Source organism: Kushneria sinocarnis (assembly GCF_003633775.1).
In the GTDB taxonomy this organism is placed as follows: domain Bacteria; phylum Pseudomonadota; class Gammaproteobacteria; order Pseudomonadales; family Halomonadaceae; genus Kushneria; species Kushneria sinocarnis.
The window spans coordinates 1-113,812 of sequence record NZ_RBIN01000007.1; the positions used below are offsets into that span (position 1 = coordinate 1).

Annotated in this window: 99 protein-coding genes, 1 tRNA gene and 1 pseudogene (1 of these 101 cut by a window edge); 59 read left to right on the forward strand and 42 right to left on the reverse strand. The window is 63.7% G+C overall.

The annotated features are described in order from the left end of the window. Positions 1-63: 63 nt before the first annotated feature. The 3 genes from C7446_RS11880 to C7446_RS11890 all read right to left on the reverse strand — a co-directional run bounded on the left by C7446_RS11880 (position 64) and on the right by C7446_RS11890 (position 3,979). Complete coding sequence (locus tag C7446_RS11880; protein WP_121173338.1) at positions 64-648, reverse strand: hypothetical protein; 585 nt, start codon at positions 646-648, stop codon at positions 64-66. 21 nt (positions 649-669) lie between these two features. After that, on the reverse strand, positions 670-3,087 hold the full coding sequence (gene hsdR, locus C7446_RS11885) for an EcoAI/FtnUII family type I restriction enzme subunit R (protein WP_121173339.1): 2,418 nt from the start codon (positions 3,085-3,087) through the stop codon (positions 670-672). Between the two features lie 217 nt (positions 3,088-3,304). Beyond that, entirely contained in the window at positions 3,305-3,979 is a 675-nt protein-coding gene (locus tag C7446_RS11890; RefSeq protein WP_121173340.1) for a GNAT family N-acetyltransferase, read from the reverse strand. 252 nt (positions 3,980-4,231) lie between these two features. Here C7446_RS11890 and C7446_RS11895 point away from each other — a divergent pair, with 252 nt between their 5' ends. Beyond that, positions 4,232-4,846: a LysE/ArgO family amino acid transporter gene (locus C7446_RS11895; RefSeq protein WP_121173341.1), complete on the forward strand. Its 615-nt coding sequence runs from the start codon at positions 4,232-4,234 to the stop codon at positions 4,844-4,846. Positions 4,847-4,858: 12 nt separating this feature from the next. On the opposite strand, the gene C7446_RS11900 is transcribed toward C7446_RS11895, so the two are convergent. Continuing rightward, positions 4,859-5,722 (reverse strand): LysR substrate-binding domain-containing protein, encoded by an 864-nt coding sequence (locus C7446_RS11900; RefSeq protein WP_121173596.1) that lies wholly within the window; start codon positions 5,720-5,722, stop codon positions 4,859-4,861. Between the two features lie 146 nt (positions 5,723-5,868). On the opposite strand from C7446_RS11900, the gene C7446_RS11905 reads away from it, so the two are divergent. From C7446_RS11905 to C7446_RS11935, 7 genes and pseudogenes are all read left to right on the forward strand, one after another. Next, complete coding sequence (locus C7446_RS11905; protein ID WP_170150071.1) at positions 5,869-6,720, forward strand: DMT family transporter; 852 nt, start codon at positions 5,869-5,871, stop codon at positions 6,718-6,720. A 191-nt stretch (positions 6,721-6,911) separates the two neighbouring features. Then, a pseudogene (gene zigA / locus C7446_RS11910) lies at positions 6,912-8,140 on the forward strand (zinc metallochaperone GTPase ZigA). A 106-nt stretch (positions 8,141-8,246) separates the two neighbouring features. Further along, complete coding sequence (gene folE2, locus C7446_RS11915; RefSeq protein ID WP_121173343.1) at positions 8,247-9,149, forward strand: GTP cyclohydrolase FolE2; 903 nt, start codon at positions 8,247-8,249, stop codon at positions 9,147-9,149. Between the two features lie 72 nt (positions 9,150-9,221). Then, complete coding sequence (locus C7446_RS11920) at positions 9,222-10,163, forward strand: metal ABC transporter solute-binding protein, Zn/Mn family (protein ID WP_147408765.1); 942 nt, start codon at positions 9,222-9,224, stop codon at positions 10,161-10,163. A 2-nt stretch (positions 10,164-10,165) separates the two neighbouring features. Next, the gene (locus C7446_RS11925; protein WP_121173345.1) at positions 10,166-10,993 is read left to right on the forward strand and encodes a metal ABC transporter ATP-binding protein; all 828 of its coding nucleotides are present in this window, start codon (positions 10,166-10,168) and stop codon (positions 10,991-10,993) included. Continuing rightward, entirely contained in the window at positions 10,990-11,835 is an 846-nt protein-coding gene (locus C7446_RS11930) for a metal ABC transporter permease (RefSeq protein ID WP_121173346.1), read from the forward strand. Before C7446_RS11925 ends, C7446_RS11930 begins: the two co-directional genes overlap by 4 nt. A gap of 105 nt (positions 11,836-11,940) precedes the next feature. Beyond that, on the forward strand, positions 11,941-13,164 hold the full coding sequence (locus tag C7446_RS11935) for an OprO/OprP family phosphate-selective porin (RefSeq protein WP_170150072.1): 1,224 nt from the start codon (positions 11,941-11,943) through the stop codon (positions 13,162-13,164). 6 nt (positions 13,165-13,170) lie between these two features. Here the strand turns inward: C7446_RS11935 and C7446_RS11940 are convergent, their stop codons facing one another. Then, on the reverse strand, positions 13,171-14,055 hold the full coding sequence (locus tag C7446_RS11940; protein WP_170150073.1) for a LysR family transcriptional regulator: 885 nt from the start codon (positions 14,053-14,055) through the stop codon (positions 13,171-13,173). A gap of 91 nt (positions 14,056-14,146) precedes the next feature. Between C7446_RS11940 and C7446_RS11945 the strand changes: the two genes are divergently transcribed. Continuing rightward, positions 14,147-15,127 carry a DMT family transporter gene (locus C7446_RS11945; RefSeq protein WP_121173349.1) on the forward strand — a complete coding sequence of 327 codons (981 nt, stop codon included), beginning with the start codon at positions 14,147-14,149 and terminating at the stop codon, positions 15,125-15,127. A 13-nt stretch (positions 15,128-15,140) separates the two neighbouring features. Here C7446_RS11945 and C7446_RS11950 read toward each other — a convergent pair whose 3' ends face one another. The 5 genes from C7446_RS11950 to C7446_RS11970 all read right to left on the reverse strand — a co-directional run bounded on the left by C7446_RS11950 (position 15,141) and on the right by C7446_RS11970 (position 19,860). Then, positions 15,141-15,650, reverse strand: a complete 510-nt coding sequence (locus C7446_RS11950) for a YgjV family protein (protein WP_245977837.1) — start codon at positions 15,648-15,650, stop codon at positions 15,141-15,143. Between the two features lie 115 nt (positions 15,651-15,765). Next, positions 15,766-16,653 (reverse strand): isocitrate lyase/PEP mutase family protein, encoded by an 888-nt coding sequence (locus C7446_RS11955; protein ID WP_121173351.1) that lies wholly within the window; start codon positions 16,651-16,653, stop codon positions 15,766-15,768. Next, positions 16,650-17,798: an ABC transporter substrate-binding protein gene (locus C7446_RS11960; protein ID WP_121173352.1), complete on the reverse strand. Its 1,149-nt coding sequence runs from the start codon at positions 17,796-17,798 to the stop codon at positions 16,650-16,652. The genes C7446_RS11955 and C7446_RS11960 overlap by 4 nt, the downstream gene beginning before the upstream one ends. Beyond that, on the reverse strand, positions 17,795-19,147 hold the full coding sequence (locus C7446_RS11965; RefSeq protein WP_245977838.1) for a sensor histidine kinase: 1,353 nt from the start codon (positions 19,145-19,147) through the stop codon (positions 17,795-17,797). Before C7446_RS11965 ends, C7446_RS11960 begins: the two co-directional genes overlap by 4 nt. Before the next feature lie 41 nt (positions 19,148-19,188). Next, positions 19,189-19,860: a response regulator transcription factor gene (locus C7446_RS11970; protein ID WP_121173354.1), complete on the reverse strand. Its 672-nt coding sequence runs from the start codon at positions 19,858-19,860 to the stop codon at positions 19,189-19,191. A 220-nt stretch (positions 19,861-20,080) separates the two neighbouring features. On the opposite strand from C7446_RS11970, the gene C7446_RS11975 reads away from it, so the two are divergent. Genes C7446_RS11975 through C7446_RS11985 form a run of 3 tightly spaced genes read left to right on the forward strand, consistent with a single transcriptional unit; the run spans position 20,081 to position 23,028 of the window. Continuing rightward, entirely contained in the window at positions 20,081-21,082 is a 1,002-nt protein-coding gene (locus C7446_RS11975; protein WP_121173355.1) for a Bug family tripartite tricarboxylate transporter substrate binding protein, read from the forward strand. Next, on the forward strand, positions 21,079-21,525 hold the full coding sequence (locus tag C7446_RS11980; protein ID WP_121173356.1) for a tripartite tricarboxylate transporter TctB family protein: 447 nt from the start codon (positions 21,079-21,081) through the stop codon (positions 21,523-21,525). Before C7446_RS11975 ends, C7446_RS11980 begins: the two co-directional genes overlap by 4 nt. A gap of 3 nt (positions 21,526-21,528) precedes the next feature. After that, positions 21,529-23,028, forward strand: a complete 1,500-nt coding sequence (locus tag C7446_RS11985) for a tripartite tricarboxylate transporter permease (RefSeq protein WP_121173357.1) — start codon at positions 21,529-21,531, stop codon at positions 23,026-23,028. On the opposite strand, the gene C7446_RS11990 is transcribed toward C7446_RS11985, so the two are convergent. Then, a complete protein-coding gene (locus tag C7446_RS11990) occupies positions 23,014-23,718 on the reverse strand; it encodes a hypothetical protein (protein WP_121173358.1) in 705 nt (234 codons plus the stop codon). The genes C7446_RS11985 and C7446_RS11990 overlap by 15 nt on opposite strands. A gap of 155 nt (positions 23,719-23,873) precedes the next feature. Between C7446_RS11990 and C7446_RS11995 the strand changes: the two genes are divergently transcribed. Together C7446_RS11995 and C7446_RS12000 are read left to right on the forward strand one after the other, a co-directional pair. Then, positions 23,874-24,533 carry a phosphoribosylanthranilate isomerase gene (locus C7446_RS11995; RefSeq protein ID WP_121173359.1) on the forward strand — a complete coding sequence of 220 codons (660 nt, stop codon included), beginning with the start codon at positions 23,874-23,876 and terminating at the stop codon, positions 24,531-24,533. A gap of 362 nt (positions 24,534-24,895) precedes the next feature. Continuing rightward, on the forward strand, positions 24,896-25,102 hold the full coding sequence (locus C7446_RS12000; protein ID WP_121173360.1) for a hypothetical protein: 207 nt from the start codon (positions 24,896-24,898) through the stop codon (positions 25,100-25,102). A gap of 18 nt (positions 25,103-25,120) precedes the next feature. Here the strand turns inward: C7446_RS12000 and C7446_RS12005 are convergent, their stop codons facing one another. After that, a complete protein-coding gene (locus tag C7446_RS12005) occupies positions 25,121-25,606 on the reverse strand; it encodes a hypothetical protein (RefSeq protein ID WP_170150074.1) in 486 nt (161 codons plus the stop codon). A 130-nt stretch (positions 25,607-25,736) separates the two neighbouring features. Between C7446_RS12005 and C7446_RS12010 the strand changes: the two genes are divergently transcribed. Together C7446_RS12010 and C7446_RS12015 are read left to right on the forward strand one after the other, a co-directional pair. After that, positions 25,737-26,171 carry a copper resistance protein NlpE N-terminal domain-containing protein gene (locus C7446_RS12010; protein WP_121173362.1) on the forward strand — a complete coding sequence of 145 codons (435 nt, stop codon included), beginning with the start codon at positions 25,737-25,739 and terminating at the stop codon, positions 26,169-26,171. Positions 26,172-26,300: 129 nt separating this feature from the next. Then, entirely contained in the window at positions 26,301-26,531 is a 231-nt protein-coding gene (locus tag C7446_RS12015; protein ID WP_121173363.1) for a hypothetical protein, read from the forward strand. Between the two features lie 48 nt (positions 26,532-26,579). Here C7446_RS12015 and C7446_RS12020 read toward each other — a convergent pair whose 3' ends face one another. From C7446_RS12020 to C7446_RS12035, 4 genes are all read right to left on the reverse strand, one after another. After that, the gene (locus C7446_RS12020; RefSeq protein WP_121173364.1) at positions 26,580-26,759 is read right to left on the reverse strand and encodes a metallothionein; all 180 of its coding nucleotides are present in this window, start codon (positions 26,757-26,759) and stop codon (positions 26,580-26,582) included. Between the two features lie 82 nt (positions 26,760-26,841). Next, on the reverse strand, positions 26,842-27,216 hold the full coding sequence (gene nirD, locus C7446_RS12025; protein WP_121173365.1) for a nitrite reductase small subunit NirD: 375 nt from the start codon (positions 27,214-27,216) through the stop codon (positions 26,842-26,844). Further along, the gene (nirB, locus tag C7446_RS12030) at positions 27,213-29,792 is read right to left on the reverse strand and encodes a nitrite reductase large subunit NirB (protein WP_121173366.1); all 2,580 of its coding nucleotides are present in this window, start codon (positions 29,790-29,792) and stop codon (positions 27,213-27,215) included. Before nirB ends, nirD begins: the two co-directional genes overlap by 4 nt. After that, positions 29,789-31,042 carry an NAD(P)/FAD-dependent oxidoreductase gene (locus C7446_RS12035; protein ID WP_121173367.1) on the reverse strand — a complete coding sequence of 418 codons (1,254 nt, stop codon included), beginning with the start codon at positions 31,040-31,042 and terminating at the stop codon, positions 29,789-29,791. The genes nirB and C7446_RS12035 overlap by 4 nt, the downstream gene beginning before the upstream one ends. A 687-nt stretch (positions 31,043-31,729) precedes the next feature. Between C7446_RS12035 and C7446_RS12040 the strand changes: the two genes are divergently transcribed. After that, entirely contained in the window at positions 31,730-34,444 is a 2,715-nt protein-coding gene (locus C7446_RS12040; protein WP_121173368.1) for a nitrate reductase, read from the forward strand. Next, a complete protein-coding gene (cobA, locus tag C7446_RS12045; protein ID WP_245977839.1) occupies positions 34,425-35,330 on the forward strand; it encodes a uroporphyrinogen-III C-methyltransferase in 906 nt (301 codons plus the stop codon). Before C7446_RS12040 ends, cobA begins: the two co-directional genes overlap by 20 nt. Here cobA and C7446_RS12050 read toward each other — a convergent pair. Continuing rightward, entirely contained in the window at positions 35,296-35,631 is a 336-nt protein-coding gene (locus C7446_RS12050) for a hypothetical protein (protein WP_121173369.1), read from the reverse strand. The genes cobA and C7446_RS12050 overlap by 35 nt on opposite strands. Before the next feature lie 147 nt (positions 35,632-35,778). Here C7446_RS12050 and C7446_RS12055 point away from each other — a divergent pair, with 147 nt between their 5' ends. Both C7446_RS12055 and C7446_RS12060 read left to right on the forward strand, forming a co-directional pair. After that, on the forward strand, positions 35,779-37,584 hold the full coding sequence (locus tag C7446_RS12055; RefSeq protein WP_121173370.1) for a DUF748 domain-containing protein: 1,806 nt from the start codon (positions 35,779-35,781) through the stop codon (positions 37,582-37,584). A 173-nt stretch (positions 37,585-37,757) separates the two neighbouring features. Further along, positions 37,758-39,242, forward strand: coding sequence for an efflux transporter outer membrane subunit (locus C7446_RS12060; protein ID WP_121173371.1), 1,485 nt, complete (start codon positions 37,758-37,760; stop codon positions 39,240-39,242). Positions 39,243-39,325: 83 nt separating this feature from the next. Here C7446_RS12060 and C7446_RS12065 read toward each other — a convergent pair whose 3' ends face one another. Beyond that, entirely contained in the window at positions 39,326-40,954 is a 1,629-nt protein-coding gene (locus C7446_RS12065) for a peptidoglycan DD-metalloendopeptidase family protein (RefSeq protein ID WP_245977840.1), read from the reverse strand. 774 nt (positions 40,955-41,728) lie between these two features. On the opposite strand from C7446_RS12065, the gene C7446_RS12070 reads away from it, so the two are divergent. Together C7446_RS12070 and C7446_RS12075 are read left to right on the forward strand one after the other, a co-directional pair. Further along, positions 41,729-42,688, forward strand: a complete 960-nt coding sequence (locus tag C7446_RS12070; protein ID WP_121173373.1) for a LysR family transcriptional regulator — start codon at positions 41,729-41,731, stop codon at positions 42,686-42,688. A 93-nt stretch (positions 42,689-42,781) separates the two neighbouring features. Further along, entirely contained in the window at positions 42,782-43,786 is a 1,005-nt protein-coding gene (locus C7446_RS12075) for a glutathione S-transferase family protein (RefSeq protein WP_121173374.1), read from the forward strand. Between the two features lie 13 nt (positions 43,787-43,799). On the opposite strand, the gene C7446_RS12080 is transcribed toward C7446_RS12075, so the two are convergent. Next, on the reverse strand, positions 43,800-44,252 hold the full coding sequence (locus C7446_RS12080; RefSeq protein WP_245977841.1) for a YaiI/YqxD family protein: 453 nt from the start codon (positions 44,250-44,252) through the stop codon (positions 43,800-43,802). A gap of 366 nt (positions 44,253-44,618) precedes the next feature. Here C7446_RS12080 and C7446_RS12085 point away from each other — a divergent pair, with 366 nt between their 5' ends. After that, entirely contained in the window at positions 44,619-46,328 is a 1,710-nt protein-coding gene (locus tag C7446_RS12085; protein ID WP_121173376.1) for a DEAD/DEAH box helicase, read from the forward strand. A 71-nt stretch (positions 46,329-46,399) separates the two neighbouring features. Here the strand turns inward: C7446_RS12085 and C7446_RS12090 are convergent, their stop codons facing one another. Beyond that, positions 46,400-46,948 carry a DUF2147 domain-containing protein gene (locus C7446_RS12090; protein ID WP_121173377.1) on the reverse strand — a complete coding sequence of 183 codons (549 nt, stop codon included), beginning with the start codon at positions 46,946-46,948 and terminating at the stop codon, positions 46,400-46,402. 142 nt (positions 46,949-47,090) lie between these two features. Between C7446_RS12090 and C7446_RS16925 the strand changes: the two genes are divergently transcribed. Continuing rightward, positions 47,091-47,204, forward strand: coding sequence for a 30S ribosomal protein THX (locus C7446_RS16925; RefSeq protein ID WP_121173378.1), 114 nt, complete (start codon positions 47,091-47,093; stop codon positions 47,202-47,204). A 102-nt stretch (positions 47,205-47,306) separates the two neighbouring features. Here the strand turns inward: C7446_RS16925 and C7446_RS12100 are convergent, their stop codons facing one another. Together C7446_RS12100 and denD are read right to left on the reverse strand one after the other, a co-directional pair. After that, positions 47,307-48,701 carry a GntP family permease gene (locus tag C7446_RS12100; RefSeq protein WP_121173379.1) on the reverse strand — a complete coding sequence of 465 codons (1,395 nt, stop codon included), beginning with the start codon at positions 48,699-48,701 and terminating at the stop codon, positions 47,307-47,309. A 67-nt stretch (positions 48,702-48,768) separates the two neighbouring features. Continuing rightward, the gene (denD, locus tag C7446_RS12105) at positions 48,769-49,737 is read right to left on the reverse strand and encodes a D-erythronate dehydrogenase (RefSeq protein ID WP_121173380.1); all 969 of its coding nucleotides are present in this window, start codon (positions 49,735-49,737) and stop codon (positions 48,769-48,771) included. A gap of 174 nt (positions 49,738-49,911) precedes the next feature. Between denD and C7446_RS12110 the strand changes: the two genes are divergently transcribed. Together C7446_RS12110 and otnI are read left to right on the forward strand one after the other, a co-directional pair. Beyond that, a complete protein-coding gene (locus tag C7446_RS12110) occupies positions 49,912-50,664 on the forward strand; it encodes a FadR/GntR family transcriptional regulator (RefSeq protein ID WP_121173381.1) in 753 nt (250 codons plus the stop codon). A 10-nt stretch (positions 50,665-50,674) separates the two neighbouring features. After that, positions 50,675-51,460 carry a 2-oxo-tetronate isomerase gene (otnI, locus tag C7446_RS12115; protein ID WP_121173382.1) on the forward strand — a complete coding sequence of 262 codons (786 nt, stop codon included), beginning with the start codon at positions 50,675-50,677 and terminating at the stop codon, positions 51,458-51,460. Positions 51,461-51,528: 68 nt separating this feature from the next. Here otnI and C7446_RS12120 read toward each other — a convergent pair whose 3' ends face one another. Beyond that, a complete protein-coding gene (locus C7446_RS12120) occupies positions 51,529-52,446 on the reverse strand; it encodes an SMP-30/gluconolactonase/LRE family protein (RefSeq protein WP_121173383.1) in 918 nt (305 codons plus the stop codon). A gap of 181 nt (positions 52,447-52,627) precedes the next feature. Here C7446_RS12120 and nfi point away from each other — a divergent pair, with 181 nt between their 5' ends. Continuing rightward, positions 52,628-53,320, forward strand: coding sequence for a deoxyribonuclease V (gene nfi, locus C7446_RS12125; RefSeq protein ID WP_121173384.1), 693 nt, complete (start codon positions 52,628-52,630; stop codon positions 53,318-53,320). Between the two features lie 61 nt (positions 53,321-53,381). Here the strand turns inward: nfi and C7446_RS12130 are convergent, their stop codons facing one another. Continuing rightward, entirely contained in the window at positions 53,382-54,434 is a 1,053-nt protein-coding gene (locus C7446_RS12130) for an alpha/beta fold hydrolase (RefSeq protein ID WP_121173385.1), read from the reverse strand. 186 nt (positions 54,435-54,620) lie between these two features. Here C7446_RS12130 and C7446_RS12135 point away from each other — a divergent pair, with 186 nt between their 5' ends. From C7446_RS12135 to C7446_RS12145, 3 genes are all read left to right on the forward strand, one after another. Beyond that, complete coding sequence (locus C7446_RS12135) at positions 54,621-55,040, forward strand: PaaI family thioesterase (RefSeq protein WP_170150075.1); 420 nt, start codon at positions 54,621-54,623, stop codon at positions 55,038-55,040. Between the two features lie 82 nt (positions 55,041-55,122). Beyond that, complete coding sequence (locus C7446_RS12140; protein WP_121173387.1) at positions 55,123-55,728, forward strand: hypothetical protein; 606 nt, start codon at positions 55,123-55,125, stop codon at positions 55,726-55,728. A 274-nt stretch (positions 55,729-56,002) separates the two neighbouring features. Further along, positions 56,003-57,301, forward strand: a complete 1,299-nt coding sequence (locus C7446_RS12145) for a carbohydrate porin (RefSeq protein ID WP_121173388.1) — start codon at positions 56,003-56,005, stop codon at positions 57,299-57,301. 45 nt (positions 57,302-57,346) lie between these two features. On the opposite strand, the gene C7446_RS12150 is transcribed toward C7446_RS12145, so the two are convergent. From C7446_RS12150 to C7446_RS12165, 4 genes are all read right to left on the reverse strand, one after another. Continuing rightward, the gene (locus tag C7446_RS12150) at positions 57,347-57,808 is read right to left on the reverse strand and encodes a very short patch repair endonuclease (protein WP_121173389.1); all 462 of its coding nucleotides are present in this window, start codon (positions 57,806-57,808) and stop codon (positions 57,347-57,349) included. Between the two features lie 85 nt (positions 57,809-57,893). Beyond that, a complete protein-coding gene (locus C7446_RS12155) occupies positions 57,894-58,523 on the reverse strand; it encodes a helix-turn-helix domain-containing protein (protein ID WP_342768375.1) in 630 nt (209 codons plus the stop codon). A gap of 144 nt (positions 58,524-58,667) precedes the next feature. Next, positions 58,668-59,384, reverse strand: coding sequence for an LrgB family protein (locus tag C7446_RS12160; RefSeq protein ID WP_121173390.1), 717 nt, complete (start codon positions 59,382-59,384; stop codon positions 58,668-58,670). Then, positions 59,381-59,752 carry a CidA/LrgA family protein gene (locus tag C7446_RS12165; RefSeq protein WP_170150076.1) on the reverse strand — a complete coding sequence of 124 codons (372 nt, stop codon included), beginning with the start codon at positions 59,750-59,752 and terminating at the stop codon, positions 59,381-59,383. Before C7446_RS12165 ends, C7446_RS12160 begins: the two co-directional genes overlap by 4 nt. Positions 59,753-59,989: 237 nt before the next feature. Between C7446_RS12165 and C7446_RS12170 the strand changes: the two genes are divergently transcribed. Then, complete coding sequence (locus C7446_RS12170) at positions 59,990-60,964, forward strand: quinone oxidoreductase family protein (protein WP_121173392.1); 975 nt, start codon at positions 59,990-59,992, stop codon at positions 60,962-60,964. 9 nt (positions 60,965-60,973) lie between these two features. Here the strand turns inward: C7446_RS12170 and C7446_RS12175 are convergent, their stop codons facing one another. From C7446_RS12175 to cydD, 3 genes are read right to left on the reverse strand one after another with little or no spacing between them, the layout of a single operon-like run. Then, positions 60,974-61,738, reverse strand: coding sequence for an SDR family NAD(P)-dependent oxidoreductase (locus tag C7446_RS12175; protein WP_121173393.1), 765 nt, complete (start codon positions 61,736-61,738; stop codon positions 60,974-60,976). Between the two features lie 17 nt (positions 61,739-61,755). Further along, positions 61,756-63,522, reverse strand: a complete 1,767-nt coding sequence (cydC, locus tag C7446_RS12180) for a thiol reductant ABC exporter subunit CydC (protein WP_121173394.1) — start codon at positions 63,520-63,522, stop codon at positions 61,756-61,758. After that, entirely contained in the window at positions 63,503-65,293 is a 1,791-nt protein-coding gene (cydD, locus tag C7446_RS12185) for a thiol reductant ABC exporter subunit CydD (RefSeq protein ID WP_121173395.1), read from the reverse strand. The genes cydC and cydD overlap by 20 nt, the downstream gene beginning before the upstream one ends. 168 nt (positions 65,294-65,461) lie before the next feature. Between cydD and gltX the strand changes: the two genes are divergently transcribed. After that, positions 65,462-66,955 carry a glutamate--tRNA ligase gene (gene gltX / locus C7446_RS12190; protein WP_121173396.1) on the forward strand — a complete coding sequence of 498 codons (1,494 nt, stop codon included), beginning with the start codon at positions 65,462-65,464 and terminating at the stop codon, positions 66,953-66,955. 81 nt (positions 66,956-67,036) lie between these two features. Beyond that, a tRNA-Ala gene (locus tag C7446_RS12195) sits at positions 67,037-67,112 on the forward strand. 543 nt (positions 67,113-67,655) lie between these two features. Here C7446_RS12195 and gltA read toward each other — a convergent pair. Further along, complete coding sequence (gene gltA, locus C7446_RS12200) at positions 67,656-68,945, reverse strand: citrate synthase (RefSeq protein WP_121173397.1); 1,290 nt, start codon at positions 68,943-68,945, stop codon at positions 67,656-67,658. A 355-nt stretch (positions 68,946-69,300) separates the two neighbouring features. On the opposite strand from gltA, the gene sdhC reads away from it, so the two are divergent. From sdhC to sucD, 9 genes are all read left to right on the forward strand, one after another. After that, positions 69,301-69,699 (forward strand): succinate dehydrogenase, cytochrome b556 subunit, encoded by a 399-nt coding sequence (gene sdhC / locus C7446_RS12205; protein ID WP_121173398.1) that lies wholly within the window; start codon positions 69,301-69,303, stop codon positions 69,697-69,699. Beyond that, the gene (gene sdhD / locus C7446_RS12210; RefSeq protein ID WP_121173399.1) at positions 69,693-70,040 is read left to right on the forward strand and encodes a succinate dehydrogenase, hydrophobic membrane anchor protein; all 348 of its coding nucleotides are present in this window, start codon (positions 69,693-69,695) and stop codon (positions 70,038-70,040) included. Before sdhC ends, sdhD begins: the two co-directional genes overlap by 7 nt. A gap of 3 nt (positions 70,041-70,043) precedes the next feature. Then, positions 70,044-71,819, forward strand: a complete 1,776-nt coding sequence (gene sdhA / locus C7446_RS12215) for a succinate dehydrogenase flavoprotein subunit (protein WP_121173400.1) — start codon at positions 70,044-70,046, stop codon at positions 71,817-71,819. Between the two features lie 12 nt (positions 71,820-71,831). Further along, the gene (locus C7446_RS12220) at positions 71,832-72,542 is read left to right on the forward strand and encodes a succinate dehydrogenase iron-sulfur subunit (RefSeq protein WP_121173401.1); all 711 of its coding nucleotides are present in this window, start codon (positions 71,832-71,834) and stop codon (positions 72,540-72,542) included. 225 nt (positions 72,543-72,767) lie between these two features. Further along, on the forward strand, positions 72,768-75,623 hold the full coding sequence (locus C7446_RS12225) for a 2-oxoglutarate dehydrogenase E1 component (RefSeq protein ID WP_121173402.1): 2,856 nt from the start codon (positions 72,768-72,770) through the stop codon (positions 75,621-75,623). A gap of 37 nt (positions 75,624-75,660) precedes the next feature. Continuing rightward, the gene (gene odhB / locus C7446_RS12230) at positions 75,661-77,403 is read left to right on the forward strand and encodes a 2-oxoglutarate dehydrogenase complex dihydrolipoyllysine-residue succinyltransferase (protein WP_121173403.1); all 1,743 of its coding nucleotides are present in this window, start codon (positions 75,661-75,663) and stop codon (positions 77,401-77,403) included. Between the two features lie 95 nt (positions 77,404-77,498). Continuing rightward, complete coding sequence (gene lpdA, locus C7446_RS12235; RefSeq protein ID WP_121173404.1) at positions 77,499-78,938, forward strand: dihydrolipoyl dehydrogenase; 1,440 nt, start codon at positions 77,499-77,501, stop codon at positions 78,936-78,938. A 127-nt stretch (positions 78,939-79,065) separates the two neighbouring features. After that, positions 79,066-80,235: an ADP-forming succinate--CoA ligase subunit beta gene (sucC, locus tag C7446_RS12240; protein ID WP_121173405.1), complete on the forward strand. Its 1,170-nt coding sequence runs from the start codon at positions 79,066-79,068 to the stop codon at positions 80,233-80,235. After that, complete coding sequence (gene sucD, locus C7446_RS12245) at positions 80,232-81,104, forward strand: succinate--CoA ligase subunit alpha (protein WP_121173406.1); 873 nt, start codon at positions 80,232-80,234, stop codon at positions 81,102-81,104. Before sucC ends, sucD begins: the two co-directional genes overlap by 4 nt. Before the next feature lie 109 nt (positions 81,105-81,213). On the opposite strand, the gene C7446_RS12250 is transcribed toward sucD, so the two are convergent. The 6 genes from C7446_RS12250 to C7446_RS12275 all read right to left on the reverse strand — a co-directional run bounded on the left by C7446_RS12250 (position 81,214) and on the right by C7446_RS12275 (position 87,885). Then, a complete protein-coding gene (locus C7446_RS12250; protein WP_121173407.1) occupies positions 81,214-82,059 on the reverse strand; it encodes an alpha/beta fold hydrolase in 846 nt (281 codons plus the stop codon). A 76-nt stretch (positions 82,060-82,135) separates the two neighbouring features. Then, a complete protein-coding gene (gpgF, locus tag C7446_RS12255) occupies positions 82,136-83,155 on the reverse strand; it encodes a glucosaminyl phosphatidylglycerol flippase (RefSeq protein WP_121173408.1) in 1,020 nt (339 codons plus the stop codon). Next, the gene (gene gpgD, locus C7446_RS12260) at positions 83,152-83,934 is read right to left on the reverse strand and encodes an N-acetylglucosaminyl phosphatidylglycerol deacetylase (protein WP_121173409.1); all 783 of its coding nucleotides are present in this window, start codon (positions 83,932-83,934) and stop codon (positions 83,152-83,154) included. The genes gpgF and gpgD overlap by 4 nt, the downstream gene beginning before the upstream one ends. Beyond that, on the reverse strand, positions 83,927-85,054 hold the full coding sequence (gpgS, locus tag C7446_RS12265; protein WP_121173410.1) for an N-acetylglucosaminyl phosphatidylglycerol synthase: 1,128 nt from the start codon (positions 85,052-85,054) through the stop codon (positions 83,927-83,929). The genes gpgD and gpgS overlap by 8 nt, the downstream gene beginning before the upstream one ends. A gap of 158 nt (positions 85,055-85,212) precedes the next feature. After that, entirely contained in the window at positions 85,213-87,156 is a 1,944-nt protein-coding gene (locus C7446_RS12270; RefSeq protein ID WP_121173599.1) for an exoribonuclease II, read from the reverse strand. Between the two features lie 102 nt (positions 87,157-87,258). Beyond that, entirely contained in the window at positions 87,259-87,885 is a 627-nt protein-coding gene (locus C7446_RS12275) for an SDR family oxidoreductase (protein WP_121173411.1), read from the reverse strand. Positions 87,886-88,068: 183 nt separating this feature from the next. Between C7446_RS12275 and C7446_RS12280 the strand changes: the two genes are divergently transcribed. The 7 genes from C7446_RS12280 to C7446_RS12310 all read left to right on the forward strand — a co-directional run bounded on the left by C7446_RS12280 (position 88,069) and on the right by C7446_RS12310 (position 97,202). Continuing rightward, positions 88,069-88,818 (forward strand): GntR family transcriptional regulator, encoded by a 750-nt coding sequence (locus C7446_RS12280; protein ID WP_121173412.1) that lies wholly within the window; start codon positions 88,069-88,071, stop codon positions 88,816-88,818. Then, entirely contained in the window at positions 88,815-89,954 is a 1,140-nt protein-coding gene (gene nagA / locus C7446_RS12285) for an N-acetylglucosamine-6-phosphate deacetylase (protein ID WP_121173413.1), read from the forward strand. Before C7446_RS12280 ends, nagA begins: the two co-directional genes overlap by 4 nt. 16 nt (positions 89,955-89,970) lie before the next feature. Beyond that, a complete protein-coding gene (locus C7446_RS12290; protein WP_211327949.1) occupies positions 89,971-90,990 on the forward strand; it encodes an SIS domain-containing protein in 1,020 nt (339 codons plus the stop codon). 115 nt (positions 90,991-91,105) lie between these two features. Then, positions 91,106-93,691 (forward strand): phosphoenolpyruvate--protein phosphotransferase, encoded by a 2,586-nt coding sequence (gene ptsP, locus C7446_RS12295; protein ID WP_121173414.1) that lies wholly within the window; start codon positions 91,106-91,108, stop codon positions 93,689-93,691. Continuing rightward, positions 93,688-95,409 (forward strand): N-acetylglucosamine-specific PTS transporter subunit IIBC, encoded by a 1,722-nt coding sequence (nagE, locus tag C7446_RS12300; protein WP_211327950.1) that lies wholly within the window; start codon positions 93,688-93,690, stop codon positions 95,407-95,409. The genes ptsP and nagE overlap by 4 nt, the downstream gene beginning before the upstream one ends. Positions 95,410-95,438: 29 nt before the next feature. Beyond that, entirely contained in the window at positions 95,439-96,329 is an 891-nt protein-coding gene (locus C7446_RS12305; RefSeq protein ID WP_121173415.1) for a glucosamine kinase nucleotide-binding domain-containing protein, read from the forward strand. 72 nt (positions 96,330-96,401) lie between these two features. Beyond that, on the forward strand, positions 96,402-97,202 hold the full coding sequence (locus tag C7446_RS12310; RefSeq protein ID WP_121173416.1) for an HAD family hydrolase: 801 nt from the start codon (positions 96,402-96,404) through the stop codon (positions 97,200-97,202). A 12-nt stretch (positions 97,203-97,214) separates the two neighbouring features. Here C7446_RS12310 and C7446_RS12315 read toward each other — a convergent pair whose 3' ends face one another. Continuing rightward, positions 97,215-98,279 carry a YcjF family protein gene (locus C7446_RS12315; RefSeq protein ID WP_121173417.1) on the reverse strand — a complete coding sequence of 355 codons (1,065 nt, stop codon included), beginning with the start codon at positions 98,277-98,279 and terminating at the stop codon, positions 97,215-97,217. Continuing rightward, the gene (locus tag C7446_RS12320; RefSeq protein ID WP_121173418.1) at positions 98,276-99,676 is read right to left on the reverse strand and encodes a YcjX family GTP-binding protein; all 1,401 of its coding nucleotides are present in this window, start codon (positions 99,674-99,676) and stop codon (positions 98,276-98,278) included. Before C7446_RS12320 ends, C7446_RS12315 begins: the two co-directional genes overlap by 4 nt. 290 nt (positions 99,677-99,966) lie before the next feature. On the opposite strand from C7446_RS12320, the gene C7446_RS12325 reads away from it, so the two are divergent. The 9 genes from C7446_RS12325 to C7446_RS12360 all read left to right on the forward strand — a co-directional run bounded on the left by C7446_RS12325 (position 99,967) and on the right by C7446_RS12360 (position 111,270). After that, on the forward strand, positions 99,967-100,212 hold the full coding sequence (locus tag C7446_RS12325; protein WP_121173419.1) for a GlsB/YeaQ/YmgE family stress response membrane protein: 246 nt from the start codon (positions 99,967-99,969) through the stop codon (positions 100,210-100,212). A gap of 171 nt (positions 100,213-100,383) precedes the next feature. After that, positions 100,384-100,593 carry a catalase gene (locus C7446_RS16790; RefSeq protein ID WP_281272354.1) on the forward strand — a complete coding sequence of 70 codons (210 nt, stop codon included), beginning with the start codon at positions 100,384-100,386 and terminating at the stop codon, positions 100,591-100,593. A 17-nt stretch (positions 100,594-100,610) separates the two neighbouring features. Further along, positions 100,611-101,792, forward strand: a complete 1,182-nt coding sequence (locus tag C7446_RS16795) for a catalase (RefSeq protein WP_281272355.1) — start codon at positions 100,611-100,613, stop codon at positions 101,790-101,792. A 292-nt stretch (positions 101,793-102,084) separates the two neighbouring features. Next, positions 102,085-104,232 (forward strand): catalase HPII, encoded by a 2,148-nt coding sequence (katE, locus tag C7446_RS12335; protein WP_121173420.1) that lies wholly within the window; start codon positions 102,085-102,087, stop codon positions 104,230-104,232. 187 nt (positions 104,233-104,419) lie between these two features. Beyond that, positions 104,420-105,742 carry an acyltransferase family protein gene (locus C7446_RS12340; protein WP_121173421.1) on the forward strand — a complete coding sequence of 441 codons (1,323 nt, stop codon included), beginning with the start codon at positions 104,420-104,422 and terminating at the stop codon, positions 105,740-105,742. A 189-nt stretch (positions 105,743-105,931) separates the two neighbouring features. Further along, positions 105,932-108,160, forward strand: coding sequence for a DUF1266 domain-containing protein (locus C7446_RS12345; RefSeq protein ID WP_121173422.1), 2,229 nt, complete (start codon positions 105,932-105,934; stop codon positions 108,158-108,160). A 418-nt stretch (positions 108,161-108,578) separates the two neighbouring features. Beyond that, complete coding sequence (locus tag C7446_RS12350; protein WP_121173423.1) at positions 108,579-109,001, forward strand: C40 family peptidase; 423 nt, start codon at positions 108,579-108,581, stop codon at positions 108,999-109,001. Positions 109,002-109,127: 126 nt separating this feature from the next. Then, entirely contained in the window at positions 109,128-110,324 is a 1,197-nt protein-coding gene (locus C7446_RS12355; protein WP_245977842.1) for an MFS transporter, read from the forward strand. Positions 110,325-110,517: 193 nt separating this feature from the next. Continuing rightward, positions 110,518-111,270, forward strand: coding sequence for a CDP-alcohol phosphatidyltransferase family protein (locus C7446_RS12360; protein WP_121173424.1), 753 nt, complete (start codon positions 110,518-110,520; stop codon positions 111,268-111,270). Between the two features lie 54 nt (positions 111,271-111,324). Here the strand turns inward: C7446_RS12360 and C7446_RS12365 are convergent, their stop codons facing one another. Then, positions 111,325-111,813, reverse strand: coding sequence for an FKBP-type peptidyl-prolyl cis-trans isomerase (locus C7446_RS12365; RefSeq protein ID WP_121173425.1), 489 nt, complete (start codon positions 111,811-111,813; stop codon positions 111,325-111,327). A gap of 253 nt (positions 111,814-112,066) precedes the next feature. Between C7446_RS12365 and C7446_RS12370 the strand changes: the two genes are divergently transcribed. Next, positions 112,067-112,342: a hypothetical protein gene (locus C7446_RS12370; protein ID WP_121173426.1), complete on the forward strand. Its 276-nt coding sequence runs from the start codon at positions 112,067-112,069 to the stop codon at positions 112,340-112,342. A 122-nt stretch (positions 112,343-112,464) separates the two neighbouring features. On the opposite strand, the gene putP is transcribed toward C7446_RS12370, so the two are convergent. Next, on the reverse strand, positions 112,465-113,812 hold the 3' portion of the coding sequence (gene putP / locus C7446_RS12375; RefSeq protein ID WP_121173427.1) for a sodium/proline symporter PutP. The gene runs 137 nt beyond the window's last position; 1,348 of the gene's 1,485 nt are visible here — the last part of the coding sequence; its start codon lies beyond the right edge, outside the window — the gene reads right to left on this strand; its stop codon occupies positions 112,465-112,467.

The following is a 113,812-nucleotide window of genomic DNA, read 5'->3' on the forward strand; positions in this document are numbered from 1 at the left end:
ACGGACCACCTGAGGTGGTCAGAAAATGATCGCTGACGCGATGGTTGTGCCACTCTGAGCCCTTCAACCGCTCAGAGACGAATTGATCAGCGATTCCTTAAAGCGCAGCATGTCTTCATACAGTTTGATCAGATGTTGCTCATCGTTGGACTTGATACATTGCGTCAATTCATGCATGCCGGTGATCAGGGCATTCTTGTACGCTAATGCCAGCGCCTGGCAAACAACGGCACGTTCGAATTGCTTATGACTGTTGCAGAAAAGCACCATGTTTTTCTTGTCGACGACAAGTCTGGTTTCCTGCTTGCAATATACAGATTCATTTAGTCGTTTGGTCCTGGATCCTCGAAGAAATAGGGATACATTTTCTTCAAAGCGATGATGATCCGGTTGGTCTTCGGTGTTGATCCACCATGCCTTGGGGTCATGCAGATTATCGGGTGTATCCTTGAAAAAGACAGTTACAGTACGCTCGAAAGCGCTGTCCTGAAAAAATGACAGGCACCAGGCCTTTCGATTGCTGCTTTGCTTAAAGTCGCAGTGTTCCTTGAGTGGTTGGATTAAAAAACCAACGTTATGACCGCCGATCGTCAGGGGGTGATCACAGCTCGTCGCGCAACCGCCGATCACGATATCTGCATATTGCATAAAACTTCCTTGCCTTGGTTTTTAACCGGCGTAGATGCGCGCTTCGAGTCCCTTCACCGCCTGCTGATAGGCTGACTTGCCACCAAAGGCTTGAGCCAGTTCCACGGGCGTACCCAGCTGGTCCAGCGGGGCCAGATTCAGCACCTTGGTATCTTCGATGATGGTCACACCGCTGTCGGCGTACTTGTCGAGCAGAGCATCCAGTACGGCGCGGGCCTGGCCCTCAAACCGCGTGAAGTAATCTGACTGTCGCGCTTTGGTGGCGCGCTGACGGCGGGTCAGTGCAGGTTGGTCATAGACGATATGAACGATGGCATCGAACGGATCCGGTGCATCCCCCAGGTGCTTTTCAACTTCGGCCATCAGCTCTTCCCAGAACACGCCCTGTTCGGCCAGCTCATCCAGCACCGCCTGCTTGCGCTCGCTTTCCTCCCAGCGGCGCAGGAAGTCGTTCAGGGTGGCGTAGTGCGCCTTCACTGTTTTCTGGGTGTAGTCGGTCAGTTCCTCGGTAATCAGCTTGCCGTCCGGGCCGAGGTACTGCACGCGCTGGCCGAGCACGGAAACGCTGACGTCATCGACGATATACTTACTGGGAGATTCGCCAACTCCGCCGGGAGGCTCGTCGCCACCACCGTAAGGGGATTCGGGTGGGTCAACGATAGTGTCGTCGTCGGAGGGGTTAGATCCTCCTTCAGAGCTATCGTCGCTGTTGCCGGTATCGTCGTCTTCATTATCGGGTGGCAGCAGCGGATCATTGTCTGTGGGTACATATACCTTTTCCGGATCGCCATCGAATTTGGGATCGGCAAACAGCTCGGTGGCCTTGCGGAAGTCGAGGATGGTGAACCAGAACTTGTTGTGGGCTTCATCGATACGCGTACCGCGGCCGATGATCTGCTTGAACTCGGTCATCGAGCGGATGTTTTGGTCCAGCACGATCAGCTTGCAGGTTCTGGCATCAACGCCGGTGGTCATCAGTTTGCTGGTGACGGCGATAACCGGATAAGGCTCCTCGGGATCAATGAAGTGATCCAGCTCGGCCTTGCCCACCTGCTCGTCGCCGGTAATGCGCATGATGTACTTGTGGTTTCTGGCGACCTGTTGAGGGTTGAGGTTAACCAGCTCTTTTCGCATCCACTTGGCGTGGTCAATGTTCTCGCAGAAGACGATGGTCTTCTGCATCGGGTCGGTCTGGGCCAGATAGTCGGTCACGGTGCGGGCGACCCGCTTTGTACGCTGAGTCAGAATCAGGTTGCGGTCGAAATCGCGTTGGTTATAGATGCGGTCCTCGATCAGCTCACCGTGAATATCGGTTTGGCCTTCATTCGGTCGCCATCCCTGAAGATCCCGATCCAGATCGACACGAATGACCTTGTAGGGCGCCAGGTAGCCGTCATCGATGCCTTGCTTGAGCGAGTAGGTGTAGATCGGCTCGCCAAAGTAGTGGATGTTGGAAACCTCAGTAGTCTCCTTGGGCGTTGCGGTTAATCCAATGTGTGTGGCGCCGTTGAAGTACTCAAGAATCGAGCGCCATGCAGAGTCTTCTGCCGCGCTGCCGCGATGGCACTCGTCGATGACGACCAGGTCGAAAAAATCCGGGCTGAATTGCCGGTAAATGTTCTGCTCTTCTTCGCTGCCGGTGACCGCCTGATACAGCGATAGGTAGATTTCGAACGACTTTTCGACCTTGCGTTTGGTGATTTTGGTCATGGCCGCACCGAACGGCCTGAAGTCGCCGCTTTTGGTCTGATCGACCAGGATATTGCGATCGGCGAGAAACAAAATGCGCTGTTTGCGCCTTGACTTCCACAGTCGCCAGATCAGCTGAAAGGCGGTGTAGGTCTTGCCGGTGCCTGTCGCCATGACCAGAAGCAGGCGATTTTGCCCTCGGGCGATGGCTTCGACAGTCCTGTTGATCGCGACCATCTGGTAGTAGCGGGGTGCGCGGCCGCTGCCATCATCATAAAAGGGCTGCTCCACGACAGGCCGGGTTTCGTCGTCCAGTCCTTTCCAGCGGCGATAACCGCACCAGAGCACTTCCGGCCCCGGCAGCTCGTCAAGCGTCAGTTCGGTTTCGGCTTGGTCAAACACCAGGCCGTGTGGGTCTGCGAACAGGAAACCGCTACCGTTGGAGCTGATGGCAAAAGGAACATCGAGCTTTTCCGCATATGCCTGCGCCTGCTGCATGCCATGGCTCAGAGAGTGACCGGCATCCTTGGCCTCGATAACCGCGATGGGCTGGTTTCTCTGAAAGCACAGGACGTAATCTGCACGGCGCGGTCGAGCACGAGTATGGAGCCGACCGCGCACCATGATACGGCCATCGCTGACGGAGTACTCTTCTCGGACCTGGGTCTGGATATCCCAGCCTGCCTGCTGAATGGCCGGCGTAATGTACTTGGTACAGATGTCGCGTTCGCTTAAACCCTGCTTGCCCATGATGCTTTCCTGCCTGGTCTTATAAATCAGCTACTTCTTTTTTACGTCATGTTACGTGAAGTTGTGCTGATACGCATGACAGATTAAGTGCTCGGCAGACAAGCTGACGATCAGAGAGTGATCGTCATGAAAAAACTGCATCGCTCATTGTGCAATGGTTTTCGCGATCGAACTTCGGGTGACCACCATGAATGGTGGCAATCCGATGCCCGCCCCCTCAACCCGCCACCTTCCGCGCAATCGACGAGATCGGTGCCAGATTCTCCCAGCCGAGATGACGATAGAGCGCCTGGCCCTCTTCGGAAGCGCCGAGGAGGGCGCGGTGGGCGCCATGGTCGCACGCGATATTCCCCAGCACCTGCATCACGTGTCGGCCCAGCCCCCGGCGCTGGTGGGCCCTGTGCGTTTCGATCTGGTCGAAGATGGCGTAATCGCGCGCCAGCGCAAGGCGGCCGCTGGCGGCCAGTTCGCCATGGCGTGTTTCGATCTCGATGGCCGTGAAGTGCTCGTGCGAAGTCACGGTGGCCCGATACCCCGAGGGCCGGGCAGGGGCTTCGGCTGTCGGCGAGAGCGCGGTGGTCATCAGCTGGACCGGCGGGTCGAGCTGCCAGGGTTCGGGCAGCAACGGGGTGACCACGGCGGCCGGTGCGAACAGCTTGATATAAACGTGGGGCTCGTGAATGCGCGCGATCAGGGCGCGTACCCTCACGGGGTCCGGCGTGGTCATGATGTAGCGCGCCTGCTGTCTGAGCGCGCCCACCCGGATGTGAAGGTAGCCGTCGTGCCGGGTCGGGGGCAGCGTTTCACGCGTGCGGCTCCAGCCGATGGCCCAGGCCTCGATGTTCTCGAACCCCGGAAAGTGGTCGCTCAGCTGATGATTCGACGTGGGCACCGCTGCCTCCCTGCCTGTTGCCCCCCCGGATGGGCCCTGTCACGCCACCTCTGGCATGAGTCCGTGCATGGGCCTGTAGCCATGATCCTGCCGTGCCCGCACTGCGTAAAGCACCGCAACCATCAGGCGGGCTGATACCCCATTACGAGTTGTCGTTGGTCGGCCGATGGTTGCCCGGATAAGCTTCAGGCCGCTCGGCATTGCCGGGCAGGGCAGTCGGGATGGGCCACCACGGGGCAGCAGGAATTCACGATGCACGCATTCATGGCCGGCTTCGGACTGGGGTTATCGCTGATACTGGCGATCGGCGCGCAGAACGCCTTCGTGCTGCGCCAGGGGCTTCGCCGCGAGCATGTGCTGTGGATCTGCGTGGTCTGCGCTCTCTCCGATGCCGTGCTGATCCTGGCCGGGGTGTTCGGCTTCGCCGCGCTGGTCGAACGGTTCGGGTGGCTGGCGATGTGGCTGCGCTACGCCGGGGCGGCGTTTCTGTTCTGCTATGGAGCGCGCAGCCTGTGGGCGGCCCGCTACCGGAGCGCGGCCCTGCTGCCGGGGGAGGCGGCACCCGCCTCGCTGCTGGCCACGCTGGGCCTCTGCCTGGCGATGACCTGGCTCAACCCGCATGTCTATCTCGATACCGTGGTGCTGATCGGTTCGGTCTCGACCCGCTATGCACAAGCGCAGTGGCCGTTTGCCCTGGGCACCACGCTGGCCTCGGTGGTGTTCTTCTTCACGCTCGGTTATGGCGCTTCATTGCTGCGCCCGGTCTTTGCCCGGCCTGTGGCATGGCGGGTGCTCGATGGGGTGATCGGGCTGACGATGTGGGGCCTCGGCGCCTCGCTGCTGATGCCGGCATCAGCCACCGGTTGAAGCGAACGGTGATCAGGCAGCAGCCAGGCGCTCCTGCAGGCGCAGGGCCAGCTGGCGGGCGGCTTCGCTGGGGCGGCCGGGGCTGCGGTGCAGGGTGATCTCCGTGACCGGCAGTTCGGGGAGCCCCGAGGTGGTTTCCAGAATGCGCAGCTCGCTGCCGGCCATCGAGGGCGTCAGTACGGTGATTGCCAGCCCCGCCCGGACCGCCGAGCGCAGCCCCGAAAGGCTGGCGCTGGTGTAGGCGATGCGCCACGGCATGCCGGCGGCATCCAGTGCGGCCAGCGCCCGTTCCCGAAAGATGCACACCCCCTCCTGGGAGACCGCCAGCGGCAGCGGCGTGCGGGTGTGGGTATCGTGGCCGGGCGAGCCGGCCCAGACCATGGGCTCGCGCCAGAGCACCTCGCCACCGGGGCTTCGCGGCTGGCGGGTGGTCACCGCCAGATCGAGCGCGCCCGCCTTCACATCCCGCACCAGGTCGACACTCAGGCCGCAGCGCACCTCCAGTTCCACCCCGGGGAAGCGGGCCTCGAACTCGGCCAGCACCTCGGGCAGATAGACCACGTAGTCATCCGGTACGCCCAGCCGTACCACGCCATCGAGGCGCTGGTTGCGCACATCCTGCCAGGCCAGCGCGTTCTGGCGCAGCATCTCCCGGGCATGCGCCAGCAGCCGCTCCCCGGCGGGGGTGGGCGCGGCGGTACGTCGCCCGCGCTGCAGCAGCGGGCGATCGAGCAGGTCTTCCAGCCGGCTCATGTGGGCGCTGACAGTGGATTGCGCCAGGTGCAGCTGCTCGGCGGCGGCCGTGAAACCGCCGGTTTCCACCACGCTGACGAAGGTCTTCAGCACCACGAGATCCAGCGGTCTGTGTTGGGTCATGGTTGCCATCACGTTTCGTGATCGTTTGATCACGACTCTTTGTTTCACCGATCTCACCGAAGCTCGCAGACTACCCGGCAGCAAGCGCTACAGGCAAACCCATCGGGAGATCGGCAATGCATGACAGGGGCAGGATATACGGTGTCATGGCGGGTGTTTTTACCGTGTCATTATGGGCCAGCCTGCCGGTACTGCGCAGCCTGGCGGACCTGCCGCCGATGCTGGTGGCGGCGGTGGCGATGATCTGTGCATCGGCGCTGGCGCAGCTGTTCGGCAGGCTGCAGCCGAATCGCTCCGGCACCGATCCGAAACAGGGCTGGCACTACTGGCTGATGGCGGTCGGCGGGCTGACCGGCGCCCTCTATGGTTATTTTCTGGCACTGCAGAGCGGTGATCCGGCGAAAGTAACCCTGGTGACCTACACCTGGCCGCTCGGCTTCGTGCTGATCACCGATCGGCTTGCCGGCAAGGGAATCAGGCTCAGGACCCTGCTGGGCTCGGCGGTGGCCTTCATCGGGCTGATGCCGCTGGTACTCTCCAGCAGCACCGGCAGCTCGACCTCCTGGCTGGGCTACGCGGCAGGGCTGGCGGCCGGCGCCTCGTGGATCGCGTTTTCACTCTATCTGCGCCAGTCCGGCGGTTTGTCCAACCGCGGTTACAGCACCCTCTTTGTGCATGTCAGCGTGATCGCGCTGGTGGTGCACCTGCTGTTCGAAGGCCCGGCGCCTTCGGTGGCGATCACGGACTGGCTGGTGGCGGGGCTGATCGGTATCGGCCCCTACGGGCTGGCCTTCATGAGCTGGGGCTATGCACTGCGCCATGGGCCTTCCACGCTGCTGGGCGTGATGACCTATCTGGTGCCGGTGATGGCCGCCATCCTGCTGGTACTGCTGGGCTGGAGCCGTCCGAGCTACCAGCTGCTGATCGCCGCCGCGGCGGTGCTGGGCGGGGCACTGGTAACCCAGACCTCCCGGTTCCGGCGGATGAAGCTGGGCTAGCCGACAAGGCGCCCGCCGAACCTGCCACGACAGGTTCACCTTCTTGATCCGCATGCGCCACGTTGAAAGTTGTTATGTTATAACGTATTTTATTTCGGCCGTGGAGATGGCCCGGGCCTTTCCGGCGGCGCAACCGCCGGCCGGGCGCTTCGGGCCCGGCGGTACACCCTCGCAACACGGGATGAACAGTGATGACTCAGACAGGCCAGGCATTACCGGTGACCGTGCTGTCCGGTTTTCTCGGGGCCGGCAAGACCACGCTGCTGAACCATATCCTCGCCAATCGCGAGGGCCGCCGCGTGGCCGTGATCGTCAACGACATGAGTGAGGTCAATATCGACGCCGCCCTGGTGCGCGGCATGCCGGAGCACGAGGCCGAAGCGGGTGAGGTCTCGCTCGATCGCTCCCGGGAGCGCCTGGTGGAGATGAGCAACGGCTGCATCTGCTGCACGCTGCGCGAGGATCTGCTGGTCGAGGTGCGCCGCCTCGCCGAGGAGGGGCGCTTTGACCACCTGGTGATCGAATCCACCGGCATCTCCGAGCCGCTGCCGGTCGCCGAAACCTTCACCTTCACCGATGAAGCGGGCGAGAGCCTCTCGAGGGTGGCGCGGCTGGATACGCTGGTGACCGTGGTGGATGGCGCGAACTTCCTGGCGAACTATCAGGAGGCCCGGTCGCTGGCCGAGGCGGGGGAGAGTCTGGGCGAGGAGGATGAGCGCAACGTCGCCGACCTGCTGGTGGATCAGATCGAGTTCTGCGATGTGCTGCTGATCAGCAAGGTCGATCTGCTCGACATGACGCAGCTGGAGGAACTGACGGCCGTCCTGCGCTCGCTCAATCCCGAAGCCGAACTGATGCCCATGTCGCATGGTCGGGTGCCGCTGGACAGGGTGCTCGATACCGGTCGGTTCAGCTTCGAACGGCTCGGCAGGCACCGGGCTGGCTCAGGGAGCTGCGCGGTGCGCATGTCCCGGAGACGGAGGAGTACGGCATTTCGAGCTTCGCCTATCTGGCGCGGCGGCCGTTTCATCCGCAGAAGTTCTTCGAGCTGATCCATGGGGACTGGTGCGGCGGCAAGCTGCTGCGCTCGAAGGGATTCTACTGGCTGGCGACCCGGCCACGGTTTGCCGGGCAGTGGAGCCAGGCCGGCGGCATTGCCCATTACGGTTTCGCCGGGATGTTCTGGAAGGCCGTACCGGAGGCGCACTGGCCGGAGGATCCGGAGTACCGGGAAGCGATCCTGGACCAGTGGCAGGAACCCTTTGGCGACATGCGTCAGGAACTGGTGTTCATCGGCCAGCATCTGAATGAATCCCGCATGCGGCAGGCACTGGATGACTGCCTGTTGAGTGATGACGAGCTGGCTGCGGGCATGGCGCACTGGCAGACCCTGCCGGATCCCTTTCCCGCCTGGCACTGATGCCAGGCGCTGATGCCAGGCGCTGATGACTGCTCTGATGACTGCTCTGATGAAAAGTGATGCCGCTGTTACGCCCTTTGATGAGATCTGCAAGGACCCAGGAGTCATGACCCGAACCGAGCTGCCCGATATTGCCATGGAGTCGTCGATGCTGCAGGGGGCGCTCTCCCGGGTCGGCATGGAACGGATTGCCCTGCCGTTGCAGGTGACGGGCCAGGGGATCGTGGGCCGGGCCTCGGCCGGCGTCAGTCTGGATGACCCCGCGGCGCGAGGCGTGCACATGTCGCGTCTCTACCTGGCGCTGAGGGCGCTGGAGCATCGCGAGCTCTCCATCGCTGCGGTGGAAGGCGTCCTCGATGCCTTTCTCGAGACCCACCAGGGATTATCGGACACTGCCTTTGTGGATCTGAGTGGCGAGGCGCTGCTCAGTCGGCCCGCCATGGTCAGTCCGCTGTCGGGCTGGAAGAGCTATCCCTTTACCCTGCGCTGTCGGAAGGATGCGCAGGGGATGCAGGTCACCCTCGAGCTGACGATCGGCTACTCCTCGACCTGCCCCTGTTCGGCGGCGCTGGCCCGTCAGCTGATCCAGCAGGCCTTCGACGAGCGGTTTCGGGAGACGCCACTGACCCATGAGGCCGTTCATGATTGGCTGGGCAGTGAGCAGGGGGTTCCGGCCACACCCCACAGTCAGCGCAGCCAGGCGCACCTGTCGCTGCAGCTGGAGAGGACGCTCGAAGTACTGCCGCTGCCGGCAATCATCGATGGCGTGGAAGAGGCGCTGGGCACCGCGCTGCAGACAGCGGTCAAGCGGGTCGATGAGCAGGCCTTTGCGCTGGCCAACGGTCAGAATCTGATGTTCTGCGAGGATGCCGCGCGACGCCTGCATCACACCCTCAAGGCGCAGGAGGGCGTGATCGGCTTTCAGCTGCGGGTCGTGCATGCCGAGAGCCTGCATGCCCATGATGCCGTGGCCAGCAGCGAGTGGCATCGGGCGCCGCCGATGCCCTGAATCCAGGCTCGGCACGGGGCCCGTGGTTCGCATATTTTGTTATGTTATATCGTATTTATATTGGAGCCAGGCATGAATGTCTTTCTGAACAACGCCTTGTCGCTCGTCTTCGGCAGGGGAAGCGGCAGGAGGGCCGGCAGGGCAGTGCTGCTGGCCGGTGCACTGGGTCTGGCCGGTCCGGCCGGCGCCGATGAGCCGAGTGTCAGCGTCGTGGCCGCCGAAAGCAGCTACGGCAGCATGGTGGAAACCATCGGGGGCGAGCATGTAAGGGTGACTTCGCTTTTGGACAGTCCGGACGTCAATCCTCACGAGTTCAAGGGCAGCCCTCGGATCGGCCGCCAGTTGCAGCACGCTGATCTGGTGGTCATGAACGGTGCCGGGTTCGATGGCTGGATGGAGCCGCTGCTCGAAGGTACCCACCGAGAGGGGCGAGTGGTGGTCAGGGCCAGTGAGGCCGGCAGCGCCATGATCATGGCGGACAACAACTGGCACCTGTTTTATTCGCCGCGGATCATGCTGGCCACGGCCGGTCAGGTCACCCGGGCCCTGATCGAGCAGGATCCGGCGCACAAGAGCGACTACCGCGATGGCCTTGAGCAGTTTCGCAAGGAATTACTGCCTGTCTACGATCAGATACAGCAGCTGATTGCCGAATATCCGAATCTGACCGTGACGGCGACCGTACCGGTCTACAACTACATGATCCGGTTGCTGGGTTATCAAAACCTGTACCACGACGTGCAGTTTGCCTCGATGCGCAACAGCCAGCCCAGCGCTCGGCAGGTCAGCGAGTTCCTGCAGGGGCTGAAGCAGCACAGGGTGCGGCTGCTGATCTATAACCGGCAGGTGCATAACCGCCTGACCGAAAGCGAGGTCCGTACCGCCAGGGAAGCCGGCGTACCGGTGGTGGGGGTCAGTGCGATTCCACTGCATGGTGATAATTATGCCCAGTGGCAGATCAGGCAGCTCAGGGCGATCGAGCAGGCCCTGGATAACGCGGCAGAGGCGTCTTGATCATGGCCGCCGATGGACCCGCAGTGACGGCACGCGCGATTGCGGCAGGCAGGGGAGCGCAGCATGCCTTCGGTGATCTGTCATTCGAGCTGCCCGGGGCCAGCTTCACGGCGCTGGCAGGTCCCAATGGGTCCGGCAAGACGACCCTGTTCGAGACCCTGCTGGGGCTGGTGAGGCTTGATCGGGGTGAGCTTGATGTGTTCGGGCAGTCGCCGCGCCGGGCCCGCACGGCGGTCGCCTATGTGCCGCAGGCCGGTCGTCTGTTGCATGACGGCCAGTTCATCGGCCGTGAATTCGTGGCGGCGGCGTGGCGTGCCCGGCGATGGGGGATCTCCTGGCACCGGAAGGACGCGGCACAAGCGGTGGATCATGCGCTGACTCAGGTGGATGGCCATGCACTGGCCCGGCGCCGGCTGGGCGAGCTCTCCGGTGGTCAGCAGCAGCGTCTGCTGGTGGCGCAGGCGCTGGTCAATCAGCCCCGGCTGCTGCTCATGGATGAGCCGCTGGCCTCGCTGGACCCGGCCGCTCAGGAGCAGATCGTGGCGCTGGCCGCCCACCTGAGGGATTGCCTCGGGATGACCGTGCTGTTCAGCACGCATGATGTGAATCCGGTGGTCGATGTGGCTGATCAGGTGCTCTATCTGGCAGGCGGCAGCGGTCGACTCGGTACCATCGCTGAGATCGTCAACGACGAGGTGCTGAGTGCGCTCTATGGCGTGCCCATGCATGTGGTACGCGAGCGCGGTCGCCTGTTCGTGATGCGTGATCAGGCAGCGGGGGGCTCGCGCTGTGCTGCCGAAATGGCACGGGATGCCGGGAGGTGCGCATGACCTGGCCCGCGCTGCTGGAGATGCAGTTCATGCGCCACGCCTTCGCCGCGGCGAGCTGCATTGCGATCGCCGGTTCGGCGATCGGCTACTTCGTGGTGCTGCGGCGCCAGGCGTTCGCGGCGCATGCGCTGAGCAATGTCGGTTTTGCCGGTGCCGCGGGCGCCTCGCTGCTGGGCATCGACCCCCTGCTCGGGCTGTTCGGCTTCGTGCTGGCCTCTGCGGTTCTGATGGCGCTGGCAGGGGAGAACGTCGGCCAGCGGGATATCAGTGTCGGCATGATCCTGATGTTTTCGCTGGGGCTGGGCATCCTGTTCGTCAATCTCTACAGCGCCAATGCGGATGCCGCCATCGGTATCCTGTTCGGCAGTGTGCTGGGCATCAGCGACGAACAGCTGCACATGACGCTGGTGACCTCGCTGGTGGTGATGGCGCTGCTGATACTCATGTTCCGGCCCCTGCGGTTTGCCAGTCTCAATGCGCCTGCGGCCCGGGGGCGCGGGCTGCCCGTCACGGCGCTCAACCTGATGTTTCTGCTGCTGCTGGGGGCCACCGCGGCCATGGCGGTACCGGTGATCGGCTCGCTGCTCAGCTTTGCCATCTTCATCGGCCCCGCAGCGGCGGCCCAGGCCTGGACGGGGCGGGTCGCCTCGGGGCTGGCGCTGACCATAACGCTGGCGCTGCTCGAAAGCTGGGGCGGCATCGCGGCCTCGTACTACATCAACTGGCCGGCTTCCTCCTGTATCGCGATGCTGAGCTTTGCCATCTACGCCCTGGGCTGGCTCTCCTCCCGGCGGCCACGGTGGCGTCGGAGCGCTCGACGCGCGCATCCGGTCGCGAGCTGATCGTCAGGCGGTAGCCGAACCTCCGGCAATCCTGCCATTCACTCCCTTCCCGAAAAGTTGTTCTGCATGAGATGTGATGTTATATCGTTCAATAAAAGAACGCTGTTGCCACGACAGGCACGCCGGCTGCTGCCCCCGCTGCTCGGCCTCTGGGCGACCCTCGGGCCGGGCGTACCGGCGCTGCCGGCCAGCGCCGATGAAGCCGGTTCCAGTGTGACGCTCACGGAGGGCGCCTTGGGTCTGAAAAGCACCGATGATCGGTTCGCCATTCGGTTGCACGGCCTGATTCAGGCGGACGGCGCGGTGTTCGATCAGGATCGTACGGAGCTGGGCAATGGCACCGACATGCGCAATGCCAAGCTGATTGTGAAAGGTCATGTTCAGCATGACTGGGGTTACAAATTTCAGGTCAACTTCGCCAAGGAGGATAACCGGCAGCTGGAAGATATCTTCCTGCAGTATCGCGGCTTCAGGCCGACCACCATTACGGTGGGCAATGTCAAACAGCCCTTCTCGCTGGCGTTTCTGAACGGTAATCGCAATGCCACCTTCATGGAGTTTGCGATGATCCATGAGGCGCTGGTGCCGAAGCGCCGAATCGGCCTCATGGCAGGCTCGCATGGTGAGCACTGGACGGCTCGGCTGGGTGGCTTTGGCAACCGTGTGCAGGATGAGGACAGCGCCGGCGACAGCGGGGCGAGCGTGGTCGGCCGGGGTGTCTGGACGCCGGTGCGCAGTCAGCGCCGGCTGGTGCTGGCAGGACTGGCCGGTCAGTACCGGAGCCTGGGCGATCGCCACAGGGTGGCGATCAAGAGTCGCCCGGGCACGCATGTCACGAATCAGCGGCTGGTCGGCTTCGGGCCCCATACCGGGTTTGCGCCGATCACCGATGCCCGCAGCGTGACAGCCGGTGATGCCCAGGTGGCGGTGGTTCACGGTCCCCTTGCCGTGCAGGGAGAGTTCGTGCACAAGCGCGTCGGGCGGAAGGAGTCGCACTTCGATGCCCGGGGCGGTTATGTGCAGGCCAGCTACTTTCTGACCGGGGAGTCCCGGGCGTCTGCCTACCGGCCGGGCAAGGGTGCGTTCGGCGCCATCACGCCGATTCACCCCTACGGTGCCTGGCAGGTGGCCCTGCGCTACGACACCCTGGCGCTCAACGATGATGGCATGCAGGGCGGCCACGCGCAGAACCTGACGGCCGGGGTGAACTGGTACGCCAACCGCCATGTGCGCTTTTCCGCCAACTACATCCGGATCGATGCTGCAAGGCCCGGAGGGCCGGATAATCGGGCCAATGCATTTGCCGCGCGAGCTCAGCTCGGCTTCTGAGCCGGCCTACGGCATGAACTCGAGGGACTGCAGCTGGCGCGCGACCACCTCGGTCGCCGAGGTATCGCTGCCACTTGTGGCCGGGGCGCGCATCAGGCAGGCATGGCATTCCGGAAGCGCAGGCAGTCCACTGACGGTGCCGAGCTCGCGCATCTGTGGGGTCAGGCGTGCCCGGTCGAGCACGCTGATGGCGATCCCGGATGTCACGGCCGATTCGATGGCCGCCACGCTGGCGCTGGCGAAGACGGTGTGCCAGCGCCTTCCCAGCGCCTGCAGGGCGTCAAGACCGAGCGCCCGGTAGGGGCAGTCGATGGGGTGTAGCGCGAGCGGCAGGGGATCAGCCGTGATGAGCGCAGCACTGGCAGAGCCGGCCCAGACCGGTCGGGTCTGCCACAGCCGCGTCATGCCGGCCCCATCCGGCTGCGATGTCACGAGTACCGCCAGATCCAGCGCACCCTGTTCGATCGAGCGCTGCAGTTCGCCGCTGTTGGCGGTCTGCACCTGCAGCTGCAGGCGCGGATGCGATACGGCCAGTGCCGGCAGGATGTCGTTGAGCAGGCGCGGCGTATACACCTCCGGCAGACCGAGACGCACCAGGCCGGCGGTGGGCTGATCGAGCAGACGGTCCATCAGCTGATCATGTTCGCTCAACAGGGTCGCGGACTGGGCGCGCAGCTGTTCGCCGGCGGCAGTCAGGGTAACGCCGGTGCGCGAGCGCTGCAGCAGCTGGCGATCGAGCTGCTGTTCGAGTCGCTTGATCTGCTGACTGACCGCACCGAGGGTAAAGTGCCGACGTTCGGCGACGGCACGCAGGGTGCCCAGCGCGCAGGCAAGATGAAAGGTGCGCAGCAGGTCGATATCCAGCGTTCGCCAGGTTGATGGGTTTAGCATCATTAAACCATGAGTCGATTAACTATAGATTTTATTATCATGGCGGCAGGTCGAGCATGACAATCACTTTTCACGGCCAAGAGGTGATGTCATGGCAATGCTGCTGTCACTGGTGGTCAGTGCGGGATTGGTGATCTGCTGGAGTTCGGGGTTTATCGGTACCCGGTTGGCATCAGGCGTCGAGCTGCCGGCGACCACCATCTTCTTCTGGCGCTTTCTGCTGGCTGCCGGTATCTGTCTGCTGTTGCTTGTCGGGCGCACCTGCCTGTTCGGTCAGCGGGCCCGCCTTTCGCTTGGTGGCGCCGGGCGGGAGCTGGCAGCCGGCAGCCTGAGCGTCGGAGGTTATCTGCTGGGGGTGGTGTTTGCCATCGAGCTCGGGGTGAGCGCCGGAATTACCTCGCTGATTACCGCCCTTCAGCCCCTGCTGGCGGCGCTGGTGATGAGCATGATGCTGGGTGAGCGCATCGCGCTGCTCGGCTGGCTCGGTTCACTGCTGGCAGCGCTCGGCGTGGTCATCAGCGTCACGGGTGACATGAGTGGGGCGGGGCATGCACCGGTATGGGCGTATGCGCTGCCGATCCTTTCGGCGATCAGCCTGACGGCCGGGAGCATGCTCTCGACCTATCGTCCGGCACAGCTGGGGCTGATCGAACGCCTGATGCGGCAGCTGCTGGCGGCAGCCGTGATCTTCGGTATTGCCAGCGTGAGTCAGACGGGCCATCTGCCGGGGCTGCCACGCACCGGGCCGGGAGTGTGGCAGGCCATCCTCTTTCTGGTGGTGCTGTCGAGTTTCGGCGGTTACGGCTTCTTCATCGCCAGCCTGCGTCTGCAGGGAGTTACAGCGACCTCGGTGATGTTCTATCTGACGCCGCCCTGCACCATGCTCTGGGCGGCGCTCCAGCTGGGCGAGCGGATTTCCACGGCCGGCTGGCTGGGCGGTGCAACAGTCGCCATCGGCGTGATGCTCTCGCTGCGGGTGCTGTGGCAGAGCGCCGCGCCCTCGGAATCGCGGCGTGCTGTCCCGAAGGCCTCGGGCCGAACCGGCTCCGGGCGTGAGCAGGCCGGGCAATAGCGTTCGTCACCCTTCAGGCCGTTGAGTGCGCGCGGCGGTCGCGCACCATTCTGGCGATGGTGATCAGATTGGTGACGAGGATCAGGGTTTCGGCCACGGTGCCGCCCACGGCGCCGATGGCCAGGCTGGTCAGTGCCCAGGCCAGCGCTGCACCGGCCAGCATCAGCCGCATGGGAATGCCGCGCAGCATGAACATGCCGATCGTGCCCAGCATGCCGGCGGTCAGCGGCAGCAGATCGAGCCAGCCTTCCCAGAACAGGAGCGAAACGGCCAGGGTGGCTGCCAGAACGCCCCCCATGAGCGGATAACTGCCGGGATGTCGGCGCGCCAGTACGATGCGCAGAATCACCAGTGTGGTCACGGCTGCTGCGACCCAGCTCTCGAACAGCAGATACTGCAGGGTGAAGGCCACGTTGGCCGAGATCAGCAGCCTGAGCAGGCGGTCATCGCGCTTGCTGGCGAAGGCGACCAGGCAGATGGCCAGGGCGATGAGGCTGACGATCTGACCGGCAAGCAGCTGCATGAAGACTCCCTGTGGCATTCGGTGACGGGGCGGACCGGAAAGAGGGTAGCAGGCGTGGCCCTGTTGCAGGCCACGCATATCAGTTGACCGGTCTGGATTCATGAGCCCTGGCAGGTCATGACTCTTGCGGTGCGTAACGGGAATCCAGTTGATCGAAGAACGGTTTATTGACCAGCCGCTGTCGCTCGCTGAAGGGAGCAATCAGCTGTGGGTCCTCATCAAGCCGACCCTCCCGCTGCAGTTGCGGCAGCGCCCGCTGCATGCCACAGACGGCGCTCTGCAGTGCGGCATTAGCGTAGAGCACGATGGCATAGCCGAGGGGTTCGAGTTCATCGCGTGAAAGCGTAGGCGTCTTGCCACCAATGACAATGTTGATCAGCTGCGGGGTTTTAAGCAGGGTCGGTAGACGGCGGACGTCCTCCAGGGTTTCGGTGGCTTCGATAAACAGGATATCCGCGCCCGCTTCGGCGAAACGCCGGGCTCGCTCCACGGCATGCTCGATGCCATGAACGGCAGCGGCATCCGTGCGGGCGATGATCTGAACGTTGTCATCCTCGCGCGCGTCGACGGCTGCCTTGATCTTGCCCAGCATCTCTTCGGTCGAAATGACCTGTTTGCCACTGAAGTGACCACATTTCTTGGGCGAGATCTGATCCTCGAGCTGAATGGCATCCGCGCCACTGCGTTCCAGCGTGCGAATGGTCTGACGCACGTTCAGGGCATTGCCAAAACCGGTATCTGCATCGACGATCATCGGCAGTTCGACCACGTCACGTACGCGAGCGGCGTGCTCTGCAATTTCATGCAGTCCGATGAACCCCAGGTCGGGCAGACCCAGTGACATGTTGCTGACGCCGGCGCCTGTCAGATAAAGCGCTTCAAAGCCTGCATCCTCGACGATGCGAGCACTGAGGGCATTGAAGACGCCGGGCACCAGCAGGGCGTTGCGTTCGGCGATGCGGCGCCGGAAGGCAGCACGGCGTTCATTGGCTGAAGTGGTCATGGCTGAGTCTCCCTTGAGGAGTGAACAGGGGTGGTTGGGCGGCGCGGCCAAGGAGTCTCGGGCCGGGCCGTGCGCTGGTCGGCTGTATTGGAGGGTGAAGGTCGGGGGTCATCGGTGCGGTCGAGTATGGTGATTTCCCGGGTCCAACGCCGCATGAAGGCTTCACGTCTGAGTGGGTCGACAAAGGCCAGTAGAGAAGCATCCAGAGGGATCGGATAAAGATGATCGCCGACCTGATCGCGCAATCTTGCCGCGGTCCAGGGGCCGACCACGCCATCCAGAGGTGAGAACAGCGGTGTCTGGCCAGCCAGCACATGCTGGCCTTTGGGCCCCAGCAGAAAGGCCATGAAAAGTCGTGCGGCCCGTGGGTGTGGCGCATTGCGCGCCACCAGCGCCGTGCGCAACAGGACCAGGCTATAGTCGGTCGGGACCTGCACGATCACTTCCGGATGGTTGCGGGCCCAGGCGATGGCATATGAGCCCAGTAGATTGTATCCGAGCCAGTAACGCCCCTCACTGAGGCCTTCCAGCATGGCACGGCTGGTGGCTTCGGGGGTGACCCCTCTGGCGCCCATGGCAGCAACCAGATCCCAGAAGCGGGGGCTGTAGCGCGCATCCTGCTGAAACAGCGAGTAGCCGACGCCACTGCTCTCGGGATCATAAGTGGTCACTCGTCCCTGAAGCTGAGGTATCTGCAGGGCCTGCAGCAACTCGCGGTGGGTCTGGGGAGGCAGCGTGTGGCGGGCGAGATCCAAGCGATAGGCGATGACTACGGGTTCAAACGTGAAGCCGAAGACTTCATTGCGCCATTTAGCCCACTCGGGCCATTGTCGTGCTTCCGGCAGGTCGAGTCGTGCCGCGCGCCCCTGGTTGGCGAGCGCGACCTGCCAGGGCATGGCCGAACTGATATAAACATCCGCAGGCGGGCTGCCATCGCGTGCGCGGCGGTCAACGGCCAGTGTCGAGCTGTCGTGGTAGCTGACCTTGATGTCCGGATGTGCTGCTTCGAAGGCACGAATCAGGGGTTCGGCCACGTTGAAATCCAGCGCCGCTTCAATGGTTAGATGCGATTCGGCGGCTGACACCCGGGCGGTTGAGCCCAGGTTCAGAACCAGTAAGGCAAGCACGGCTATCAGATATTTCATGGATTTCGTTGATGCCGTTCATGACTGAAGAGCAGGGCCACGCGTAATCCTCCGCTGTCAGGGGTTGTGATACTCAGTTGCGCCTGATGTGACCGGGCGATAGAGGTAGCCACTGCCAGACCCAGGCCGGAGCCGCTGGTATCATGACGATCGCCGCGCACAAAGGGTTGTGCCAGCGAGTCGCGTAGCGCTGGTGGCACGCCTGGGCCGTTATCCTCGACAAACAGCTCGTGGCCACTGTCCGTTTCCTCCACACCCAGAGTGATCACACTGCCGGGCGGCGTATAGCGCAGGGCGTTGTCCAGCAGGTTATTGATCAGCTCTCCGAGTTGCCAATCCGTTGCTTGCACCCATACCGGGTGATCAGGCACTTCCAGGCCGAGATCGTGCATGGCACTGGCCGGACGCTGCGCCCAGTCGGTCAGCCGCTCACGGGCCAGCGCCGTCAGATCGAGTCGGGTGGCGAGGGAAGTCTCATCATGATCCAGACGTGCCATTTGCAACAGCTGGTGCGCCAGCCGCGTCGACCTGCTTGCGCCTGCATGGATATCTTTCAGAGCCTCATGCCATTGCTCGTGATCACGCGAGCGCAGAGCCAGCTCACTGATATTCTGCAGGCCCGCCAGTGGGGTCTTGAGCTGATGTGACGCATCCGCGATGAAGCGCATCAGGCGATCATGGCTTTCGCGCTGACGTGCCAGTAACTGATCGAGGGTATTGACCAGTTCGGAGAGCTCCACGGGAACTCGCGCAGAAATCGGACTGAAGTCTTCGCTGTGACGCTGGCGCAATCTGTGACGTAGCCGCGTCAGTGGGCGCAAGGATGCACGTACTGCGAGCCATACGAGCATGATGGCAAGTCCTACCATCAGAATGAAACGCATTGCCGCACGCGCGACAAGATCATGGGCCAGCGCATTGCGAGCGCCGCGGGTGTGGGCCACCCAGATTTGCACCGGCTCGCGGGTCTCCCAGCCTGCCGAGGTGAACTCCCGACCGGCCAGGCGCAGTGACGTGCCCTGCCAGTCAATATCACGATAGACCGGCTGTTGTGCGACCTTTTTTTGCAGCCTGGCGGTGATGGGCAGGCTGGCATTGGCGGTAATGATCTCACCCCGAGCCCCTAGCAGCGCGTAGAACACTCGCTCCTCATGGGGGGTAGCCAGAATCTGCAGGGCTGCTGCGGGCATGGCGATCAATGGGCGCCCATCCTGCCATTGCAGTGCCTCGGCAATAGTGAGAATGGCGTCATCCAGCACCCCGTCATAAACACGATCGGCCTCGCGGTTGGCACTCAGTGTGGCTTCGAGCAGCAGGGCGGTTCCGAAGATCAGGGTCAGTCCGGCCATCCAGAGCATCAACCGACGCTTGAGAGAGTGCCCACGCCGGATCATGAGGCAGGTATTTCCTCTAGCACGTAGCCCAGCCCGCGAATGGTGCGAATTCGCAGGCCATGGCCATCCAGGCGTTTGCGCAACCGGCTGATATAGAGATCGAGCGCATTGCTGCCGACGGCTTCGAAACCGAATAGCCGCGCTTCAAGCAGATCGCGGGGCACCAGCTGTCCGGCACGCGACATCAGACTTTCCAGAAGACTCAGCTCGCGGCGCGGCAGGGTCTGCAGCGTACCATTCATCCTGACCTCGAAAAGGTTCAGATCGATGGTGATGTCTCCGAACGTCAGTTGATTGGCACTGCGCTGTTGACTGCGTCGTAGCAGGGCGCGCACCCGGGCTTCGAGCTCACTGATCTCGAATGGCTTGGCGAGATAGTCATCAGCGCCCAGGTCTAGTCCGCGAATCCGGTCATCGAGGCCATCGTGCGCTGTCAGGATCAGCACCGGTGTGGTATCGCCGCGATCACGCAGGGCGCTCAGCAGCTCCAGCCCTCCACATCCGGGTAACCCCAGGTCCAGCAGCACCAGATCGAAGCGCTGTGTCGTCAGGGCATGAAGCGCCTGCTCGCCGTCAGCCAGAGTATCCAGTGTATGGCCATGGGCTGTCAGGGTCTGACGAATGGCGCGTGTCAGCAAGGCATCATCTTCGGCAAGCAATAGTCTCATCGGTGGTCCGATTGTGGTTGTAACTACCACCAATGTCGGATGCCAGCGGACAGGCAATGACAGGTTGGTGACAGGTGGTAATGACTATGATCGCAGCCGTGTTTGCGAGGCTTTAACGACGCTGTATGGATGATGCGGTGTCGCGCGCCAGGGGCCTACCCCTGCGAAAGTCTGATAACAGCAGTTTGCAACTCTTCGGGATTCATTGAGGGAGTCTGTCATGACCATCCGCATTCGCAGTGCCCTGATGGCACTGGGCGCTTCAGCTGCCGTCTCACTTTCGTCTCTGGGCGCGGCCCCGGTACAGGCTGCAGTCGAGCTCGACAAGCCCGAGTGCCTGGCACCCGCCAAACCGGGGGGAGGCTACGATCTGACCTGTCGCCTGGCGGCCACATCTCTTCAGCAGACCGGTATTCTGAAAAAGCCGATGGCGGTCAATTATATGCCGGGCGGTATCGGGGCTGTGGCCTACAACCATGTCATAGGCGTTCGTGATGATGATCCCAATCTGATCGTGGCGGCCAGCACCGGAGCGGCCCTCAATCTGGCCGAGGGCAAGTTCGGCAAGTATGACGGCAGTGAAGTCCGCTGGCTGGGCGCAGTGGCGACCGATTACGGGGCCATTGTCGTTCGGGAAGATGCGCCCTGGCAGAGCCTTGATGAGTTGATGGAGGATCTGAAACAGAACCCCGGCAAGGTGGTTTTTGGTGCGGGCGGCACCGTGGGGAGTCAGGACTGGATGAAGGCAGCCCTGACGGCGAAGGCTGCCGATATCGATCCGCGCAAGCTGCGCTATGTCGCTTTCGAAGGGGGCGGCGAATCGCTGGCGGCCCTGCTGGGGAATCACATTCAGGTTTTTACCGGTGATCTCTCCGAAATCGAGTCCCAGCTCAAGGGCGGCAAGGTGCGCGTGCTGGCTGCGTTGTCGGATGAGCGTCAGGGCGGTGCATTTGCTGATGTACCCACCGCGAAAGAGCAGGGCTACGACGTCGAATGGCCGATCTGGCGTGGTTATTACATGGGAGGCAAGGTCAGCGATGAGGCCTACCAGACCTGGCTGGACAAGTTCACCCAACTGGTGAAAACGGATCAGTTCAAACAGGCGCGTCAGGCAAGAGGGCTGTTCCCCTTTACCAAACTGGGGCCCGAGTTTGATGCCTATGTGAAAGAGCGCATTGCGCACTTCAATCAGCTGGCCAAAGAGATGGGGCTAGCGAAATGAGTCGAGCGGCCGATCGCATGCTGGGATTGATCCTGATGGCGGTAGCGGCCGCTTATGCTGTCAGCGCCGCTCGGCTGGAAGTGCCGTTTGCCTATGATCCTCTGGGGCCGAAGGCCTTTCCTTTCGGTCTGTCAGCGCTGCTCGCGGTGCTGGCAGTCGTATTGCTGGTGAGGCCGGCGCCCGGTGGGCGCTGGCCGACCGGTATGCTGCTGTTGAAAGTGGTGGCGACACTGGCAGTTCTTGCCCTCTACGGCATGCTGTTCAGTGTTCTGGGGTACGTGCTCGCTTCTGCCCTGGCTGTTCTGGCACTGGCTTGGCTTTTCGATGCCGGCATCGGGAAAGCCTGTATGGCGGCCATCGGAATGTCACTGGGCAGTTATGTGCTGTTCACCTACGGCATGGATATCTCCCTGCCGGTCGGTACCCTGTTCGGAGGGCACTAGACCATGTTCGATTTTCTGATTCACGGGTTCGGGGTTGCCCTGACCCCCCTCAATCTGATGCTGGCCTTTACCGGGGCGCTGCTGGGCACGCTGTTTGGAGCACTGCCCGGTATCGGCCCGATCAATGGTATCGCCATTCTGATGCCATTGGCCTACAGCCTCGGCTTGCCGGCAGAATCCGCCCTGATCCTGTTGGCTGGCATTTATACCGGTGCCGAGTACGGAGGCCGTATCTCGAGCATTCTGCTCAATGTGCCGGGGGACGCTGGTGCTGTTATGACCGCGCTTGACGGTAATCCTCTGGCACGCAAGGGATTGGCAGGGCCGGCGCTGGGCCTGTCGGCAGTCAGTTCGTTTATCGGTGCCACGATTTCCATTATTGGTCTGACACTTTTTGCGCCGCTGCTGGCTTCATTTGCCGTCAATTTTGGTCCCGCCGAGTATTTTGCGCTGATGATATTCGCCTTTTCATCGCTCTCCGTCATGATGGGTAAGGACCCGATCAAGACCCTCATCGGTGCCGTGCTGGGGGTGATGCTGGCGACAGTGGGGGTTGATGCCGGTACCGGAGTGATGCGCTTTACCGGCGGACTGCCAGAGCTTTATGACGGTATCGATTTCGTGGTGCTGGTCATTGGCATGTTTGCCATTAGCGAGATCCTATTGATGCTTGAACATCTGGGCAGTGATAGCGGTCGTCTGGCCCCAATCGGACGGGTGTTGGTGAAAGTGAAGGAAGTCCTGTTCTGCAAGGGCGCGATCCTGCGTTCCTCATTATTTGGATTCATCATTGGGGTCTTGCCGGGGACCGGCGCCTCGGTAGCCAGTGCTGTCTCCTATACCACCGAAAAACGTATCAGCGATCGTGAAGGTACCTTTGGTGAAGGGGATATGCGTGGTCTTGCGGCTCCCGAGGCAGCCAATAACGCCTCGGCAGTGGGCTCTTTCGTACCGATGCTGACATTGGGCATCCCGGGTTCCGGCACGACGGCGATCCTGTTGGGGGCGCTGATGCTCTATAACATTGATCCTGGGCCGATGCTGTTTTCCGAACAGCCTCGGGTAGTAGGTGGTCTGATTGCCTCGCTTTATATCGGCAATATCATGTTGCTTCTGCTCAACCTCCCTCTGGCCGGTCTCTTTGCTCGCGTGCTGACCATGCCGCGATGGTTGCTGGTCCCGGGGATTGCGCTGCTCTCCTTTGTCGGGGTCTACCAGCTGCACTCCGATCTAATGGCCATCTTTTTGATGCTGGCCGTGGGCATCATGGGCTATGTGCTGCGCAAGTTCGGCTTTTCGCTGGCACCGATCGTGCTGGGCTTCGTGCTGGGTGGGCTGATGGAGCAGAACCTGAGACGAGCGCTGGCCATGAGTGGGGGAGATTACGGTGTGTTGTTCGGCTCCGGGTTGGCCATTGGTCTGTGGTGTGCCGCACTGACTGTAATCGTGATCCCCATGGTCTTCAGCGGCTGGCGTCGGCTGAAGGCATCAGCCGCGCGCTGAAGCCGCTCCCGTACCCATCGCCAGCTGCTGCACCCCCAGCCGGTGCAGCAGCAGGTGCCATTCGGCATAGCCCAAGGGGCAGCGGGTCGAGGCTTTTTCGCGGGCTGCATGGCGCTTGAGGCGCTCGGCAGGCACGCCTGTCAGCTCAGAGGCGCGCTGCCAGCCGGTGGCGGTCAGGCTGCCTTCGCCGGCGACATGCGAAAGCTCCCAGCCGGTCGGCGGCCGCCAGTCGCTGTAGATCGCCGTGGTGACCTCCTCGGGCAGCAGTGCGGCAATCCAGGCGTTGGCGGGGAGTTCGTGCCGGGCACGCAGGTGTGCGTAATCATCCAGACTTACGGCCATCGCGTAGCGACGATCGGCGCTGCACAGGCAGAAGTCGGCCTGGGCTGCCAGGGGGGCCTCACTCATGGCCCGCAGCAGCTCGCGGTCGCTCGAAAAACCGGCGAGGACCTGCTCCTGGCGATCGAGCAGCTCCATGGGGTGACACTCGAGCGCGTCACGCAGGTTGGTCACCACGTCGGCGAGTCGGTCACCGATCCGTTCGATGATATGGGCGCGTGTCCCCTTCGAGACGATCAGGCCGCTGGCGACGGTATCGTGACCGTATTCGATATCCAGCTGTTGCTCCTGATTGATGCAGCCGACCGGGCGCACCGTGAAGGGACCGATGGAGAACGCATCCTTCAGCATGACCGGAACCTCGCTGCGCGTGACGAATGGTGCCGAGGAGTAACGCGTTCAGCTTACCCTGCCGTATCACCGGCGGGTAGTGTGATGCAATATGGCGGCCTGTCCGCCAGTGAGGTGAAAGCGGGCGTTCATGCCGTGTCGAGGAGTCTGCAACCGTGAAGCCGCGTCTCAAGATCTGCTGTATCTCATCGCTGGCCGAGGCCGAGCTGGCCGTGGCAGCCGGCGCCGATGCCCTCGGGCTGGTCGGTGACATGCCCTCCGGCCCCGGCGTGCTGGACGACGACACGATCCGCCTGATCGCTCGCGAAGTGCCGCCACCGGTGGCCACCTTCCTGCTGACCCGGGAGCGCGAAGCGGGGCATATCGCCGAGCACATGCACTATTGCGGCTGCGATACCGTGCAGATCGTCAATCATGTCGACCCCGGGGAGCATGTGCTGCTGGCAGAGCAGCTGCCGGACAGGCGACGGGTACAGGTCATTCATGTCGAGGATGAGTGGGCCCCGAGGCTGATCGAACGTTATGCCGACAGGGTGCATGCCTTCCTGCTGGATTCCGGCCGGCCCTCGGCAGCGCTTCCCGAGCTGGGCGGTACCGGTCGGGTTCATGACTGGTCGATCAGCGCGCGCTTCGTTGAGCAATCACCCCGGCCGGTCTTTCTGGCGGGCGGCCTTTCTCCGGCCAACGTGACCGAGGCCATCGCGCAGGTAGCGCCCTTCGGGCTGGATATCTGTTCGGGGGTGCGGGTGTCCGGCGCCCTGGATGAATCACGGCTGCGTGAGTATGTCGCGGCCGTGCACAGGGCACGGACGTAGCCGCAGACGTCGTCGGCAGGAGGCTGGCATGACCGCGATGCCCAGTTCGGTGATCGGGCATCGGAGGCTGCCAGCGATAAGGCCCGACTCGGGCAATGATGCTTCAGGAAAAGATCGACAGCAGATCGCGGATCAGTTCCAGGGTGTTATGAATGGCATCGGTCATGATGAATGCCTTCCTTCGGTCAATGGGGCAGGGGCGCAAAACGCCGTGCGTCAGTGGCCATTAAAGTGGCTCGGCCGGAGTTCTTCAAGCACGACCATGGCAGGACGACAGCTCGTTCTCATGAGCTACGCTGCATGGCGCATGAACGCCTCAGGGCGTTCGCTTCCATTTCTTCACGGACAGGCGAGGTAACGTCATGGAAATCACCACCCGGCACGATGCCAGCAACTGGTTTGTGAACAGTCAGTTTGTCGAATGGGAGTGGTACGAGAATTTCGACGAGGACAGGCTGATCGATTTCGTTCATCACCATGGCAACCGCTACGAGGATGAGCAGCGCATGGTGGCCGATTTCCTGATCGCCGAAGGACAGATTCCCGAGGATTACGGTCTGCCGGGCTGAGCCCGGCGATGGCCCGATCTACTCCGCTTCGAAGATGAATTCATCGCTGTCGTCGGCGCTGTAACGACTGGCGCCCAGTGCATGTGCCGATACGGCGTCGCCATCCTGCTGGCGTGCGTGACAGACGATGCTGGTCTTGTCCCGATAGGGGCGCAGGCCGGCCTCGAAGGCCTGGCGCAGCATGCCGAAGCAGGCGCCATTGGTGAAAGCCTTCACCTCTTCGGGATCCAGTCGGTAATCACCCGTATACCAGAGAGTGACTTCGATGTGCTGCCGGCTCAGATGATCAAGTCGGTAGCGCTCGAGGATGTTCTGCTGATCATTCAGTTCATCGAGCTGCTGGCTGAATGGCCGGGAAGGCAGGGGAGCGTTATCGTTGCCGTCATCGGCAGCAGCAGCGGTGGTAACAGGCAGCAGGGCTGCCAGCGCAAGTACGGGCAACAGTACGCTCCACAGCGCCTTGAGCGTACCCTTGCAGTCGCATGTCGGGAGTAAAAATGGCATGAGATCAGGTGCTTCTTTGGTCAAATGTTTGATTCGGATTATGCAATATCGCGAAATGGCATCCATACTGGAACGTGCATAGGGAAGGTTGAACCTTTCGGGAACAGAGAGCAGAAAAGGAGATTCATCAATGCTCAAACGAGTTGCCACGACCATGGGATTTGCAGCTTTTGCAGTGCTGGCGGGGTGTGCCAGTAACGAACCTGCCAATCCTTCCCCCTATGCGCAGGCGCAGGGAACCTATCAGGGGACGCTGCCGTGCGCTGATTGCTCTGGCATCAAGACCCGGCTGAACATCCGCAATCAGGATAACACCGGCGCCAGCTTTACGCTGAAGAGCACCCGTATCGGTCAGAGTCAGGAGCCGATGAAGACGAAAGGTCAGGTGCTGGTACTGCACGACGTTGGCCCCAACGAGTATCCGCTGGTCTATCAGCTCAAGGGCACCAACGGCAACACGATCTACAATCTGCTGCCGCTCAACAGCGGTGACCTGAAGCTGCTCGGCAAGGACTACAAGCAGGTCCAGTCGAACAACGACCTGACGCTTCGCAAGGTCAACTGATCCCCCGGTATCCGGGAACCGATCGGGACACTGCCCGGCCTTTTCAGGCCGGGCAGTGTATTCATGCAGCAGTGCCGGGTATCGAACTCTGATGACTCCGGCCGGCAGGTTCCAGAGAGGAGGCTGATCATGCCGGATCTTTCCGAAGAGATGCGGATGCCGACACCTTGCCCGGAATGCGGCAGCCATCGCGTGCGTCTTTCCGAAGTGCATAATCCGACCGACAAGGTCTTCTGCTCTTCGTGCAATACCCTGCGGGGAGAGTACAGCGACCTGAAAAGGGAGCTGCAGGAGCAGCCTCGCAGCGAAGCGGAATCACTGCTGGAAGAAGCGGCCAACCGCAAGAAGCGAACCGAGTAGGGATCCGCCCGTCGCCATGACGGGCGGTGGCAAGCAGTCGGCTCCGGCTCAGGTCTTGATCCCGCCCCAGCCATGCTTGTGGCAGTTGCATGCGCTGTTCTGACAGGGCGCCCGGTCGGGATGTGCCGAAGCGCAGGCCTCGCAGCAGTAGACCTTGCCGTTGAGCTCCACGGCCGTCTCCGGAACCGTACACTTACAGTACTCGCAGGCACAGACGCGTTCGGACATGCTCCCTCCTGACATGACAGTCGTGGCAATGGCTTCTGCCCGAGTCTAGCCGCTTCTCGGGATCACGGCGTAATCCGCGGCATCATGCATTGTCGAACAGCACCACCCGGTCGCCCTCGAGGCGCACCTCGAAAGTGGCCAGCCGGACCTTGTCGTCCTCCAGGCAGACGCCGTCGCGCAGCCGGAAGTGCTGCTTGTAGATCGGGGAGGCCACTACCGGCTCGCCGCCCTTGTCGCCGATGATACCGCGGCCGATGACATTGGCGCCGGAGAAGGGGTCGTGATTATCCAGTGCGAAGATTTCGGCATCACCCCGGCGGTCACGCCCCCGGGGCAGATAGAACAGGGCGATCTGGCGCCCCTGATGCAGCGCGACCACGCCGGACCAGGCCACCAGGTCGGCGGTGCTGCAGAGTTCATGAATGTCGTCGGTACGAATGGCATTGGCTGCTGTCATGACGGGATCTCCACGGCCAGGGATTCGGGGCGTTCATCGGCACGGGCCGGACGCGGCTGACCGCGCTCGGTGACATTGACGATGTCCGGGTCGCCGCACTTGTCGTTGACGAAGGTGCGAAAGCGCTTGAGCTTCTCCGGATCGCCCAGGGCGTTGGCCCACTCACACTCGTAGGTGTCGATGACGTGCTTCATCTGTGACTCGAGCTCTTCACCGAGCCCCAGGCTGTCGTCGATGATGACCTCCTTCAGGTAATCGAGCCCGCCCTCGAGATTCTCGCGCCACACCGAGGTGCGCTGTAGCTTGTCGGCGGTGCGCACGTAGAACATCAGAAAGCGGTCGATGTAGCGAATCAGGGTGTCGCTGTCGATGTCGGTGGCGAACAGCTCGGCATGGCGCGGGCGCATCCCGCCATTGCCGCAGACATAGAGGTTCCAGCCGGCTTCGGTGGCGATCACGCCGATATCCTTGCCCTGGGCCTCGGCACATTCGCGGGTGCAGCCGGAAACCCCCATCTTGATCTTGTGCGGGGTGCGCAGCCCCTTGTAGCGGTGCTCCAGCTCCAGCGCCATGCCGACGCTGTCCTGCACGCCATAGCGGCACCAGGTGTTGCCCACGCAGGATTTCACCGTGCGGATGGACTTGCCGTAGGCGTGGCCGGTCTCGAAGCCGGCATTGATCAGCTCCTCCCAGATATCCGGCAGCTGATGCAGTTCGGCGCCGAACAGATCAATGCGCTGGCCACCGGTGATCTTGGTGTAGAGCTCGTACTTGCTGGCGACCTCACCCAGCACCACCAGCTTCTCCGGGGTGATCTCGCCACCGGCCACGCGCGGCATCACCGAGTAGGTGCCGTTTTTCTGCATGTTGGCCATGAAGGTGTCATTGGTGTCCTGCAGCGCGACGTTCTGCGGATCCATGATCGGCTGGTTCCAGCAGGTCGCCAGAATCGAACCGATGGTGGGTTTGCAGATATCGCAGCCCAGGCCCTGACCGTGCTTCTCCAGCAGCTCGTCGAACGACTCGATGCCTTCGACGCGCACCAGGGCGTAGAGCTCCTGACGGGTATAGGCGAAGTGCTCGCAGAGGCTGCGATCGACCGCCATGCCGCGGGATTCCAGCTCGTTCTCGAACACCTGCTTGAGCAGCGCCGCACAGCCGCCGCAGCCGGTGCTGGCCTTCGTCTCGATCTTGAGCGCGGCGATATCGGCGCAGCCTTCATCGACGGCCTGGCACACCGCGCCCTTGGTGACGTTGTGACAGGAGCAGATGGTGGCACTGTCGGGCAGGGCGTCGGCGCCCAGTGCCGGGGCACCGCCCTCGTTTTGCGGCAGGATCAGGCTGGCCGGGTTCTCCGGCAGGTCGATGCCGTTCTGGGCGTACTGCAGCAGGGTATCGTAGTAGCTGTTGTCGCCGACCAGTACCGCACCCAGCACCTTCTTGCCGTCGCCGGAGACCACCAGCCGGCGGTAGCCACTGCCGGCCTCGTCGATCCAGCGGTAGCTCTTCGCACCCTCGGTGCTGCCATGGGCATCGCCGATCGAGCCGACATCGACCCCCAGCAGCTTGAGCTTGGTCGACATGTCCGCCCCGCTGAAGCGCTCCTCGCCGCCGGTCAGGCAGCCTGCCACGGTGCGCGCCATGGTATAGCCCGGTGCCACCAGCCCGAAGATGCGCCCCTGCCACAGGGCACACTCGCCGATGGCAAAGATCTCCGGGTCCGAGGTGCGACAGCTGTCGTCGATGACGATGCCGCCGCGCTCGCCGATCTCCAGGCCGCAGTCGCGGGCCAGCCGATCCTGCGGGCGAATGCCGGCGGAGAAGACCACCAGGTCGGTATCCAGTGTCTCGCCGCCCTTGAAGTGCATGCGATAGGCGCAGTCGTCTGCTGCTGTCAGGGCCGCGATCTCCTCGGTGGCCTGGCCGGTATGCACGCCCACGCCGAGTCCTTCGATATGTTCGCGCAGCGCGATGCCGCCCTGTTCGTCGAGCTGAACCGGCATCAGCCTGGGCGCGAACTCCACCACGTGGGCCTCGAGCCCCAGTGACTTGAGCGCATTGGCCGCTTCCAGCCCCAGCAGGCCGCCGCCGATCACCACGCCACGCCGGGCGTGCTCGGCATGACTGCGAATGGCGTCCAGATCATCCAGCGTGCGATAGACCAGCCGCGCCTGCGGGTGCGTCTCACTGTCCGGGCCCGGCACCGGCGGGACAAAGGGATACGACCCGGTGGCGATGATCAGGCTGTCATAACCCAGCCGGCCTTCCGGGGTAACCACCTCGCGGGCGTCGCGGTCGATGGCGCTGATGCGCGTCCCGAGATGCAGCTCGACCCCATGCGTCCTGTGGAGGTCGGGCTCGCCCAGCGCCAGCGCATCGGCATCCTTGCCGGAGAAGTATTCCGACAGGTGGACGCGGTCATAGGCGTGATGGCGCTCCTCGCCAAAGACGTGAATGCAGTAGTGCTCGGTGGCACCGCGCTCGATCAGCTGTTCGACACAGTGGTGGCCCACCATGCCGTTGCCGATGATGACCAGCTGTTTTCTGCTGTCGTGTGTCGTGTGGTGAGCCGTCATGCAGCCTCCTCGAGCTGTTGTGTCGCATCCGTGGCGCCGAACAGCAGGGTGTCGCGGCACCGGGTCAGGTCACGCTGTTCCAGGCTCTGCTGGAAATACCAGGGGCCATCGCGGGTGTCGCCGTAGAGCACGGCGCCCACGAGGACGTTGTGGCGCAGGATCAGGCGGCGATAGTCGCCGTGTTCGGCATCGACGTAGCGCAGCACCTCGTCTTCGGGGCCGGGGTCGAGCGGCCCGAACGAATAGAGGTCAATGCCGCTGATCTTGAGTCGGGTGGCGGTGGGCGAGAGGCTGTAGCGGTTATCGAGCCCGCAGAGGCAGTCGACCAGCACCTCGACCTGGGCCCAGATGGGCTCGACCAGCCCGAAGGTGCTGCCCTCGAATTCGCAGCATTCGCCCAGCGCACTGATGGCGGGATCACTGGTGGTCAGGGTGTCATCGACGGCGATGGCATGGTCACCGGCAAGACCGGCCTCGAAGCCGAGTTCCGCGTTGGGCACGATGCCGGCGGCCATCACCACCAGATCGGCAGCCAGTCGTTCGCCGTTGTCGAGCACGACCTGCTGCACCCGGCCCCGGGCGTTGCCTTCATAACGGCGGGGCTGACGCTGCAGCCGCAGCTGCAGGCCGCGCCCGGAGAGCTCGTCGGCCAGCAGGGTAGCGGCATGCCGATCCAGCTGACGGTTCATCAGCGTTGCCCCGCGGTGCACCACGGTGACCGCCATGCCGCGCTTGCGAAGCCCCTCGGCGGCTTCCAGCCCCAGCAGCCCGCCGCCGACGACCACCGCGTGGCGACCGTGCCGGCGGGCCTCGGCCAGGGTTGCGACATCCGTGGTGGTGCGAAAGCCGTGGATGCCCTCGAGCCCGGCGCCGGGCAGATCGAACAGGCGCGGGCGTGAACCGGTCGCGAGAATCAGCCGGTCATAGCCGTAGCGTTCGCCGCCGGCGGTCACGACCTCGTGCAGGTGGCGATCGAGGCCGATGACCCGTTCGGTGCAGTGCAGGGTGATGGCGTGCTCGGCGTACCAATTCGCCTCGCGCAGGGCGATGGCCTCATGTTCGATCTCGCCGGCGAGCAGGGGCGACAGCATCAGCCGGTTGTAGGCCGGTTGCGGCTCGTCCCCGAACACCCGAATGTGCCCTGGCCGGGCTTCCCGCCTGATCAGCCGCTCGAGCAGGCGGTGGGTGGCCATGCCGTTGCCGACAATGACCAGTCGCTGCTCCTCTGGCCGCGATGCATGCGTTGTCATGGCCGCTTGCCTCCTGATCGCCGGGTCTGAAACGACCGGGTTTGAAACAACAAAGGCGCCTGCGGCCTGTCGGAGTGAACTCCGACGGTCGCAGGCGCCTTTGCCCGGAATGATTCGCAATGGTCATGAAGTCATCGGTGACTTCCGGCCCCCAGGGGGCGAATGACAGCTCCGGTCTCCCTTGACCCTGAGACGCTGTCAGCCTGTTGGCAGCGAATTTCATGCCATGAAATGAAAAATACCGCTGTATCAGTAAATTGATGACAGGCCATGAGGAAGGGCCGAGGCAGTGGCGTGCCTGAGCCGGCGCTGTCTGTGTCGAAGCTGTGCATCAATACCGGTTGCTGCACACTGATGGCGCACTTTCAGGGCCGGCGGGGGCGGTCTGCCGTCGTCGGGCGCCGGGTCGAGGTGCCGTCATCAACGCCAGGTGGTTGATTATCAGGGAAATGAGCGACCGATGGCGTGGCGTTTGCGTATGACCAGGCAGTGCATTTCATGGTTACGCATCAGGCCAACGGCGGCAGGCGTATCCGGCATCTGAAGGGCCGTGTCGACGAGCGACCGGTCACCGGCAATCAGTTGAATCCGGGGCAACGGGGCCCGAATCCATCATCGATGGGTTCGGGCCCCGTGCGTTTGTGGCAAGGCTTGATCGGATGGGTCAGAGCGCAGGGAGTATCGAATATGCAGGCGAAAACCACCTGTCCCTATTGCGGTGTCGGCTGTGGCGTAACCGCCGAGCTGAGCGAGCAGGACGGCTGCCGGACCCTCACGGGCGTCGGCGGAGACCCGGCGCATCCGGCCAGCTTCGGGCGACTGTGCGTCAAGGGCTCGGCACTGCACGAAACGCTGGGCCAGCATGATCGGTTGAGGCGGGCGCGGGTGGATGGCCTTGAAACCGAGCTCGGGCAGGCGCTGGATGGCGTGGCCGAGCGGCTGGCCGCCATCCGTTGTGAGCACGGCAGTAATGCCATTGCCGGTTATCTCTCCGGACAGCTTTTGACCGAGGACTATTACATCGCCAACAAGCTGTTCAAGGGCTATCTCGGCACGCCGCATGTCGATACCAATTCGCGACTCTGCATGGCATCGGCGGTGGCGGCCTACAAGCGGGCCTTCGGGGCCGATGCCGTGCCCTGCAATTACGAGGATCTGGAAGAGGCCGAGCTGGTGGTGCTCAGCGGCAGCAACCTGGCCTGGAACCATCCGGTCCTGTTTCAGCGCCTGCGCGCTGCCAAAAGCCGCAACCCGCTGATGCGGGTGGTGGTGATCGACCCGCGCGTGACCGATACCTGCGAGCTGGCCGATCTTTTCCTGCCGATTGCCCCGGGCAGCGATACCCGGCTGTTCAACGGGCTGCTGAGCTACATGGCGGCAAAGGGGCGGCTGGATCAGCGCTATCTCGAGCGCCATACCCGGGGCAGTGGGGAGGCGCTGGCCGCGGCCCGCGAGGATGCGCCGGATATTGCCACGGTGGCGCATCACTGCGAGCTCGACCCCGAGCGGCTGGAGACCTTCTACTACTGGTTTGCCAGCCATCTGCACGTGGTGACGCTCTTCTCCCAGGGGATCAATCAGTCGGCCTCGGGGACCGATCAGTGCAATGCCATCATCAATTGCCATCTCGCCGGCGGGCAGATCGGCCTGCCCGGCGCGGGGCCGTTCTCGATCACCGGTCAGCCCAACGCCATGGGCGGGCGTGAAGTGGGCGGTCTGGCCAATCAGCTGGCCGCGCACATGGACTACCACACGCCGGGGGCCATCGAGCGGGTCACCCGTTTCTGGCGTACCGAACACCTGACACCGACGCTTCCGGAAGCGCCGGGGCACAAGGCGATGGCGCTGATCGAGGCGATCGAGCGCGGTGAGATCAAGGCGCTGTGGATCATGGCGACCAATCCGCTGGTCAGCCTGCCGGACAGCCGCCGGGTCCGTGCCGCGCTCGAGCGCTGCCCGCTGGTGATCGTCTCCGAGTGCATGGCGCACAACGATACCCTGGCGCTGGCGGATATCGTGCTGCCGGCGAGTTCCTGGGCGGAGAAGGATGGCACGGTCACCAACTCCGAGCGGCGCATCTCGCGCCAGCGCGGTCTGCTGCCGCCTCCGGGCGACGCCTGTCATGACTGGCAGCTGATGGCGGGCGTTGCCCGGCGCATGGGCTTCGGGGAAGCCTTTGCCCATGTGCACCCGGCCGAGATCTTCGACGAGCACGCCCGACTCTCCGGATTCGAGAACGATCCCGCGGCGGCGGACTGGCGCATCTTCGACATCTCCGGGCTGGCAGGGCTGGGTCGGGAGGGCTATGACGCGCTCGCGCCCATCCAGTGGCCGGTCAATGCCGCTCATCCGCAGGGTGCGGCGCGGCTGTTCGAAGAGGGGCGCTTTGTCACCGGAGATGGCCGCGCCCGCCTGGTGGCCGTGACCAGTCAGCCATCGGTGCAGCAGCGCACGGCCGATGCGCCCCTGATCCTCAATACCGGCCGCATTCGCGATCAGTGGCACACCATGACCCGTACCGCCCGGGCGCCCCGGCTGATGCATCATCGTCCCGAACCCTTCATCGAGACCCACCCGGAGGACGCCAGCGCGCGCGGGGTGGTCGAGGGCGCACTGGCCCGGCTGCACAATGGGCTGGGCGAGTACATCGGCCGTGTGCGTCTGACCACCGCCCAGCGGCGCGGTGAAGTCTTCGTGCCCATTCACTGGAATGATCGGTTTGCCTCCCGCGCCCGGGCCTCCGAGCTGATCGCGGCGGTAGGCGATCCGCTCTCCGGACAGCCGGAATCCAAGCGGGGCGTCGTGCAGCTGTCACCTCGGCCGGTCGCCTGGGAGGCGTGTCTGCTGCTGGCAACGACGTCGGGCGTGGTGCCGGAAGCGGCCGACTGGTGGGCCCGGATACCGCTGAACCACTGCCAGCGCTGGCAACTGGCCGGGGAGTCGCTGCCGGACTGGTTCGAGTGGTGCGAGGCCACCCTGGGCGATACGCCCACCCTGTGGAGCGAGGATGCCGGCCGCGGCTGCTTTCGTGCTGCCGGCATTCGGGAAGGGCGGCTGACATGGTGGCTGGCGGTCATGCCGCCCGGGGAGCTGCCGGAGTTCGACTGGCTGGAGGCCTGCTTTGCCGGCGAATCGCTCGATCCCGAAGCCCGTCGACGGTTGCTGGCCGGCAGCGAAGCGAGTGCCGAAAGCAGTGGTGCGACGGTCTGCAGCTGTCATCAGGTGGGGTGTCGGACCATCGAGCGCGCCATTCGCGATGGGAGCAATACGGTGGAGGCGCTGGGCGAGCGGCTGGCCTGCGGCACCCAGTGTGGCTCCTGCATTCCCGAGCTCAAAAACCTGATCGAGGCCACCGAGGCTCAACAGGAGCATGCCGATGATCATGAAACCGTTGTCTCATGAACGTGGGGTCCGAGCCGCGTTGCGCGCCGTTGCCCGGCGGCTGATGGCGCCCACGGGGCCTGCGCACTCGCCGGTTACCACCCGGCGGCCTGCCGCGCATCCGACGTCCGGCGGCCGGGTGGCGCTGGTGGGTGCCGGACCGGGGGAGGTCGAGCTGCTGACGCTCAGGGCAGCCAGACTGCTGGGGGAAGCCGATGCGGTGGTGTATGACCGGCTGGTGGGGGATGACATTCTCGAACTGATCAGACCCGGTGCAGAGCGCTACTACGTGGGCAAGGCGTGCGGGCATCACAGTGTCTCCCAGGCGGAGATCGGGACCCTGATGGTCAGACTGGCCGGAGAGGGCAGGTCGGTGGTACGTCTCAAGGGAGGCGATCCGGGCGTGTTCGGTCGCATGGGCGAGGAGCTGGTCGCACTGGCCGAAGCAGGAATCGAAACCGACATCGTGCCCGGTATCAGTGCCGCCTCCGGAGCGGCCGCGGCGATGGGCATTCCCCTGACCGATCGCAGCTGTGCCCAGCGCCTGCACCTGGTGACCGCACACGGCTGCCGCCCTGATCAGGCGCCGGACTGGCCGTCGCTGGCGCGCCGCGACGAGACGCTGGTGTTCTACATGGGGTTGTCCCGCGCATCCGAGATTGCCCACTCGCTGATGGCGGCCGGCCTGCCCGCCGACTGGCCGATGATGCTGATTGCCAATGCCTCGCTGCCGGATCAGCAGGCGCTGATCGGCACCCTCGGCGACATGCCGGCAAGACTCGCCGAGACCTGCCTGCCCTCGCCATGTCTGATCATGGTAGGCCGTGTGGTCGCCCTGGCGGCCGACTCGCCGGTCCTGCGAAAAGCCGGTGTCAGCAACCGCGACCGGAGCGACGCCGGGGCGTGACCTTCGCTTCGGCCCGGCGACCGGCTGCCGGCCGCCGAGTGCGCCCGGCGTGCGGGTCCGGCCTGCCGGTGCGGGTCCCGGCGCCCGCACGCCGGCCCTCGCGGAGACAGCCGAAAAGGGTGATCACTGTCACCAGCATGGCCAGCAGATAGGCCCAGTGACGGTCGAACCATACCAGCTGCGCCAGCATGACCCCAGTGGCAATGAGTATCACGCTGATACAGACATCGCGGGCGAAGCCCCGGATCAGGCCGTACCCGCCCAGTATGATCGCCAGCAGGGCGATCCAGAACAGATCCATGTCTTTTGCGTTCCCTGATATTCCCTTGCAGCGATTATCGGCCTGCGATCAATCCGGTTTATGCACTGACGGGCTGGAATGTATACCCTTCAGGGTAGCGCACATGCCGGATCGGTAAGTGATAACGGGTAGGGCAAGGGAGTGTTCATGACCACAGGGAAACATCGATGGCGGCGCCGGGGGGCTGTGGGCGCGGTTGTCGTCCTGCTGCTGCTGGTAGTGGGGTATCTGGCAGCGCCGGCACTGCTCGGGCATCTGATTGTCAGCCGGCTGTCCGAGAAGACCGGTCATGAGGTCGCGGTCGGTGACGTGGCGATCAATCCCTTCACTGCCGAAATGACGATCGACGATTTCAGCCTGGCCGGTCGGATGACGGATCAGGCGCCGCTCTTCGCCGCGCAGCAGATCCGTCTGGCACTGGCATGGTCATCGCTGTGGCACGCCGGCTGGCGTCTGCAGGCGGTTGAGTTGCAGCAGCCGCGTCTGTCGCTGGCCATTAACAAGCAGGGCGACTTCAACATCGCGCAACTCTTTCCGGATACCGGCGGCCCCCCGCCGCAGATTCGTATCGATCGGCTGACCACGCACGACGGGACCCTGAGCTGGCGCAATCGCAGCCGCCAGCCGGCCGGGCACCTCACGCTGGAGCAGGTGGCGCTGGACATTCGCCACTATGATCATGCCGGTGATCAACCCTTCGAGCTGCAGGGCAGCGCGCAGGCAGGCGACGGCACGCTGCAGGTGGATGGCCGGATGGGGTTCTCGCCGTGGCTGGCGGATCTGGACTACCAGGGGCGCAACATTGCCCTGGCAACCTTCTCCCCCTGGCTGAACGCGCTGATGCAGGCCCGGATCCGACAGGGACACCTGAATGCCCGGGGCCATTTCAGCGCGGGCGAGGCGGCCGATGGAGCGCTGCAGCTGCAGGTGGCTTCTGGTAAGCTCGTCCGGCCTGAACTGCGGGCACCCGAAGCGGAGACATCGCTGTTTTCAGCTGATGCCATTTCGGTGCGTACACTGCACTTCGGGAGCCGTCAGGGGCTTGCCGTACAGCAGCTGAGCCTGGCGTCGCCCCGGCTGCATGCCGTGATTCTGCCCGGCATGAAGACCAATCTCAGCGCGCTGACGCCGCCATCTCACGCCTCCGATCAGCAACACGAAGGGCAGAACGGGGCCGATGCCGATAGTGCCGACCACGACAGCGGAGAGGGCAGCGGTCAGCATTTCCGGTTCGACCGGGTCCGGGTACAGGATGGGCAGCTGCAGTTTACCGACCGTCATCTGGAGCAGTCCTTTCAGTTGAACATTCGTCAGCTCGAGGGTGAGCTGACCGGTCCCGAGGGCAGCGACAGCCCGGGCCGAGTGAACCTTGACGGTCGGGTCAACGATACGGCGCCCATCAGTATCCGGGGGCAGTTCGCACCGCTGACCGGTGCCCTGTCGGGTGATCTTCGCCTGCAGGCGGAGCACCTTCCGCTGACCAGCTTTGCCCCCTATATTCGCCGCTTCGGCGGGTATGCAGTCGAAGGGGGGACGGTACGGCTTGATCTGAACTACCGGGTCGATCAGGGGCAGCTGGATGCCAACAATCACATCATTCTCCGGCAGCTGGATCTGGGCCGTCAGGTACGGGCCGGCAGTACGGATCTGCCTCTGCAAAAACTGATCGGCCTGCTGCAGGCCGAAAGCGGAGTCATCAATCTGGATATCCCTGTCCGGGCTTCGCTGGATGGCACGTCGCTGGATGTCAGTCGGGTGGTCTGGCAGGCGGTCGGCGAGGCCTTCGAGAATCTGCTGACTTCGCCGGTGGATACGCTTTCGGCGATGTTCGGCAACGAAGGGGCCGATCAGGGCAGTGATGCCGCGAGCCGGTCCGGCGGTAATCAGGACGCCGAGCGCAGCGGCTACTCGCAGGGGCCCCTGTCCAGTGTTCCGCTGGAAGATGCCGAGTAATGCCCCGTGCCCGGGGCGTACGCCACTCATCGCCGAGGTGACGCAGGTGCGTCACCCCGGACGGGTAACATGACGTGATGACTGACCTCGGGTCAGCACGATAGCGACAGGCAGGAGCAGATAACGGAATGCCGAGGTCTCGGGGATATCTGCAGGCCCTGAAAGGGGTCGGCATGGGAATTGCAGTAATAACACTGCTGGGTGGGTGCGCCAACTACGCCGGCATCAAGCCTCAGGGAGAGCTGACCCGCCTCAGCCATCTCAGTATCGAGCAGGCGGTCGGCAACAGCCCGATCACGCCTGCGGCATGGCCGGATCGACAGTGGTGGAAGGCCCTGGGAGATCCCACCCTTGATGAGCTGATTCGTGAAGCGCTGGCCAACTCGCCGGATATCGACGTCGCACAGGCGAGATTGCGTTCTGCCAACGCAGCGATCGGTACCGCGCACTCACAGCTGTTTCCTTCGATCGATGCCTCGGCCGAGGTCTCCCGGTCGCGGGTATCGGAAGTCGAGGACCCTCAGGGGGTGGGCAACTATCGTTCGACCACGCGCGCACTGACAACCAGTCTCGACTTCGACTTTGACCTGTGGGGTGGGGACCGTGCCGGCTGGTCGGCAGCCCTGGGAGAAGCGCGGGCCCAGGAGGTCGATTATCGCGCCGCGGCTCTGACCCTGTCGGTCAACGTCGCACGGCGTTATGTCAGTCTGGCCAACGCCTATGCCGTACGTGATGTGGCCAGGCGGCAACTGAAGCGGGCCAGAAGGATCAACCGGATCAATCAGGAGTTGCATCAGGCCGGTCTGAGCAATCGTACCCAGAGCCTGCAGTCGCAGGTAACGGTGTCGAGCGCGCAGCAGTCGCTGGAGTCGGCAGAGCAGTCGATTCGCAGCAACCGCATTTCCCTGGCGATCCTGCTGGGCAAGGGGCCGGATCGTGGCAGCAGCATTCCGCGTCCGGAACCGCTGTCGCCCGCCCTGATGGCACTGCCTTCGGTAGTGCCGGCCGAGCTGATCGGCCATCGCCCGGATGTGGTGGCGGCGCGCTGGCGGGTAGAGGCTGCCTCGCAGCGCATCCAGCAGGCGAAGGCGCAGTTCTATCCCAATCTCAACCTGACGGCGATGGCCGGCTTCAGATCGGCGCTGGGCTCGTACTTCTTCGAGGATGCCGCGAAATCACGGAGCGTGACGCCGGCGATTTCGCTGCCGATCTTCCAGGGTGGGCGCCTGCGCGCCAATCTGGACAGTACCGAGGCCGACTATGATCTTGCCGTGGCGCAGTACAACCAGACCGTGCTTTCGGCGCTGGGCGAGGTGACCCGCAATATTACCGATCTGCAGTCCATTGCCCAGCAGCGCAAGCAGCAGCAGCAGGCCCTGGAAAGCGCCCGCAACGCCTTCAATCTGGCCCTGGAGCGTTACCGGTCGGGTATTGCGGACTATGTCACCGTGCTGAGCAGCGAGCAGCAGCTGCTCAGTGCCGAGCAAACGCTGGCCAACCTGCGTACCCGTCAGGTCGATCAGTCGGTGCAGCTGGTTCAGGCGCTGGGCGGCGGTCTGCAGCTTGATGCCTCGGTGCCGCACTACGATGCCGGTGGACTGCTGGATGCACCCAACCCGGAAATGATCAACCGCGACTCCGACGGTTCATCGGGCTAGCCTGATGACGCCGAACGACCGCGCCCCGCCGGAGCGGGGCGCGGTCGTGACCACTGCTGATGGCAGCCATGGCCGGCAACGCTTCAGGAGTCGCTGTCTTCCTGCTTGTCGTCGCTGTGGTCGACATGGGCCACGGCGCGATTGTTGTCGGCGTTGTCGAGCTTGGCCAGCAGCGGCCTTGCTTCCCGCTTGAAGGCAGCCAGAGCCTTGCCGGAGAGATTGTCGCCTTCGGGCAGCTTGACCCGCATGGCATTGACGGGACCGTTGCTGGTGCGGATCTCGTAGTGCAGGTGGGCGCCGGTGCTGCGACCGGTATTGCCGGACAGGGCGATCTTCTGGTCCATGCTGACCGAATCACCCTTGTGTACCAGCGCCTTGCTGAGATGCAGGTAGCGTGTCTTGAAGCCGTTCGGGTGCTGGATGACTACATAGTTGCCGGCCAGCGGATGATGGCCGACACGCAGTACCCGACCGTCGGCAGGTGCCCGCACGGTAGTGCCGGCCGGCATTGCGAAGTCGGTGCCCAGATGCGGGCTGATACGCCCCGTGACGGGGTGATGGCGCCGCAGGTTGAAGGGCGAGCTGATGCGGTAGTGCCCCTTGAAGGGATAGCGACTGAAGGACGGATCCAGTCCCTTGCCATCGGGCGTATAGAAGTGATCGTTGTGCCGGACCACCGTGATGTCACTGCTTCCCCCGGCATAGTGGGCGGCCAGAATCCGGGAGTCATAGGCCTTGCCGTCCACCATGTCGGACTCCACCAGCACCTGGAAATGATCGCCCTGGCGCGCCTGACGGCGGAAATTGATCTTCTTGGAAAGCACGTTGGTCAGTTCGGCTACCTCGGCATTGCTCATCCCGGTGGAGAGCGCCGACAGTCCGAAGCTGCCTTCCACGGTACCGGCAAACAGCCGCTGGGTGGCCTGGCTGGCGCGCTGGATGTCGGAGACGGCGAAGGCTTCTCCTGCCTGATCCCGCTGGAACAGATAGCCCTTGCGAGAGTTTTTCATGATCCGCAGGGCCAGCAGCTGGCCCTGCTCATTGACCTTGTAGTCGAGGCTGTTGCCGACCCGCAGCCGCGTCAGTGCCTTGCGATCCGGTGCCTTTTCAAGCAGCGCCAACACTTCCCTGTAGCCCAGTCCGAGGCTGCGCTCGGCAAGGTCGGTAAAGGTGTCGCCCTTCTGGATGGTATAGCTCTGCCACTGCGGTACATACTGCTCGTCGGACGCAATCTCATCGGAGAGCGAGGGGGCATCATCCGCATCCTCGAGATCGACCGGATCGGCGGACAGTTCGCCGCGTGAGGGCTTGCCGGCGTACCTGCTCAGCCGGGCGGCGACGGCAATGGCCGACTGGAACAGGGAGCTGCCGGAGGAGACGGTGGTTTCGCTGTCACCGGGCAGCACCGAAGCGGCATAAGCAGGCCTGATATGGGGCTCCGGGGAGCCGCTGTCGGCATTCCGTTCGCTCATGGCGCGCGCCGCTGCATTGCTGGCGACCGCCGTGAGGGTTTCGGAGCCGGCAGTGCCGGCAACCCGCAGGGCACTGGCGACATCGAGAGTCGGCTGCCGGGTGACCAGCAGCTCCGAACTCACACTGGTATCGGCCAGCGCATTGGCAATGGGGACTTCCAGCTGATCCCGGTCCGCGGTGTCATGACCGGAATGATTTGTTGCTTCGAGAGCCTGATGCACGCCCAGCACGGTAACCATGGTAGTAACAGGTAACAGTAACAATTTATGAGTGCGGGGCAGCGAACGAATGATTCGCGACATTTTGGTAAAGGCCTGTATAAGAATTATGGTGACAATTAAAAAGGCCCGCTCACCTTACCCCAATACCCCAGTGCTGCAAAGACTGAAAAGGTAGCGATAAAAGGCGCCATTTCAACTTATGGCACCTGCAAGTTCCTTGACTTCGAGGGTAAACGATCAGGTCGTGAACCTCGATTCGTACAGGATGACAGGCGCCCGGCGGCGGTCATTCGCGACAATTGCCGGAGAGCGCGAGGAGATCGCCCGGCGGCCCGCGTCCTCCGGCTGCAGGCTGCCGTGGTGATCACCGTGCGGCGCTACCAGTGCCGGCGCTCATGAGGAAGACGACGTTATTGAACGGCTGCATGGTAATGGGTGGTTTAAACCCGGAGCGGTGCAGTGGCCGGGGCGTGGTCGGACAGACTCGGTCGCTTTTCTTCCGGGTGACTTCATTTATTATGCATGCGGCTGTCGATTAACTTCACATGGAAATTCTTTCTTACTGAAATTTACAATAATGACGGACATCAAAAGGCTCGCAGGCAATGAGTTGAGGTCGGAGCTGATCGTCAGACCTTGTACATCATCGTTCGTGAGTGGTCGCCGGGTTACCCTGTCGTTCGACTGAACGTTTCGCCCGGTTGCGATCATGCGCTGTGTCGTCGGCGCACCGACGAGCGAGGGCCGATCCGCAGTGGCGGGTTCTACAGGCAAGGCTGAGGCAGGAAGGACATGACACGTTCCAGAGTCACCCTGGCGCAATGGCAGATGCTGGCCGCCGTGGTCGATCATGGTGGTTTCGCGCGGGCGGCCGAGGTCATCCACAAGAGCCCCTCGACCATCAATCATGCCGTGCACAAGCTCTCCGAACAGCTCGGCGTGCAGCTGCTGGAAACCAGCGGGCGCCGGGTAGTGCCTACCGAAGCAGGCAGCATGCTGCTGCGGCGCGCGCGTCAGCTGCTCGAGGGCGCCGAAGCCATCGAATCGGTGGCGGATAGCCTGGCCCAGGGGCTGGAGGCCGAAATCTCGCTGGCGGTCGATCAGATATTTCCCCAGCAGGCACTGTTTCAGGCCCTGTCGGTCTTTTCCCGCGACTATATTCACCCCCGTGTCCAGTTGCACGAATGTGTCCTCAATGGTGGCGTCGAGCTGCTGCAGGCCGGCCGGGCCGATCTGCTGATCACCGGTGTCAGCGTGCCCGGATTTCTCGGCGAGCCGCTGACCCGGGTACGTTTCATTGCCGTGGCGCATCCCGATCATGCACTGCATCAGCTCGATCGCGCCCTCGACCTGCGGGATCTGCGCCGCTATCGCCAGATTGTCATTCGCGATTCGGCGCAGCATCAGAGCAGTGATCATGGCTGGCTGCGGGCCGAGCAGCGCTGGACGGTTTCGCATCTGGCGACCGCGCTGGAAATGCTGGTTGAAGGACTGGGATTTGCCTGGGTATCCGAAACCCGGCTGCATCACTACCTTGAAACGGCGCAGCTTCAGCCGCTGCCACTGCGCGCCGGTGCCGTGCGGGAGGTTCCCCTGCAGCTCTATTTCCGCGATGCCGATGGCGCCGGTCCGGCTGCGCGCGCGCTGGCGCATTCGCTGCGAGCTGCGGTGGCAGACTGTCCGGCATTGCAGCGCTCTGCGCTGATCGATGATGCCGTATCGGCCTTTTCGGGCGAACAGCCGATGTCCTGAGCGGATAGTGTCGGCATACCTGCCGCGCCGGGGCTATCCTCGGGGAGTCGCAGGGTGCAGCAGCATCGCGCAGGATGATCACGGGAGAGCATGATGGGACTTCTGATCGACGGCGAGTGGTTCGATCGCAATTACGACACCAAAAGCCACGGTGGTGAGTTTGTTCGGGAATCAGCACAGCTGCGCGAGTGGATTACCCGCGGTGGCGAGCCGGGGCCGGGAGGAGAGCCCGGCATTCCGGCAGAGACGGGGCGTTTTCACCTTTATGTTTCGCTGGCCTGTCCCTGGGCGCATCGCGCCCTGATCATGCGGCGGCTGAAGGGGCTCGAGGAGTTGATCGGGGTCTCCGTAACCAGCCCCTACATGCTGGACGAGGGCTGGACCTACCGGCTGGAGGAGGGCTCCTCCGGTGATCCCATCAATGGCGTGCAGCGCCACTATCAGCTCTATACGCTGACCGATCCGCACTATACCGGCCGCACTACCGTACCGGCCCTGTGGGATTGCAAGCAGAACAGGATCGTCAACAATGAGTCCGCCGAGCTGGTGCGGATATTCAATACGGCCTTCGATCATCTGACCGACAACCGGCTGGACCTTTACCCCGAGTCACTGCGCGCAGAGATCGATCGCATCAACGCCCGGGTTTATGACGACATCAACAACGGTGTCTACAAGACCGGTTTCGCAACCGAACAGAGTGTCTACGAGCAGCACTTCGCCACCCTGTTCGATGCGCTCGACTGGCTCGAGGCGCTGCTGGGCGAGCGGCGCTATCTGGCCGGGGAGTACCTGACCGAGGCCGATATCCGGCTGTTTACCACCCTGGTGCGCTTCGATGCCGTGTATCACGGGCACTTCAAGTGCAATCTGCGACGCATCGAGGACTATCCGCACCTTGCCGGCTACCTGCGCGAACTCTATCAGTGGCCGGGGGTGCGCGAGACGGTCAATTTCACTCACATCAAGCGCCACTACTACGGCAGTCACCGGGCGATCAATCCCACCGGAATCGTGCCGCGCGGTCCGGCGCTGGACCTCGACCGGCCGCACGGACGCGAATGGCTGCAGGGTGCCGGAGTGATGCGACACGCCTGAGGCCGCGACGGCGTCAGCGGCTCAGTTGGGTCAGGGTGCGATCGAAGGCGTTGGCGAATTCGCGGATGTCGCGACTGGTCAGTGCCGCCGGGCCGCCGGTATGTTCGCCGCTGGCGCGCAGGGTTTCCATGAAATCGCGCATGTTCAGGCGGGCACGAATGTTGTCGGCGTCGAGCGTCTCGCCGCGCGAGGTCATCACCCGGGCACCGCCCGCGATGGCCTCCTGCGCCAGCGGCAGATCCGAGGTGATGACCAGATCGCCGGGGGCCAGCCGCTCGATGATCTGCTGATCGGCGGCATCGGCGCCGCCGGGCACCGAGAGCTGCCGGATGTAGGGCGAGCGCGGCAGGGGCAGGGCGTGATTGGCGACAAAGCAGGCGGTCAGCGCCTGACGCGTGGCGCCCCGCACGATGATGTCACGGATGCTGCGCGGACAGGCGTCGGCATCGATCCAGAGCGTCGTCACGGCGGATTCCTTGATCGGTACAGTGAGCGAAGTCAATAAGAGAAAGGTCTGCATGAATCGAAAGTATGTGCTAGGATAGCAGCACTTGCATGTGAAGACCTGCCATCCTGCTGAATCGCCCCCCATGAACCGCCGCTGCGACGGGGACGATTTTCCCGAGGCGCAAGCCGCGCCAAGACGCATTGATGGAGCGCACGGGTAACTCCCCGGCGCGCGCATGGTCGCCACACGCCCCGAGGACCGACTGCCGACTCCGGCGGAACGTCTTCACCCGAGTGCGACCCGATTGACCTTCCGGCAGAAAGCAACCTGCTGCGTCAATCAGACATTTTCCACCGGCCCGATGGCCGGACCATAAGGTGTGACATGACCTCGACTTCCGCTGCCTCGCCGAATTTCGGCGACATGGCACTGCTGCCTGCCGTGCTCGAATCCCTTGATGCACTGGGCTACGAAACTCCGTCGCCCATTCAGGCACGCACCATTCCCACTCTGCTGGAGGGCCGCGATCTGCTGGGGCAGGCCCAGACCGGCACCGGCAAGACGGCTGCCTTTGCGCTGCCGCTGCTTTCCCGACTCGAACTGGACCGCCGCGAGGTTCAGGTACTGGTTCTGGCGCCCACGCGTGAACTGGCCCAACAGGTGGCCGTGGCCTTCAGCCGCTACGGTCAGAATCTCAAGGGGCTGGAAGTCGTCACCCTGTGTGGCGGGCAGGACTACCGCGATCAGCTGCGCGGCCTCAAGCGGGGCGGTCAGGTGGTAGTAGGCACGCCCGGCCGCGTGATCGATCACCTCGATCGCGGCTCGCTCACGCTCGAGGGCCTGAATGCCATGGTGCTGGATGAAGCCGACGAGATGCTGCGCATGGGCTTCATCGATGACGTCAAGCGGGTGCTCGAGGATACCCCGGGCAATGCCCAGCGCGTGTTCTTCTCGGCCACCCTGCCGCCGGAGATTACCCGTATCGTCAGCCGCTTCCTGGTCGAGCCGGAGACGGTGCAGATCGAAGCCAAGGCTGCCACGACCACCATCGAACAGCGACTGTGCCGCGTCGAGGGTCCGGCCAAGACCGAGGCGCTGGCACGTATTCTCGAAGTCGAGCCGGTCGATGCGGCGATCGTCTTCGTGCGCACCCGTGCCGCCTGTACCACCGTGGTCGATCAGCTGACGGCCCGGGGTGTCGCGGCTGCAGCACTCTCCGGTGACCTTGATCAGAGCCTGCGCGAGCGCACCGTGATGCGCCTGAAAAAGGGCAAGGTCGATGTGCTGGTGGCCACCGATGTGGCGGCCCGCGGGCTCGACGTGCCGCGTATCACGCATGTCATCAACTACGACATGCCGCATGACAACGAAGCCTACATCCATCGTATCGGCCGTACCGGTCGCGCCGGTCGCGAAGGCGTGGCGATCACCTTCGCCGGTGGCCGTGAGGCGCGGCGTGTACGCTGGCTGGAGCAGGCGACCGGGCAGCGCATCGAACAGATGGAGCTGCCGGATGAGAACGCCATCCGTACCCACCGTGCCGAGCGTTTCAAGGCGCGTGCCGCCGAGGCGCTTGAGCAGGGTGCCGATGATCAGCGTGAGCTGGTTGAATCGCTGATCGAACAGGGCCTGGATCCGGTGGACCTGGCCTGTGTCTTCGCCTCCATGGCGCGCACCGATGAGCCGAGCATTCAGGCGCTGCCCAAGCCCGGGCGTGGCGGTGATCGCGACCGCGATCGCGATCGCGGTGAACGCGGCAATCGTGACGGCAAGCCGCAGCGCCGCCGTGCCATGCCGCCCGCCGAGGGCATGACCCGCTATCGGGTGGCCGTGGGCCACAACGAAGGCGTCAAGCCGGGTCAGCTGGTCGGTGCGCTGGCCAACGAAGGCGGCATCGAGGGCGCGCGCATCGGGCGTATCGATATTCGCCAGTCCCACAGCCTGGTGGATCTGCCCACCAGCCTGCCGTCCTCGATTCTGGCGAAGATGGCGCGGGCCCGCGTTGGCGGTCGCACGCTGGATATCAGCGAGGATCAGGGGCGCCCGGAGCGGCGTCGCGGTGATGCACCGGAGCGTCGTCAGCGCGCCTCCTGATGCTTCAACGCCTGCCCTGCAGGTGATCGAGCCGACAGCCGGCGCCCCCTGGGCGCCGGCTGTTTTTTTGCTCAGTCACCGGTTGCCTGTTTCTCTTTATCAGACCCATCAGACAGTGCCGAGGCCTCGCGTCGCTGCCAGGTCCGGGTCTTGCCCAGCATCGAGACGCCGATATAGCCGCGCCCCTTGAGCCTTTGGCCATCCCGGCTGACGCTGGCCTTGAAGTCATAGACCTTGCCGCTGTCGGGATCGAGAATCCTGCCGTTGCGGTAGTGTCCGGGCTGCTCGCCATCTTCCAGATTCCAGATGATCTCCATGCCCACGATCGGCTGATTGTGGCGTGCGCCTTCACACGCCTGGCAGCGCCGGTCGGGCTCGGCATCCGGACCGAGCAGCCGCACGACGGTGCCGGTATAGTGCCCCTGGTAGCCATCGATGCGTACCAGCGCCTCCGGCTTGCCGTGGCTGGTGTCGACTTCCCAGAAACCGGTGATCTCCCGCGCGTGGGAAGAAGCGGCATCAGCAGCAGGCGCAGCGGGCGATGCCATGGCGAGCAGGGGCAGCAGGGTCGCTGCCAGCAGTCTGAAACGGGGGCGAATGACAGGGTGAAGGCGGCTCATCGAGCGCTCCGGCAGGCAGGGAATGTCTGCCTGCCAGCATAGTGCGCCGTCGACAGACCGACCAGGGATTCGGCAAAGGCGGCGGTTATCTGCCAGACTGCAGGCTCGAAGCTGTCACTCGATCCACTGCAAGGGAGGTTATATGGCAAAGGGAGATCGTCGCAGTAAACGGGGCAAGATCTGGCTGGGTACCTTTGGCCGCCGCCGGCCGAAGACCGAACGGCAAAAGCGCCGTCGGCTACAGCGCATTGCCTGACAGATCATGGTCTGATCGGGCCACTGCCTCCGATGCATGACGCCTCCCTGACGGGAGGCGTTTTCGTTGCCGGAGCAGGCATCGCTGCTTGCAAGGGATCTGCTAGCCGACAAGCGCGTTGGCGATCAGCAGGGTGACCAGGGCGGCTGCCCAGCCCAGCGTGGTCGGCACCGACATGACCAGCAGCTGATGACGCGCATTGCGTACGCCCAGCATGCGATTGACCACCCAGAAATAGCTGTCATTGAAGTAGCTGAAGAAGAGTCCACCGAGACAGGCGGCCTGTGCGGCCAGCACCATGTTGACGTCCGGCATCGAGGTGAGAATGGGCGCGGAGATGGAGGCGCCGGTGATCATCGACACCGTGCCGCTGCCCTGAACGAACCGGACCAGGGTGGCGATGATGAAGGGGATCAGCACGGATGGCAGTGCCAGTGAGGCAATATGCTGGCCGATGTAATCGCCGGCGCCACTGGCGCGCAGCACAGCCCCCAGAGCACCGCCGGCACCGGTGACCAGCAGAATGATCCCGGCGCTCTCGACCCCCTTTTCGAGATGGCGCAGGACGTCATCGCGCGGCATTTTCGGCACCAGGCCGTACACGGCGGTCAGTACCCCGATCCCCACCGCAATGACCGGATCGCTGAAGAACAGCACCAGCTGAACCGGGAAGGCAGGCTCGGGATTGCTCTCGCTGCCGGCGCCAGTGATCGCACTGATCACGGTATTGAGAAAGATCAAAAAGATCGGCAGCACGATCGGCATGATCGAGCGCGACAGCGGTGGCAGCTCGCTCTCCGGCAGCTGTCGCGGCGCCGATTCGGGATCCTGGTCGATCTCGTCACCGCTTTCGGCCCTGATCTTCTCCTCGATGCGCGGGCCCATGAAGCGGGCATAGAGTACCATCACGATCAGCGCCGGTGCCGTGAAGACCAGCCCCCAGGCGATCATCAGTCCGATATCGACGCCGAAGATACCTGCCACGCCCAGCGGTCCCGGAGTAGGAGGGACGGCACTGTGGGTGACGGCCAGCCCAGCCGCCAGCGCAATGCCCAGCGCCAGCACCGAACGCCCGCTGTTGCGTGCCAGTGCCCGTACCAGCGGGTTGAGAATGACATAGGCCGAGTCACAGAAGATCGGGATCGAAACGATATAGCCGGTCAGGGCCATGGCCCACTCTTCGCGCCCCTTGCCGAGCAGGCGCAGGATGGCATAGGCCATGCGCTGTCCCGCTCCCGAGACTTCCAGGATGCGCCCCATCATTACACCGAAACCGATCACCAGCCCGATGGTGGACAGTGTGCTGCCAAAGCCGCTGGTGATGGCATCGATGACGTGATTGGGTGGCATGCCGCCGATGATGCCGGCCACCGAGGCAGCGATGATCAGGGCCAGCAGGGCATGCACCCGGGTGCGCAGCACCAGCGCAATCATGATGAAGATGGCCACCCCCAGGCCGATGATGACCTGGGGGCCGGCGGTTGCGGTATCCGTCATGGCAGATTGACTCCCGACAGTACTCTCGGATGGCCCGATCGAGGGCCGGCTGATGCGTCGTCATGGTTCAGGCGACGGGATGATCCATCTCCTCGAGATGGGCACGAATCACGGCATCGAAATCGGCATCGGCCTCGAGCCCCAGTGCCCGGGCACGATGGGTTTCGAGCGCACCGGGCCAGCTGGCAGCAATCGCCTCGATGGCCGGATCGCGTTCGAAGCGCACAAGGCGCCGCGTCTCGCTGCCGACCTGGCGTTCCAGCGCCTTCAGCATTTCATCGACGGTGACGGTCAGTCCCGGCAGGTTGAAGGTGCGCCACTGCGCTCCCAGCGCTTCCGGAGTGAGCTGCAGGGCCCGGACAAGGTTGGCGACCACGGCGCGGGGCGAGGAGAGCCACAGCGGCAGATCGGTGGCCACCGGACAGACCGCTTCTTCTCCGGCCACCGGTTCGCGGATGATCGAACTGGCAAACGAGGAGGCTGCCCGATTGGGTCGTCCCGGGCGCACTACCACGGTGGGCAGGCGGCACACCCGGCCGTCGATGAAGCCGCGTCGGCTGTAGTCATTGACCAGCAGTTCACCGATCGCCTTCTGGATGCCGTAGGAGGAGCGCGGCTCGGGCGCGATATTCTCGGGTACCGGTTCGCTGGCGGGAGGGCCGAAAACCGCCAGCGAACTGGCAAACAGGAAACGGATCTGTTGTGAATGTGCTCGGCACTGCTCCAGCAGGGCGCGGGTAGCATCCAGATTGATGCGCATGCCGAGTTCGAACTCGGCTTCCGCCTGGGAGCTGACCACGGCGGCCAGATGACAGACGGCGGTGGTGTCCTCGGTCAGGGCCTGCCGGATCAGTTCCGGGTCGCTGATGTCCCCGGTCAGTGAGGTGAGCCGCTCATCCTCGATGGGGCAGGGGGCGAGATCGAGCGAGGTGATGCGTGTAACGGCAGGCCTGTCTGGCGCAGCGGGTGTATCAAGCAGGGCGCGGATCAGCCGGCTTCCCAGGAAACCGGCCCCGCCGGTGACGACTACGTGCATGAGCAAACTCCCGAGCCTTGAGTGGTGCCGGCGTCTTCCGGGGAGCACGCCGACCAATGCATGACTGACACCGATCACGATCGGTTGTAATGTTGTCAGACAAATCTGCTGTACAGGCAATCCCGTCTTTGGTCTGTGAGACGATGGTGGATGGGAGCAGCGAGGGAGCCGGAGATGAGCGGAAGTTCGCAACCGACACGGGCGCCGCAGCTGGCAGAACAGGTGGCGCGACAGTTGACTCGCTCGATCCACTCCGGCGAGTGGCGCCAGGGGCAGCGTCTACCCACGGAGGCGGCACTGGGCGAGCGTTTCGGTATCAGCCGATCGGTAGTGCGCGAGGCAATCTCGATGCTGCGCAATGCCGGTCTGGTGACCTCGCGTCGCGGCAGCGGCAGCTTCGTCACCGAATCGCCGACCGTGGCGCTGCACATGCCGTTGCCTTCGGCGTCACTGAGCTCGGTCATCCGCCTGCTGGAGCTGCGGCGGGCGCTCGAGGTGGAGGCGGCCCGGTTGGCCGCCACCCGGCGCACTCCGGCTCAGCTGCGCCGCATTCGCAATGCCGTGATTGAAATCGATGAGGCAGTCGAGGCCGGCGAGGCCGGCGTCGATCAGGACATGGCCTTTCATCGCTCGATTGCTGAAGCCTGTGGCAATGAGCATTTCACCGCCGTGATCGATTTCTACAACCGCTTTCTGCATCACGCCATTACCCTGACCCGTACCAATGAAGCGAGACGAACCGTGTTCATGACTCAGGTCATGGCCGAGCACGACGATATCGTCGAGGCCATCGGCCGGGGAGATGCGGAAGCGGCGGCGCGCGCAGTCTGTCGCCATCTCGACAACGCCGAGTGGCGGCTGAGTCAGGCACCGGCCGACCTGCTGGAGCAGGTCGGCCCTCCGGCCCCGCCGAACCCTGAACAGTAAGGAGGCTGTCATGCCCCGGTTTGCTGCCAATCTGAGTCTGATGTTCAACGAGGTCCCGTTCATGGAGCGCTTTGCCCGGGCGGCCGGGCAGGGCTTCCGCGGCGTGGAGTATCTGTTTCCCTACGCATTCGAGGCCCGGGACATCGCGGCCGAGCTCGAACGTCATCGGCTGCAGCAGGTACTGTTCAATCTGCCACCGGGGGACTGGGAAGCCGGTGAGCGGGGCATTGCGGCGCTGCCCGGGCGCGAGGCGGAGTTCCGCGCCAGTGTCGATACGGCGCTGCATTACGCCGAAATACTGCAGTGTCGGCAGCTGCACGTGATGGCGGGGGTGGTGCCGGCGCCTGACCGGTGGGAGACGATGCATCACTGCTGGCTGGAGAATCTTGCCTGGGCGGCACCGCGATTCGAGCGCGCCGGAATTACCCTGCTGATCGAAGCCATCAACAACCGCGACATGCCGGGGTATCTGATCACTCACCAGCAGCAGGCCCGGGATGCTGTCAAGACGCTGGGGGCACCCAATGTGCGCATGCAGATGGATCTCTATCACACCCAGATCATGGAAGGGGATCTGTGGCGCACATGGCAGCGACACCGTGAGCAGACAGGCCATCTGCAGGCAGCCGGTGTGCCCGGGCGGCATGAACCGGACAGCGGAGAGGTCGATTACGCCTGGCTGTTCGAACAGCTCGATCGGGCCGGCTATGCGGGCTGGATAGGATGCGAATACAAGCCGCGTGGTGATACGGCGGCCGGCCTGGGGTGGTTCGAGCGCTGGCGATCGCTGCAATGAAGGGAGTGTGTCGGGACAGGCCGATATCCTCATTTATACCGTTATCTCAATGGGGTGCTCACCGGCCATCACCCGGCCAGTATGCTGCAGCCACGCGTGTTGAGATAAATGGCATACAGCGAGGTCGAGGCACAGATGAACAGCCGGTTACGGTACTGTCCGCCGAAGGCAACATTGGCAATCGTTTCCGGAACATGAATGCGCCCCAGCAGGGTGGCATCCGGTGCATGGCAGTGCACGCCTTCACTGCTGCTGGTCCACAGGTTGCCGCTGGTATCGATGCGAAACCCATCGAAGATGCCGTAGTCGCATTCGGCGAAGAGTCGGCCATCACTCAGGGTGTGATCGTTATTGACCCGGAACCGGCGGATGTGACGAGGCCCATCGGGATGGTGCGTCGCCCCGGTATCGGCAATATAGAGGTGGCGCTCATCGGGGGAGAAGGCCAGGCCATTGGGCTTGTCGAAGTCGTCGGCGACCCGGGTGAGCCGCCCCTCGGGACCGAGCCGATAGACGTGGCATCCCATCTCGGCCTCGCGCAGGCCGCCTTCGTAGTCGCTGTCGATGCCGTAGCTGGGATCGGTGAACCAGATCGAGCCGTCCGAGCTGACCACCACATCGTTGGGTGAATTGAAGCGCCTGCCCTCGAAACGTTCGGCCAGCACGGTCAGGCTGCCGTCGTGCTCGGTGCGGGTGAGGCTGCGGCTGTAGTGCTCGCAACTGATCAGTCGGCCCTCGCGATCCAGGGTGTTGCCATTGCTGAAGCGCGCAGGCTGGCGAAAGACACTGACCCGCTGATCGGTCTCGTCGAAGCGCAGCATGCGGTCATTGGGGATGTCGGAAAACAGCAGATAGCGGCCGGCCGGTACATGCACCGGCCCTTCGCACCAGCGGGCACCGCTCCAGAGGTGTTCGAGCTGGGCGTTGGGCAGGATCAGTCGGGTGAACCGCTCATCCTCGACGGTATAGATATCCGGATACTTCATGGGTCTGGATCCGTTGGCCAATGGCGCTCTCCAGTCTCGTCTGCCCGGATGGGGCATGTCACTACGACCAGGGTAGTGGTCCCCGGCCCCGGGAAGCGGCAGGCAGCTGAGTATCGGCGCAATATTCGACTACGCTGCAGACTCGGGAGATGCGGACTCAGCATGCACAGCGCGAGGTAACATGAGCATCAGTTTCAAGGAGCTGCACGACTGGACCGTCGATACCGAGACGGCCATTGCGCTGCAGCATCAGCTGGCACCGAACATCATCCGGGAAGGCGAGCCCGAGGACATCGAACACATTGCCGGTGTGGACATCGGCTTCGAGGATGAAGGCGCTACTACCCGCGCCGTCATCGTGCTGATGCACTGGCCCTCCCTGGAAGTGGTCGAACAGGTCATTCACCGTGAGGCGACGCGCATGGCCTATGTGCCCGGGCTGCTGTCGTTTCGCGAGCTGCCGGCGGCCCTGAACGCCCTGCAGCGCCTTGAAGGCACGCCGCAGCTGGTGATGGTGGATGGCATGGGCATCGCCCATCCGCGCCGGCTGGGGATTGCGGCTCATCTCGGCCTGTGGCTGGAACTGCCGACCATCGGAGTGGGCAAGAGTCGGCTCTGCGGGCGCCACGAACCGGTCGGCGAGGAAAAGGGTGCGCGTACTCCGCTGGTGGATCGGGGGGAAACGATCGGCACGGTGCTGCGAACCCGAGAGCGCGTAAAGCCGCTGTATATCTCGACCGGCCATCGCATCAGCGAGGAGAGTGCGGTCAAGTGGGTGATGCATTGCCTGACCCGCTACAAGCTTCCCGAGCCCACGCGTCAGGCCGATCGACTGGCCTCCCGGCGTACCCGGGCCCTGCGCGAGGGCCGTTGAATGCTGCCGCGCGCGTGACCAGGCCGGCTGCGGCCAGTGCTGACCGCAGCCGGTCTCCGACTCAGCTGTCGCGGTTATCGAGTTCTTCCAGTCCGCGGAAGAGCGCCTGGTGAAACTGTTCCGGCGCCTGGATCTGGGGTGAATGACCCAGTTCCGGGAACTGGATCAGCAGGGCATGCGGGATGCGGCTGGCGATTTCCGGTCCCAGCTGATCATAGTGGCCGAGCTGCTGCTGCACTTCCGGAGGAGCAAAGGACTTGCCGATGGCGGTATTATCCTGGTCACCGATCATCAGCAGGGTAGGGACCTGCAGCTGATCGAATTCATGGACCACCGGCTGGGTATAGATCATCTCGTAGGTCTTGGCCTGACTCCAGGCGTTGATGAACTTGCCCTCGCCACGATACATGCCGGCCTGCATCTGTACCCACTTGTCATAGCGGGGCTGCCACTCTCCGGCATAGTAGGTGCTCTTCTGGTAGTCGCGAATGCCTTCGGCACTGGTCTTGCGAGTACTTTCAAACCACTGGTCCACCGTGTGATAGGGCACTCCCTTCGCCTTCCAGTCCTCGAGGCCGATGGGGTCGACCAGCACCAGTTGCTCGGTGGCTTCCGGATACATCAGGGCGTAGCGGGTGGCCAGCATGCCCCCCATCGAGTGCCCCATGATGGTGGCGTTGTCGATACCCAGCTGCTTTAACAGATCATGAGTATTGGCGGCCAGCTGATGCAGGCTGTACTGGTAGTGTTCGGGCTTGCTGGATTTGCAGAAGCCCACCTGGTCGGGGGCGATAACGCGATAGCCCCGCTGCGTCAATGCCTCGATGGTGCCTTCCCAGGTAGCGCCACAGAAGTTCTTGCCATGCAGCAGTACCGCCGTCCGGCCGTTGGCTTCGCCTTCGGGGGCGACATCCATGTAGGCCATCTCCAGCGGCTGACGCTGGCTCTCGAAGCGGTAGATGTCGACCTCATGCGGATAGGAGAAACCTTCCAGGCGAGGGCCGTAGACCGGCGTCGAATCATCGCTCTGGGAGCCGCTGTCGGCCGCCATGGCCGACAGGGGCAGACAGAGCAGGCCGGCCAGCAGCGGGCGATACCATGATGAAACTTGCATTGCTGACTCCCGGTTATGGATTTGTTCATTCCGTTTAAGACAGCATAAAGGGTAGTTCCCGGAAAGGTGATTAAGTCTGCATGAAGAGTGTTCAACGAAGGCCCCGGGCCACGCTTCATGAAAACCCATGCCGAAGGCCATGAGCTGGCTACACTTGAAACGGCATATCCGATTTCGGGAGTTGTAATGAGTGATCAAGCCGCGTCCCTGACGGCGCTGTCGACCCCCTTTCTGCGTTATCTCGGTGTCGAGGTCAGCCACTGGTCACGGGGCCGGGCGGAGCTGACACTGCAGACCCGAGCCGAGCATGGCAACCTTTCCGGTATCGTCCATGGCGGCGTACTGGCCACGCTGATGGATACGGCCTGTGGCTACTGTGGCATGGACCCCGAGGAGGGCGCCATCGCCGGTACGGCAACCATAACCCTGTCGATCCAGTACATGGCGCCGGCCCGCATTGATGAGCAGCTGACCGTGACAGGCAGTCGTACCGGCGGGGGCAGGCGGATTCATTTTGCCCGGGCCGAAATCCGCAATGAGCAGGGTGAGCTGCTGGCGACCGCGGATGGCACATTCCGACACTCGCGGCAGGCAGGGCGAGAATGATTTCTCCGGCACTGACGCGGGAGCAGTGCTCTGTCATGATCGAATTCCTCGAATCTTCGCATCAGCCATAAGGACTGGAAGCATGCAAAAACGCGGTATCGGCGATTTCTTCTGCACCATCTTGCTCTGGCTTGTCATTGGTGCACTGGTGCAGTGGCTGATGCAGGGCTATCAGGTCTCGGGAGAAGAAGCTTCCGGACTGCAGAATGCCATGGGGCATGCTGCAGCCGGGGAAGCGGGCTCGGCATCGAACGGAGGTGAAAGCGGACTGACAACCTACTGGAATGCGCTCGTGATCGTGTCACTCTTTTTCGGTGTGCTGGCCTTCCTGATGCGTGATCTCTTCCGGGAAAATCCGCTGGCACGACTGCTGCGGGTGATCGGTGTGCGGCTGCTGGGGACCACCTTTGATATCGGCCTGTTTGCCCTGGGCGGTACGCTGTTTCTGCTGTGGGGCACTGCCAGCGGCAGCGTCGGCATCCCGCAGTGGCAGGCCCTTTTCATCGGCCTCGGGCTGCCCTGGTTCGTGATCATCCTGGTAGTGCTGGGCATCATCCAGGTACTGCTGAAATACACCCGGATTTCATTGCTCGCTGTCCCGGCCCTGGAATTCAAGCCGATGATCCGGATCGGTCTCTATCTCGGGCTGCTGGTACTGCTGGCGCTGGCGGCCTGGCTGGCCATCTGAAGCTGCCTCCGGTAAGCGCGCTCGTATCCGCTGCGGGTACGGGCGCTATGCCGAAGCAGGCATGACAGTAATCTTCCGCGACTCCTCTCCCTTCTGCACGGCTCCCGTCATGGCGGGGGCTGGCACTCCTTGCCTGGTCTTCGGACTCTATTACGGATATCTTATTCTATCGTCTAATAGCGATTGTTTTGATTGTCCAATCGAAAGAAAATGCTGTTCTTGAATCCTGCCTGAAGCTCGGGTGGGGGTGATTCATTACATTCAAGGGGTAGATATGAAATACAGCAGGGGATGTTGCAGTGTATTGGCGCTCGGCATGATGGCAGCCGGGGCCCAGGCTCATGCTGCTTCGGCATTCGACCCCAACGGTGACTACATGTTCGGAGACTGGGGGGGCACGCGTACCGATCTGGCCGAGCAGGGCGTGACCTTCAATCTGAAATACATTTCCGAATCAGCCTACAACGTGGATGGCGGCTATCGGGACGATCATGCAGTGAAGTATTCCGATCAGTGGACTGCCGGGGTTAATTTCGATCTCGACAAGCTGGCCGGTATTCAGGATGCCCAGTTCCAGATCACGCTGACCGATCGTAACGGCGATGATCTGACCCGCGAACGACTGGTCAACCCGAACGACGGCGCGATTTCTTCCGTCCAGGAAGTGTGGGGGCGCGGCAATGTGGTACGCCTGACCCAGTTCTGGTTCAAGCAGAAGCTCAATGATGGTCAATTCAGCTACAAGCTGGGTCGGATTCCGGTCGGCGATGACTTTGCCGTCTATAACAGTCAGTTCCAGAACCTGTTTCTCGGCAGTGGCGAGCCCGGCAACCAGAATGGCGGTATCTGGTACAACTGGCCGGTCTCCCAGTGGGCCGCCGTGGGCCGCTGGAACCCGAGCGATGAGTATTACGCCCAGCTGGGTTTTTTCAACCTGAACCCCAAGAACGCCAATCCCGATCATCATCTCGACATCTACAATGACAGCGGCACGACCGGGACGCTGATTCCTGCCGAAGTGGGCTGGACGCCGACCCTGGGCAGCAACGATCTGCCCGGTGCCTATCGCTTCGGCGGCTACTACAGTACTGCCGATGCCACCGATTACAGTGACACGCCTGCCGACGACTCCACCACGGATCAGCGTTACGGGCTCTATTACGTGATCGATCAGCAGGTTACGGCACGCAATGGCGATGCCAGCCGCGGCCTCAGTGTATTCAGTCTGGGCGGCTGGAACGACGACGACAGCTCCTTCATCCAGCGTTATGTTTCGGGCGGTGTGACCTACAAGGGACCCTTCGATGCCCGGCCGAAGGATGAAGTCGGGCTGGGGCTCTCCTATGCCAAGGTCAATGACGATTACAACGACTATCAGCGTACCAGCGCCAGAACGAGTGGTACGCCCCTGCCTTCCCAGGGGGAGGAGTATGATGGCGAGCTCTACTATTCGGTCCATCTGACCAACTGGTTCAAGGTACGCCCCAACGTGCAGTACATCGTCCATCCCGGCGGCAACTCCGATACGGACAATGCCTGGGTGGCGGGTGCTTCGGTACTGGCAACCTTCTGAACCGACTGCATGGCGACCGGCATGATGGCTGTCGGTCGCAATCGTTTACGGTGTGCGCTGTCGAGGCGGCAGCGCAGGCCACTCCTCGACGGCTGCGCCCGTCTCGATCAGCGGCAGCACTTCGTGCAGATACTCGGCGCAGTGCCGCAAGCCGCACTCCCAGACGATCACCACCCGCCAGCCGAGTTCCGTCAGCGCCTGCTGCTGACGCCGGTCGCGCTGTACGTTGCCTTCCAGCTTGTCCTGCCAGAACTGTTTGCGAGTCGCCGGCGAAGTGGCATAGAAGCATCCGTCGTGCCGGTGCCAGAAGCAGCCGTGAACGAACAGCGCACAGTTATAGCGGGGCAGTACCAGATCAGGGCGCCCGGGCAGGTCGCGACGATGCAGCCGGTAGCGATAACCGCAGGCATGCAGATAACGCCTGACCATCATCTCCGGCCGGGTATCGCGCCCCTTGATGCCGGCCATCATGCGGGAACGGGTAACGGGATCGACAATATCAACCAAGACTTGCGCACTGTGTCGATGAATGCAGGTACAACCAGTGTAGACACTCCTGCGGTTTCAGCTGCCTGCCATCGCTTTGAATCGATCAGGCCGGCAGTGATTCGAAATGCCAGATGGCCCGGAGCCGGGCATGCAGGCGGATTCCGGCGGCCGATTGCTCGATGGTGTGCTGCTGATCGTCCTGCAGGCGGATTTCATGCCGCGATGGCTGCGCCACGTGGCGGATGGTCAGGTGCTGATGCTGCTCGAGCAGATAGAGCCCTTCCTCCCGAAATCCCGTACAGCGCTCGGCGAGCAGGAAGTTGCCGGGCTCACAGAAGGGAAATCGGCATGCAGGATCGGGCAGCAGCAGATGATCGCCGAGCTGACGCAGCCTTGCCGGCAGGAAGCTGCGCGCCAGCTGGCTGATCGGCGATCTGCCAGTGTTCAGCGACTCGGGCGAGTGATCGAAGACAAACATGGGCAGGGCGTGATAGTTCATCTGCGCCCGGGGTTCCTCGATACGCTCTTCCTGCTGCCCCAGCAGCTGGGTGATGTTGCACCCCAGAGCCCGCGCCAGCGGCTGCAGACGCGAATGACCGATGCGCTGAATAATGCCGTTTTCCCAATAGGAAATGGTGACATCCGACACACCGACACGACGAGCCAGGGCAGCCTTGCTGAGACCCGCCTGTTCCCGGAGGCTGCGTATGCGGGCACCTAGCTGATTCATCATCCACTCTCTCGTTGAACAGGCGCTCAGCATATCGGCCTAATCGTTAAGTGTGCTTCGGCTGAGAAGAGTAATCATAATTTTTGAATCCGGATTTAGCAGTTACATCATGCTTTCTAATGTCGGTCGTTCATTGCAGCCGTAAATTCAGCCCAGCCAATGTGCCAGCAGCGGTAGCACCACGGCACTGAAGGCACCATTCAGGCCCATGGCCAGACTCGAGAAGGCGCCACTGCGCGGAGAGAGCGTGAAAGCGCGGGCAGTGGCAATGCCGTGGCCATTGATCCCCATGGCAAACCCCATCACACGCGGGTCATCACAGCGCAGCAGACGCGCCAGTGGTGGTGTGATGGCCGCGGCCAGGATGCCGGTGATGGTGACGATACCGGCGGTCAGGCTGGCCATGCCGCCCAGGCCGGAAGTGATGACCACGGCAATCGGGGTGGTGACCGACTTGGCTGCCAGTGATTCCAGAATCTCCGGCGATAGCCCCAGAGCCCAGGCGACGCCAACCGTGGTGGCAGAAGCGACCAGCCCGCCCGTCACCAGGGTGACCAGTACCGGGATCAGCAACTGGCGAATGTGCAGAAACTGCTCGAACAGGGGAACGGCCAGTCCGACCGTGGCGGGCCCCAGCAGCAGGGTCAGCCAGAGCGCCTGGTGCGAATACTGTTGATAATCCATCGGCAGCAGGGCGATCACCAGTGCCAGCAGACAGCTGCCGGTCAGCAGCGGCGGCGCCCAGCTGGGGTCATGCAGTCGATGGAAGAGGCGCAGGGCGATCAGATAGGCCACCAGGGTCAGCACGATGGCCAGCGCCGGCGTGCTCATCAGCTGATGCGTGACCTGCGTGAACATGCTCATGAGACCTCCCCGCGGCGCTGCTCGCGGCGTTCCTGCCAGTTGACCATGGTGCGCATGACCAGCAGCGAGACACAGACACTGACCAGTGTGCCGATCAATATGGACAGGGCCAGCTTCCACCAGATCGGGCCGATGGTGGCGCCGAGGAAGAAGATGCCCGTGGAGCTGGGCAGGATCAGCAGCGAGAAGTAGTGAATCAGCGAGCGTGAGGCGTCAATCAGCGAAGTGGAAACGCGCCCGCCGATCAGCAGGGTGATCAGCAGCAGCAGCATGCCCAGCACACTGCCCGCCACGGGGGCACCGGTGATGCCCTGTACCAGATTGCCGATCACCAGGTACAGCATCAGCCATGAAAAACCAGCTAGCATGGGATCCTCGTCAGATCGTTGAATGCAGGAACACTCCTGCCGGCGAGCATGCCGGTCCCGGGGAGCGGCAGGCATGCCCGTTTTTCGACCATTGTATGATATCGCCTCTGGCCGGTAGAAGGCAGGCGGGGAGAATTGCGTATCCGAGCTCACGCCCGGCTTGACCTTTATATCGCCAGCGGCTTGGATGAAGCCGTGTAACGTCTTGATCCAGCATGACTGCCAGGAGCCGGAAAGATGGCCAAGCGGATTCAGTTTTCCCGAACCGGTGGACCCGAAGTACTCGAACTGATCGATGATGAGCTGTGCGAGCCGGCACCGGGTGAAGTCCGGATTGCCAACCGGGCCGTGGGCTTGAACTTCATTGATATCTATTTTCGCACCGGACTGTACCCCACCCGGCTGCCAGCGGGACTGGGAACCGAGGCCGCGGGTGTCGTGGACGCGGTGGGCGAGGGTGTCGGCAATCTGGTCCCCGGGGATCGGGTGGCCTACGCCCAGGGGCCGCTGGGGGCCTACGGCGAGTACCATATACTGCCGGCCGACAAGGTCATTCAGCTGCCGGATACGATCGGCATGGAACAGGCGGCGGCCGGGATGCTCAAGGGGCTGACGGTACAGTATCTGTTGCGCCAGACCTATCCGCTGCAGGGGGGAGAGACCATCCTCTTTCATGCAGCCGCCGGAGGCGTGGGTACCATTGCCTGTCAGTGGGCGCGTGCCCTGGGCGTGCGCCTGATCGGCACCGTCTCCTCACCCGAGAAGGCCGAGATCGCCAGTCATAACGGCGCCTGGGCGGTGATCGACTATACCCGGGAGAATGTCGTCGAGCGGGTGCGGGAGCTGACCGACGGCGCCATGTGCCCGGTCGTCTACGACTCGGTGGGCCGGGATACCTGGGATACCTCGCTCGATTGTCTGGCACCGCGGGGCACCATGGTCAGTTTCGGCAACGCCTCGGGTCCGGTCGAGGGCATCAATCTGGCAACGCTCAACAGCAAGGGCTCGCTGTTCGTGACGCGTCCCAGCCTGGCAGGGTATGCCGATACCCGGGAGCGCTTCGAGATGATGTGCCGGGATCTTTTCGGCGTCATCGAGCGTGGCGAGGTGGCAATTCACATCGGCCACCGCTATCGCCTGGCGGAAGCGGGTCAGGCCCAGCAGGCACTGGCCGAACGACGCACCAGTGGTTCCACCATCCTGCTGCCCTGACGTCTTCCCTTACCATTCGATGGGCTGATCGTTCCAGTCGCGAAAGCTGCCCGTATCCTCCGGGGTACGGGCGGACAGCACCTGCAGCAGGCGGTCGGCCACGAAATCGGTGGAAAACAGCTTGCCTGCCGGCACCCGGGCCTGGAAGGGCTGCGAAAGCCGGGTATCGGTCGTGCCGGGGTGGAGGCAGAGCACGATGGCTCGGCGATTGCGTCGTCCCAGTTCGATGGCCGCGGTTTTCATCAGCATGTTGTGGGCCGCCTTGGCCGCGCGATAGCTGTACCACCCTCCGAAGCCATTGTCGCTGATCGAGCCGACACGTGCCGACAGCGATGCCACGATCACGGGATGACGCATCAGGTTCCGGTGCAGGGTGGCAAGCAGCATGGCGGCGGTAGCGGCGTTGACATGAAAGCTGTGCAGCAGCGCATCGAACGACATATCCTCGAGACGCTTCTCCGGCCAAAGCGCCGGGGTACCCGACTGCTGCTGATGCAGCACGCCGATGGTGTTGAACAGCAGATGAACCGGCGCATCACCGAGCGTGTCGCGCAGCGTTTCAAGACCGGCTTCACGGGTAACATCGGCTTCAATGATCTCGAGGCGCCGGTCATCCGGCAGCGATCCGTGTTCATCATCGGTAGGCAGGTGACGGGTTGCCAGCAGCAGTCGGGCGGGGCGTGGATCACGGCTCAGAACACGCAGCAGGGCGCGTGCAATACCGCCGCCGCCAGTTATCAGCGCCGTGTAATCGTCAGGCAGCTGTTCCAGCATGGCTACTCCCTTTCGGACTAGAGCACGATCTGCTGCTGCAGGGCACTGAAGCGGCTGTCGAGGTTCTCCAGCAGCGCCTGCGGGGGCCCGACCTCAAGCAGTTGTCCTTCGTCCATGATGCCGATTCGGTCGAGCTGCTCGAGCCCGCCGGCATGGTGCGTGATCATCAGCAGGGTACGGCTGCCGGCCCGTGCCCGGATCGTGGCCAGCACCCGGCGAGCCGTACGCTCGTCGAGTCCTTCGGTCGGTTCATCCAGCAGCAGGATCGGAGCGCGGCTCAGCAGGGCGCGCGCGATCCCGAAGCGCTTGAGCTGCCCGCCCGATAGCGAGCTGCCGCCCTCGTCCGGATAGCTGTCGAGCCCGTCGGGCTGATCATCCAGCCAGCCGGTCAGATCCAGCGCCTGCAGCAGCTCGTACAGCTCATCGTCGCCGGCGGCCGGATTGCCCAGCTTCAGGTTGTCACGGTAGCTGGCCACGAACAGATGAGTTTCCTGCGGTGCCACGGCCATCGAGGCGCGCAGGGTGGCTTCGTCGAGCTGCTCGAGGGGAACGCCGCCGAGCAGGATGCTGCCGCTGGTGGGCGGCACGAAACGTACCAGCGTGTTGAGCAGGGTGGTCTTGCCGCCTCCCGAAGGCCCCAGCAGGGCGAAGTGTTCGCCGGGCGCCAGGGTCAGGGAGAACTCGCTCAAAGCGCGGGTGCCATCCGCGAAGCGAACGTCGAGGTCCCGGATTTCGAGGCCGTTGTCGTCCGGTATGGCTCGGCTCTCGGCGGGGAAAGCAATGCTCGGTACCCGCTCGGTAAGCTCATCGAGCCGCCCCGCGGCGCGTTGAATGCGGCCCAGGTTCTGCCAGGCCTGGGGCAGCATGGCGATGGCCTCGAACGCGCCCATGACGCTCAGCCCCATCAGCGCAATCAGGGTCGGGGAGAGGTCGCGATTGACCGACCACCAGGCTGCCATGGCCAGCACGCCGGTGATGGTCAGCCCCAGCAGCACCTGGGAGAGCAGCTGCGAACGCCCCCACAGTCCGGCCAGCGCCAGCTCCTGTTGATCACGCTCCCGCTGGGCATCGAGCAGGGCTTCGGTTTCCGGCTGCCAGCGGCCATACAGCAGCAGCTCCGACAGCGCCGGCAGACGCTCGAGCAGACGTGCTCTCAGATCGGTATCGAGGGCCTGCCAGTGATGCGAGAGGCGATGGCCGCGACGCCATGCCAGCCATGGCCCGAGCGTCCCGGAAATCGCCAGCGCCAGCGCGGCGAAAATGCCGATGGCGGGCACGAATACGCCGATCACCACACCGCACAGCACGATGATGCCCATGGCGACTATCGAAGGGGTCACGACCCGCAGGTAGAGGTTGTCGAGTGCATCGACATCGGCGGTCAGGCGGGCCATCAGGTCGCTGCTGCCATAGCGCTGCAGCGCAGTGGGCGAGAGCGGTTCGATCGCCTGATAGAGATGCCGACGCAGCCGTGACAGCAGCCGCAGGGTACCTTCGTGGGAAGCGACACGCTCGCCATAGCGCCCCGCCGTGCGGGTAATGGCGAAGCCCCTGACGCCCGCCGAGGGCAGTAGGAAATTGAAGGTGGCAGCCGTGGCAGCACTGGTACCGGCCAGTGCCGCGGCGGACAGGAACCAGCCGGAAAGGGCGATCAGGCCGACGCTGGAGGCCAGGGCGATCAGGTTGAGCAGAATGCCCAGCGCCATCAGGCCGGCAAAGGGGCGCATCTGGCCGAGCCAGGGGCGCAGATTGACGCTGGCGGGATCAGCTGAAGGCGCGGACATGGTTCGCCTCCCGTGTGGTATCGGTTGCCAGGGGGCCGCCTGATGTACGCAGGGCCTCGAGAGTGTCGAGCGCCACGGCACGGCCCTGGTCGAGCATCAGTACCCGGTCGGCCAGCTGCAGCAGGGCGAGCCGGTGGGTCAGCATGATGACGGTTCTGCCCCGGCAGAGCCGCTCCAGCGCTGCCAGTACCCGGGCTTCGCTGTCCCGGTCGAGGCTCGCGGTAGGCTCATCGAGCAGCAGCAGCGGGGCATCCCGCAGGAAGGCGCGCGCCAGCGCAATGCGTCGTGCCTGCCCGCCGGAAACGGGCTGACCGCGGTCACCGAGAGTGGTGGCCAGCCCGTTCGGCAGCCGGGCCACCCAGTCGCCGAGATCGGCCTGATTCAGCGCCTCGTGCAGTGCCTCTTCGCTGGCCTCGATGTCTGCCAGTCGCAGGTTGTCGGCCAGTGTGCCGGAGAGAATGACCGGCCGCTGGCCGACCCAGGCAATGGAGCGCTGCCATTGCTCGGGAGCAAGGCGGGCGATGTCGGTTTCTTCCCCGTCGTCGCCGCGTGCCAGCAGGGCGCCTTCTTCCAGCCGCATGAAGCCCATCAGGATGTTGAGCAGGGTGGATTTGCCCGAGCCACTGGGGCCGATGACCGCCAGTCGTTCGCCGGCCTCGATGGTCATGTCGAGCGCCTTCAGCGCCGGCGAGCGCTGGCCGGCGTAGCGGCCGGTCACCTGGTGCAGGCGCAGGGCCAGCGCTTCCGGCACCTGCCATGGCTCGGCGCCCTGACGCTCCGCGACTGGACGCTCGAGCATCGGAATCAGGTCTTCCGCGGCGGCTTCGGCTTCGGCCTTGGCGTGATAGTGCACGCCGAGATCGCGCAGCGGCTGGTAGAACTCCGGTGCCAGAATCAGCAGAAAGAGGCCGGTGAACAGGTCGATGCCGTGACCCCAGGTACCGAAATGGAACTGGCCGAGATAGCTGAAGCCGATATAGAGGGCCAGGATGGCAATCGATACCGAGGAGAAGAATTCCAGTGCCGTCGAGGAGAGAAAGGCCAGACGCAGTACCCGCATGGTGCGCTGGCGGAAATTCTCGGAAGCCTCGTACACGGTATCGGCGTGGCGGCGACTGATGCCGAACAGCTTGAGGGTGGGCAGGCCACGAAGGGTGTCCAGAAAGTGGCGGCTCATGCGGCTCATCTCGACGAACTGCGCCTCCTGGCGCCCGCGCGCGCCGAACCCCACCATGATCATGTTGAGCGGAATCAACGGCCCGGTGACCATCAGGATCACGCCGGCTGCCCAGTTGAGCGGAAACACCACGGCCAGGATTACCAGCGGAATGGTGGCACAGAGCAGGGTCTGGGGACGAAAGTCGGCATGATAGCTCTGCAGGGCATCGACCTGATCCCAGATGCGGTTGCCCAGGGTGGCGCTGTGCTGACGCTGAGCCCAGAGCGGGCCGAGGTGGGCAAGTCGTTCAAGCAGCTCGCGGCGAATCGACTGACGCACGGCAATGCCGGCCCTGGCGCCGGCCCGGGTTTTGAGCCAGGCGAGCAGCCCGCGTCCGGCAAAGGCCAGCGGCAACAGGGCAAGGGGCAGTAGCACGGTGTTCAGGGGGGCCTGGTCGAGCACCATGCGCTGGGCAACGGTGGCAATCGCCCAGGCCTGTACCAGCAGCAGCAGGGTTGACAGCGTACCTGCAAGCACGGTCAGTCGCTGCCATGGCCCGGCCCGACGACTGGTAGCACGCAGCCACTGGCGCACGGTGGGAAGCTGAGCCATGAAACCTCCGCGAGACCCTTGAAACCGATAGTGTAGGAACCCTGGCCTGTCAGGGCCCAGTGACGCGTTGTCGCAGCCGGCGAAGCGCCCGTATCGATGCTGCCAGAAAGGCACCCGATTCACGTATAATCCTACCACCGTTTCACTCTCAAGGCTGACGAAGGCTCCATGACTGTACGTACCCGTATCGCGCCGTCACCGACCGGCGACCCGCACGTCGGCACCGCTTATGTGGCCCTGTTCAATCTCTGCTTTGCCCGGCAGCACGGCGGTGAATTCATCCTGCGCATCGAGGATACCGACCGCGAACGATCGACCGGCGAATCCGAGCAGATGATTCTGGACTCCCTGCGCTGGCTGGGCATCGAGTGGTCCGAGGGGCCTGATATGGGTGGCCCGCATGGGCCCTATCGACAGAGTGAACGCGGCAGCATCTATGCCGAATACGCCCAGCGGCTGCTCGACAGCGGTCACGCCTTCCGCTGCTATCGCACCAGCGAAGAGCTGGATGCCATGCGGGATGAGCGCAAGGCCCAGGGGCTGTTCACCGCCCTCAAGCCGGCCGATCTGGCCCTGCCGGAAGAGGAGCGTGCCCGGCGCGAGCGCGAAGGGTGGCCCAGTGTCATTCGCATGCAGGTCCCTGATGAGGGCAGCTGCATGATTCACGACATGCTGCGCGGCGAGATCGAACTGGACTGGGCCCAGGTCGATGCCCAGATCCTGGTCAAGTCCGACGGTATGCCGACCTATCACATGGCCAATGTGGTCGATGACCACCTGATGGGGATCACCCATGTGCTGCGTGGCGAGGAGTGGATCAATTCGGCGCCCAAGCACCGGTTGCTCTACGAGTATTTCGGCTGGCCGATGCCGGAGCTCTGTCATCTGCCGCTGCTGCGCAATCCCGACAAGTCCAAGCTCTCCAAGCGCAAGAACCCGACCTCGATCAACTACTATCGGCGCATGGGGTATCTGCCCGAGGCCGTGATCAACTATCTCGGTCGCATGGGCTGGTCGATGCCGGATGAGCGGGAGAAGTTCACGCTCGACGAGATGATGGCGCATTTCGACATCAACCGCATCTCGCTGGGCGGGCCGGTGTTCGATCTGGAGAAGCTGAGCTGGCTCAATGGTGTCTATATCCGAGAGGATCTGGATGATGCGGCACTGATGCAGCGCCTGCAGGAGTGGGCCTTCAACGAGGAGTATGTGAGCCGGATTTTGCCGGAGGTCCGGCCGCGCATACAGACGCTGGCGGAAGTGATGCCGCTGGCCGGGCATTTCTTCAGTGGCCTGCCCGCCATCGAGGCTCGCAGTTTCGAGGGTATCCGGCTGGAGCAGGGCACCCTCGTGACCCTGCTGCAGTTTCTGGTCTGGCGGCTTGAAACCGTCTCCCGGTGGGACAAGGAGCAGCTGCTGGCAGTGGTAAAAGAGCTGGCCGGATATTTCGAACTCAAGATGAAGGCGTTCCTGGCGCCCGTGTTCGTGGCGATTACCGGCAGCCAGACCTCGACCTCGGTGATGGATGCCATGGTCATTCTCGGCTCGGACATGACCCGGGCTCGTCTGAGACACGCCATCGAGCAGCTCGGCGGTGTTTCCGGCAAGCAGGCCAAAAGGCTCGAGAAGCAGTATCGCGAGATCGGTCAGGCCAGCTCTTGACCGTGGCGGGGCGCATGCGTATTATGCGCCCCGTTCCCGACGCGCTACGAGGCAGCGCCCTCGATAGCCGCACCGGAACGTGGGGCCTTAGCTCAGCTGGGAGAGCGCGACACTGGCAGTGTCGAGGTCAGCGGTTCGATCCCGCTAGGCTCCACCATTTTCCCTCCCCGTGGTTCGTCCTGGTACTTCCCTTTTCAGGGCAGCAGCAACCCGGTAAGCGTCGCTCTGACGCGTTGTCACAATGCCATCATCGCAGTGACTCGAAAGCGAAATCAGGGCTATTGCCCCTTGACATGGCCGCTTACTTGTCCACTGGTGCCATCCTCCTGTCGTGAAACATCAACCTGCCGGCGGTAAGCTGCGTTTTCTGCTGAATTTTTTATAAAACCCTTTAAATTCAGTGTCTTATAGTTGGCTAAAAATTACCCAATCTGTAGATAACCCCCATGTCATGGCGATTGAGGGCGACTCTGCAGTGGTTACCCACAACGTTATCCACAGAAAGTGTGGAAAACAGTCGTCCGCTTCATCAGTGATCGCCGGGGTGGAAGCCGGACGCCGGGGAGGCCGGCAGGAAGCGAAGCAATGAAGCCGCAGTCGTGGCGGGTGGGCGCGACCATCAGCGAGGTGCATGAAAACGCCCGCCAACCCGAAGGGTGGCGGGCGCAGCAGCCGGCAGGGCAGCTCGGTCGCCGGCGGGTCACTCGCCGGTGGGATAGTCCCGCTGCGTGTAGCCGGTGTAGAGCTGACGCGGACGGCCGATGCGTGCACCGCTGGAGATCATCTCGTTCCAGTGCGAGATCCAGCCGATGGTGCGTGCCACGGCAAAGATGACCGTGAACATGTTGGTGGGGATGCCGAGGGCCTTGAGAATGATGCCCGAATAGAAATCCACATTGGGGTAGAGCTTGCGCTCGACGAAGTAGTCATCCTCGAGGGCGATCTCCTCCAGCCGCTTGGCGATCTTGAGGCGGGGGTCATCGCCCATGCCGAGCTCGCTGAGCACCTCGTCGCAGGTTTCCTTCATGACCCTGGCGCGCGGATCGAAGTTGCGATAGACGCGGTGGCCGAAGCCCATCAGCCGGAAGGAGTCATTCTTGTCCTTGGCGCGATCGACATAGCGCTGGATGTTCTCTTCGGATTCGTCGCCGATCTCGGCCAGCATGTTGAGCACGGCCTCGTTGGCACCACCGTGGGCCGGACCCCAGAGTGCCGCAATACCGGCGCTGATACAGGCAAACGGATTGGCACCGGTGGAGCCCGCCAGGCGTACCGTGGAAGTGGAGGCATTCTGCTCATGATCGGCATGGAGCATGAGTATGCGATCCATCGCCTTGGCCATGACCGGATTGACCCGGAATTCCTCGCAGGGATTGCCGAACATCATGTAGAGGAAGTTTTCCGCGTAATCGAGATCGTTGCGCGGATACATGAAGGGCTGACCGATGTTGTACTTGTAGCACATGGCCGCCAGCGTGGGCATCTTGGCAATCAGCCGGATGGCCGATACCTGACGATCATGCTGCTGGGTGATATCGAGGTTGTCGTGGTAGAAGGCCGACAGTGCGCCGGCTACGCCGCACATCACGGCCATGGGGTGCGCGTCGCGTCGAAAGCCCTTGAAGAAGTTGGCAATCTGCTCGTGCACCATGGTGTGGTTGCGAATCCGGCTGGAAAAGTCCTCGTACTGCTCGTCGCTCGGCAGTTCGCCGTTGAGCAGCAGATAGGCCATTTCGGTGAAGCTGGAGTGATGGGCCAGCTGACCGATGGGGTAGCCACGGTGCAGCAGAGTGCCGTTGGCGCCATCGATGAAGGTGATGCCGGATTCGCAGGAGGCGGTGGAGACGAAGCCGGGGTCATAAGTGAAATAGCCGCTCTTGACCAGCTCGCGAACGTCGATAACCTCGGGGCCTGACGTGCCCGAGTAGATGGGCAGGTCAACTGGAGCGTCCAGTCCCTCGATGGTCAGCTGCGCCTTCCTGTCAGCCATTGTGGCCTCCTCAATGTTGGGTAAGCTACTGTCCCGCCTGATTTGTTCGTCACAAAAGTCAGCCCACTATAGGTTTTGACGGGCGATTGTCAATTTGCCGGTAGTCCTGTGCAAAGCGGCCTGGCATCCTTCAAAGCATGGTCTGCCTGGCCGGTTGACACAACCGTTTTGACCTTTTTCCTGCCATCCAGGAGGCGGTGCGTCAATTTGTCATATGGCATACCCGGGCATATAATAATTGACCGCACGACAGGCGCTTGCCCGGGCCTGCAGCGTGGTTTGGCCTGACCCGTCTGACCTACCTCCAATCAATCCCGGTCGGTCTGCCGAACCGGGTCGAGAGAGTGAAAGAATCGTGACTAGTAAACGCCCCAGCACAAGCGTCAAGCGTCCGACCAACCTTGACCTTTCCTCTATCCAGTTCCCTCTGCCCGCACTTGTATCCATCGCCCATCGCATCACCGGCATCGTCATGTTCGTCGGTCTGATTCTTGTGCTCTGGGCGTTCGATGCTTCCCTTTCCTCTCCCGAAGGCTTCGCCTCGGCACGTGAGGCCCTGACCGACAACGTGCTGACCCAGCTGATTGCCTGGGGACTGCTCTCGGCACTTTCCTATCATTTCGTCGCCGGTGTCCGGCACCTGATCATGGACATGGGCTATGGCGAAACGCTGCAGGGTGGCCAGCGCGGTGCCCAGCTGACCGTCATCATCACTGCGGTTCTCGTGGTCCTGAGTGGAGTATGGGTATGGTAACCAGCATCATGAATCTGGGTCGCAGCGGTGTCTCCGACTGGCTGATCCAGCGTGTCTCTGCTGTCATTCTGGCGCTTTATACGATCTTCATTGTTGCCTTTCTGCTGTTTCATTCCGATCTCGACTACAGTGCCTGGTCGGCCCTGTTCGCCCAGACCTGGATGAAGATATTCACCCTGCTGGCACTGCTCTCGGTAGCCGCTCACGCCTGGGTGGGGCTGTGGATCGTGGCGACGGACTACATCAAGCCGGCAAACATCCGGATCGCCACTCTGACCGTCGTGATCCTGGCGCTTTTCGTTTTCGTGGTCTGGGGCGTTCAAGTCCTCTGGGGAGCCTGAAGCATGGCACAAATGCGTAGCCTGACATTTGACGCAATCATCATCGGCGGTGGCGGCTCCGGCCTGCGCGCCGCGCTCGAACTGTCCAAGTCCGGCAAGAAGACGGCAGTCCTGTCCAAGGTCTTTCCGACCCGTTCGCATACCGTGTCGGCCCAGGGCGGGATCACCAGCGCCATCGGCAGTGCCGATCCCGAGGATGACTGGCGCTGGCACATGTATGACACGGTCAAGGGCTCCGATTACATCGGTGACCAGGACGCCATCGAGTACATGTGCACCGAAGGCCCGAAGGCGGTCTTCGAGCTGGAGCACATGGGGCTGCCGTTTTCCCGTTTTGACAACGGCCGCATCTATCAGCGTCCGTTCGGCGGTCAGTCCAAGAACTTCGGCGAGGGTGGTCAGGCCGCCCGGACCTGTGCAGCTGCCGACCGTACCGGTCACGCACTGCTGCACACGCTCTATCAGACCAACCTGAAGAACAACACGGTATTCCTCGACGAGTGGTATGCCGTGGATCTGGTGCGCAACGCCAGCAACGATGTGGTTGGCGTGACGGCCATGTGCATCGAGACCGGTGAAACGGTACTGATCAAGTCCCGTGCCACGGTGCTCGCCACCGGTGGCGCCGGCCGGATCTATTCCTCGACCACCAACGCCCTGATCAATACCGGTGATGGTGTCGGCATGGCGCTACGCGCGGGCTTCCCGGTGCAGGATATCGAGATGTGGCAGTTTCATCCGACCGGGATCCATGGCGCCGGCTGTCTGGTGACCGAGGGATGCCGCGGCGAGGGCGGTTATCTGATCAACAAGGATGGCGAGCGTTTCATGGAGCGCTATGCGCCCAACGCCAAGGATCTTGCTTCCCGCGACGTGGTCGCACGTGCCATGGTCCAGGAGATGCTGGAAGGCCGGGGCTGCGGCGAGAACGGCGACCACGTGATGCTCAAGCTCGATCATCTGGGCGAAGAGGTGCTGATGAAGCGGCTGCCGGGGATCGTTGATCTGGCACGCACCTTTGCCAACGCCGACCCGATCCAGGAGCCGATTCCGGTAGTGCCGACCTGTCACTACATGATGGGCGGCATTCCCACCAACGTTCACGGCCAGGCACTGACCGTGGATGCCGACGGCAACGACCACATCATCAACGGTCTCTATGCCTGTGGCGAAGTCGCCTGCGTCTCGGTCCATGGCGGCAATCGGCTGGGCGGCAACTCGCTGCTCGACCTGGTGGTCTTCGGCCGCGCCGCCGGCATGTTCATCGAAAGCGCCCTCAACGAGGGGGTCGAGTACCTCGAACCGAGCGATTCGGATGTCGAGGGCGCCATGAAGCGTCTCAACCGCTGGAAGGAATCCGACGAGTCGGGCGAATCGATCCCTGCGCTGCGCAACGAGCTGCAGCAGGTCATGCAGAACAACTTCGGCGTCTTCCGCAAGGAAGAGTACATGCAGGAAGGGGTCGAAAAACTGGCTGATCTGCGCGAGAGGATCGGCAGGGCCTATCTGCCGGACAAGTCCGACACCTTCAATACTGCCCGTGTGGAAGCCCTCGAGCTCGACAATCTGCTGGAAGTGGCTGAAGCGACTGCCATTGCGGCGCTGGAGCGCCGGGAGAGTCGCGGTGCCCACTCCCGCGAGGACTATCCCGAACGCGACGACGAGAACTGGCTGAAGCACTCGATCTACTATCCGATCGAGAAGCGGCTCGGCAAGCGTGATGTCAATTTCACGCCGCGTACCGTCGACACCTTTCAGCCCAAAGCGCGTACCTATTAAAGAGGAAGTGAGATGTCCAGACTCACGGTCTCCATCTATCGTTACAATCCGGAAACCGACGACGCACCCTACATGCATGACTATGAGGTCGATACCCAGGGTCGTGATCTGATGGTGCTCAACGTCATCCAGATGATCAAGGAACAGGACAGCACCCTGGCCTATCGTCGCAGCTGCCGTGAAGGGGTCTGCGGCTCGGATGGCATGAACATGAACGGCAAGAACAGTCTGGCCTGCGTGACGCCGCTGTCCGATGTGGTCAAGGACAATCGGCTGGTGCTGCGTCCGCTGCCCGGACTGCCGGTGATCCGGGATCTGGTGGTCGACATGGCCATCTTCTACAAGCAGTACGAGCGCATTCAGCCGTATCTGCAGAACGACGAGGCGCCGCCGGCCATCGAGCGGCTGCAGTCGCCGGAGGAGCGGGACAAGCTCGATGGACTCTATGAGTGCATCCTGTGCGCCTGCTGTTCGACCTCCTGCCCCTCGTTCTGGTGGAACCCGGACAAGTTCGTCGGCCCCGCGGGCCTGCTGTGGGCCTACCGGTTCATGGCCGACAGTCGCGACACGCATACCCAGGAGCGACTGGCCGAGCTGGATGATCCGTTCAGCGTGTTCCGGTGCCGTGGCATCATGAACTGCGTGGCCGTCTGTCCGAAGGGGCTGAATCCGACCCGGGCCATCGGCAAGATTCGTGATCTGCTGGTGTCGAATGCAGCTTAAACACCATCACGGGGCTTGTTATCATTGTTGACACTACGATCCGGGAATCGTGGGTCCGCATCAGGCCCCGAGCCAGTAGCCGGTGTTGCGCCGGCTACTGATTATCCGAATCGACGCGGGGCATACCGTTCCATCGGACGGGAGATCCGCAAGTAGAGTACAGCCGGCGCGTTCCGGTCATGCCGGTCGCCGATTCCACCCCTACAGCAGCAGGGTGACCGAACGATGCAAGAAGGCATTATGGAGTTGATGTGGCGCACCTCCCACATGAGTGGTGGTAACGCCCATTATGTCGAAGAGCTCTACGAACAGTATCTTGCCGATTCTTCCTCCGTACCCGACGAGTGGCGACAGTATTTCGACGCACTGCCCGGTTACGAGGGCGGGCCGGCAAGGGATACACCGCTCAGCCCCATCCGTGACCGATTCGAGCAGCTGGCCCAGGAGCGCCGGCCGAAAGCGGCTGCAGCTGCCGGCCAGGATGACAGCGAAGAGAATCGCCGGCAGGTCCGCGTTCTCCAGCTGATCAACGCTTATCGTTTCCGCGGCCACCAGCGGGCCAATATCGATCCGCTCGGGCTGCGCAGTCCCGAGCCCATCCCTGACCTTGATCCCGCCTTTCACCAGCTGACCAGCGATGACATGGAGCGTGTCTTTCAGACCGGTTCACTGTTCATCGGCAAGGATTCCGCACCGCTCGGGGAGATCATCGAGGCGCTCGAGCAGACCTACTGCCGCTCGATCGGCTGCGAGTTCATGCATATCGTCAACACCGAAGAGAAGCGCTGGCTGGAGCAGCGTTTCGAATCGGTGCGCTCGAAGCCCGACTACTCGAATGATGTCCGCAGGCATGTGCTGGAGCGACTGACTGCCGCCGAGGGTCTGGAGAACTATCTCGCCAGCCGTTATCCGGGCACCAAGCGTTTCGGTCTGGAGGGCGGCGAGTCCTTCATCCCGATGGTGGACGAGCTGATCCAGCGCTCCGGCAACTACGGCACCCGCGAAGTGGTCATCGGCATGGCCCACCGCGGGCGGCTGAACCTGCTGGTCAACATCCTCGGCAAGAGTCCTTCCGAGCTGATCGACGAGTTCGATGGCAAGAAGATGATCTCGCACGGCTCCGGAGACGTGAAGTATCACCAGGGCTTCAGCTCGAACGTGATGACACCGGGCGGCGAGATCCACCTCGCGCTGGCCTTCAATCCCTCTCATCTCGAGATCGTTTCGCCGGTGGTCGAGGGCTCCGTGCGCGCCCGCCAGGATCGCCGCGAGGACGATAGCGGGGATCAGGTGCTGCCGCTGGCTGTGCATGGCGATGCCGCGCTGGCCGGCCAGGGCGTGGTCATGGAAACCCTGCAGATGTCACAGCTGCGCGGTTACAAGACCGGCGGCACCGTGCATATTGTCATCAACAACCAGCTCGGCTTTACCACGTCGCGACGCGACGATGCCCGCTCGACCGAATACTGCACCGATATCGCCAAGATGGTTCAGGCGCCCATCTTCCATGTCAACGGTGATGATCCCGATGCGGTCCTGCACGCCACCCAGGTGGCACTGGACTATCGCCAGCAGTTCAAGCGTGACGTGGTGCTGGATCTGATCTGCTATCGGCGTCGGGGGCACAACGAGGCGGACGAGCCGTCCGGGACCCAGCCGGTGATGTATCAGAAGATCAAGGGCCATGACACGACCCGGGCGCTCTATGCCAAACGACTGGTCGAGGAGGGCGTGCTGAGCGAGGATGACGTGAAGACGATGGTCGATGGCTATCGTGACAATCTCGACAACGGCAATCACGTTGCCAACTCGCTGGTGCAGGAACCCAACCGAGCGCTGTTCGTCGACTGGACGCCCTATCTCGGACACGAGTGGACCGGGGTGGCCGATACCTCGTTTGACATGAAACGTCTCCAGGAGCTCGCCACCAAGATGTGCGAGATCCCCGAGGACTTTCAGCTGCAGCGTCAGGTGAGCAAGATATACGATGATCGCCGCAAGATGCTCGCCGGCGGAATGGCGCTCAACTGGGGCTTTGCCGAGACGCTGGCCTACGCCACCCTGATCGATCAGGGGCATCCGGTACGCCTTACCGGGCAGGATACGGCGCGTGGTACCTTCTCCCACCGTCATTCGGTGCTGCACAACCAGAATGATGGTTCCACCTGGATTCCCCTGCAGCATCTCAAGCCCAATCAGTCGCCCTTCGCCGTCTATGACTCCTTCCTTTCGGAGCAGGGCGCACTGGCCTTCGAATACGGTTATGCCACGACCACACCCAACGCGCTGATTGCCTGGGAAGCCCAGTTCGGCGACTTCGTCAACGGTGCCCAGGTGGTAGTGGATCAGTTCATCTCTTCCGGAGAGAGCAAATGGGGTCGGCTGTGCGGTCTGACCCTGCTGCTGCCGCATGGTTACGAAGGTCAGGGGCCGGAGCACTCCTCGGCGCGGCTGGAGCGTTTCCTGCAGCTGTGTGCCGAGAACAACATGCAGGTGTGCGTGCCCTCCACGCCGGCGCAGATCTTCCATCTGCTGCGGCGTCAGGTGATTCGTTCGCTGCGCAAGCCGCTGGTGGTCATGTCACCCAAGAGCCTGCTGCGTCACAAGGATGCCACCTCCAGCATGGATGATCTGGCCGGCGGGTACTTCCACATGGTGATTCCCGATCAGGGCGGTCTCGAACCCGACAAGGTCAGGCGAGTGATCGTCTGCGCCGGCAAGGTCTATTATGACCTCGCCAGTCATCGTGCCGAGCAGGAGCGCAACGATACGGCCATCGTGCGGGTCGAGCAGCTCTATCCCTTCCCCGAGGACTCGCTGTATGAGGCGCTTGCGCCCTACGCTAACCTCGAACAGGTGGTATGGTGCCAGGAAGAGCCGCAGAACCAGGGCGCGTGGTATCAGAGCCAGCACCATATCCGCAACGTGGCTGACCGCCTCGGAGAGGGGCTGGGACGTCGCCTCTGTTTCGCCGGACGCGCCGCTTCTGCAGCGCCGGCAGCGGGGTATATGGCGGTGCATGCCGAGCAGCAGCGTCAGCTGATCGAGGATGCCTTCAACCGGCAGTACGAAGGTCAATAAGCGGGTATCGAGAGAGACGAGTAACCAAGGAATTCCAATGGCAACCGATATCAAAGCGCCGAGCTTCCCCGAATCCGTGGCCGAGGGGACCGTGGCCACCTGGCACAAGAAGCCCGGCGACAAGGTTTCACGCGATGAGCTGATCGTCGAGATCGAAACCGACAAGGTGGTCCTCGAGGTCGTCGCGCCTTCCGATGGTACCGTGGAAGAGATCCGTGTCGAGGAAGGCGAAACCTGCGAGTCCGAACAGGTACTGGGCACCCTGGGCGCGGGGGATGGCCAGTCCGGCGGCAGCGAAAGCAGCCAGTCGGAAAGCGATGAGGCGCAGCAGGACGAAGAGAGCGAAAAGGAGGCGGCTGCCCCGGCTCAGCAGGCAGAGTCCGGGCAGTCGCAGTCCGGAGAAGAGAAGAGCCGGCAGTCAAGCGGCCAGCAGAGTGATTCGGGCAGCCAGGCCGGAGGCTCCGGTCGCTCTGTTGAGGTGAAGGCGCCCTCGTTTCCCGAATCGGTGCAGGAAGGTACGGTTGCCAGCTGGACCAAACAGGTTGGTGAAGCGGTCAAGCGTGATGAAGTACTGGCCGAGATCGAGACCGACAAGGTAGTGCTCGAGGTCGTCGCGCCCGCGGATGGTGCGCTTGCCGAAATTCGTGCCGAAGAGGGCAGCCAGGTCGAGTCCGAGCAGGTACTGGCCCTGTTCAGTGAAGGCGGCGGCGATGCGGCCGGTGCTTCGGCCGAGGCGCGAGGCGATGACAGTCAGGCCGAAGCCGGCGACGCCAATGCCGGTGGCCAGGAGGATGAAAGGGTTGGCGACCGGGTGCTGGCGCCGGCGGCCCGCAAGCTGGTGGCCGAGCATGACCTGGATGTCAACCGGATCGAGGGCACCGGCAAGGGTGGCCGCATCCTCAAGGAAGACGTGCAGAAGGCGATCGATGCCGGTTCGGCCAAAAAGGGCGGCTCGGAATCGGGCGAACAGCAGTCGACCAGCAAGCAGTCGGGCGGCAAGCAGCAGGAGAGTGCGCCGGCGCCCGGGGGCGGTGTCAGTGAACAGGCCGCCGCACCGGCGACCGCCGCCATCGAGGGCGACCGTCCCGAACAGCGTGTGCCGATGAGCCGGCTGCGTCAGACCATCGCCAAGCGGCTGGTGCAGGCGCAGCAGACCGCGGCCATGCTGACCACCTACAACGAGGTGGACATGAGCGCGGTGATGGCCCTGCGCAGTCAGTACAAGGAGGGCTTCCAGCAGCGTCACGATGTCAAGCTGGGCTTCATGGGCTTCTTCGTGAAGGCTGCGACCGAGGCGCTCAAGCGCTTTCCTGATGTCAACGCCTCGATTGACGGGACCGACATCGTCTATCACGGCTATCAGGATATCGGGGTGGCAGTGTCCACGCCGCGGGGGCTGGTAGTACCGGTGCTGCGCGATACCGATTCGATGAAGCTGGCCGACATCGAAAAGCAGATCGGTGACTTCGGCAAGCGCGGCAAGGAAGGCAAGATCGGCATCGAGGACATGCAGGGCGGTACCTTTACCATCACCAATGGCGGTATCTTCGGATCGCTGATGTCGACACCGATCCTCAACCCGCCGCAGACCGCCATTCTCGGCATGCACAAGATCCAGGAGCGGCCGATGGCGGTCAACGGTCAGGTCGAGATCCGGCCGATGATGTATCTGGCCATCTCCTACGATCACCGCATGATCGATGGCAAGGATGCGGTGCAGTTCCTGGTCACCATCAAGGAACTGCTCGAGGACCCGGCGCGCTTCCTGCTGGATGTCTGACATAACCTCTGCCGCCCGGTTCGCCGGGCGGTTTGCATGATGGAATGGTCCGTGCAGGTCACGGACCATTCGATTCGAACCGAACAGGAATACTCATGGCTGACAAATTCGATGTCATCGTGATCGGCGCCGGCCCCGGCGGCTATGTGGCGGCCATTCGCGCAGCCCAGCTCGGGCTGAAGACGGCCTGCGTGGAGAAGTGGGTCAATCGGGAAGGCAAGACCGTGCATGGCGGGACCTGCCTCAACGTGGGCTGCATTCCCTCCAAGTCGCTGCTGGAGACCTCGCACAAGTATGTTGAGGCCCGTGACGAGTACGGCGATCTGGGAATTTCCATCGGCGATGTCAGCATGGACATCGAAAAGATGATGGCGCGCAAGGACAAGGTGGTGTCCCAGCTGACCGGCGGCATCAGCGGTCTGTTCAAGGCCAACGGCGTGACTTCGCTGGAAGGGGCCGGCAAGCTTTTGAAGGACAAGCAGGTCGAGGTGACCGGTCAGGATGGCGAAAGCCAGACCTATCAGGCCGACAACATCATCATTGCGACCGGCTCGGTGCCGGTGGAGATTCCGCCGGCGCCAATGACCGAGGATCTGATTGTCGACAGTGCCGGCGCCCTGGAATTCCAGGAAGTGCCGAAGCGCCTCGGGGTTATCGGCGCCGGTGTGATCGGCCTGGAGCTGGGCTCGGTGTGGCGGCGTCTGGGCAGTGAGGTCACCATGCTCGAGGCGCTGGACACCTTCCTGCCGGTGGTGGATGAGCAGATCTCGAAGGAGACCTACAAGCAGCTCACCAAACAGGGGCTGGATATCAAACTGGGCGCCCGCGTGACCGGCAGTGAGGTGCGCGACAGCGAGGTGGTGGTCAAGTACACCGACAGCGAGGGCGAGCAGGAGCAGACCTTCGACAAGCTGATCGTCTGTGTCGGCCGGCGGCCCTATACCGACAGCCTGCTGGGTGACGACACCGGTGTCGAGCTCGATGAGCGTGGCTTCATCCAGGTTGATGACACCTGCCAGACTGGTGCCCCCGGCGTGTATGCCATCGGTGACGTGGTGCGTGGTCCGATGCTGGCGCACAAGGGCTCCGAAGAGGGCGTGATGGTGGCCGACATCATCCATGGCGAGAAGGCCGAGATGAACTATGAGGCCATCCCCAGCGTCATCTACACCGCACCTGAAGTGGCCTGGGTCGGACGCAGCGAACAGCAGGCCCAGGAGGATGGCTTCGAGGTCAAGACCGGTGTCTTCCCGTTCTCGGCCAGCGGTCGCGCCATGGCCAACAATGCCACCGAAGGCATGGTCAAGGTAGTGACCGATGCCTCGACCGATCGGGTGATCGGCGTGCATATCATCGGTCAGCACGCCGGCGAACTGATCGCCGAAGCCGTGATCGCGATGGAATTCGGCTCCAGCGCCGAGGATCTGGCACTGACCTGCTTTGCGCATCCGACCCTGTCGGAAGCCGTACATGAAGCGGCGCTGGCAGTCGATGGCCATGCCATTCACATGGCCAATCGCAAGAAGAAGAGCTAGGTCTGCAAGAGTACGGTGGATCGCCGGCGGTCGAGCCGTCGGCGAGTCGGGGCGTTCGCCCGGGCCCTGGCCCGAGCCAGAATCGGTGAGCGCCAATAGAGTCCAATGCAACCAATGGCATGAGACGATGAATCTTCACGAATATCAGGCAAAACAGCTGTTTGCCGATTATGGTCTGCCGGTTTCCAAGGGGTATGCGGTTGAAACCCCGGATGAAGCCGTCAGCGCCTGCAAGAAAATCGGTGGTGACAAATGGGTCGTCAAGGCTCAGGTACACGCCGGTGGCCGCGGCAAGGCCGGTGGGGTCAAGCTGGTCAAGAGTCACGATGAGGCGAAGGCCTTTGCCGAGCAGTGGCTGGGCAAGCCCCTGGTGACCTACCAGACCGACGAGAAGGGGCAGCCGGTTACCCGCATTCTGGTCGAGAACTGCACCGACATTGCCACCGAGCTCTATCTCGGTGCCGTGGTGGATCGCGGCTCCCGTCGTATCGTCTTCATGGCCTCCACCGAAGGTGGTGTCGAGATCGAGAAGGTTGCCGAAGAGACTCCCGAGAAGATCCTGCAGGCGACCGTCGATCCGCTGGTTGGGGCACAGCCCTACCAGGCGCGTGAACTGGCCTTCAAGCTGGGCCTGAACAAGGACCAGATCAAGCAGTTCACGAAGATCTTCCTGGGTCTGGCGAAGATGTTTGCCGACAAGGATTTCGCCCTGCTCGAGATCAACCCGCTGGTGATCACGGGGGAAGGCAACCTGCACTGCCTGGATGCCAAGGTCAACCTCGACGGCAATGCGCTCTATCGTCATCCCGATCTGCAGGAGATGCGCGACCCGAGCCAGGAAGACGAGCGTGAAGCGCACGCCCAGCAGTGGGAGCTCAACTATGTAGCGCTGGATGGCAACATCGGCTGCATGGTCAACGGCGCCGGACTGGCCATGGGCACCATGGACATCATCAAGCTCTCCGGCGGTCAGCCTGCCAACTTCCTTGATGTCGGCGGTGGCGCCACGAAGGAGCGTGTGGCGGAAGCCTTCAAGATCATCCTTTCCGATACCTCCGTGAAGGCTGTATTGGTCAACATCTTCGGTGGCATTGTGCGCTGCGACATGATTGCCGAGGGCATCATGGGTGCCGTCGAGCAGGTCGGTGTCAACGTGCCGGTGGTCGTACGCCTTGAAGGAAACAATGCCGAGCTGGGCACGCAGAAGCTCGCCGAGAGCGGCCTGAACATTATCGCAGCGACCAGCCTGACCGATGCGGCGCAGCAGGTGGTTAAAGCAGCGGAGGGCAAGCAATGAGTATCCTCATCGACAAGAACACGAAGGTGATCTGCCAGGGCTTTACCGGCGGCCAGGGCACCTTCCATTCCGAGCAGGCGATTGCCTACGGCACCAACATGGTCGGCGGTGTCACGCCCGGCAAGGGCGGCCAGAAGCATCTCGATCTGCCGGTGTTCAATACCGTGCGTGAAGCGGTGGAAGAGACGGGCGCCGAGGCATCGGTCATCTATGTGCCTGCACCGTTCTGCAAGGACTCGATTCTCGAGGCCGCCAACGCCGGCATCAAGCTGATCATCTGCATTACCGAAGGCATCCCGACGCTCGACATGCTCGATGTCAAGGTGAAGTGCGATGAGCTGGGCGTGCGCCTGATCGGTCCCAACTGCCCCGGCGTGATCACCCCTGATGAAAGCAAGATCGGTATCATGCCCGGCCACATTCATCAGGCCGGTCGGGTCGGCATCGTCTCCCGCTCCGGCACCCTGACCTACGAGGCGGTCAAGCAGACCACCGATCATGGCTTCGGTCAGTCGACCTGTGTCGGTATCGGTGGTGATCCGATCCCGGGCTCGACCTTCATCGACATGCTCGAGCTGTTCGAGAAGGATCCGAAGACCGAAGCCATCGTCATGATCGGCGAAATCGGCGGCACCGCCGAGGAAGAGGCTGCCGAATACATCAAGGAGCATGTCAGCAAGCCGGTGGTGGCCTATATCGCCGGGGTCACGGCGCCGCCCGGCAAGCGCATGGGCCATGCCGGTGCCATCATCGCCGGTGGCAAGGGCACGGCGGATGACAAGTTCCAGGCGCTGGAAGCGGCCGGCGTCAAGACGGTGCGTTCGCTGGCCGAAATCGGTGACAAGCTCAAGGAAGCGACCGGCTGGTAAGCGCCGCGCCTTTCGGAGCAGCAAAGGGGGATGCCGCAGGGCATCCCCCTTTTTCATTGCAGCCCGCCAGCCCGGGCAATCTGCCGGGCTGCCGGTGGTCCGGAGAGGGTCAGCCCAGCTGATCGAGAAAGTCGATCATCAGCCGGTTGAGCTCTTCGGCATGGGTGAAGTTGAGGCCATGCGGGGCACCGCCCACCATTTCCAGCCGGCTGCCGCTGATCATTTCATGGGAGCGATGGGCGCTGACCTCGGCGGGCACGATCTGATCCGCATCGCCGTGGACGAGCAGGGTCGGCACATCCATCTTCGGCAGGTCATGGCGGAAGTCGGTTTCGCCAAAGGCGGTGATGCAGCGCAGGGTAGCGTGAGGTGCGGCGAAGCTGGCGATGGTGTGGTTATGGTTGAGCTGGGCCCGACTGATGGTGGGCGCGTCCTCGCTCCAGTTGACGAACATCTGGCCGAAGCCTTCGAGAAAGGCGACGCGCTGATCGCGAATGCCGGCCTTCATGTCCTCGAATACCTGACCGTCCACGCCTTCGGGATTGTCGTCGGTCTTGAGCAGATAGGGTGGCACGGCGCCGATCAGCATCGCCGCACTGACCCGGTCACTGCCAAAGCGGCCGAAGTAGCGGGCCACCTCGCCGCCGCCCATCGAGAACCCGACCAGCACCGCATCACGCAGATCGAGCCGGGTCATCAGCGCCTGCAGATCACCCGCCAGGGTGTCGTAGTCATAACCTTCCCATGGCTTGCCGGATTCGCCGAAGCCGCGGCGATCATAGGCGATGCAGCGATAGCCGGCCTCGGTCAGGGCATTGATCTGGTACTCCCACATGCGATGGCTCAGGGGCCAGCCGTGAATCAGGATGACCGGTCGGGCATCGGGATCACCACAGTCCTGATAGTACAGATCGACCGGTGCAATATCGCTGGTATCCACGCTGATGAAGGGCATGGCGAACTCCTCTGACAATGAATGCGGGTGCTGACAGTTATAGAAAGTCGTTCGCTGCAGCGCCAGCCACATCCGCTCAGTCGCCGGGTTCGCTCTCCTCCTGGCGGCGTGCCGAGAGCACGCGACGCAAGAGCGGGCGACCGGCCATCAGCATGAAGGCCGGCGCGCCGGCGACCAGGTAGAAGTAATAGGTCACCGCGCGCCAGATCAGGATGGCGGCAGCTGCCGTGGACTGGCCGATCACGGGGGCCAGCAGGGCCGAGGAGGAGAGTTCGGCCCCTCCGGCACCGCCCGGCAGCAGCGTGATCTGACCGGCCGCCATGGAGAGCATCTGGACCAGGAAGGTCCAGGCCCAGTCCAGGTGCTGGCCCAGTCCGATCAGGGTGAAATAGAGCACGCTATAGCGAATCACCCAGTGCACCACGCCCAGCAGAAAGGCTGTCAGCAGTCGATAGCGCGGCATTTGCAGGGTTTCGGCCAGGGCATTGCGAAAGTTGAGCAGCCGTCGGGCCAGCTTGCGACGGGTATGGGGACGTACCCGCAGGCCTGCCAGTATCCGACCGAGCAGCCGCATCAGGCCGCGGTGATAGCGACCCAGCAGCAGAATCAGGATCAGGCCACCGATCAGCATCAGCAGTGGCACCATCAGCATCCAGCCCAGCCGCACGTCGATGGCACGCGTGATGACATAGATCATCATGCCGATCATGGCCGACAGGAAGAACACTAGATCGATGATCTGATCGACGGCGAAGACCGCGGTGGTACGCGCCGGACGCACGCCGCGCCGGGCCAGCAGGGCCATCAGGGTCAGCGGACCGCCGGTGCCGCCCGGGGTGGCACAGATGGCGAACTCCGTGGCCATCATGATGGCCATGGCGCGCAGACTGCCGAGCGGCCCGGCATGACCGGCCAGCAGGACCTTCAGCTTGAGCCCGTTGATGAACCAGCAGACCAGGATCATGCCCAGCATCAGCGCAAACAGCCAGAGCGGAAAGCCGGCCAGCTGATGGATCAGATCGGTTCCGCCCAGCAGGAAGGGGATGGCCAGCACGGCCACCAGGCCGGCCAGCAGGAGCCAGAGCGTGCGATTCATAAATGACCGTGAGAGGCGCTTGCGTTGTTGATCCGTTGCCCCCGGCGCTGCAGCCAGTCCACCTTGGTGGTCGGGGTGTAGCCGGCATCCAGCAGCCGCTTGAGGGTGTCGAGCCAGTAGCGTCGTGACAGTTGATGTCGCATGTCGACCGGATGCAGGCCGAGCCGCAGCAGCGGCTGGTGGCGGTGGCGCAGGCGAGCCGTTTCATTGACCGCCCATGACATCCCCCGGCGCCAGCGGCTGCGGGCACTCCAGACCAGCGACGGGGCCCGGATGGGGGTAAAATCGGGCAGCCGATAGAGATGCTGCGGGTCACTGGTATAGCTCAGTGGCAGCTCGCGCAGTGCCGCGCGTGCGCCACTGCTGAGCAGCCATGCGGGGGCCACGAAGCCGTGCAGCGGCCAGTTGCGCTGACGGAACAGTTCGATGCCGGCTTCCAGCCGCTGGCGTGCCTGCTGCTGATCCAGCGCGTAGAACTCGCCCTCGTAGGTGTAGATCCGCCGCATGAACCACTCCCGCGGGGTGCGGGGTGGCGGTGCATCATCACAGTGGTAGTAGCCGTGCAGGGTCAGTTCGTCACCCCGGGCCAGACGCTGTTCGAGCAGTGCCGGCAGCTCCGGATCCTCGAAGGTCGCACTGCAGTGATGAAAATCGGGGACCACCAGCCAGGTCATCGGCACGCTGCCGAGCGCATCCACGGCTTCAACGAAGGGGCGGTAATCCTCCCAGGTTTCGGGGGCAATGTCATGCAGTACCAGCGCCAGCTCGCGCTCAGCCATGCTGGACTCCCGCTGTACCGGTTTCGCGGATGCCGAGCACGCTGCGGTAGTGTTCGCCCAATCCGTCAACCACGCTGTCCCAGTTGTGATGACGCTCGACGTGTGCCCGTGCCTGACGGCCCAGTCGCTGGCTGTCCGCGGCAAACAGGTTGCGCACCGCTTCGGTCATGGAGGCAGCGTTGTGGGGCTCACACAACAGCCCGCACTCTTCGGGCACGTTCTCGCCCAGCGCGCCTGCATTGGCCACCACTACCGGGATACCGCAGGCCATGGCCTCGAGCACGACCAGCCCAAAGGTCTCCTGGGTGCCGGCATGCAGCAGGGCATCGCTGCTGGCCATCCTGACGGCCAGCTCGTCGGCACTGCAGAAATGGTTGATGACCGTGACGTTATCCGGCGTATGCTCGGGCATGCAGGAGCCGACCAGCAGCAGATGATAGCCGCTGCCCAGCTGTTTCATGGTTTCCAGCAGCACATCGACGTTCTTTTCCCGCGAGCCGCGCCCGGCAAAGATCAGCAGGCGGGTTTCGTCACTGATGCCCAGTTCGCGCCGGACCTCGTCACTGCGGCGCTCGGGCGAGAAATTGACCAGATCCACGCCCAGCGGCTGGACATGAACCTCTTCGAGGCCGAGGGCATGCAGCTTGCCGGCCATCACCCGGCTGGGGGCCAGTACCCGGGCATAGTGCCCGTAGAGGCGCGAGATGTAGTGCCCGATACCGGCACTGGTCCAGTCGCCGAAGCGGTTGCTGACCAGCAGCGGAAGATCGGAGTGGTAGAAGCCGACCACCGGAATATCGAGCTCACGGCCCGCGCGAGCGGCGGCCCAGCCGGTCACGTAGGGGTCACCGGCCTCGATCAGGTCCGGATGCACATCGCGCAGTGCCCGGATCCAGTGGCGGCGCCGCAGGGGGAAGCGATAACCATTGCTGAAGGGCAGGGGAGGTGCCGGAACCTCGACCAGGCGGTCATGGTCATGACGCCGGTAGCGGGCACCGGGCACCAGCAGGCTGTGGCGGATGCCGGGCACTTCGTGCAGCCGTCGCCGCTTGGCGTCCAGATAGGTGCGTACACCGCCGCTGGACGGTGCATAGAACATGGTCATGTCGGCAATATGCACGGTGCCGATACCTCCATCGGGCTTTACATCCCCAAGCATCGGCCGGCGCCGAAACGCTCGACCGGCAGCACTCTCGGCTCCTCCGGCATGCTGGGTATCCAGTATAGCGAGCCGGTATCGAAGTGTCTGATTCGATGGGTTACCGGAGAAGCGTCATGTCAATCGGCCGGGCGGGCCACCAGCGAGCGTGTATCCTCGCGCGCTTCGGAGAGCACCACATTGAGCGGGTCACCGAGCCGGTAGCGCAGCTCGCCGGCGATATGGATCAGGCCTTCGCGTTCATCGATCGACAGCTGATCGCGGTCCGTGGTGAGGGTGGAGGCCGGCACGAAGGCGGAAGCGCCGTTGGCGACCAGTCTCACCCGCAGCCCGCCACGACGGATGTCGATGATTTCGGCGGCAAAGGTGTGACCCTCGCGGGCAGCCTCGCTCAGGTAGCGGACATAGAGCCAGTCCTTGACATCCCGCTCGGCGAGACGGTTGAGGCGCCGGCGATCACCGAGATGTTCGGTCAGGGCTTCGGTGGCAGCCGCTGACGGCGTCTCTTCACGCAGTACCTGCTTGATCAGGCGATGATTGACCATATCGCCATACTTGCGGATCGGAGAGGTCCAGGTGGCGTAGGCCGGCACGCCCATGCCGAAGTGTGGTCCCGGCTGGCTGGACACGACGGCAAAGCCCTGCAGCCGGCGCAGCCGGGTATCGAGCCAGGCGTCGTTGCGGGCATCCAGGGTGTGGCGCAGGGTACGATAGCCCTCGACGCCCATCAGCTGTTCACGGGTAGCCTCGATCGACTGGCTGGCCAGCAGTTCCACGGCCTGATCGGCACGCTCTTCGGTAAAGCCCTGATGAACATTGTAGATGCCGTGACCGACATGACGCTGCAGGAACTCGGCGCAGCTGAGGTTGGCGGCAATCATTGCCTCTTCGACCATGCGATGCGCGATCCGTCGCGGCTCCGCGACGATGTCGAGCACATTGCCGGCCTCATCGAGATGAAAGACGTAATCGGGCCGATCGGGAAAGACCAGGGCGTGCTGCTCGCGCCACTGCTGACGCGCCCGGGTAAAGGCCTCGAGCTGACGCAGCTGCTGCTCACCCTGTTCGAAATCGGGCTGCCACTCTCCCTGACCTTCCAGCCAGTCGGAAACCTGCTCATAGGTCAGTCGGGCATGTGAACGTACCGTGGCCGCGAAGAAGCGGGTATCGGCAATGGTGCCGTCGCTGTCGATATCCAGCGTGGCGGCCAGCGCCAGCCGATCGGTGCCCTGCTTCAGCGAGCAGAGGTCATCGGCCAGCGCTTCCGGCAGCATGGTCACGTTGCGACCGGGCAGATAGACGGTAAAGGCGCGCTGCCGTGCTTCGCGGTCAATGGCGTCATCCACGGCCACATAGGCGGTCGGATCGGCGATCGCCACGGTCAGGCGGAAGCCGCCTTCGCTGCGCGGCTCGATATGCAGCGCATCGTCCATGTCGGTGGTGGAGGCGCTGTCGATGGTGAAGAACGGCTGCGTGGTCAGGTCGGTACGCGCCAGCGGCTCCTCGAGCTGCGGCCACTGGTCCGCGCCCTGAGGCGAGGCCTGTTCCAGCGCGTGTCGTGCCAGCGTGACCCGCCACGGTACCGACGGATCCGATGCCGTGGCGATTACCTCGTCGAGCTGGCAGTAGAAACTGCGATCATCGGCGCGCAGCGGATGGCGCAGCAGTCGGGCCACGACCCAGTCACCCTCGTTCAGCGCGGCCTCGTCCAGCTGGCGATGAACCCGAGCGCGAATGGTCTGCCGGATCGAGGGATGATCGGGAACGACTGAAAGCTTGCCTTCGCGCTTGTGAACCCGTGCGATGAAGCGGTTGAGACTGGCCTCGATCAGGCTCTCGGGTGCCACGCTCTTGCGCTCGTCGGCTTCATGCACGACCGCCTCGATGCGATCGCCATGGATCACCTGTTTCATCGCCGGTGGCGGGATGAACAGCGACTGGCCGTCGTCGGTTTCCAGAAAGCCGAAACCTTTCTCGGTGCCCTTGACCACGCCGGTAACGCGCGGCGTGTTGTCACGAATCTGTTGCTTGAGTTGAGCAAGCGCGGAGTTGTTCTGCAGCATCTCGATCGATCGGTTGGCGGGTCGGGCGCCCACTATACGTCCTGGCCTCCACCCGCGAAAGGGGCCCCCGGGCGAGATGGGGCAGCGGGAGGGGGCGCCGGCTCAGCGAATGGCCTCGTCGATGACTCGTTCGCCGTCGAGCAGGACGAACTCGCGATGATCGAGCTGCTGGCGCTTGAGCAGTGTGACAATGACCCGGGCGACGTTGTCCCGGGACACGTCCTCTCCGGAGGCTTCCTCACGGGAGAGGGCGATGCGGCCGCTGCCGGGGGCATCGGTAAGGCGCCCCGGCCGCAGGATGACATGCGCGAGCCCCGAGTGGGTCAGGTAGGCATCGGCGGCGCGCTTGGCCGCCAGGTAGGGGCGCAGTCGCTCCGGCCCCTGCAGCGGATCGGTGTGACGGGTGCTGACCATGATGAAGCGCTCCACTCCCTGCTCGCGGGCGAGATCAATGGCGCGCATGGCACCGTTGAGGTCGATCATCAGCGTCTGTTCGGGGCCGGTCGAGGCGCCCGAGCCGGCCGTGAACACGACCTGATCACAGCCCGTGAAGACCGCGGTCATGTCGCCGCCCAGATCGCCCCGTACGGTTTCGATGCCCAGCTCCTCGAAAAATGCGCGCTGATTCTCGTGGCGGATCATGGCCCGTACCGGGACATGCGCTGCGGCGCACTGCTGGCAGAGGCGACGGCCGATCTGGCCGTTGGCGCCGATGATCAGAGTGGTCATGAACTGACTCCTGCAATGAAGGGACTGCCTGCCGGCTCGCCCGTTGCCGGGCGCCGTGGCACTGATGCTGCCAGCATAGGGCCCTGCAAGAGAGACGTCGACCATGTTCCAAGTGGTCTGCAACCGGTATTGCAACAGGGGGAATGTGGTGCCAGATTGGTCAGCAGCAGAGGAGCAGACACCATGAACTGGATGGCAGAGCTGGCCGTCGACGAGCACAGCGCCACCCCGCTGTATCGCCAGCTGGCAGCGCAACTGATCGAAGCCATCGACAGCCGCCGCGTGCGTCATGGAGAGGCGCTGCCCTCCGAGCGGCGGCTGGCCAGTCACTGCCGTATCTCGCGGATTACCGCCCGGCGGGCGCTGGATGAAGTGATCGAGCTGGGGCTGGCCGAGCGCAATCGCGGCGCCGGTACCTTTGTCATGCCACGCGTGAAGACGCCGCTCAATCGTCTGACCGGCTTCTCCCAGGCGCTCGAGGCACGGGGGCTGGTGCCCCGCTCACGATGGCTGACACGCGATATCCGGGTGCCCGATGGCGATACCCTGATGCGTCTCGGCCTGCACCGGCAAGAGCCGGTCGCCTACCTCAAGCGTCAGCGGCTGGCGGATGAGTGCATCGTCGCCGTCGAGGAGAGCTGGCTGCCGCGCACGCTGCTCCCGCGGCCCGAAGCCGTGGAGCAGTCGCTCTATCGTTACCTGGAGGCGCACGGCCATTGCATCGAGCGAGCCCTGCAGCACGTCAGTGCCGTCAACGCCGATGCCGCACTGGCCGAACTGGCCGGGGTCGAGGAGGGGCGGGCGCTGCTGCGCATCACGCGGCTGGGCTATCTCGATGACGAGCGCCCGGCCGAACTCACCATCAGCTGGTGCCGGCCGGATCACTACGATGTCGTGGTCGAGCTCCAGCGCAGCCCCCGGGAGACTACATGAAGCAACTGGAAGGCAATCTGCTGACTCCGTCGGGCTGGCGGCGGGGTTACCTGCGTCTGAGTGGCGAACACATCATCGAACTCGAGGGCGAGCCGGTCGATCCCGAGGACAACGATGCCCCGCGTCTGATCCCCGGCTTCATCGATCTGCATGTTCACGGCGGTGGTGGCGCGGATGTCATGGAGGGCGGTGATGCGGCGGCCACCCTGGCCCGGACTCATGCCCGCTTCGGCACCACCAGCGTGCTGGCGACCACCATGACGGCCAGCCGACCGGCCATTGAACAGGCGCTCGGAGCCGTACAGCAGGTCATGCAGGATCCGCCTGAACAGGCGGCCGATATCCTGGGCGTGCACCTGGAAGGCCCCTTCATCAGCCCCGAGCGCCTGGGGGCACAGCCGCCGCATGCCCGGCCCGGTACCCGGGAGGAACTGGAATCACTGATGGCGCTGGCGCCGATCAGGACCCTGACGCTGGCACCGGAGATCGCCGGCCATGATGCCCTGATCGGCTGGCTGAACCGGCACGGGGTGCGGGTCCAGCTCGGTCACAGTGACGGGGATTACGACACCATGGTCGCGGCGCTGGCACAGGGTGCACACGGCTTTACCCACCTCTATAACGCCATGCGCGGCCTGCATCACCGGGATCCGGGGGTGGTTGGTGCCGCGCTGGCCCGGGCGGAGTTTGCCGAGATCATTCCCGACCTGCTGCACGTGGCACCCGGCGCCGCGCTGGCCGCGCTGCGCGCCATTCCCGGCCTTTATGGCATTACCGATGCCACGGCGGCAGCCGGCATGCCCGAGGGGCAGTATCGGCTGGGGGACAATGACGTCTACAAGCAGGGCAATTCGGTGCGGCTGGCGGATGGCACCCTGGCCGGCAGCGCACTGACCATGGATGTGGCGCTGCGCAACTGGATGACGCTGGGGCTCTCGCTGGCCGAAGCCTCGCGGCGGCTGTCGGCGCTGCCGGCGCATTTTCTGGGGCTGACCGATCGCGGGGCCCTGGTGCCCGGCAGGCGCGCGGATGTCGTGACGCTCGATCGACAGCTGAACCTGCAGGCGGTCCATGTGGCGGGGCAGCCGATTGCCGGGGTCGCCGAAACGGGTCAGCCCAATGAACACCCATCATGATTCCGGGAGAGCAGACATGTCACTGATGCGAGAGGAAGCCCTGAGTGCGCCCGAGCGAGTGGCGTCTCAGCTGGCCGCCAACGAGGTCGCGACGCGGGCACTGGCTGACCGGCTGAAACAGCGCCCGCCGCGTGCACTGATCAGCGTGGCGCGAGGCAGTTCGGACCATGCGGTCGCCTTCATCAGCTATCTGGTGATGCAGCGCCTGGCGATTCCGGCCGCCTCGCTGCCGCTGTCACTGACCACGCTGGAAGAGACCGCCTGGCGGGTCGATGAAATGCTGGCGCTGGCCATCTCGCAATCCGGTCGCAGTCCCGACCTGATCGACATGCAGCGAGCGCTCGGTGCCGGTGGGGCGATGACCGTGGCAATGGTCAATGTGCCGGACTCGCCGCTGGCGCAGGCCAGTGAAACGACCCTGGCCCTGCATGCCGGCGAAGAGCGCAGCGTGGCAGCGACCAAGAGTTTTCTGGCGGCGCTGGCAGCCGGAGCCCAGCTGGTGGGCGCCTGGAGCGGGGATGATGCGCTGCTCGAGGCAGTGACACAGCTGCCCGCACGGCTGCGCGAGGCGGCAGCGAGCGACTGGTCGCCTGCCATCGCTCCGCTGCGCGATGCCAGCCACATGATGGTGGTGGGGCGAGGCAGCACGCTGGCGATCGCCCAGGAGGCCGCGCTCAAGTTCAAGGAGACCTGCGGCATCCAGGCCGAAGCCTTCAGTGGCGCGGAGATCCAGCACGGGCCGATGGCGCTGGTCGATGAAGGCTATCCGGTGTTGATCCTCGCGCCCCCCGGCAACGGCCAGGCCGGACTGCTGGAGCTGGCAGGAAGCTTTCGTTCCCGGGGCGCGTGCGTGCTGCTGGCGGCCGACCACAGCGTTGCCGAGCGCGATCTGACGCTGACCTGTGCCGACCACTCGCTGCTGCATCCGCTGTGTGCGATCCAGAGCTTCTACCCCATGATCGAGCAGCTGGCCCGGGCCCGGGGGCTGGATCCGGATCACCCGCGCCATCTGCGCAAGGTGACCGAAACGCGCTAGGGCAGCCGGGTCCGGCAGAGCTGGTGGCCGGCGCGGTATTGACCAGCAATCCAACAACTACATGGCCAGTGCACTGGCATGACCACCGTGGGTGGTCCGATTCGAGGTAACCGACATGACCGAATCCGTTGCAACCGAGGCCAGCTTCACCCTGATGGCGCCCTGCCGGGGGGTCATGGTCCCCCTGGCGCAGGTTCCCGACCCGGTGTTTGCCGGTGGCAGTCTCGGTCCCGGCGTGGCGATCGAACCACTCGAGGACGTGCTGCACGCCCCCTGTGAGGGCGAGGTGGTCCGAGTGGCGCGGACCCGCCACGCCGTGACCCTGCGCTGTGATCAGGGGCCGGATATCCTGCTGCATCTGGGGCTCGATACGGTGGCACTGGACGGCGAAGGCATCGAAGTGCTGGTGGCCGAAGGTGAGCGGGTGAGCGCCGGCCAGCCGTTGTGTCGCTTCGATGTGGAGCTGCTTGCGCAGCGCGCCCTGAGCCTGATCACTCCGATCATCGTGACCGAGGCCGATGGCTGGCAGATCACGCCACTGGCCGAGAGCCGGCTCGAAGCCGGTGCGGCGATGCTGCGTCTGGCACGTGTCAACCGGGAGGTGCAGGCGCCTGCGAATGCGCCCGATGATGATGGCGGTCCGCTACTGGAAGCGGAGCTCGAGCTGGCACTGGCGGATGGTCTGCATGCCCGGCCTGCAGCCCGGCTGCGCGAGATTGCCACGACCCGGGCGTGTCGGATCACACTGCGCCACGACGAGGCCACCGCGGATGTGCGCAGCCTGACCGAGCTGATGGGGCTCGGGCTGAGTGGTGGGGATCGGCTCACGGTGGCGATCGACGGTGCGCAGCGCGAAGCGGCAATGGCGGATATCCGGGGGTTGCTTGAGCAGCCCGAAGCGGCCCATGAAGCCCCGCGCGGCGAAGGCCGCCAGCAGCCTGCCGAGCACGCGTCGGCAGGGCGCGAGCTTGCTCCGGGCGAGCTCGCCGGTCTGGTGGCCAGCCCCGGTCTGGCCTGCGGCCCGCTGCGAAGGCTGGGTGTCACGCTGCCCGAGGTTGAACGCGACGCCGCCGATTCAGCCGTCGAACACGCTGCGCTGCAGCGGGCCCGTGATGCCCTGCATCAGCAGCTGGAAACGGATATCGCCACCGCTCGCAGCGCGCAGCGCAGTGGTGAGGCGGATATCTTTGCCGCCCATCTGGCCTGGCTGGAGGACCCTGATCTTTTCCGGCGCAGCCAGGCGCTGATCGAGGAGGGGCGCACGGCGGTTTTTGCCTGGCGTGAAACGCTGGAGTCCGAGATCGAACGGCTGGTGGCCAGCCGCAACCGGGTGATCGCGGCACGGGCCAGCGATCTGCGTGATCTGCAAAGGCGACTGCTGCTGAAACTGCTGGGTCGCGAGGACGATCCGCTGGCGTTGCCCCGTGGTGCCATGGCCGTGGCGGACGAGATCACCCCATCGCAGTTCATTGCCCTGTGCCAGACCGAGCCGGCCGGGCTCTGTCTCGCCGGGGGCGGGGTGACCTCGCACGTGGCCATTCTAGCCCGGGCGCGGGGGCTGCCCTGTCTGGCCGCGATGGGTGAACCGCTGACCGAACAGGCGGCACGGTACGAGGGAGCTGCCGTCATTCTCGATGCCGATCGGGGCAGACTTGAACTGACGCCCGATGATGCGCGCCTGACGGAGGTACATGAGGCCATCGAAGCGCAGCATCGGGCCCGGCGCGAGGCGCAGGCGATGGCCGGAGAGGCGGCGGTGACGCGTGATGTCGTCAGCCTCGAGGTCGCCGCCAATGTCGCCGACACCACCGAAGCCGAACGGGCCCGCGAGCTGGGCGCCGATGGTATCGGCCTGCTGCGCAGCGAATTCCTGTTCATGGCGCGCGATTCGGCGCCATCGCTGGAAGAACAGCGCGAGGTCTATCAGGCAGCTGTCGACGCCATGGCCGATCGGCCGGTGATCATCCGCACGCTCGATATCGGCGCCGACAAGGCGCTCTCCTATCTGCCGCTGGCCCCTGTCGCCAATCCGGCGCTGGGCGTGCGTGGCGTTCGCCTGATCGACGCTTACGGTGCACTGCTCGATGAGCAGCTGCGCGCCCTGCTGGCGGTCGAGGCGCCCGAACGGCTGCGTATCATGGTGCCGATGGTAACTGATGTGACCGATCTGCAGGCGGTGCGCCAGCGCCTGCAGGCACTGGCCGATGAGGCGGGGATCAACCGGCTGCCACAGCTGGGGGCCATGATCGAGGTGCCGGCGGCGGCGCTGTGTGCCGACGCGCTGGCCGAACAGGCCGATTTCCTGTCGATCGGGACCAATGATCTGACCCAGTATGCGCTGGCCATGGATCGCGAGGAGGCATCGCTGGCGGGGCGGGCCGATGTGCTTCATCCCGCCGTGCTGCGTCTGATTGCGATGACGGTCGAGGCGGCCCGCCGCCGCCGGTGCTGGGTCGGGGTCTGTGGTGCCGCGGCCGGTGATCCGCTGGCCTGGGCCGCGCTGGCGGCGCTGGGTGTTGATGAGCTTTCGGTGGAGCCGATGCGGGTGGCCGACATCAAGGCCGCCCTGCGAAAGCTCGACCTGGCGGCACTGGCGAAAGAGCTGCCAGGCTGGCTGATGCTGGATGATGGCGCAGCCGTGCGCCGGGCGCTGGGTGAGTGGCTTGCCAACAACAATGAAGCAGGAGAGAGCCGATCATGACCCTGATGCAACGTCTCAATCCCATGGGGCCCCTGCAGCTGCTGGGGCGCTCACTGATGCTGCCGATCGCGGTACTGCCGATTGCCGGGCTGCTGCTGCGGCTGGGGCAGCCCGATCTGCTGGATATCAGCTTCATCGCCGAGGCCGGCAAGGCGATCTTCGACAACCTGGCCCTGGTGTTTGCCGTCGGTGTCGCCGTCGGGCTGGCCGATGACAACAACGGTGCCGCCGGGCTGGCCGGGATGATCGGTTATCTGGTCATGACGGCGGTGCTGGGGGCCATTGATCCGGACATCAACATGGGGGTGCTGGCCGGGATCATTTCCGGCTGTATCGCCGGGCTCTGGTACAACCGCTGCAAGAACATCAGGCTGCCGGACTATCTGGCCTTCTTTGCCGGTCGGCGCTTCATCCCCATCGTCACCGGCCTGACCGCACTGGCGCTGGGCTGGCTCTTCGGCTGGGTCTGGCCGCCGATCCAGCATGGTATCGATCAGCTCGGGCAGTGGATGATCGGTTCGGGCAGTGCGGGGCTTTTTGTCTATGGGCTGCTCAACCGGCTGCTGGTCGTGACCGGGCTGCACCATGTGCTCAACAGCCTGGTATGGTTCGTGTTCGGCCACTATGACGGTGCAACCGGCGATCTCAACCGCTTCTTCGCCGGTGATCCCGAGGCGGGGCGCTTCATGGCCGGTTTCTTCCCGGTGATGATGTTCGGCCTGCCGGCGGCGGCGCTGGCGATGTATCACGCGGCGCATCGCGATCAGCGCGCCCGGGTGGGCGGCATGCTGCTGTCGCTGGCGCTGACGGCGTTCCTGACCGGCATTACCGAACCGATCGAGTTCACCTTCATGTTTCTGGCGCCGGTGCTGTATGCCATTCACGCGGTGCTGACCGGGCTGTCGATGGTGGTCATGGGCCTGCTGGACGTGAAGCTGGGCTTCACCTTCTCGGCCGGCGCCTTCGACTACGCCCTTTCCTATGGTCTCTCCACCAATGGCTGGATGCTGATTCCGGTGGGCGCCCTCTATGCGCTGCTCTACTACGGCATCTTCCGCTGGGCGATCGTGCGCTTCGACCTCGGTACACCGGGGCGCGAAGAGGCCGCTGCTGCAGCGAGCGCTGCCAGTGGCGAAGCGTCTCCCGGAGAGCGGGGCCCGGCGTTCGTGGCAGCACTCGGTGGCGCCGGCAATCTGGCGTCGGTCGGGGCCTGTACCACGCGGCTGCGGCTGGTACTGCATGACAGTGAGCAAATCGATGAACCGACGCTCAAGCAGCTTGGCTCACGCGGCATCATGCGGCTCGGTGAAGGTCATCTGCAGGTGGTACTGGGACCGATTGCCGATGGGGTGGCCGACGAGATGCGTCAGACGCTGGAGCGCGACGGTCATCAGCCCGAGGCGCCGACTGCTCGGCAGCCCGGTGATCCCGGTGAACAGACGACTGCGGAAAGTGACGAGGCTGCGGCACCGGCGCTGGATGAGGCCACCCGTGATCGCTGGCTGAGTGCGCTGGGAGGGCGGCAGAATCTGCGCGATGTGTCAGCGGTGGCACTGACCCGGCTGCGGCTGGAGGTGGCCGATGAAAGCACGCTGGATCGCGAAGCGCTGTCGCAGCTCGGTGTCCGCGGGGAACAGGCACTGGCCGCGGGCAGGCTTCATCTGATCGTGGGGGATGGCGCCGCTCGACTGGCCTCGGCGCTGGCCGGGACGGCCTGAGACGAATGACGGCAGGAGCGTGCGAGACCATGCAGACGGCGGATATAGCCATCGGGGTGGATGGCGGCGGCAGCGGCACACGGGTATGCGTGACGCGGGGCGGCCGGGTTGTCGAACGGACCGGCCCTCCCTCGGGGCTGGCACTGGGGATCGGACGGGCCTGGCAGCACATCCGGCAGACCGTCGCCGAGGCGCTGGCCGAATGGGGCGAATGCTTCGAACCGGCGCGCTGTGCCATGGCGCTGGGGCTTGCCGGAGCCAATCAGCAGCAGTGGCGCCAGGCCTTCATCGAGGCCGCGCCGCCGCTGGCCGCGCTGCAGGTCGAGAGCGATGCCTTTACCACCCTGATCGGGGCCCACGGCGGCGAGCCGGGCGCGATCGTGGCGGTCGGGACCGGTAGCGTGGGCGCGGCGCTGGCGCCCGATGGCACGCGTCGTTTCGTCGGCGGTTACGGCTTTCCCGCGGGGGATGAGGCCAGTGGCGCCTGGCTGGGGCTGCGGATCACGCGCCATCTGCAGCATGTGCTTGACGGCCGTGCCGGGACGGATGAGCTGGCCCGGGCGCTGCAGGCGGCCATTGGCGCCGACGTGCCGGAGACTCCGATGGAGACCCCGGCGGCACTGACCACCTGGCTGAGCCGGGCCGATCAGACCCGTTATGCGGCGCTGGCGCCGCTGGTGCTGGCGCATGCCGACCACCCCGTGGCCGATGCGCTGCTCAACCGCGCGGGCAGCGAGATCGCGCTGATGCTGCAGGCACTCGATCCCCATGAGCGCCTGCCGCTGGCGCTATGTGGCGGGCTGGGCGAGCCCCTGTCATTGTGGCTGCCGGCACGGTTCGAAAGGCGTCTGTGCCCACCCCGCGAGAGCGCCGTGGCAGGGGCGCTGCGACTGGCCCGTGAACTGCTGCAGGCGGCGTGACGCTGGCATGCATCGAGCCGCCAGGGCATGCTGTCAGGCCATGTTTTTCTACCCCACCCGGGAGTTTCCGGCATGTCGACCAGCCTGATCGTCAGCGACCTCGACCATACCCTGCTCAATGCCGAGCATCGACTTGATGACATCACCATCGAGACCTTTCAGGCTTTGGCCGCCCGGGGGCATCATCTGGCAATCGCCTCGGGCCGGCACTTTCGCGACATAGCCGCCGTCCGGCGGATGCTGGGCGTATCCGGCCACATCATCTCGACCAATGGGGCCCATCTGCATGCCCCGGATGACAGCCTGATCTTCGAAACCCACGTGCCAATGGAGGCGGTGGCGGAGCTGATGTCGCTGGATGTGCCGGAATCGGTACGCATCAATCTCTACACCGGCGACCGCTGGCTGATCGATGCTCCCGAGCCGGCGCTGCTGGCGTTTCATGCCAGTACCGGGTTCAGCTATGAAGTGACCGATGTACGCAGTTTTCAGGGGCATGACATCGGCAAGGTACTGTTCATCGGCGATCCCGAACTGCTGGCAGCGCTGGAGACCGAGATTCGCGCCCGGCTGGGGGAGAGCGTCTACGTCACCTACTCGCTGCCCAATTCGCTGGAGATCATGAACCGCGAGGCCTCCAAGGGACGCATGCTGCAGCGGCTGATGGCGCAGCTCGAGGTGCCCGCCGAGCGCACCCTGGCCTTCGGCGACAATCTCAACGATATCGACATGCTGCAGACCGCCGGGCGCGCCTATGCCGTGGCCAATGCCCATACCCAGCTGACCCTGTCGGCGCCCCATGCCGAAATCATCGGCAGCAATGTCGATGCCGGCGTGGCGTACAAGCTGCGCGAACTGTTCGCACTCGACTGACCCGGGCGGCGGTCATTCCTGCCGCCCCTGCGCGTCGACGCGTTTCAGCTGCTGCCAGAGCTGGCGGCGCAGATCGGCGATGCGCGGGGCTTCGTCCCGGGCGAACGGCATCGGGCGCAGCATGCGCATGGCACGCACGCCCAGCCGGGCGGTCAGCAGACCGCTGGAGAGGCCCTGGGCGGTGCGTGTCGAGAGCCGCTCGGCCAGATTCATCGACAGCAGGTCCATGCCGGCTTCACTGACGACTTCGCTGGCACCGGCAAAGGCCATGTTGGCCAGTACCGCGCGAAACAGCGCCAGCCGGCTGGAGTAGCCGAGCTCCAGCCCGTAGATGGCGGCCAGCCGATCGACCAGCCGCAGGTTGCGCCAGGCCATCAGTGCCATGTCGACCAGCGTCAGCGGACTGACGGCTACCATCACCGCCGTCTCGCCGGACATCCGCGTGATCAGGGCGCGGGCCTTCGCGTCGCGCGGTGCCAGCACGTGGTGGGCAAACAGCAGCCGGGTTTCGCGATTATCATGATGCGCCTGCCGGGCGCTGACAAAGGCCTGCCAGTGCGGATCGTCGCGATCGAGGCCCATCTGGCTGCGCAGCCGCTCGCAGAGTTCAAGGGCGTTGCCGTGGCCATCGCTGACGGTGTCATCCTCGACGGCCTCGCGCAGGCGCACATGCCGGCGCAGATGGCGCAGCCGCACCAGCTCGCGGCCCAGCGCCATGCCGGCCATGCCCACGGCAGTGAAACCGACCACGCTCCAAGCCCCCGACAGCCAGTCCCCGCCCAGCCAGGCCTCGCGCACCCCTTCCACGGCCTGTACGGCGCCCAGGGTGAGACTGCCACCGAGCACTCCCAGCAGCCCCCAGCGCCGCTTGCGCGGATGAGCAAGTGCCCGGTCGAGCGCGCTCTCCGCCGGGGTCTCCGCTGCCTCCGGGGCCAGTGGCCGCGAGGTGCTCTCCAGCGGAAAGTGCCGGCCGGGGACGGGATCGAGACGGGTGAAGGCCGGCGTCCGGTCGCGGCGATGGTCGGGGGCGCCTTCGGCGGGAATCTCGAAGTGCTGTCCGGGACGTGGATCACTCATTGCAGACGATCTCCCAGTAACCAGTCGAGTACCGCATCCAGGCGGATATGGGGCAGGGCACCATCATCGGGCAGCGCCTGTGGCCTGAAGCCGCGAAAGGTGAACCCCTGGCGGCGCCAGAAGTCGGCATCCGGCAGGCTGGCAGGCACCTCGCCGGGAAACATCAGGACCTCCTCGCCGGTCAGGGTCGTTCCGCGCAGGGCCGGCTGGCGCTGGCCGTCATGCTCGACCTCGCGAAATTCGGTGGCGCGCACCGAGGCGAGCGAAAACGGCCGTACCGGGATGTCGAGATAGCGCAGATCGCGGATCGGTTCGGCCAGCAGTGCCTCGATCAGCGACAGCAGTGCCGGGTGCTGTTCGGGCGTAACATGATCGGCCTTGGTAGCCGCCAGTGCCAGCCGGTCGATGCGCGGATTGAACAGTCGACTGAGCAGGCTGCGCCGGCCATAGTCGAAACTCTGCATCAGGGTTGCCAGCGCCTGACGCAGGTCATCGAACACATCCGGCCCGGCATTGAGCGCCGAGAGCACGTCAACCAGGATGATCTGCCGGTCGAAACGGCGAAAGTGATCGCGGTAGAAGGGGCGTACCACCGTGCGCTTGTAGTGCTCGAATCGCTGCGCCAGGGTCTGATAGACGCTGTCGGCCGGGAGCCTGTCCAGCTCCGCGGCGCGCTCGCCGGTCACCCCGGGCAGGGGGAAGAACTGCAGTACCGGCGCGCCCGCGAGTTCGCCGGGCAGCAAAAAGCGCCCCGGCTGGACAAAGGTATAGCCGCCCTCGTGCCGGGCACTGTGGAGGGCCCGGCCGTAGTGTTCGGTCAGCTCGGCGAGCTGCTGCTCATCGGCGGTGGCGGCCGGATCAAGCCCGGCCACGGCATCCAGGAAGGCGGTGCTGTAGCGTCGGCGGCGCTCGGTCATCAGCCGCTCCATGCGCTCGCACCACTCCGGGTAGCTCTGTGCCAGCAGGGGCAGGTCCAGCAGCCATTCGCCGGGATAGTCGATCAGATCCAGCGTCAGGGTGCGCTGCTCGCCGAACAGACGGCTGGTGCCGGTGCGGCTGCGATAGCGAATCGACAGGCGCAGCTCGCTGATGCCGCGGGTCGGTGCCGGCCATTGCGGCGGTGTGCTCCCCAGCGCCGCAAGCGCCTCGTCATAGGGAAAGCGTGGTATCGAGAGATCCGGCTGATTGACCCGCCGGGCGCCGAGCAAGCGGCCCTCGCGGGCGCAGGGCAGCAGTGCCAGCTGTGCGTCCATGCCGGCATGGCGCAGCTGATTGACCAGCGAGGTGAGAAAGGCCGTCTTGCCGGCCTGCGACAGGCCGGTCACGGCCAGGCGCAGCTGTCGGTCGAGGCCGCGTTCCAGCCAGTCGTTGAGTTCGCGGGGTAATGTCAGCGCCATGCGGTAGTCTGTCCATCCATCCGTTGGCCTGCGGGCATGTCTCCGGGCACGCTCAAGGCGCGGGTACCGGGCAGGCTGGCATGATCGGTCGCTTTCAACGTGCTCGGAGGCAATAACCCCGGCACATCATGGTGAAGCGAGGATAGCATGCCTGCCTTTTTGAACGCTGAGCCGTTTCGAACAGTGTCGCCTCGTGAGTCAGGCAGGCATTTTTGTTCATTATTACCTATCCTGGGAGGGCAATAACGTGCACTGCCCGTGCGCGATAAATCGTACCAATGGAGGTAGCAATGGGTTTCATTCTGGCCCTGATCATCGGCGGCATTGCCGGCTGGATTGCTGGAAAGGTCATGCGTGGCGGTGGCTTCGGCATTCTCGGCAATATCGTGGTCGGCGTGGTGGGCGCCGTCATCGGCCGCCTCATCTTTGCCCTGCTGGGGCTCGGCGCCCATAACATCATCGGTTCACTGGTGGTGGCCGTCATCGGTGCGATCGTATTGCTCTGGATCGTCTCGCTGATCAAGCGCAAGACCTGAACCATCCGACACGTGCGATGCTGTGCGCCCGGTTTCGACCGGGCGTTTTTGCGGGCCGCCTGCAGCAGTATCAGCAGGTTCAATCACGGCGATTGCAGTTTCTGATTAAGAGTCTCGGTTTTGATTGTGTAAATTAATCGAAGTCGACAACCTGATTCAGGACCGTAATTCATGGCCGATCCGAAACACGCCCGCTATACCACCGCCAATGGCGCACCCGTACCGCATGACGACATCAGTATCACTGCCGGTGCGCGCGGTCCGTTGACGTTCGACAACTGGCGGCTGTTCGAAAAGCTTGCCCACTTCAACCGTGAGCAGATTCCCGAGCGCGTGGTACATGCCCGTGGCGCAGCGCCGCTTTCGGCACCTTCCGCCTGACGCGCGATCTGAGCGATCTGACCTGCGCCGACTTTCTCGGGAGCGTGGGCAGGCAGACACCGGTGGTGGCCCGCTTCTCTACCGTCGCCGGCGGTCAGGACAGTGCCGATAACCTGCGTGACGTCCGCGGCTTCTCGGTCAGGTTCTACACCGAGGAGGGCAACTGGGACATGGTGGGCAACAATACGCCCGTCTTCTTCATCCGCGAACCGAGCAAGTTCCCCGACTTCATCCATACCCAGAAAAAGGACCCGCGCAACAACCTGGTCAACTGGCAGAATCGCTGGGAGTTCTGGGCCAACCATCCGCAATCCTTCCACCAGGTCACCATCCTGCTCTCCGATCGCGGTATCCCGTACAGCTACCGACACATGAACGGCTACAGCTCGCACACCCTGAGTTTCTACAACGAGCGGGGCGAGCGTGTCTGGGTAAAGTGGCACTTCAAGACCAATCAGGGCATTCGCAACCTGACCGATGAGCAGGCACGCCACTACCACATCAATCCCTTCGATCTGACCAAGGTGTGGCCGCATGCCGACTTTCCGCTGATGGAGATCGGTCAGCTCGAACTCAATCGCAATCCGGACAACTACTTCGCCCAGGTCGAGCAGCTGGCCTTCTCGCCCTCGAACTTCGTGCCCGGCATCAGCGGTTCGCCCGATCGGGTGCTGCAGTCACGGCTGTGGGCCTATGCCGATGCCCATCGCTATCGGCTGAGCGTCAATTACCAGCAGATCGAGGTCAATCGCCCGCGCTGTCCGGTCAGCAATTATCAGCGTGACGGGCTCATGGCGGCAGCGGCGTCGCCGGGTGAAGCGCGGGAAGGCGGGCAGTATGCCCTGACCAACTTCTATCCCAACGATCGCGCTGCCGAGGGGGCGCCGGTGCCCGATGCCAGCGTGGTCGAGCCACCCATGCCACTGGAGCAGGAGGCCTGGGTGAACTACCACGACAATCGTGACGAGGACAACTTCAGTCAGGCCGGTGAACTCTATCGTCTGTTCGACGAAGGCCAGCGCGAACGGCTGGCCCGGGTGTTCGCCACCACCCTGCAGGAGGTCACGGCCGGCGTGCGCCAGCGGGTGATTGCCCAGTGCTGCGCTGCGGATGAGGATTACGGCCGCCGCGTGGCGCAGGCCTGTCGCGAAGGCGCCGGTGAGTCTGCCACCGCGGAGCAGACCCTGAACAACCCATGATGCGTCGGTAATTCGCGGGCAGCATCACGCAGCCGAGAGTCGAACACCACCGGCTGCGCATACGCCCCTGGCATCAACAGCAAGCCCCGGCTCCGGTCGGGGCTTTCCTTTTTGGCAGAGCTGCGGGTTTGTTCCTACGATAAAAAATGCATCGCCGGCTGCCGGAAAAGCGCCGGCGGTTGCAGAAGGTCGGTGATGGCCTGTCATCGCTTCGTACAAGGATACTGAACACGACTATCGGACAGTCGCTTCGGTCGTCTTGCGACCGTGATGTTCAACGAGGAGAGATCGAATGGCTAGGAATCCTTACAGCACATCCAACACGGATGAGGCTCACGATACCGATTTCAATACCAGTGAGCGCTCCAAGGATGAAAATCTGACCCGCTATCGCAGTGATGCCGAAGGGCATGATCTGCGGACCAATCACGGAGCCCGTATAGCGGACAATCACAACTCGCTGAAGGCCGGCGAGCGTGGTCCGACCCTGATGGAAGACTTTGTCTTCCGCGAAAAGCTCAATCATTTCGATAACGAGCGCATTCCCGAGCGTATCGTGCACGCCAGGGGGGCTGCCGCTCACGGTGTGTTCGAAGCCTATCCGGAAGCCGAGAAGTATTCCAAGGCAGCGGTGTTCAGGAACGGCAAGCAGACGCCGACCTTCGTACGCTTCTCCACGGTGCAGGGCGCGCGCGGTTCCAACGATACCGTGCGTGACGTCCGCGGTTTTGCCACCAAGTTCTATACCGAAGAGGGCAACTGGGATCTGGTCGGCAACGACATGCCGGTCTTCTTTATCCAGGATGCCATCAAGTTTCCCGATTTCGTGCATGCGGTGAAGCCCGAACCGCACAACGAGATTCCCCAGGGGCAGTCGGCACACGATACCTTCTGGGACTTCGTCTCGCTGATGCCGGAGTCGGCGCACATGGTGCTCTGGACCATGTCCGACCGAGCCTTTCCGCGCAGCTATCGGTCCATGGAAGGCTTCGGTGTACATACCTTTCGGCTGGTGGACAGGCAGGGCAAGTCGCGTTTCGTCAAGTTCCACTGGAAGCCGCTGGCCGGTACCTGGTCCCTCATCTGGGACGAGGCCCAGCTGCTATGGGGCCGGGATCCCGACTTCAACCGTCGCGAGATGTGGAATGACATCGAGAACGGCGACTATCTCGAGTGGGAACTCGGGGCCCAGATTGTCGAGGAGGAGGACGAGCACAAGTTCGACTTCGATATCCTCGATCCAACCAAGATCATCCCCGAGGAGCAGGTGCCGGTCACCCCGCTGGGCAAGATGACCCTGAACCGCAACCCGGACAACTACTTCGCCGAGACCGAGCAGGTGGCCTATAATCCGGCACACATCGTACCGGGGATCGATTTCACCAATGACCCGCTGCTGCAGGGGCGCCTGTTCTCCTATCTGGATACCCAGATGCTGCGCCTGGGCGGGCCGAACTTTCAGGAGATCCCGATCAATCAGCCGGTCACGCCGGTGCACAACAACCAGCGCGACTCGATGCATCGTCAGACGATCAACAAGGGGCAGGCGGCCTACGAGCCCAACTCGATCGATGGCGGCTGGCCGCGCGAGACGCCGGCAGCCCCGGAAAACGGCGGCTTCGAGACGGTCAATGAGCGCGTCGATGCCCACAAGATCCGGGCGCGCAGCAACTCCTTCGCCGATCACTATTCCCAGGCCACGCTGTTCTGGAACAGTCAGACCGAGGTCGAGAAGGAGCACATCATCGCGGCCTACACCTTCGAGCTCTCCAAGGTCGAGCGGCCATGGATTCGTGAGCGGGTCATCCAGCAGATCCTGCCCAACATCGATCTCGAGCTGGCGCGTCGTGTGGGGGAAAACCACGGTATCGAGGCGCCGACCGAGAAGCCGGCGCCGGCCGAGGAGCTGGGGCAGGGGGCCCAGACCGAGTCTCCCGCCCTCAGCCTGATGGCGCGTCTGCCCGGCAATATCCGCTATCGCAAGGTCGCCATCCTGGCGGCCAATGGTGTCGATGGCGAGCAGGTCGAAAGCATTCGTTCGAAGCTCAGCGCCGAGGGTGCCCGGGGCTTCGTGATTGCGCCCAGCATGGCGCCGCTGAAGACGAAGGGCGGTGGCTCGCTGGCACCGGATGCCATGCTCAACGGGCTGCCATCGGTCACCATGGATGCGGTCATCGTGCCCGGCGGGTCCGATAGTGTCGAGGCCCTCAAGAGCTCCGGGCTGGGACAGTACTATCTGCAGGAGGCCTGGAAGCATCTCAAGGTCATTGCCACCGTAGGGGAGGCGAAGGACCTGATCGAGGCGGCCAACGTTGAAATGGGCGATGGGGTGCTCAATGCCGACAGCGTTGATGGCTTCTTCGGTGACTTTGTCAGTTCCCTGGGTCAGCATCGGGTCTGGTCGCGGGATGCCAAGGCCAACAGCATGCCGGCAGGCTGAGAGCCGGCCCTGATGACAGCGAACCCCGGCTTCGGTCGGGGTTTTTTGTGCCCTGCTTTCCGGGGTTAAACCCTTTCGGGAATGGACGCCGAATACCCTTGTGGTATGTTTCAGGCCCGCATCATGCGGCGGTCGCGACCAGGTTCGCCGACGCTGCAGCTGTCAAGCGCCACACGGAAGATTCATCATGTCCCAGCCTGCTGCCACGCCATCTTCTTCCTCGCCGCCCCGCCGGTCGCGCGAGCGCTTCATCGGGCTGGAGTGGCTGCGCTTTCTGCTGGGATTCTACATTGTGCTGTTTCATACCCTGCACAATTACCCCAGCATCAGCAGCTGGTCACACTATCTGACCGATGTCGGCTTTTTTGCCACCAGCGCCTTTTTCGTGCTCTCCGGGTTTCTGCTGACGCATGTCTATCTGGATGGCGATCAGCGCATGCGCGAGCCGGCTCACCATTTCTGGATCAAGCGCTTCGCCAATCTCTATCCGATTCATGTCGGCTCGTTTCTGCTGGCGATGGCGGTTTCCACGCTGGTGGGCTATCTGGCGATCACGGCCGAGGATGCCGGTACGTCACTGCGCTTCGTGATGTTCGATGTCAACAATGACATGGGACAGCTCAATCCCGGCAGCCTCAAGCATCTGATGGACAACGGTGAGGTGGCCCTGAACGTGGGGCTCAATGTGCTGATGCTGCACGCCTGGAACCCCTATTATCTGACCTTCAATCCGCCGTCGTGGTCGATCTCGGCACTGTTCTTCTTCTATCTGCTGTTTCCGGTACTGGCACCGCGACTGAGGCGGGTCAGGCATACCCGGCTGGCGCTGACGGCCACCAACCTGATCTATCTGATTCCGCCGCTGATCGTGATTGCCACGACCCAGTACGGCATGCCCGAGACGGGCATCCTGCATCGCAATCCGATCATTCGGCTGCCGGAGTTCGTGGCCGGGATACTGCTGTGTGCCTTCTATGCCAAACGCCGGGATGCCGGCCGTCGTCCGACGGGCGGAACCTGCCTGCTGCTGCTGATCTTCGTGCTGGCGGCAATGGCGGGGGCGACCCTGCTGCTGCGCCAGGGCCATGCCTGGTATTATCTGCTGCACAACGGGCTGCTGCTGCCGGCTCAGCTGGCACTGATCTATGCGGCCCTGTTCATCCCGACCCCCCGCCGGGCCTGGGTTGAACGTCTGGCAGGGCGGCTGGGCGGCGCCTCGCTGCCGATGTTTGCCCTGCACGTGCCGCTGTTCGTGCTGTTCTCCCGCGCCGAACGGATCCTCTCCGGTGAACCCTGGCTCTGCCCGGGCAACTTTCGGCTCTGCATAGCTGCGGCAGGCGATCTGTCGCTGGCCCTGTATCCCGTTTTCCTGCTGGTGACGGTCGTGTTCTGCGTGATCTTTCAGGAGCAGCTCGTGGTGCGCGTGCGCAGGAAAATGGTCAGCGCGCTGCTTTCCCGCCGTACGCAGCGAACCGCTGCCCGCGAGGCGCCGGGGCCCGGCCCCCTCTGAGGACCCTTCGAAGCCGCTTCCGATCGGTTACAATGGGTGGCTGCTCCGGGGCGATAGCGCTTCGGGGCGAGGCCCGTTGCGTCCGATAAAGTGTCTCTTCGATCGACCCCTTCAGTGATTCAGAGGTGAGTAGTGAACGACACGCACAGGGGTTGGTGGGTCAGAGTGCTCACGCGCCATGGCTGGCCCATGGCCGATGACCCGACACGCATGCTGAGTGCGCCGCGCGCCAGGGCCAGACTGCGTGCACTGGCGATCGAGGATCGGGGTGCGCTGGCCTGGCAGCTGATGAAAAGTGGTGAGCAGCCGGCAGACTGTCCCCGGGCACTGCTGCTGCTGGCCCTGGGCGGTTGTGCCGGCTGGCTGGGCGAGACTGCGATCGATCACTGGCTGGCGCGTCTGGCCGCGGTCAGCGAGGGGCGCACGCCCGCTGACGAGGATGATCCCTGGCCACGGGGACGTGCGGCCATCTGGCGCGCGCGCGCGCTGCTGGCGCCGATGCCCGAGGCGGAGGGAGACAGCGCATGCGACTGGCCGGAGGTGGCGCTGTTTCTGACGCGCACCTGGGCGATCACCGACCGCAGTGAGCTGATCCGGATGCTGCTCTGGCTCGGCGGGCAGGGGCATCGGTACGGCTGGGATCTCGATTATCGCCGCATTCGGCGGATGACCTCTGCCGAACGGCTGAAATGGCGTGCCGGACTGGGCGAGAACGAGGACTACGGTCGGGTGCTGCTGCAGTTCGTGGGGCGTGACGAGACACCGGACTGGGCCGCATGGGACTGGTTGCGGCTGATCGATCTGGCCTGCGCCGGCTGGCTGATGGGCTGGCTGGAGGAGCAGGAAGCCGTGGATTTCGCGGTTCATGGCATGGATCTGCTGCTGCAGCGCCATGATGACTGGGCCGGCATGCTGGCGGCCTGGCAGCGCGGAGCCAGTCTGTTCGAAGGACGTGATCTGACCACTGAAACCGATGCCCGCGCCGAGCTGCTGCTTCACGGCCGGCACACGCCCTGGCAGCACCCGCCCGCCGCCCTGGTGGATGAGACGATGCTGGCAGCGTCCCGGGAGCGCATTCGTCAGTGGCGCTCGGGGGCCCGGCACTGGGTGCTGGCGGTGGCGGGAGTACGCGATCCCGATCTGTTCTATCGGCAGGGTATGGCAGCCCCGGCCGATGACCAGCGTCGCCGGGAAGCCCGCCGGTATCTGCAGGAGACGCTGGACTGGTGGCCGCAGGAAGGGGTATCGGCGATCTCCCGTTACTGGCTGCCGGGGCAGGCCCATCACCTCAATCAGCTGGCCAGCGATGCCGCGCATCGCACGCTGGCGCCAGCCGATACACCGTTCGGGCGACCCTCGCGGGAGTGGCTGACGGTAAGGGGGCAGCTTGCCGAATGCCGTGAGCATGCCGCGACCATCGTGATGGCGGAGCGCTTCGGCTTTCAGCTGGCCATGCTCGAGGATGGCGACGTGGGCGAGGAAGAGGTGCAGCAGCGGCTGCAGCGCTCGTTTGCCGGTGTGCTGGGGCGTCTCTATGCCACGCCCGAGCGGCTGCTGCAGGCTTGGCTGGCCTGGGAGCGGGTGCTGCCGGAAGACCCCGACGCGTCGCTGGCCGATGATCTTGAATGGCATCTGAATGATCCCGGCAGCCCCTTTCACTGGCTGGAATACCTGGCGGGCGAGTGGCAGGAGCCCGGCCCGCGGCCCACGCTCGAACAGTTCACTGCCCTGGCCCTGAGCGGACCGCTCAACACCCCGAACTGGGGCATGCCGCAGATGCAGCAGAATCGCCAGACCGGCGAGCTGCGCGACTGGCTGGACAGCCACTACGGGCTAGGCAGCGCAACGGCGCTGCGCGACTTTCTCGACTTCCTGAGCGAGGCGGGCGATCGTCAGGAGTATCAGATCACCTATGCCCCCTATACGCTCAATCTGCCGCGTCTTCGCGAGGAGATCGCAATCATGGAGACCGGGCAGTGCAGCGAAGAGGATCAGGTACATCTCGATCGCCTGCGTCGTGTACGGGACAATGATCAGCAGTGCAACGACCTCGACATGGCCGCCTGGGACATTGCCCAGCTGGCGGATCTGTGTGTCGCCGGCCGCCAGCTGGGCTGGCTGGATGAAGATGCCATGAATCACTATCTCGAGCGTGCCCTGGCCCTGGCCCGGCAACACTATGGTGACTGGCGCGCCTATGCCCGGGGACTCTATGCCGGCTACAGCTTTTTCATGATGGGTGTTCCCGAGCGCCACCGCTTGCTCGAAGAGCTGCGCAGTGCGCTGATGATGTGGCTCTGTGGTACTCCGCCGCTGGCAGGCGCCTGGGCGAGCCTGGATTTTCCCGGCGCCGCACCGGGACACTGGCCGGCCCTGCATGTCGATGTCCTCAGCCAGGATCGCAGCATTCTGCACTGAAGGGGATTGGGCCCGCAGGACGATCGCTCTGGCGGAAAAGTGTGAGGCGAACGGTTGAGTCGGGCAGGAGGCGATTAAAAAACACCGTTGTTTTTCATTAGGTATCGTCAATCAGAGCGATAGCCTTTATGATCCCGCTGACGTGCACGGCGCCAGGGGCCGGGCACCGCACACGGTGAATAATGATACCGGCTGGCGCGCCGGCCGGATCGATAAAAAGGGTCACACCATGCATTACCCGCTTCTGCGCAGGCTGGGAGCCGGCAGTGTCGTGCTGTTGCTGCTTGCAGGCTGCGCAGCTCAGAACACGGCATCCTCGAGCGCTGCCACGAGGGTGGATGCCGCGTCAGCGCTGGCCGTCAGCTCGGCCGGTTCGGCCCGGTCGAGGCAACAAATGCGCTCCTCGCTTGAGCATTTCATGCAGTCGGTGTCACTGGCCGATATCCGCGAAACCCTGCTGGGTGAGGCATCCGCCTGGTCCGGCACGCCCTACCGCTACGGCGGGGAGACCCGCGCCGGGATCGACTGTTCGGCCCTGGTGCAGCGTATCTATCGCGACAGCTTCGATGTCCGCCTGCCGCGCACTACGGCGGGTCAGGTGCTTGAAGGCCAGCGGATCGCCCGCGATGAGCTGCAGCCGGGTGATCTGATCTTCTTTCGACCCTCCCGCCGGGACCGTCATGTCGGCATCTATGTCGACAATGGCATGTTCCTGCACGCTTCGAGCTCATCGGGTGTCAGGATGTCGAAGCTGGATAACCCCTACTGGATCAGTCACTACTGGCAGGCGCGCCGTCCCGAGGCCGCCCAGCTGCTGGTCATGCGAACGGCGTCCCGCTAGTCCGCGCGGCCATTCGGCCATGAAATGTCCGGTGTCCGCCCGTTTCATGGCATCATGATGACTTGTCCATTGGCGAAGCGGTAATGGCTGCCGCTTCGTCGTGCCTTGAGTTGGCAGGGAGGTCACTTGAGCATCGAACCCCGCACGCCACGGTGGTGGCGAGCAACCCTGGCGCTGAGCCTCGGTTCCTTTCTGATTTTCGTCAATCTTTATGCCATTCAGCCACTGATGCCTCGCGTGGGTGAAGACCTGAACCTGTCGTCGCTGCAGGCCAGCTGGCTGCTGTCGGTGGCCACGCTGACCCTGGCGATTGCACTGCTGATATTCGGCCCGCTTTCGGATGCGATCGGGCGTCGCGCGCTGATGCTGATCACCATGGCGCTGGCAACGGTCTGCACCCTGATGCTGTCGCTGGCGCCGGGCTATGCCAGCCTGCTGGCGCTGCGCGCGCTGCAGGGGTTCCTGCTGGGCGGGCTGCCCGCCGTGGCTGTCGCCTGGATGGGGGACGAGTTCACCCGCCCGGCGCTGACCATGGCAGTCGGCCTCTATATCAGCGGCAATTCACTGGGTGGTATCAGTGGCCGGGTCATCGGTGGTGCCGTGGGCGGTGTCTGGGGCTGGCGCGCCAGTTTCGTGGTGGTCGGGCTGCTCAGTGTCGTGGCCTGGCTGGTGTTCCTGTGGCTGCTGCCCCATCAGCGCTCCTTTGTTCCCCGCAGCCTGAACCTGCGCAGGATGGGAGGCGATCTGCTGGGCCACCTGCGCAATCGCATGCTGCTGGGCGCCTATCTGCTTGGCGGGCTCAACTTCTTCGTTTTCGTCAACCTCTACAGCTACATCACCTTTCGGCTCTCGGCGCCGCCCTTCGGGCTGGCCACCCAGTGGCTGGGGCTGCTGTTTCTGACCTATCTCGGCGGGACGGTCGGCTCGGCCTTTTCGGGACGCCTGACCGGCAGGCTCTCCCAGCCGGCGGTGATGATCTCGGGTATCGTGCTGCTGATGGCAGGGACCCTGATCACCCTGTCAGGCTCACTGCCCATCATTGTGGCCGGACTGTGCTTCAATGCCTTCGGGTTCTTCATGTGCCACTCGATGGCCTCCAGCTGGGTAGGTCGTCAGGCGATCGGCGCGCGCGCCAGTGCCTCTTCGCTCTATCTCATGTTCTATTATCTTGGTGCCAGTCTGGGCGGCTTTTATCTCGAACCCTTCTGGAAACTGGCCGAATGGCCGGGGGTAGTGGCGGCAGCACTGGCGGTCTTCTGCATTACCCTGACCATTGCCGAGCTGCTGCGACGGATGGAGCGTTGCCAGCTGGTACGGGGTTGACCCGTGGCCGCGCCGGGCCAGGTATGCTCTTGCCCGGGCACGCCAGGGTGCCGGCCGGGGCGAGGTGCGCTCGTGCCGGGGCAGCCGGGCCGGGGTCGGAAATCCGGTTTCGATACGGGGATCGCGTCGACCCGGCGACACGGGAAGCGCAGGTGGTTTAAAATAAAAGTAACACGATGTTACCGAGGTTTCGATGCTGGATCGCTGGCTGAGACGCGCTACCCAGCCGCCGCTTCGCTGGCTGGCAAGGCATTCGATCTATTGGCGGGTGACGCCCCTGGGGGCCTCTCTGACGGGGCTGACGCTGGCGGTATTCGTCATGGTCATGCTGGTGCTGCATTTCTACATGGCGGCACTGGCGGGGTTGCTGCTCAATCGCTTCTTTGACGGGCTTGATGGTGCGCTGGCACGGACCATGGGGGAGGACGAGACTGCCGGGCGCTTTCTCGATGCCTGTCTGGAAGTGCTCTCTCGCATGCTGTTTCTGCTCGGCTTTGCTCTGGCAGAGCCGGCGCAGAATGCGTTGCCGGCACTGATTCTGCTGGCAACGGGCAGCGCACTGGATATCAGCATTGCCCGGTTCGAGGCCCAGACCGGGCAGCGAAGAGGCGTGCTGAGGCATGCGCACTGGGCGCTGCGCCTGCTGGACATGATCACGCACGCCACACCACGGCTGCTGATTCTGGTAGCCGCCTGCGTCTGGCCGCACTACTTTCCCGTCATTGCCTGGAGTTATGCCGGCGTTCAGGCACTGCTGCTGCCGGCCCGGGTCATTCTCGGCTATCGCCGGCTGGCCGGTCGCGATCGTCTGGCAAGAGCCGAGCGTGCCGCTCGCATGACGGCGCTTGGGGTCGTGGAGGCCGGCAGGCCGGGGTTTGCCCTCCCGCCATGGCGAAACGCTGAAGTCGGCAGCGCAGGGCGGCAGGCAGCAGCGAAGGCAACATGAAAGAAGGCGGCCCGGGGGTCGCCTTCCTGATAAGCGGTCGAACCGGTGACTGGCTCAGTGCTGCTCTTCACTGCCGCCTTCGCCATGTACATGGCCATGCTCGACTTCTTCGGAGCTGGCTTCGCGCACTTCCTGCACGTTGACATCGAAATTGAGCGTTTCGCCAGCCAGCGGATGGTTGCCGTCAACCGTCACGGTGTCACCTTCCACCTTGGTGACGGTTACCAGCAGCGGGCCGCCTTCGGTCTGAGCCTGAAACTGCATGCCGGGCTGGATGTCCTCGACACCCTGGAAGGCGTCGCGCGGTACATCCTGAACCAGCGAAGGCTGGACTTCGCCATAACCTTCCGAAGGTTCGACCCGCGCCTTGACCTGATCACCGCTGTTATGACCGGCAAGCTCCTTTTCGAGGCCGGGGATGATGTTGCCCGAACCGTGGAGATAGGTCAGCGGTTCACGACCTTCGGAGCTGTCCAGAACCTCTCCGGCGTCGTTCGTCAGCGTGTAATGAAAAGCGACGACTGTGTTGTCGGCGATTTGCATGGTTAAGCCCCTGAGTCGTTGGTAAGGGTATGTGAAATGCACGGCGCAGTGGATCATCATGCCGGGACATGAAGATGTCTTGCGTCACGTTAGATCATTAGGTGGCTCCTCATGGCGCGATTTCAACCCATGGCGGGTGAATTTTCCGCATTTCTGCCGGAGGCGCCGGGGGCACCTGTGCAGGGGCCAGGCCAAGCGGCTAGAATGCCCGACGATACTGTCATCGCAACAAGAATGTTCGGAGATTTCGAGAATGCTGACCCTGATCTGGCTGGTGGTGTTCGTGGTCGTCGCCATTGCGATATGGGCGGACTGGAATAGCATGTTTTCGGGGGTGGTACGCCGCGCGCTGCCGGAAGCCCTGCAGGTTGATGAGTATGATCGCTATATCTGGAGCGTGGCGCTGGGGATCGTGATCGCCACCCTGGCGGTGAATCCGATTTCGACGCTGACTACCCTGATCCTGCTCGCCATTATCGGCTTTATCGTGCGTGCCCTGCTGCGTTTTGCCATGAAGTTCGTGCACTGATCCCGCGCGGCAGCCGCTCCTCCTCGGCCGCCTCGTGATAGAGTGAAAAAACCCCGCGTCGATCATCGACGCGGGGTTTTTTGCGTTGCACCAGGCCCCGCTGGCAGGGGCCCGTTGCCGGTTCAGCCGTGTTGCTGGCGGGCCTCATCGAAGTGCTGCTGAACCCGGGCGGCGGGTTCGCCGGTCAGCAGGCTGACGATCCAGATGGCCAGATACGAGAAGACCACGCCCGGCACGATCTCGTAGAGGTCGAAGAGCCCGCCGGACAGCTGTGCCCAGATCACTACGGTGACCCCGCCGATGACGATCCCGGCCAGTGCGCCCCAGCGGTTCATGCGGCGCCAGAACAGTGCCATGACCAGGGCCGGGCCGAAGGCTGCACCAAAGCCCGCCCAAGCGTAGGAGACCAGTTCCAGCACGCTGGAGTCGGGGTTGAGGGCAAACAGGTAGGCAATGATGGCAATGCCGACGACCGACAGGCGGCCGACCCAGACCAGCTCCTTCTGCGTGGCATTCTTGCGGAAGATGGCCTTGTAGAAATCATCGGCAAGCGCCGAGGAGGAGACCAGCAGCTGGGAGTCGGCCGTCGACATCACTGCAGCGAGGATGGCAGCCAGCAGCACGCCGGCCACGACCGGGTGGAAGATGGTATTGACCATGATCATGAAGATCTTCTCGCTGTCGCCCAGATCACGGGGGATATAGACCAGCCCCAGCAGACCGACGGCCACGGCGCAGATCAGCCCCAGTGCCGACCAGGTGACGGCAATCCGTCGGGCCACCGGGATATCACTGTCGCTGCGGATGGCGGCAAAGCGCGCCAGGATATGCGGCTGACCGAAGTAGCCCAGTCCCCAGGCGAGCGAGCTGATGATACCGATCAGGGTCAGCCGCTCGCCGGTCGAGGCATCGCGGAACCACTCCAGCAGCTGGGGGTTCTCGGCCGTGATGCGTGAGGCGGCCTCGCTGAAACCGCCCATGTCGGTCAGTGCGATGATCGGCACGACCAGCAGCGCAGCGGCCATCATCAGCCCCTGGATCAGGTCGGTCCAGGAGACGGCCAGAAAGCCGCCGAAGAAGGTATAGGAGATGATGGCGATGGTGCCCACGGTAACCGCCACGGTGTAATCGAGGCCGAAGACGGTATTGAACAGCTTGCCGCCGGCCACCAGCCCCGAACTGGTATAGAACAGGAAGAACAGCAGGATGAATACCGCCGAAATGACCCGCAGCAGGTGGGAGTGGTCCTCGAAGCGGTGCTCGAAGAATTCCGGAAGCGTAAGCGAATCGTTGGCAATGTAGCTGTAGATGCGCAGCCGGCGTGCCGTGATCAGCCAGTTCAGCCAGGTGCCGGCCAGCAGGCCGATGCCGATCCAGGCCGCGGAAAGCCCGCTGACGTAGGCGGCACCCGGCAGCCCCAGCAGCAGCCAGCCCGACATGTCCGAGGCCCCGGCGGAGATCGCCGAGGTC

Excerpts from the sequence above, each read along its gene's own strand:
- C7446_RS11920 (WP_147408765.1), top strand. The coding sequence starts at position 9,222 with ATGAATGTCTTTCTGAACAACGCCTTGTCGCTCGTCTTCGGCAGGGGA.
- gltA (WP_121173397.1), bottom strand. The coding sequence starts at position 68,945 with ATGGCTGACAGGAAGGCGCAGCTGACCATCGAGGGACTGGACGCTCCA.
- C7446_RS11945 (WP_121173349.1), top strand. The coding sequence starts at position 14,147 with ATGGCAATGCTGCTGTCACTGGTGGTCAGTGCGGGATTGGTGATCTGC.
- C7446_RS12175 (WP_121173393.1), bottom strand. The coding sequence starts at position 61,738 with ATGCTGGAACAGCTGCCTGACGATTACACGGCGCTGATAACTGGCGGC.
- C7446_RS12345 (WP_121173422.1), top strand. The coding sequence starts at position 105,932 with ATGGCCGATGACCCGACACGCATGCTGAGTGCGCCGCGCGCCAGGGCC.
- C7446_RS12085 (WP_121173376.1), top strand. The coding sequence starts at position 44,619 with ATGACCTCGACTTCCGCTGCCTCGCCGAATTTCGGCGACATGGCACTG.
- C7446_RS11975 (WP_121173355.1), top strand. The coding sequence starts at position 20,081 with ATGACCATCCGCATTCGCAGTGCCCTGATGGCACTGGGCGCTTCAGCT.
- C7446_RS12220 (WP_121173401.1), top strand. The coding sequence starts at position 71,832 with ATGTCCAGACTCACGGTCTCCATCTATCGTTACAATCCGGAAACCGAC.
- C7446_RS12110 (WP_121173381.1), top strand. The coding sequence starts at position 49,912 with ATGAGCGGAAGTTCGCAACCGACACGGGCGCCGCAGCTGGCAGAACAG.
- C7446_RS12275 (WP_121173411.1), bottom strand. The coding sequence starts at position 87,885 with ATGACCACTCTGATCATCGGCGCCAACGGCCAGATCGGCCGTCGCCTC.
- C7446_RS12160 (WP_121173390.1), bottom strand. The coding sequence starts at position 59,384 with ATGAGCATGTTCACGCAGGTCACGCATCAGCTGATGAGCACGCCGGCG.
- folE2 (WP_121173343.1), top strand. The coding sequence starts at position 8,247 with ATGACCCGAACCGAGCTGCCCGATATTGCCATGGAGTCGTCGATGCTG.
- C7446_RS12155 (WP_342768375.1), bottom strand. The coding sequence starts at position 58,523 with ATGATGAATCAGCTAGGTGCCCGCATACGCAGCCTCCGGGAACAGGCG.
- C7446_RS12250 (WP_121173407.1), bottom strand. The coding sequence starts at position 82,059 with ATGCCCTTCATCAGCGTGGATACCAGCGATATTGCACCGGTCGATCTG.
- C7446_RS11900 (WP_121173596.1), bottom strand. The coding sequence starts at position 5,722 with ATGACCCAACACAGACCGCTGGATCTCGTGGTGCTGAAGACCTTCGTC.
- C7446_RS11960 (WP_121173352.1), bottom strand. The coding sequence starts at position 17,798 with ATGAAATATCTGATAGCCGTGCTTGCCTTACTGGTTCTGAACCTGGGC.
- C7446_RS12005 (WP_170150074.1), bottom strand. The coding sequence starts at position 25,606 with ATGCCATTTTTACTCCCGACATGCGACTGCAAGGGTACGCTCAAGGCG.
- nirD (WP_121173365.1), bottom strand. The coding sequence starts at position 27,216 with ATGACAGCAGCCAATGCCATTCGTACCGACGACATTCATGAACTCTGC.
- C7446_RS12140 (WP_121173387.1), top strand. The coding sequence starts at position 55,123 with ATGCAAAAACGCGGTATCGGCGATTTCTTCTGCACCATCTTGCTCTGG.
- C7446_RS12010 (WP_121173362.1), top strand. The coding sequence starts at position 25,737 with ATGCTCAAACGAGTTGCCACGACCATGGGATTTGCAGCTTTTGCAGTG.
- sdhD (WP_121173399.1), top strand. The coding sequence starts at position 69,693 with ATGGTAACCAGCATCATGAATCTGGGTCGCAGCGGTGTCTCCGACTGG.
- gltX (WP_121173396.1), top strand. The coding sequence starts at position 65,462 with ATGACTGTACGTACCCGTATCGCGCCGTCACCGACCGGCGACCCGCAC.
- cydD (WP_121173395.1), bottom strand. The coding sequence starts at position 65,293 with ATGGCTCAGCTTCCCACCGTGCGCCAGTGGCTGCGTGCTACCAGTCGT.
- C7446_RS12310 (WP_121173416.1), top strand. The coding sequence starts at position 96,402 with ATGTCGACCAGCCTGATCGTCAGCGACCTCGACCATACCCTGCTCAAT.
- nagA (WP_121173413.1), top strand. The coding sequence starts at position 88,815 with ATGAAGCAACTGGAAGGCAATCTGCTGACTCCGTCGGGCTGGCGGCGG.
- C7446_RS12340 (WP_121173421.1), top strand. The coding sequence starts at position 104,420 with ATGTCCCAGCCTGCTGCCACGCCATCTTCTTCCTCGCCGCCCCGCCGG.
- C7446_RS11990 (WP_121173358.1), bottom strand. The coding sequence starts at position 23,718 with ATGCTGAAGGATGCGTTCTCCATCGGTCCCTTCACGGTGCGCCCGGTC.
- C7446_RS11955 (WP_121173351.1), bottom strand. The coding sequence starts at position 16,653 with ATGACCACTTCAGCCAATGAACGCCGTGCTGCCTTCCGGCGCCGCATC.
- C7446_RS12135 (WP_170150075.1), top strand. The coding sequence starts at position 54,621 with ATGAGTGATCAAGCCGCGTCCCTGACGGCGCTGTCGACCCCCTTTCTG.
- C7446_RS11980 (WP_121173356.1), top strand. The coding sequence starts at position 21,079 with ATGAGTCGAGCGGCCGATCGCATGCTGGGATTGATCCTGATGGCGGTA.
- C7446_RS11970 (WP_121173354.1), bottom strand. The coding sequence starts at position 19,860 with ATGAGACTATTGCTTGCCGAAGATGATGCCTTGCTGACACGCGCCATT.
- C7446_RS12320 (WP_121173418.1), bottom strand. The coding sequence starts at position 99,676 with ATGGCGCTGACATTACCCCGCGAACTCAACGACTGGCTGGAACGCGGC.
- C7446_RS12315 (WP_121173417.1), bottom strand. The coding sequence starts at position 98,279 with ATGAGTGATCCACGTCCCGGACAGCACTTCGAGATTCCCGCCGAAGGC.
- C7446_RS11940 (WP_170150073.1), bottom strand. The coding sequence starts at position 14,055 with ATGCTAAACCCATCAACCTGGCGAACGCTGGATATCGACCTGCTGCGC.
- C7446_RS12015 (WP_121173363.1), top strand. The coding sequence starts at position 26,301 with ATGCCGGATCTTTCCGAAGAGATGCGGATGCCGACACCTTGCCCGGAA.
- gpgF (WP_121173408.1), bottom strand. The coding sequence starts at position 83,155 with ATGAATCGCACGCTCTGGCTCCTGCTGGCCGGCCTGGTGGCCGTGCTG.
- nirB (WP_121173366.1), bottom strand. The coding sequence starts at position 29,792 with ATGACGGCTCACCACACGACACACGACAGCAGAAAACAGCTGGTCATC.
- C7446_RS11895 (WP_121173341.1), top strand. The coding sequence starts at position 4,232 with ATGCACGCATTCATGGCCGGCTTCGGACTGGGGTTATCGCTGATACTG.
- sdhA (WP_121173400.1), top strand. The coding sequence starts at position 70,044 with ATGGCACAAATGCGTAGCCTGACATTTGACGCAATCATCATCGGCGGT.
- nfi (WP_121173384.1), top strand. The coding sequence starts at position 52,628 with ATGAGCATCAGTTTCAAGGAGCTGCACGACTGGACCGTCGATACCGAG.
- gpgD (WP_121173409.1), bottom strand. The coding sequence starts at position 83,934 with ATGGCTGAGCGCGAGCTGGCGCTGGTACTGCATGACATTGCCCCCGAA.
- cydC (WP_121173394.1), bottom strand. The coding sequence starts at position 63,522 with ATGTCCGCGCCTTCAGCTGATCCCGCCAGCGTCAATCTGCGCCCCTGG.
- C7446_RS12065 (WP_245977840.1), bottom strand. The coding sequence starts at position 40,954 with ATGGTTACCGTGCTGGGCGTGCATCAGGCTCTCGAAGCAACAAATCAT.
- C7446_RS12075 (WP_121173374.1), top strand. The coding sequence starts at position 42,782 with ATGGGACTTCTGATCGACGGCGAGTGGTTCGATCGCAATTACGACACC.
- C7446_RS12290 (WP_211327949.1), top strand. The coding sequence starts at position 89,971 with ATGTCACTGATGCGAGAGGAAGCCCTGAGTGCGCCCGAGCGAGTGGCG.
- C7446_RS12325 (WP_121173419.1), top strand. The coding sequence starts at position 99,967 with ATGGGTTTCATTCTGGCCCTGATCATCGGCGGCATTGCCGGCTGGATT.
- C7446_RS12060 (WP_121173371.1), top strand. The coding sequence starts at position 37,758 with ATGGGAATTGCAGTAATAACACTGCTGGGTGGGTGCGCCAACTACGCC.
- C7446_RS12090 (WP_121173377.1), bottom strand. The coding sequence starts at position 46,948 with ATGAGCCGCCTTCACCCTGTCATTCGCCCCCGTTTCAGACTGCTGGCA.
- C7446_RS16790 (WP_281272354.1), top strand. The coding sequence starts at position 100,384 with ATGGCCGATCCGAAACACGCCCGCTATACCACCGCCAATGGCGCACCC.
- odhB (WP_121173403.1), top strand. The coding sequence starts at position 75,661 with ATGGCAACCGATATCAAAGCGCCGAGCTTCCCCGAATCCGTGGCCGAG.
- C7446_RS12270 (WP_121173599.1), bottom strand. The coding sequence starts at position 87,156 with ATGCTGCAGAACAACTCCGCGCTTGCTCAACTCAAGCAACAGATTCGT.
- C7446_RS12020 (WP_121173364.1), bottom strand. The coding sequence starts at position 26,759 with ATGTCCGAACGCGTCTGTGCCTGCGAGTACTGTAAGTGTACGGTTCCG.
- hsdR (WP_121173339.1), bottom strand. The coding sequence starts at position 3,087 with ATGGGCAAGCAGGGTTTAAGCGAACGCGACATCTGTACCAAGTACATT.
- C7446_RS12145 (WP_121173388.1), top strand. The coding sequence starts at position 56,003 with ATGAAATACAGCAGGGGATGTTGCAGTGTATTGGCGCTCGGCATGATG.
- C7446_RS12365 (WP_121173425.1), bottom strand. The coding sequence starts at position 111,813 with ATGCAAATCGCCGACAACACAGTCGTCGCTTTTCATTACACGCTGACG.
- C7446_RS12050 (WP_121173369.1), bottom strand. The coding sequence starts at position 35,631 with ATGGATCTGTTCTGGATCGCCCTGCTGGCGATCATACTGGGCGGGTAC.
- C7446_RS12170 (WP_121173392.1), top strand. The coding sequence starts at position 59,990 with ATGGCCAAGCGGATTCAGTTTTCCCGAACCGGTGGACCCGAAGTACTC.
- C7446_RS12035 (WP_121173367.1), bottom strand. The coding sequence starts at position 31,042 with ATGACAACGCATGCATCGCGGCCAGAGGAGCAGCGACTGGTCATTGTC.
- C7446_RS12070 (WP_121173373.1), top strand. The coding sequence starts at position 41,729 with ATGACACGTTCCAGAGTCACCCTGGCGCAATGGCAGATGCTGGCCGCC.
- C7446_RS12000 (WP_121173360.1), top strand. The coding sequence starts at position 24,896 with ATGGAAATCACCACCCGGCACGATGCCAGCAACTGGTTTGTGAACAGT.
- C7446_RS12165 (WP_170150076.1), bottom strand. The coding sequence starts at position 59,752 with ATGCTAGCTGGTTTTTCATGGCTGATGCTGTACCTGGTGATCGGCAAT.
- C7446_RS11985 (WP_121173357.1), top strand. The coding sequence starts at position 21,529 with ATGTTCGATTTTCTGATTCACGGGTTCGGGGTTGCCCTGACCCCCCTC.
- C7446_RS12280 (WP_121173412.1), top strand. The coding sequence starts at position 88,069 with ATGAACTGGATGGCAGAGCTGGCCGTCGACGAGCACAGCGCCACCCCG.
- ptsP (WP_121173414.1), top strand. The coding sequence starts at position 91,106 with ATGACCGAATCCGTTGCAACCGAGGCCAGCTTCACCCTGATGGCGCCC.
- C7446_RS11880 (WP_121173338.1), bottom strand. The coding sequence starts at position 648 with ATGCAATATGCAGATATCGTGATCGGCGGTTGCGCGACGAGCTGTGAT.
- C7446_RS12055 (WP_121173370.1), top strand. The coding sequence starts at position 35,779 with ATGACCACAGGGAAACATCGATGGCGGCGCCGGGGGGCTGTGGGCGCG.
- C7446_RS16925 (WP_121173378.1), top strand. The coding sequence starts at position 47,091 with ATGGCAAAGGGAGATCGTCGCAGTAAACGGGGCAAGATCTGGCTGGGT.
- C7446_RS11965 (WP_245977838.1), bottom strand. The coding sequence starts at position 19,147 with ATGGCCGGACTGACCCTGATCTTCGGAACCGCCCTGCTGCTCGAAGCC.
- lpdA (WP_121173404.1), top strand. The coding sequence starts at position 77,499 with ATGGCTGACAAATTCGATGTCATCGTGATCGGCGCCGGCCCCGGCGGC.
- katE (WP_121173420.1), top strand. The coding sequence starts at position 102,085 with ATGGCTAGGAATCCTTACAGCACATCCAACACGGATGAGGCTCACGAT.
- C7446_RS12100 (WP_121173379.1), bottom strand. The coding sequence starts at position 48,701 with ATGACGGATACCGCAACCGCCGGCCCCCAGGTCATCATCGGCCTGGGG.
- denD (WP_121173380.1), bottom strand. The coding sequence starts at position 49,737 with ATGCACGTAGTCGTCACCGGCGGGGCCGGTTTCCTGGGAAGCCGGCTG.
- C7446_RS12350 (WP_121173423.1), top strand. The coding sequence starts at position 108,579 with ATGCAGTCGGTGTCACTGGCCGATATCCGCGAAACCCTGCTGGGTGAG.
- cobA (WP_245977839.1), top strand. The coding sequence starts at position 34,425 with ATGAAACCGTTGTCTCATGAACGTGGGGTCCGAGCCGCGTTGCGCGCC.
- C7446_RS12370 (WP_121173426.1), top strand. The coding sequence starts at position 112,067 with ATGCTGACCCTGATCTGGCTGGTGGTGTTCGTGGTCGTCGCCATTGCG.
- otnI (WP_121173382.1), top strand. The coding sequence starts at position 50,675 with ATGCCCCGGTTTGCTGCCAATCTGAGTCTGATGTTCAACGAGGTCCCG.
- C7446_RS11905 (WP_170150071.1), top strand. The coding sequence starts at position 5,869 with ATGGCGGGTGTTTTTACCGTGTCATTATGGGCCAGCCTGCCGGTACTG.
- C7446_RS11950 (WP_245977837.1), bottom strand. The coding sequence starts at position 15,650 with ATGCAGCTGCTTGCCGGTCAGATCGTCAGCCTCATCGCCCTGGCCATC.
- C7446_RS12360 (WP_121173424.1), top strand. The coding sequence starts at position 110,518 with ATGCTGGATCGCTGGCTGAGACGCGCTACCCAGCCGCCGCTTCGCTGG.
- C7446_RS12130 (WP_121173385.1), bottom strand. The coding sequence starts at position 54,434 with ATGCAAGTTTCATCATGGTATCGCCCGCTGCTGGCCGGCCTGCTCTGT.
- C7446_RS11930 (WP_121173346.1), top strand. The coding sequence starts at position 10,990 with ATGACCTGGCCCGCGCTGCTGGAGATGCAGTTCATGCGCCACGCCTTC.
- sucC (WP_121173405.1), top strand. The coding sequence starts at position 79,066 with ATGAATCTTCACGAATATCAGGCAAAACAGCTGTTTGCCGATTATGGT.
- C7446_RS12040 (WP_121173368.1), top strand. The coding sequence starts at position 31,730 with ATGCAGGCGAAAACCACCTGTCCCTATTGCGGTGTCGGCTGTGGCGTA.
- sucD (WP_121173406.1), top strand. The coding sequence starts at position 80,232 with ATGAGTATCCTCATCGACAAGAACACGAAGGTGATCTGCCAGGGCTTT.
- nagE (WP_211327950.1), top strand. The coding sequence starts at position 93,688 with ATGACCCTGATGCAACGTCTCAATCCCATGGGGCCCCTGCAGCTGCTG.
- C7446_RS12305 (WP_121173415.1), top strand. The coding sequence starts at position 95,439 with ATGCAGACGGCGGATATAGCCATCGGGGTGGATGGCGGCGGCAGCGGC.
- C7446_RS12120 (WP_121173383.1), bottom strand. The coding sequence starts at position 52,446 with ATGAAGTATCCGGATATCTATACCGTCGAGGATGAGCGGTTCACCCGA.
- C7446_RS12225 (WP_121173402.1), top strand. The coding sequence starts at position 72,768 with ATGCAAGAAGGCATTATGGAGTTGATGTGGCGCACCTCCCACATGAGT.
- C7446_RS11925 (WP_121173345.1), top strand. The coding sequence starts at position 10,166 with ATGGCCGCCGATGGACCCGCAGTGACGGCACGCGCGATTGCGGCAGGC.